A 112,099-nucleotide genomic window follows, 5' to 3' on the forward strand; every position below is an offset into this window, starting at 1 on the left:
TCAGGGTCATGATGACTTTGACTGCATTGTCCTCGGCAATCTCGATTGTGTAGATTAGCCCGAGATCATAGATATTCACTGGAATTTCAGGATCATAAACCGTTCGGCATGCCTCGACCACGGCCTCGTACAGGGGGTGTTCGATGGTCGAAGGGGCAATCAGCGGCGTGCCTTCAAACTGTTCACTGGGATGCGTCATTCTTGCCTCGGGTTTGTTACCTGAGAAAATATATAGGGAAAGGCCGGACCAGCGTCCAGTGCGGCAATGGCGCCCGCCTTGGGCGCCATCCCCGTTCAGTCATTGATATCGTGGTTGAACGTTTTGACCTGACCATGGGGCAGCGCGAATATACGCCGAAGAACCAGCCAGGACACCAGCGACAAAACCGCGAAGATCAGCAACAGTATCGGCAGCGAGGGTGGAAGCCCCGGCAAAATCAGCAGGATACCCGTGATTGCGGCACCGATGGCAAAGCCAAGAAAGATGAAACCCGGCAGCACGATTTCAAGGATTCCCAAGGCCAATGCGGCGGCCATCCAGATCCACCAGGTCAGCCAGAAGGGATCTGCCATCACTTTGCTCCTTTCAGCATCTTGAACGCATCACCGAAAGCCTCAAGGGCGTTTGCCGGTACGACGATCGTCTGTTTTCCGGTCCCGTTGCCCAATGCGTTAAGCGATTCGACCTGTTTCAAAGCGACCTGATACTGAGCGGCCTCGATGCCGTTGTCCTGAATTGCCTTGGCAACGACACCGGTCGCATAAGCCTCTGCTTCGGCTTGAATACGCCGGGCCTTGGCGGTTTGTTCCGCCGCATAAAGTTCGGCATCGGCCTGCAGTTCAACAGCGCGCTTCATGCCTTCGGCTTCGGTAACCTGAGCCCGGCGTGCGCGTTCGGCGTTCAGCTGCTGCAACATGGCGTCACGGGTCGCTTGGTCCAAATTAACGTCCAGAATTTCGGCGCGGGTCACTTCGATACCCCAGTCATCGACGGCTGTTTCGACACTTTCCTGGATTTGGGAGATCAACTGGGCGCGGTTCGACTGTACTTCATCCAGATCCATTTTGCCGATCTCAGCGCGCACGATACCTGCCACTGTGGTCGCAATCGCACCGTCGACGTCACGGATTCGGTAGACTGTCTTTTCAGGCTCAAGAATGCGGTAGAACACCGATGTATCGATCTGGACCAGAACGTTATCCTTGGTGATCGCATCCTGCGTCGCGTTTGGAAGCTGACGTTCAAGAATGGATATCTTGTGGCGCGCAACATCCAGGAAAGGAACGATAAAATTGATTCCGGGCCCCAAAACCGAGTGCAGCCGACCGAAGCGTTCAATCACGAACTTTTCGGATTGCGGGACGATTTTGATGCCCTTCAGGATGACGATTACGATTAGGGCCGCCGCGAGCAGGTAAATGATGTTCGATGAAAGCAATCCGATAATCTGATCTTCGGTCATTTCTGTCCTCTTTATTGTGTACTATGGTATACACTTGGGGGTTGAGTCGCCCGATTTCAACTCTGGTATGGACAGATTGGACTCGGATGCAAACCAGTGAAGGCGTCGAAGTTCGAGGGAAGACAACAGATGTGTCCGCTTTGCATCCTGTCATGATTGCGGTATCGGGCGCATATGAAACTGATTATCGACACAGATCCGGGAATCGACGATGCGATGGCTATTGCCTACGCCGCCGCCGCGCCGGAAATTGACCTGATTGGTCTGACGACCATTTTCGGAAACACGCATGTGCATCAATCCAGCCGTAATGCGCGGTTTTTGCTGCACAAACTCGGCCTTGATGCTGCAGTCGCGGAAGGCGCAGCCTTTCCGCTTGAGACGGACGCACATGTGCCGTCCGAACATGTCCACGGGCCGGAAGGGTTCGGAGACCTGACGGAGATCCCGCAGATCGGTGAAAACCATCCCCTGCCAGCGGCAGAATTTCTGGTCGAAATGGCACGCGAACACAAAGGCGAACTGGTCGTTTGTGCGGTTGGTCCGTTGACCAACATCGCCGATGCGATGCGCTTGGACCCGGAGTTTTCCCAAAATCTGGGTCGGCTGGTGATCATGGGGGGCGCCGTGTATTGCCCCGGAAACATCACCGCCCACGCAGAAGCCAACATTTACCACGATGCCCGAGCAGCGGATTTCGTTTTTGCGGCCCCCCCGAATACGGTTCTGGTTGGATTGGACGTCACGCTGAAGACCCTTTACCGGGGCGCGGACTTCGATGCGCTAGCCGAAAGTTCCCCAAACATGGGCGTCTTTTTGCGCGACATTTCAAAGTTCTACCTCAAGTTTTATAAGGAAATCGGTGGGTTGGAAGGATGCGGGTTGCACGACTCGACCGCCGTAATTGCATGCTCTCACGAACCGATGTTCGACATGGTCGAGACAGGCCTGCGCGTGATCGTCGGTGGGGAGGAAAACGGTGCCACGCGTCCAGACCCGTCCCGTCCCGCAATTCGCGTTTGCAGGGATGTCGACGGCGAAGGCGTTGTGGCGTTGTTCACGGAGCGCGTTGTCACTTTGCCCTGACGGGTTGCAAAGGGCAGGCGGATCAGGCAAATCCTGCCCGGTTCAGCGACCCCGAGGCGACACAATGACAGACCGTTTTTCCTTTGACCTAGAGGCCACCGACGGCAAGGCCAGATCCGGTGTGATCCACACCCCAAGGGGTGAGGTTCGAACGCCTGCTTTCATGCCCGTCGGGACAGCCGCGACCGTCAAGGCGATGATGCCGGAAAGCGTTCGCGCCACAGGGGCCGATATACTGTTGGGCAATACATATCACCTGATGTTGCGCCCCACCGCTGAGCGGATCGATCGCCTGGGCGGATTGCATAAATTCATGAACTGGGAACGGCCGATCCTGACGGACTCGGGCGGATTTCAGGTGATGTCGCTGGCCGGGCTGCGCAAGCTGACGGAAAAAGGCGTGACTTTCAAATCCCATGTCGATGGGTCAAAACATGAATTGACGCCCGAGCGGTCAATGGAAATCCAGCGGCTCTTGGGATCGGACATCGTCATGTGTTTCGATGAGTGCCCAGCGTTGCCAGCCGATCGGGACCGTATCGCAGAATCCATGCGCCTGTCGATGCGATGGGCCGACCGGTCGCGCGAGGCGTTCGGGGATCGTCCGGGCCATGCACTGTTCGGGATCATGCAAGGCGGGCTGGAACGCGACCTGCGCGAGGAAAGCGCCGAGGCATTGAAGAAAATCGGCTTCGAAGGCTATGCCGTCGGCGGTCTGGCCGTGGGCGAGGGGCAGGAAGCCATGTTCGACTGCCTTGAATACGCGCCGGACTATCTTCCCTCGGACAAGCCCCGTTACCTGATGGGGGTTGGCAAGCCTGACGACATCGTGGGTGCCGTCGCACGCGGGATCGACATGATGGATTGTGTGCTGCCGTCGCGGTCTGGGCGAACAGGGCAGGTTTTCACCCGTCGCGGTGTGGTCAACATCAAGAATGCCCGTCACGCGGACGACCCGCGCCCGCTGGATGAGGCCTGCAGCTGCCCGGCCTGTTCAAACTACTCGCGCGCTTACCTTCACCATGTTTTCCGTTCGAACGAGATGATTTCGGGGATGCTGCTGACATGGCACAATCTGCACTATTTTCAAGAGATTATGCAGGGAATGCGAGACGCGATTTCCGAAGGTCGGTTTGCGGCGTGGCAAGGTGACTTTCACGCGCAGCGTGCGGAAGGGGATATTGAGCCTGTTTAGGCGGCAAATCCGGTTGGGTTTCAACAAAATTCGTGGATATGTCCGCGCGACGCCTTGCAGTCGGTAAATCATCCGGTCATTCTGATTGCCGACAAACGGCGATGAGGTTGAAAACAGGCGGTCCGCGCCCCACCTTTATCGTCCAAGACAGGAGATGGCCAAAGGTTGCCTTTCTAGGGACCAGTGCCGTCTTGCCAATGATAAGGATTGAGCATGCAAGAGCCTCTGAATTCCTCATACCCCGTACTGCCTTTGCGCGACATCGTGGTTTTTCCGCACATGATCGTGCCGCTGTTCGTGGGGCGGGAAAAATCCGTCCGTGCACTGGAAGAAGTGATGCAGGACGACAAGCAGATATTGCTGTCCAGCCAGATTGATCCGGGTGACGACGATCCCACCATCGAAGGGATTTACCAATCCGGTGTTCTGGCGAACGTACTGCAGCTGCTGAAGCTGCCCGATGGCACCGTCAAGGTACTGGTTGAAGGGCAGGCACGCGTGCAGATCACCGAATTCCTCGAAAACGACGATTTCTTCGAAGCCCGTGCGGAGTATCTGACCGAAATTCCCGGCGATGTGACCACGACCGAGGCGCTGCTGCGCACCGTTGCGGACGAGTTCGAGCGCTATGCCAAAGTGCGCAAGAACATTCCCGAAGAAGCGCTTGCAGCAGTTGGCGAGACAACTGAGCCCGCCAAGCTGGCTGACCTCGTGTCAGGTCATCTGGGTATTGAAGTCGAGCAAAAGCAGGAGTTGCTGGAAACTCTGTCCGTCAGCGAACGGCTCGAGAAGGTCTACGGCCTGATGCAGGGCGAAATGTCGGTTCTGCAGGTCGAGAAAAAGATCAAGACCCGCGTCAAATCCCAGATGGAGAAGACGCAGCGCGAATATTATCTGAATGAGCAGATGAAGGCCATTCAGAAAGAGCTTGGCGATGGCGAGGACGGTAGCAACGAGGTTGCCGAACTGGAAGCCAAAATAGCCGAGACCAAGCTGTCGAAAGAGGCCCGCGAAAAGGCCGAAGGCGAGCTGAAAAAGCTCAAGAACATGTCGCCCATGTCGGCCGAGGCAACAGTGGTGCGCAACTATCTGGATTGGATTCTGGCTCTGCCATGGGGCACCAAATCCCGTGTCAAAAAGGATCTTGGCCGCGCGCAGGACATTCTGGATGCCGACCACTATGGTCTTGAGAAGGTCAAGGAACGGATCGTTGAGTATCTCGCGGTGCAGCAGCGCTCGAAGAAGCTGAAAGGTCCGATCCTGTGCCTTGTTGGCCCTCCGGGTGTGGGTAAGACTTCGCTTGGTAAATCGGTTGCCAAAGCCACGGGGCGCGAGTTCATTCGCATCTCGCTGGGCGGTGTGCGCGATGAATCCGAGATCCGCGGTCACCGTCGGACCTATATCGGCTCGATGCCCGGTAAGATCATCCAGGCGCTGAAAAAGGCGAAGACCACGAACCCGCTTATCCTGCTCGATGAAATCGACAAGATGGGGCAGGACTTCCGTGGCGACCCGGCTTCGGCAATGCTGGAGGTGTTGGACCCGGAACAGAACAGCACGTTCATGGACCACTATCTTGAGGTGGAATATGACCTGTCGAACGTGATGTTCCTGACCACGTCGAACAGCTACAACATGCCCGGGCCTCTGCTGGACCGGATGGAGATCATCCCGCTGGCCGGCTACACAGAAGAGGAAAAGAGCGAGATCGCCAAACAGCACCTGATCGGCAAACAGGTCAAGAACCATGGTCTGAAAACCAAGGAGTTTGATCTGACCGACGAGGCGCTCCAGAAGATCATTCGCATCTACACCCGTGAAGCCGGGGTGCGGAACCTGGAACGTGAGATCGCCAAGGTGGCGCGGAAATCGCTGACCAAGATAATCAAAAAAGAGGCTGAATCCGTCACGGTTACGCCGGACAATCTTGATGAATTCCTGGGCGTGCCGAAGTTCCGCTATGGTCTTGCTGAGCAGGACGATCAGGTTGGTGTTGTTACCGGTCTGGCTTGGACCTCGGTAGGGGGTGATCTGCTGCATATCGAGGCGCTGAAACTGCCCGGCAAAGGGCGGATGAAGACCACCGGCAAGCTGGGCGACGTGATGAAGGAATCCATCGACGCGGCCTCGTCTTATGTGCGGTCGATTTCACCTCAGATCGGTGTGAAACCGCCCAAGTTCGACACGTTGGATATTCACGTGCACGTTCCGGATGGGGCAACCCCCAAGGACGGTCCTTCGGCCGGTTTGGCGATGGTAACGTCGATTGTATCGGTCCTGACCGGAATTCCGGTGCGTAAGGACATTGCCATGACGGGCGAGGTGTCGCTTCGCGGGAATGCAATGCCGATTGGCGGTTTGAAAGAAAAGCTGCTGGCTGCCCTGCGGGGAGGCATCAAGACGGTGCTGATCCCGGAAGAGAACGAGAAGGATCTGGCGGACATTCCGGATAACGTTAAGGAAGGCCTCAAGATTATTCCGGTCAAGCATGTCTCGGAAGTTCTGGAGCAGGCGCTTGTTCGCGCGCCAGATCCCATCGAATGGGACGAAGCGGCCGAGGAAGCAGCGGCAGCCGCCGCCAAGGCACCCGAAAGCACCGGACCGTCGGCGACTGCACATTAAGTTACCGGAAGTCAGGGCCGGGATACTGGCCACCTGAGAGAATATGGAGAAGCCTGCGGCAATTGCGGCGGGCTTTTTCATTTGGGTCACTCGGTTATTCAGAACCCGACAACGGGTTCCTTGGGATCCAGTATTTCTTCTTCGGCGATGTATTCCTGAAACTTTTCAGTGGATAGGGCTGAACGGACGGCAAGGCTGAAGATCACAGCGGAAAACAGGATACATAGAAGGATATCCCATCCAAAGGGGATCTGCTTTTGCGCGCCTTCGCCGAATTGCCCAAGGAAAGAGATCAGCCCGATACCGGCAAAATAGGGCGCCAGCCACAAGGCTTCGGTCACGTCCATTTCGTCCAAACGGTTGCGGAATCGCAGCAACAGAAGAACCATTCCCACGATCAACGCAATGCCAAGGCGCCAGACCGTGTCCCAACCGCTCCAGTAGACGACCAGTGTGGCAACGGCAAAGGCCGTGACGGCGACCACCTTGACGGTCGGGATGCGGATCGAACGCGGGTGATCGGGCATGAGGTGGCGCAAGCAGACCACGGCGATTGGGCCGACGGCGAATGACAGGACGATGGCCGCTCCGTTCAACGCGATTACTGTGGCGAAAGGTACGGTCAGCAGGAAAAGCGTTCCGATCAGAAAATTCAGCGCCAGTGCCCAAAGCGGCACGCCGAACGAAGACAGCATTTGCAGGCGATGGGGTAGAAATCCGTTTTTGGACAACGCCATGGCAATACGCGCGTTCGAGCCAGTGGCCACCAATCCGTTGCCAAAAGGTCCGATCACCGAGCCGACGTTGAGCAGGCTGAGAAACCAGATGATCCCCACGGACATGATTATTCCGTCCAGCGGACCCTGGCCGCCAAAGTTCAATTGTGCCCAACCGTTTTTCAGCATTTCGGGATCAAGCGCGCCAATGAAGGCGATCTGAAGTCCCAGATACAGGGCCGCGCACAGAACGATGGATAGAACCAGGGCTGCGGGGATGGCGAATTTGGGGTTTCGAACTTCACCGGCCATGTCGACCACGTGGCGAAATCCGATGAAAGAGAATATCACGCCTCCGGTCGACACCGCTGCCATGATGCCCTGTAATCCATAGGGCGCAAAACCACCTGGCTGAGTGAAGTTTTCGGTGTTGAACCGTGTCGCGATCAGCAGGATCGACAGAACGATAGGGATAGCGATTTTGGCCCACGTCAGCGCGGCGTTGACCCGCGTGAAAAACTTCACCCCCAATGCGTTGACCGCGACGAACAGAAGCATGAAAACCAGCGCAACCGCAATGCCAGCCCCGGTCAGATCGCCGGTATCCGCAGCATGCAGCCAGGGCGCATAGGGCGCGAGGTATTTCAACATCGCCTCAACTTCGATTGGTGCGGTGGTGTTATATCCGATCCAGGCTGTCCAGCCCATGGCCATCGAGACTATGTTGCCATGTGAAAACTGAGGCACCCGTGCAATTCCACCGGATATCGGCAGCATGGCCGAGATTTCGGCAAATGTTATGGCCAGAACAAACATGGCAACCGCGCCGATGATCCAGGAAAGGATGGCCGCAGGACCAGCATGTTGCACGGCCAACATAGGTCCGAACAGCCAGCCCGAGCCAATAATGCCACCAACCGAAATGAAGGTCAGGCCAACAAGACCAATATCGCGCTTCAATTCAGCCATAAACATTCCTGAAAATAATGCCCGGAATTACCGATCAATCCCGGTCAGGATAGGCGGGGGGAACGCGCTGTGACAAGCTTGCTCTCGAGCAACCCTCAATCTGCTCAACTTGTTGGTTTTGAGGCAGTTCTGGAAGCACGCGTAAGCCAGCCTTGGTGTCACCGGGCTTCCAGCCAGACTCTAGTAGGCGGTTATTCTACGTCGCCTGATTCCAAACAGCCCAGCTATTGCGCCTATCAGTAGCAGTCCGCTGGCGGGCAGGGGAACGGCTGATACTTTTAGATTGTCCACCCGATAACTGGCACACCAATCGTTACACCAAACCGTGTTGGGTCCGAACGGGTCGTATAAGTCATTCCAATAGGGGCCACTGATCGGGTTGTCACGGTAAGTATCAACTGATCGATATGAGAGAACCCGCTAGATAACCTAAGCTTCTTTAGTTTCGGTATGACACTGTCCGACGTAAATTGTGTCTGCGTCGGGCCGATTGACTGCGTAGCCACCGTAGCCCCGTTTCGTACTCCAGTGAAAGTCAGAGTTGCCACCGGCGCAATTCCTGACGTTGCCCACTGGAAGTAGGCTTGGCTGTTATCGTCTGCCGGTCTAGGCCCCGATCCCGACATGAAAATCCGCAATGCGCCCCAAACATCAATAGATTTTGCCGTGTATGTTGTTCCGCTTATGGCTCTGATTGTTGACGTCAGAATGCCGCTATCGGAATGCAGGTACAGGTAGTTCCCGCCCAGATAGGTCGTGCTGTAATCGTAGATGAACCCGTTGGACGTCGCAGGTCCACCACCCGCATTGGGATAAACCGGGTTGTGATCGAACGTAACCGTCAAAGCACTGGCTGCATTGGCCAAGCACACGGCTAACGCCGCAAAAATATGTTTCATCGCAATACCCTCTATCAATGTCTCCAGATTAGTTAGTGAAGTATCACTTTGCAACTAGTCGTAGAGGCGGTTCTCTTAGAGAAATGAGGCTTGGACGCCTTGCCGCGTTTTGGCTTCTGGCACCCATTCCTGTCACCAGATCCGACAAATCATTGAAAAGATGGTGGGTGATAAGAGATTTGAACTCCTGACATCTTCGATGTGAACGAAGCGCTCTACCACTGAGCTAATCACCCGTGAGGCCGCCTCTTACAGTGTGTCAGTCCGGTTCGCAAGATCAGATGCAGGTGGCGCAGAAACTTTGCTTGCCCTCAGCGCATTTCACGCAGAACCCGGCACCTGTTCAAAGGGTGGGTTCGGGAAAAAATCAGGATAAGGCAAAAAACTTGAAAACGCCGCTTGACGATGCCCGGGCGTGGCCATAATACACCCCAACGTTCAGAGCGAACGGGCAGCGGGCGGTTGTAGCTCAGTTGGTTAGAGTACCGGCCTGTCACGCCGGGGGTCGCGGGTTCGAGCCCCGTCAACCGCGCCATCGCTGCCAGCCTGTGATCCGGGTCAATGGATCAGACATAGACCCTAAATGCGCGGTTGTAGCTCAGTTGGTTAGAGTACCGGCCTGTCACGCCGGGGGTCGCGGGTTCGAGCCCCGTCAACCGCGCCATTTCCCTGATTTCGTAGATTGACCGAAAACAATTGCCCATTGGGGCGATCGACATGGGGCTGATGTCAGGAGTTGTCGGCAATAATCCGACTGTTCACACTTTGTTCTAACTTTTGTGTTGGAGACTCAGCCTGGCTCGCCTATTTCTAGGACACTTGTCTGTTGGGGGCCGAAATGGCTGAGCTGAAGAATATCGAGGTGCGCGGCGCGCGCGAGCATAACCTCAAAAGTATTGATGTTGACATTCCACGCGATCAGCTTGTGGTGATTACAGGTCTGTCTGGTTCGGGCAAGTCGTCGCTGGCCTTTGATACCATCTATGCCGAAGGTCAAAGGCGCTATGTCGAAAGCCTGTCCGCTTATGCGCGCCAGTTTCTGGACATGATGGAAAAGCCCGACGTTGACCATATCAGCGGCCTGTCCCCGGCGATTTCCATCGAGCAGAAAACGACGTCGAAGAACCCACGCTCCACCGTTGGCACGGTAACCGAGATTTACGACTACCTACGCCTGCTGTTCGCGCGTGCAGGGACGCCCTACAGCCCTGCCACGGGTCTGCCCATTGAGGCGCAACAGGTGCAGGACATGGTCGACCGCATCATGGCGATGGAGGAAGGGACGCGCGGATACCTTCTGGCCCCCATCGTGAGGGACCGAAAAGGGGAGTACAAAAAGGAGTTTCTGGAACTTCGCAAACAAGGCTTCCAGCGCGTCAAGGTGGACGGGGAGTTCTATGAACTTGATGAGCCGCCCACTCTGGACAAGAAGTTTCGCCATGACATCGACGTCGTAGTCGACCGTCTGGTTGTACGCGAAGGGATGGAAACACGTCTGGCCGACAGCCTGCGGACTGCGCTGGATCTGGCCGATGGAATCGCGATTCTGGAAACCGCGCCGCGCGAAGGAGACCCCGAACGTATCACTTTCAGCGAGAATTTTGCCTGTCCGGTCAGCGGCTTCACGATTCCCGAGATCGAGCCGCGCCTGTTCTCGTTTAACGCACCGTTTGGGGCATGCCCGGATTGTGACGGTCTGGGAGTGGAACTGTTTTTCGATGAGCGTCTCGTGGTGCCGGACCAGACACTGAAACTGTATGATGGTGCACTGGCGCCGTGGCGAAAGGGTAAATCGCCGTACTTCCTGCAAACCATCGAAGCCATCGCCCGCCACTTTGAGTTCGACAAGAACACCCCATGGAAAGACCTGCCGGAGAAGGTTCAGCAGGTGTTTCTTCGGGGGTCGGGCGACGAGGAAATACAGTTCCGTTACGACGAAGGTGGACGGGTTTATCAGGTGACGCGCAGTTTTGAGGGCGTAATTCCCAATATGGAACGCCGTTACCGCGAGACCGACAGCGCCTGGATTCGCGAAGAATTCGAGCGCTATCAGAATAACCGTCCGTGCGGCACATGTGATGGTTACCGTCTGCGTCCCGAAGCCCTGGCCGTCAAAATCGCGGGCCTGCATGTTGGGCAGGTGGTTCAGATGTCGATCAAGGAGGCTCTGGCCTGGATCGAGGATGCTCCGAACCATCTGAGCACGCAGAAAAACGAGATTGCGCGCGCAATTCTGAAGGAAATCCGCGAACGACTTGGATTCCTGAATAATGTTGGTTTGGAATATCTTACGCTGTCACGTTCAAGTGGAACCCTGTCTGGTGGCGAAAGCCAGCGGATCCGGTTGGCCAGCCAGATCGGTTCGGGTCTGACAGGGGTTCTGTATGTGCTGGACGAGCCGTCAATCGGATTGCACCAGCGCGACAATGACCGTCTGCTTGGAACGCTCAAGAACCTACGCGATCAAGGGAATACCGTGATCGTTGTTGAGCATGACGAAGAAGCCATCCGTGAGGCTGATTACGTTTTTGATATTGGTCCCGGCGCCGGTGTGCATGGCGGGCAGGTCGTAAGCCAGGGAACACCTGCGGAAATAACAGCGGATGCGGCCTCGATCACGGGGCAATACCTGGCCGGAACGCGCGAGATCGCGGTGCCCGCTGAACGGCGCAAGGGCAATAAGAAGAAGGTGTCGGTGGTCAATGCGACCGGGAACAACCTGAAGAATGTGACGGCTGGGTTTCCTTTGGCCAAGTTTGTCTGTGTGACCGGAGTTTCCGGCGGCGGGAAGTCCACTTTGACCATTGAGACGCTGTTCAAAACGGCGTCGATGCGCTTGAATGGTGCGCGCCAGACACCTGCGCCGTGCGAGACGATCAAGGGACTGGAGCATCTGGATAAGGTCATCGACATCGACCAGCGACCCATTGGGCGGACTCCGCGTTCAAATCCAGCAACTTACACGGGGGCGTTCACCCCGATCCGCGACTGGTTTGCCGGTCTGCCCGAGGCCAAGGCACGAGGGTACAAACCTGGACGGTTCAGCTTCAACGTCAAGGGAGGTCGGTGCGAGGCCTGTCAGGGTGACGGGGTCATCAAGATCGAGATGCACTTCCTTCCGGATGTCTACGTGACCTGTGAAACCTGCAAGGGTGCGCGGTACAACCGCGAGACACTGGAGATCAAATTCAAGGGTAAGTCCATCGCGGATGTTCTTGATATGACGGTGGAAGACGCGCAGGACTTCTTCAAAGCCGTGCCTTCCATTCGCGACAAGATGGACGCACTGGCGCGGGTTGGTCTGGGTTATATCAAGGTCGGACAGCAGGCCACCACGCTTTCGGGTGGTGAGGCGCAGCGGGTCAAGCTTTCAAAGGAACTGTCCAAACGTTCGACCGGGCGGACGCTGTATATTCTGGATGAACCGACCACCGGCCTGCACTTTGAAGATGTGCGCAAGCTTTTGGAAGTACTGCACGAACTTGTGGATCAAGGAAATACGGTCATTGTGATCGAACACAACCTGGATGTGATCAAAACCGCCGATTGGATCATCGATATTGGCCCGGAAGGTGGCGATGGCGGCGGACAGATTGTTGCCGAGGGCACACCCGAGCAAGTTGCGGAGTGTGAGGGCAGCCATACCGGGCACTACCTCAGGCCGATGTTGAATTTGGACCGGGTCGCTGCAGAATAGCGGCCCGGCAGTTTCCTAGTACAGGATATCCGCCACGGCGCCGATCAGGTTGAGAACTTTCCGCGTTTCAGGATCGATTCTGTAGACATAGTCGCCGGCGCGAACGTAATTGCCGCCTCGTTTCAAGCCGTAACGATAGGGATCGTCGATCCAGACATAGTCCCGTTCGATGCGGTCGCCCGTCCGATATAGGTTTTTGACCTGTCCTGGTGGCACGCAGGGGACTGCCTTTTTGGCCAGACCGGGCGGGCAGTGCCCGGCCTTTCCCTTGCCGTTGCCAGCTTCGACCGCAGCCGTACTGATCACCAGCAAGGCGATGGATCCAAAAGTTCTGAGAGTTTTCATCGGCGGCCCCTGCAATTATTCTGCACTGGTTTTAGCACGTACAGACCGGGACAAAGAAGTGACGACAAACAACTGTTTTCGGGTCAGCAAAAAACTGCATTACGCGCCTCAGCTCCGGCCTCTCTTTTCAAACCGGGGCAGCATGGCGGAAAAGTCTTTCCCCAACCCATCTTCAGCTTCGACAAATTGTTCATACAAGGCCGTTGCAGCCTGGCCCATGGGTGTGTCGGCATCCGACCCTTCCGCGGCCTGCTGGCTAAGGCGTAAATCCTTCAGCATCAGCTCTGCAGCAAAACCTGGCTTGTAGCCGTTGTCGGCCGGACTGGTGGGACCAACACCGGGGGCAGGGCAATAGGCGTTCATTGTCCAGCTATATCCGGACGATGTACTGACGACATCAAACATCTTTTGGCGATCCAACCCCAACTTGTCGGCCAGTGCAAAAGCCTCACAGGTCGCGATCATGGTGACGCCGAGGATCATGTTGTTGCAGATCTTTGCCGCCTGACCCGCGCCGGAATCGCCGCAATGAACGGCCTTCTGGCCCATGATGTCGAACAGCGGTTCGGCCGTTGCAAACGCTTCTTCCGAACCACCTGCCATGAAAGTCAGCGTACCAGCTGCGGCGCCCCCAATACCGCCTGAAACCGGAGCGTCGACGGCTCTTAACCCGGCTGCCAGGGCCTGATCCGCCACCGCACGCGCGCTGTCGACGTCGACGGTTGAGCAATCAATCCAGGTGGCGCCTTTCTGCATGGCCGGAACAATCTCGTCGGCGACAGATCGCAAGATCTGACCTTTTGGAAGCATCGTAATTGCCACGTCTGCTCCGGCGACGGCCTCGGCCCCGGAAGATGCCATGGTGACCCCTTCGACTGTGACGTCTGCCATGTCAAAGCCAATCACGACATGCCCGGCCTTCGCCAGATTGGCGGCCATCGGTGCGCCCATGTTGCCAAGGCCGATAAACCCGATTTTCATCCTTATTCCTCCTCGAATGTCAGTGCGTCCGCGCCCAGTGGTTGCAGCATTTTCGAAACAGCGACCGCCGGTACGGATTGATCCGCAAAGCTCCACCTAGGATTGCGGTCCTTGTCTATGATCTGCGCGCGGATGCCTTCCAGAAAATCCCCGTGTTCCATGGCGCGGAACGTAAACCGGAATTCCAGTTCCAACGCTTTGCGTATCGTCAGCGATGGCCCACGCAATCGATGCAGCATTTCTACGTAACAGGCCATCGACAAAGGTGAATGCCGTCCGAGTGTGGCCAGAGTTTTGGTGGAGAAATCCGGATCAGCGTTACGCAGATTGGTCAGGATGTCGCCCAGCGCCTCGCCCGAGAATATGTCATCGATCACAGGTTGGTCCTGCTCCAATGTACTCTCCGGCGGTGTCTGCGCGTGTTTGGCCAGTATCTCGGCATCACCAGAGGCTTCGAGCAGTTCCATGAGATCGGACCATTGGGACTGCGGGATATAGTGATCGGCAAATCCGGCATAAATCGCATCACCTGGCCCCATGCGTCGTCCGGTTGTTCCCAGATATTCACCTAACCGGCCGGGTGCCAGGGCCAGCATCAGCGTGCTGCCGACGTCCGGAACCAGTCCGATGGAGCATTCAGGCAATGCGATCTGCGCGGTCTCGCCCACGATCCGGTGATTTCCGTGGCACCCGATGCCAACACCGCCGCCCATTGTGAAACCCTGCAGAAAGCTGATCACCGGTTTGGGGTATTCGAAGATCAGGGCATTCAGCCGGTATTCATCGCGCCAAAAGGTTTGACCATAGGCGAAATCGCCTTTCATGCCCGTTTCATAAAGCTCGGCAATGTCACCTCCGGCGCAAAAGGCCTTTTCGCCTTCGGCATCAATAATGATCAGGTCAACCGAGTCATCTTCGCGCCAGTTCCGCAGGGCACTGTCTATGGCCATGCACATGTCATAACTAAGCGCGTTGAGCGCCTTGGGCCGAGTCAAAGTGATGCGCCCGGCGCGGCCTGTCACACGGATGTCGATATCTGGCATTTGATCCTCAGCGTTGGGCAAGCATCTGGCGGGCGACGATCACGCGCATGATCTCGTTGGTGCCTTCCAATATCTGATGCACGCGCAGATCACGCACAAGCTTTTCGATCCCGTAATCGGCCAGATAGCCGTATCCGCCATGCAACTGCAGACATTGATCGACGACTTTTGATCCCGTTTCGGTAACGAACTTTTTGGCCATCGCGCAGAACTTGCTGGCATCGGGCGTGCCTTGATCCAGCTTCCACGCGGCCTGCCGCAAGAAGACGCGCGCGGCCTGCAGTTCAATCTCCATATCGGCCAGGCGGAACTGCAGGGCCTGAAACTGGTCGATGGATTGACCGAATGCTTTACGCTCGGACATGTATTGCAAGGTCATGTCCAAGCCGGTTTGCGCCGCACCCAGAGAGCAGGAGGCGATATTCAAACGCCCGCCGTCCAGTCCCATCATGGCGTACTTGAATCCATCCCCTTCGGTGCCGACCAGGTTCCCCGATGGTATCTTGCAGTCATCGAACTGCACCTGCGCCGTCGGCTGGCTTTTCCAACCCATTTTCTGCTCAAGCGCCCCGAAGCTGAGACCGGGCGTTCCGTCTTCGACATAAACGGTCGAAATCCCCTTTGGACCATCCTGACCTGTGCGCACCATGCAGACATAAGCATCAGAGTAGCCACCGCCCGAGATAAACGCCTTGGTGCCGTTCAGCGTGTAACCTTCGTTTGTACGCTCGGCGCGGGTTTTGAGGGCTGCAGCGTCCGAGCCCGAGCCCGGTTCGGTCAGGCAGTAGCTGAGGACCGTATCAAGACTGAGCACCTGCGGCATGATACGTGATTTCAGCTCGTCACTGGCGAAACTGTCCAGCATCTTTGCGCACATGTTGTGGATCGACAGAAAGGCTGCAACCGACGGGCAGGCCATGGACAAAGCTTCAAAAACCAGCGTTGCATCCAGCCTGCTCAGACCCGATCCTCCTGCGTCCTCAGAGACATACAAGCCACCGAAGCCCAGTTCGCCGATCCGGGGCCAAAGGTCTTTGGGAATGGTTCCATCCGCCTCCCATTGCCGTGCAAACGGAGCGATGTTTTCCTGCCCAAATGCATAGGCCATGTCGAAGATAGCTGTCTGTTCCTCGGTCAGCGCGAAATCCATGCCAATCCTTCCCGTCGATGCTGAATTGAACGATTGTTTATTTCCCAATCGTTACAGAAATTTTGCACGATCAGCAATCACGGGAAGTAAGGTTATGGTATTGATCGGCCCGGGTGCGCGATATCAGAGATCTTCGTGGAATTCCTCGATCAGGTGCTTCACGACCGCCTGACCGGGATCGTCCCCTTTTGCCACGGCCTCGGCGTGTACACGGCGCTGGCGTGTGGCGGACGTTCCGTTTTCCGCAATTTGCCGAAGGCGGGCCAATTCGGTCATCGTGCCCAACGCCTCGGTATCTTCCGCAAGCATTCCCATCAGTTCACCAATCAGTTCAGGCATTGGCTTGATTGACCGGTCGCCAAAATCGATCAGCCCTTCGCCAACGCCGTACCGTTGTGCACGCCAGCGGTTTTCGCCGATGAGGAACCGGTCATAGTGACGCCAGCGCAGGTTGCGGTCTTTCAAACGACACAGCATCCGGGTCAGCGCCTGGATCATCGCAGCCAGCGAAAGGGCGTGTTCCAGCCGGGGCTGCACATCCATGATACGGGTTTCCAACGTCGGAAACCGATGCGAGGGGCGCAGGTCCCACCATATCTTTGAGGTGTCTTCGATGACGCCGAGTTCCACAAGGATTCCTGTCGTACGCTCGTATTCAGCCCAACTGGCCGGTACCGGAGGCAATCCGGTTCGGGGCAGGTTGTCGAACACGGTCAGCCGATAGGAGGACAACCCTGTGTCTTCACCGCTCCAGAACGGAGAGGATGTGGAAAGAGCCAGCAGGTGCGGCAAAAAGTAGGACAGTTGTGGCATCAGATCGGCACGCAGCGCCTTGTCTTCGACGCCGACGTGAACATGCATGCCGCAGATCAGCATGCGTCGCGCAACACCGCCAAGGGCATGTTGCAAGGCGTCATAGCGATCCTTGCGTGTATGATGCTGGTCTTTCCACTTTGCAAAGGGATGGCAGGATGCGGCAATCGGGGCAAGATTGTATTCAGCGGCGCGCGTGGCTACGCAAGACCGCAACCGCTTGAGGTCCTCACGGGCCGCGCCAATCGTGGCATGAGGGCGGGTTCCCACCTCGATCTGGCATTGCAGGAATTCAGGGCTGACCTGACCTTCAAAATCGGCCTGGCAAGCATCCATCATAGCGGCAGGTGCTTCGGACAATTGCAGGCTGTCGCGGTCCACAAGCAGGTATTCCTCTTCAATACCCAGCGTGAATTCCTGCTGCATGGCGGCCCTCCGGTCTTTATGTTCACGCCAGTGAATACGGAATTTGCCCTTTTGCCAAGTGTTTGCCGCGCAGGTGCTTGCGAAGCCTTGGTCGGCACAGGTAAGGAGCGGGGAGTGTTCAACCAGGGATCGGAGACGGCGGCGTGAAACCCAGGAAATTCCCGCGGACCAATGCAATTCTGGATCGCTTCGGCGTCAAGCTGATCGACAAAGTCACTGAACGGGATGAGCGCGCTCGGCTGGAAAGCTTTGAACGGGCAGGCGGATTGGAACGCCCTGCATATGCCCTTTCTCCGGGAATGGACGGGTTTGATGTCGGCCCGCTGGTCGAGGAATATCACGAACATGCCGAGGCGCTGGCGGCATTGAAAGACCCGGCGCGCAACAAGACCGGCTATCGCATCGGGAACGGATACTATGACAGCCCGGATGCGGACGCGCTTTATCTGATGATCCGCAGATTCAAGCCGAAACATGTGATCGAGGTCGGGTGTGGCAATTCAACCCGCGTCACGCGACAAGCGATCATTGATGGCGGGCTGAACACCCGCATTACGGCAATCGATCCGTATCCGAGGGCGGATATTGCGCATGTCGTGGATGATTTTGAACAAAAACGGCTGGAAGATGTCGATCCGGCGCTGTTTGAAAACCTGCAAGAAGGCGACGTTCTTTTCATCGATTCCAGCCATGTGGTCCGCATGAGCAACGACGTCGCGCATCTGTTCTGTCGCATCATTCCGGCCCTGAAACCCGGTGTCGTCATCCACGTGCACGATGTTTTTTTGCCCTACGAATACCCCACTCGTTTCTTCTATGATTGCCCCGGATGGGGCGAACAGTACATGCTGCACGCATTGCTGCAATCAGGTTTATATTCAATGCTTTGGCCGGGATATTATCTTCAACGGGAACGCCCGGACGCGGTCGAGGCCTTGCCATTCCTGAAGGACGGACGGGCGCAGAGTATTTGGGTTCAGCTCAGAAAATCTTGACTTCAAAGTGATCCGCCACGCCGGGGCTGCCGTAATCCTTTCCATAACAAGCTGGAGAGGAGATGACAGCCATGTTTCGCCGCACATTCCTGGGCGCCGCCGCCGCGATTGCACTGACTTTGCCAATGCAGGCTCGTGCCGGGTCCGATATTGTTGATACCGCCGTCTCGGCCGGATCATTCACCACTCTTGTCGCCGCAGTTCAGGCTGCAGGGCTGGTTGACACTTTGAAAGGCGACGGACCTTTCACTGTTTTTGCCCCGACCGACGAGGCGTTTGCGGCATTGCCCGAAGGTACCGTTGAATCGCTTCTACTGCCTGAAAACAAAGATCAGTTGGTTTCCATACTGACTTATCACGTGGTTCCGGCCAAAGTGATGTCAGGGGACATTGCAGGTAAGCGCGCGAAGGTGCTGACCGTCCAGGGCGACCGCCTTAGTGTGAACGCGAAAAACGGCGTAAAGGTTAATGGTGCCAAGGTGGTGCAGGCTGATATCGAAGCCAGCAACGGCGTGATCCACGTTGTCGACGCGGTGATCCTGCCTGAATAAGTTTCCCAACGAAAATGAAAAACCCCGGCCTTGAGGCCGGGGTTTTTTTGTCAGATCAGTCTGACTTGTGTGCCGATCTGCACCAGCGGGTACAACTGTTCGACATGCTGATTGTACAGACCAATGCAGCCGGACGAGCTTTGGCGACCGATTTTGCGCGTATCATGCGTTCCATGCACCAGATAGGCAGGCCAGCCCAGATACATTGCGCGGGTTCCCAGCGGATTGCCCGGGTCGCCACCTTCCATTCGCACCGGCAGGTTCGGGTCACGCTCGCGCATAGATGCAGTCGGGGTCCAGCTGGGGTTTTCCCGCTTGCGCACAACTTCGGTATACCCGCGTTTGGTCAATTCCTCGCTCATCGGAACCGAGCTGGGATAGAGTTTATAGGTCCCATCCGGAGCCCAGTAGTGAACGGCGCGGCTGGTAATATCGGCCAGCAGGCATCCGACGCCCAATTCATTGAAGTGATCCTGCCAGTTCTGCTGCGAGAACGAGGACACATTGCGCCGCACCGGCAACTGCGTGCTGATGGCTTCTTCTTCCTGCGGAAATGCGTCAAGACTTTGCGCGCGTACCAGGGCAGGCGTCGCCAGAAAGGTCGCTGCGCCCAGCAATGCAGAGCGGCGGGTCATGCGGGGATTTGACAAGTTGGCCTCCGGTTCAGGAACTGCTCGGGTATTTATTTGGCGCTAAAATATTGTCAGCCGGTTCGGTTTTCCAGAGCTTTGCGTCTGAATTTTTCGTGAAATGGTCCCCGTTGGCTGTGCTTTGCCGAAAAAAAGCCCGGCCTGCGGCAGGCCGGGCATATTGATTTTTAGGTCCGATGTGCGGATCAGTCCATCGCTTTGAAGTTGAACTCGCCACCTTCCTTGATTCCGGACGGCCAGCGCGACGTTACGGTTTTGGTCCGGGTGTAGAACTTGAAGCTGTCCGGACCGTGCTGGTTCAGGTCGCCGAACATGGATTTCTTCCAGCCGCCAAAGGTGTGGTAGGCCAGCGGAACCGGGATCGGAACGTTAATGCCCACCATGCCGATGTTCACGCGGCTGGCAAAGTCCCGCGCAGTGTCACCGTCACGGGTGAAGATCGCGGTGCCGTTGCCGTACTCGTGGTCCATCGCCAGCTTCAGCGCTTCTTCATAGGAGCCGGCACGGACAGTCGAAAGAACCGGGCCAAAGATTTCCTGCTTGTAGATGTCCATGTCCGGGGTCACGTGATCGAACAGGTGCGGACCGACAAAGAAGCCGTCCTCATAGCCTTGCAGGCTGAAGTCGCGGTTATCGACAACCAGTTTCGCGCCTTGTTCCACGCCCGAGTTGATCAGACCCAGAATGCGCTCTTTCGCGGCACCGGTGACAACGGGCCCCATGTCGACATCGTCGCCCGCGGTGTAGGGGCCGACCTTCAGCTTTTCGACACGGGGGATCAGTTTCTCGATCAGCGCGTCGGCTGTTTCCTCACCCACCGGAACGGCGACAGAAATGGCCATGCAGCGTTCGCCCGCCGCGCCAAAGCCTGCGCCAACCAGCGCATCGGCCGCCTGATCCAGATCCGCGTCAGGCATGACGATCATGTGGTTCTTCGCACCGCCAAAGCACTGCGCGCGTTTGCCGTTCGCAGTGGCACGCGAATAGATGTATTGCGCAATCGGGGTCGAACCAACAAAGGACACGCCCTGAATGACTTCGCTGTCCAGCAGCGTATCCACAGCTTCTTTGTCGCCATTGACGACCTGGAACACGCCTTTCGGCAGACCGGCCTCGACGAACAGCTCAGCCAGCATCAGCGGCACGGACGGGTCACGCTCGGACGGCTTCAGCACCACGGCGTTGCCGCAGGCCAGGGCAGGGCCGACATGCCACAGCGGCATCATCGCCGGGAAGTTGAACGGCATGATCGAAGCGACTACGCCCAGCGGCTGGCGCATGGAGTACATGTCGATGCCGGGGCCCGCGCTGTCGGTGAATTCACCCTTCAGCATCTGAGGCGCACCGATGCAGTATTCGATTACTTCCAGACCACGCTGCAGGTCACCCTTGGCGTCTGGAATGGTTTTACCGTGTTCGCGGCTCAGCGCCTCGGCCAGTTTGTCCATATCGCGGTTCATCAGGCCGACCATGGCCATCATCACGCGCGCACGCTTCTGTGGGTTGGTCGCGCCCCAGGCCGGTTGTGCGGCGGCGGCGCTGGCAATTGCAGCAGTGGTTTCAGCGGCACTTGCCATCGGGCATTTGTACTGCACTTCGCCCGTTGCAGGGTTGAAGACGTCGTCAAAGCGGCCGGACGATCCGGCCACGTTTTCGCCGTTAATGAAATGGGTCAGTTCAGTCATAGCGAATTCCTCCGAAGTAAGTTGCGCGCACAATAGGCTTGCATAAATCACTTGAACAGAGGCAATGTCTCAAAGAAGTTTTGCAAAAATGCAGAGGTCTGGGATGAACCGGAACTGGGATGATATGCGGGTGTTTCTGGCGGTGGCCCGTGAACAAAGCCTGTCTGCCGCCGGCCGCCTGTTGAAGATCGACGCTGCAACCGTTGGGCGTAGAATCGCCCGGCTGGAAACCGCGCTGGAAACACCGCTATTCTCAAAATCTCAGCAGGGATACATTCTGACCACTGCCGGCGAACGGTTGGTCGAGCATGGATTACAAGCCGAAGAGGCGATGCGGGCAGCAGCCGGAACAGTTACGGGATCCTCCAAAACGCTGAGCGGCCAGATACGGATCGGTGCACCGGATGGCAGCGCCAATTACCTGCTGCCTCAGGTCTGCGCAAAGATCTGTGATGCAAACCCGGATCTGGACATACAGATTCTGGCCCTGCCGCGGGTCATCAATCTGTCCCGGCGCGAGGCTGACATGGCAGTTACCGTCAGCGCCCCGACGGCAGGGAAATTGCTTGTCCAGAAGATCAGTGATTACCGACTGCATCTGGTTGCCACGCAGGAATACCTGGCACAGCATGACGCCATTCATTCTGTGGACGACCTGCGAGGGCACCGGATGATTGGTTACATTCCTGATATGATCTTTGATCGTGAACTGGATTATCTCGTCGATCTTGGCGTTGACCGTGTCGCGCTTGCATCGAATTCCGTCTCAGTTCAGCTGCGCCAGGTCACGCTTGGCAGCGGCATCTGCGTCGCGCATGATTTCACGCTTCCGTTCCATCCGAACCTGCGGAAAATATTGACGGATCAGGTCAGTCTGACACGCAGTTTCCATCTGGTCCGGCACCTCGGAGATCAGCGCAATGAGCGACTGAATCGCTTTGCCGACGCGCTGACGCAGGGCATCCGCGAAGAGGTCGCGCGGCTTGAGGCTCAAGCTGCACCTTGACAGGTGCAAACATTCGGGCAAGGCTTTGAAAAAACAGTACGTTAGTCCGGAGGTTTTTTGCAAATGCTTGTACAGGCCATTCTAAAATCCAAGGCGACCAGCGGGGTAGTGACCGTTCAACCTTCGGCTACCGTGTCCGAGGCGGCCCAGATCCTTGCGGATAAACGGATCGGGACGGTGGTTGTGTCCGATGATGGCGGAGAAACAGCGGCCGGGATCTTGTCGGAGCGCGACATTGTACGCGAGTTGGCGGCTAGCGGCAGCGGTTGCTTGACACAGCCGGTCAGCACGTACATGACCCGCGAGCTTGTGACCGCATCGCGGCAGGATTCAGTGCAAGACATCATGTCGCGCATGACCGAGGGGCGCTTTCGACATATGCCCGTCATAGAAGAGGGCAAGTTGGTCGGTATCGTCACTTTGGGCGACGTTGTCAAAGCGCAGCTGTCCGAATTGGCGATGGAGAAAGACGCGCTGGAAGGCATGATCATGGGGCATTGATGCCCTTTGCATGTAACGGGCCCTCTTGCACCTGCGGCAGAGTTGTGTTTGCTTGCGCAGAAATTTTGTTGCGCAGGAGGTCTCGATGAGGGTTGGATTATATCCGGGAACCTTTGACCCAATCACCCTGGGACATATCGACATTATCCGCCGCGCCTCGGCCCTGGTGGATAAACTGGTCATCGGCGTTGCAATCAACCGCGACAAGGGGCCGTTGTTCTCGCTGGAAGAACGCGTAGCCATGATCGAGGCCGAATGTGCCCATCTGAGCGATCAGACCGGAACCGAGATCGTCGCCCATCCATTTGAAAATCTGCTGATCGATTGCGCCCGCGATGTTGGCGCCCAGATCATTGTGCGCGGATTGCGAGCTGTGGCGGATTTTGAATATGAATTCCAGATGGTCGGAATGAACCGTGCGCTGGATGATACGGTTGAGACCGTTTTCCTGATGGCCGAGGCTCGACACCAGGCCATTGCCTCGAAACTTGTGAAAGAGATTGCCCGGCTGGACGGGGACGTATCGAAATTCGTTACGCCCCTCGTCAATGACGCCTTGCGCAAGAGGTTAGGCTAGGGCACCCATCGCGGCGGCCGTATCCAGCATCCGCTTCGAAAAGCCCCATTCATTGTCATACCACGCCAGAACCCTGACCAGTGTTCCGTCAGTGACTTTTGTTTCCGGCAGGGACACGGTCGAGCTGTGGGCATCGTGGTTGAAATCCACTGAAATCAGCGGACGGGTCTCGGCAGCCAGAACACCCGGGATCCTGGAAGCAGCATCCGTAAACAGCGCATTTACTTCGGCCTCCGTGGTTGGTCGCGACACCTCGGCGACCAGGTCAACGACCGACACATTCGGTGTGGGAACGCGAATGGCCTGGCCCGTCAGTTTGCCGGCCAGTTGGGGCAGCACGAGGCCGACAGCAGATGCTGCGCCCGTCGTAGTGGGAATCATCGACAACGCGGCGGCTCGTGACAGGTAAGGGTCCTTGCCTGCGGTATCGTGGACCGGCTGACTGGCCGTATAGGCATGCACCGTCGTCATGTTGCCATGCACAATGCCCAGCCCGGCATCCAGTGCCGCGGCAACGGGGGCCAGGCAGTTCGTTGTGCACGACGCGTTTGATACAACAGTGTCAGCGGCCGTCAGGTCTTTGTCGTTTACCCCAAATACGATTGTCTTGACCGCGCCATCACCGCGCGCAGGGGCCGAAATCAGGACCTTTTTTGAACCGTTCTCGAAATGACGTGATGCGGCTTCGCGCGTGCGAAAAACACCGGTGCATTCAAGAACCACGTCCACATCGGACCAGTTCAGGTTTTCGGGGTCGCGTTCACTGGAAAGCCTGATGGGTCCGGATCCGACATCCAATCCGGCATCTGTCAACCGAACAGGCCGTGTGTAACGCCCATGGACGCTGTCGAATTCGAAAAGATGGGCGTTTATTTCCGGTTTTGCCAGATCGTTGATTGCCACGATCTCGACGTCTGTACGGCCTGTTTCCATGACCGCGCGCAACACACCACGTCCGATCCGCCCAAATCCGTTGATTGCCAGCTTTAGTGTCATTTTCTGCTCCGTCGATTGTGGGCCTGAATAAGGTTAGCGCTAACAAAGCCAGATAACAGAAAATGTCAAGTAAAACCTCTGTCAGCGCCAGAAAGCGAGCCAGTCGAGAAAGCTGTAGAGTTTTTTGGCAAGGAACCACAAATGTTCGGTTCCGAACAATGCAAAGTCGAGGAAGAAACCGCCGAGGATGAACAGGCCGAGCCAGATGGCGATTTGATTGGTCATTTGCGCACCGCAGGAAAAGGCCCGCCCAGATAACCTGAGCGGGCCAAAATGTTCAATAACAGTCGGCTGGTTTAGTTAAGACGACCCATTGCAACGGCGACATCCGCCATGCGGACAGAGAAGCCCCATTCATTGTCGTACCATGCCAGAACGCGGACCATACGTCCGTCGACCACGCGGGTTTGGTCCGGCGCGAAGATTGAGCTTTCTTCGGTGTGGTTAAAGTCGGTCGAGACCAGCGGCGCGGGTTCGTAGCCCAGAACGCGCTGCATCGGGCCTTGCGCAGCTTCCTGAACGATCGCGTTAACCTCTTCGACCGTAACATCGCGCGACGCACGGAAGCTGAGGTCCACGGCGGAAACGTTCGGTGTTGGAACGCGGATGGCCGACCCGTCCAGACGGCCCTTCAGTTTGGGCAGAACCTCACCCAGCGCCTTGGCGGCACCGGTGCTGGTCGGGATCATCGACATGGCGGCTGCGCGGGCGCGGTACAGGTCGCTGTGGCGGCGGTCCAGGGTCGGCTGGTCACCGGTATAGGCATGGATCGTGGTCATGATGCCGTGTTCGATGCCGATGCCTTCGTCCAATACCTTGGCAAGCGGAGCAAGGCAGTTGGTGGTGCAAGAGCCGTTGGAAACCATTTTGTCCGCAGCGGTCAGACCGTTGTGGTTCACGCCAAAGACGATTGTCTTGTCGACGTTTTTGCCCGGCGCCGACAACAGAACTTTCTGCGCGCCACGGTCCAGGTGGGTCTTTGCTTTAAGACCGTCATTGAACTTGCCAGTGCATTCCAGAACGACGTCACAGCCTTCCCAGTCCAGTTCGCTCATATCGTAGGTCGAGAACATCTGCATCGGGCCGCGGCCCAAATCCATGGTGTTGCCGTTAATGGAAACGTCACGCGGGAAACGTCCGTGAATGCTGTCATATTTCAGCAGGTGTGCCGAGGTTTCCAGCGGTCCGGTGGCGTTGACCTTGATCACCTCGATGTCGTTACGGCCGGATGCCGCGATATGTGACAGGGTACAGCGGCCAATGCGGCCAAAACCATTGATACCGACCTTGATGGTCATATGACGTCTCCAAATGCGCTTGCTTTGGGGGCCATATAACGGTGAAAGCGAATTCTCAAAAGGGCAAAAATGGCATATTTTTAAGGTGTTAGCGCAAACCTCACGCGATTGCGCTAACGCTTGCGCTAGCCGTGAGATCGGGTAGGGTCTCGGTTGCGGCAGGTGACAGGAAAGGAAACGCGATGAGTGGTCTGTTGGCCCTGTTGGACGATGTGGCAGGGATTGCCAAGGTAGCAGCAGCTTCGGTGGACGATGTGGTGGCTGCCGCCGGCAAGGCCGGGGCCAAGACCGCAGGGGTCATCATTGATGACGCGGCTGTTACTCCGAAATACGTGCAGGGCTTTGCGCCAGCACGGGAGTTGCCGATCATCTGGCGTATCGCGCGCGGCTCGATCTTCAACAAGATCATTCTGTTGCTGCCGGTGGCTTTGCTGCTGGCCAATTTCGCACCCTGGCTGATCACACCACTTTTGATGCTTGGCGGGTCATACTTGTGTTTCGAAGGGGCCGAAAAGATCTTTCATGTTCTGTTCCCGCACGGGAGTCACGCGATTGAACAGGATATGAGCGTGCGCGATCCGGGCCATCTTGAGGAACAAAAGGTCAAGGGTGCCATCAAAACCGATTTTATCCTGTCTGCTGAAATCATGACCATTGCGCTGGCGGCGATCGAGGCCCCGAACTTATGGATGCAGGCCGCAACACTGGCCGTTGTAGGGATCGGCGTGACGGTAGCGGTCTACGGCTCGGTCGCGTTAATCGTGAAGATGGACGACGTGGGACTTTATCTGGCGAATAACGCCCCGACACCTATTGGCCGGGGGCTGGGCAGGGGACTTGTGCGGGCCATGCCTGCCGTGATGAAAACCTTGTCGATTGTGGGAACTGCCGCGATGCTGTGGGTCGGAGGTTCAATTGTGATCCACGGGATGGAGGTTCTTGGGTTTGGCTGGCTGGGCCACCACATCCATGATTGGGCCTATGCCATCGGTCATTCCGTGTCCGATCAGTGGGTTGGCGCGGTGGAATGGACATCCAAGGCCACTATGGACGGTGTGTTCGGTTTGGTCTGGGGTCTGATCCTAATCCCGCTTGCAACCAAAGTGATAATGCCGATCATTGGAAAGTCCGGATCTCACTGAAACCAAATGGAAAAGGGCGGCCAGAGCCGCCCTTTGCTTGATTTTTCTGGTTGCGCTTAAAGGCCCAGCAATTCCTTGACCTTGGCAACAGTAGCCTCGGCAGTAATACCGAAATGCTTGTAAAGCTCACCAGCCGGGGCTGAAGCGCCGAAGCTCGACATGCCGATGAAACCGGCCTTGACCTCGCGACCACGCTCGCCCAGCAGCCAGCGATCCCAGCCACCGGCGCGGACGGCGGCCTCGATACCGACACGAACGGCACCTGCGGGCAGAACGCGTTTGCGATAGGCTTCGTCCTGTTCGGCGAACAGTTCCATACAAGGCATGGAAACGACACGGGTGCCGATGCCTTCGGCTTCGAGCATGGCTTTGGCTTCCATCGCCAGCGAGACTTCCGAACCGGTGGCGATCAGGATGGCCTGACGCTTGGCTTCCGCGTCGGCCAGAACATATGCGCCTTGTGCGGTCAGGTTTCTGGCCTTGTGGTCCTTGCGTACGGTGGGCACGCCCTGACGGGTCAGGGACAGGACCGAGGGGCTTTCTTTGAATGTCAGTGCCAGTTCCCATGCTTCGGCTGTCTCGACCGTATCCGCAGGGCGGAAAACGTAGGTGTTTGGTGTCGCGCGCGAAATCGCCAGATGCTCGACCGGCTGGTGGGTCGGGCCGTCTTCACCCAGACCGATCGAGTCGTGGGTCATGACGAAGACCGAAGGCACCTTCATCAGTGCGGCCAGGCGCATGGACGGGCGGGCATAGTCGGTGAAGGCCATAAATGTGCCGCCATAAGGGCGGATGCCGCCGTGCAGCGCCATGCCATTCATCGCAGCGGCCATACCATGTTCGCGAATGCCGTAGTGAATGTAACGGCCCTTGCGGTTTTCCGGCAGGAACACGCCCATATCGGCGGATTTGGTGTTGTTCGAACCGGTCAGGTCCGCCGAGCCGCCCACGGTCTCGGTCATGATCGGGTTCACGACATTCAAAACCTTCTCGGACGAGGCCCGAGTTGCCAGTTTCGGCTGGTCTTCCGACATCTGTTTCTTGAACGAGCGGATAGCACCGGCCAGTTTTTTGGGTGCTTCAAACGCGTAGGCGCGGTTGAACTCGGCCTGCTTGCGTTCGGACAGTTGCGCAAAACGCTCCTGCCACGCAGCGCGCTCGGTCGCGCCACGGGCGCCGATAACTTCCCAGGCAGACTTTACGTTGGCGGGGATTTCGAATGCGTCATGAGGCCAGCCGTAGCCCTCTTTTGCCGCCTTCAGCTGATCCTGATCGGTCAGTGCGCCGTGCCCCTTGGACGTATCCTGCGCCGCATGACCCAGTGCGATATGGCTTTCACAGGCGATCATGGTCGGTTTGTTGGATTTCTTCGCCTGTACGATGGCGGCGTCGATAGCCTTGGGGTCATGGCCATCGATTTCGATCACCTGCCAGCCCGAAGCCGTGAATCGGCGCACCTGGTCGGTGCGGTCGGCCATATCGACGGTGCCGTCGATGGTGATGTTGTTGTTGTCCCAGAACACGATCAGCTTGCTCAGCTCATGACGGCCGGCCAGAGTGATGGCTTCCTGGCTGACGCCTTCCATCAGGCAGCCGTCGCCCGCTATCACGTAGGTGTAGTGGTCGACGACCTTCTTGCCGTAATGCGCGCGCTGAATTTCCTCGGCCATGGCAAAGCCGACGGCGTTCGAGATGCCCTGACCCAGCGGGCCGGTGGTTGTCTCAACACCTTCGATCAGGAAGTTTTCCGGGTGGCCCGCCGTTTTTGCGCCCAACTGGCGGAAGTTCTTGATCTCATCCAGCGTCACATCTGCATGGCCGGTTAGATACAGCAGCGAATAAACCAGCATCGAGCCGTGACCCGCCGACAGAATGAACCGGTCGCGGTCGGGCCAGTTCGGGGCTGACGCATCAAACTTCAGGTGCTTTTCGAACAGTACGGTCGCAACATCGGCCATGCCCATCGGCATGCCGGAATGGCCGGAATTGGCGGCGGCGACGGCGTCGAGGGTCAAGGTGCGGATGGCCGCAGCTTTGTCCCAGTGTTCGGGGTTGGCATTGCGCAGCGCAGTCAGGTCCACGGGCGTTGTTCCTTTGGGTTACGGGCAGGTTGCGCGCTCAATAACACTCAGCCCCCAAAGTTCAAGTGGAACCGGGCATTCCATGAGGTGGCCGCTTCAAGAAGACGGTCCAAGTCGTTGAAAGCAAACAGTGGGTATTTTCCGGAACAATCCGTTAGACTAGGCACAGAAGTGGTTTGCATTGATTCGGACAAACCCGAGAGATAACGAACCTTGATAATGAGGTGACAGGGGCATGAGCCAGATCGAAGAACTACAGCGTCGCCTGACCGCCGCGATGGAGCGGATTGGCGCGGGTGTAGCGGCCATTCAGGACACAGCACCAGCCAAAGAAGGTGCAGATGACGAACTGCGCGTCGCGCTTGAGGACGAGCGTGTGGCGAATGCGCAGTTGGAAGAGCGGCTGAAATCTCTGAAAGAACGTCACGAACAGGAAGTCGACGCGATGCGCGCCGATATGGAGGCTTTGCGCAACGTTCCTGTTGATGACGCCGAGAAAACGGCACTGCGCCAACAACTTGCCGATGCCAATGACAGACTGGCCTCGGTTGAGGCTGCGCGGGCAGAGCTTGCCGACGCCAAGGCTGCGCTGGACAACCGTGAGGAACTGGAGGCGCTGAAGGCCGAAAACACTCGGTTAAGCGCATTGAGTGGAAAGCTGCAGGAGCTTGAGGCCGAAAATGCCCGACTGCTGTCAGAGATCGCCGACACCGAGCGTCTGGAAGAGCTTAACGCCGAACTGGAAATGCTGAGGGCGGAACGGTCAAGCCACGGGGCTGCGATGTCGCGGTTGGATGACGATCTGCAGCGCATGCGCAAAGCCAACGAACAGTTGCGGCGTTCGGTTGATGAGTTGCGCGCCGCCGTGCAGGACGGTCTGCCGGATGCCGAGATGCTGAACCGCGCCACAGTCGCCGAGTTGGAAGCAACGCGTGCCGCTCAGGCGACGGATGCAGCTGAGGCGCATGCGGTTCTGGCACGGCTGGAACCGTTGCTGTCACAGGCAAAGTTGGCAGAAGGTGAGGTGGAGTGATGCCCGAAGTAACCATTCATATCGGTGGTCGTGGTTTTGACGTCTCGTGCCAGGAAGGTGAAGAGCAATTTCTGCAGGCTGCGGCCCAAATGCTGGACGACGAGGCTCAGGTTCTGTCGGACCAGATTGGGCGCATGCCGGAATCACGAATGCTGCTGATGGCTGGCCTGATGCTGGCGGACAAAACCGCCGGAACCGAAGAAAAGGTCAAATCCCTTGAGGCAAAGCTCGCCGAGTTCCAAGCGGAGCTAGAGACGCTGCGAAATACACCACCGCCGGAACCCGAGCGTGTTGAAGTGGCAGTCGTGCCGCCATCGGTGACCGACACCTTGGGAGAACTGGCTGCGCGGGCCGAAGCGCTGGCGTCAATGCTGGAAGAGAAGTCCGCGGGATGAGAATGCTGCGCAATCTGGCATGCTTTGGACTGCTGATGTCAGGATCGGCCGCTTTGGCCGAGATCGACATATTATCAGTGACTTTCACCTGCGAAAACGAAGTGCCGCTGCATGTGAGCTACTTTAATTCGATCGATGGATCAGGTGCTGCGGCGGTCATGGTCGACAACACTCTGGTCGCCATGCGCCAGGTCGAAAGCGGATCCGGGATTCGCTACGAGTCTCTGGGCACAGAGGGAACGTATATTCTGCGTTCCAAGGGCTGGAACGCTTCGATCAGCTATCTGGCGGCAGGAAGCGCCGCCAGTGAGCAGGTCATTTATCAGGAATGCAGCAGCCGGTAAGCGCCGATCAGGCGTTTGCTTCGCGGATTTTGTCGGCTGCTTCCTTGTTGTAGCCGACGCCGTTTTCGTCAAACAGTGTGTCCAGTTCACCCGACAAGGTCATTTCTGTAACGATGTCACAGCCGCCCACGAACTCGCCTTTGACGAAAAGCTGCGGCACCGTCGGCCAGTCGGAATAGTCCTTGATGCCCTGACGGACTTCTTCGTCGGCCAGAACATTCACGTCGGTGTAGTCAACACCCATGTAGTTCAGGACACCGGCCACGCGGGACGAAAATCCGCACTGCGGCATTTCCTTGGTGCCTTTCATGTACAGCACCACGTCGTTGGCTTTGACGGTTTCGTCGATCTGGGTCTTAACGTCGCTCATCTTGCTTGTCCTCTTCACCCGCATCCGGGGCGGTTGTTTCGTTTTGTGGGGCCTCTGGACCCCATCCTTCCGCTTCGAGCCGCCGATGCTCGGCCTGCGCCAAAGACAACGGATCCAGCCCGTATCTCTCTATTCCGCCCACCTGGCTGATTTCGCCCGGATCAGGACGCATATCGGCCAGCGAGCGTTTCTTGTTGCGCTTCAAATAGGCTTCAATCAGCGCTGCGGCAACAATCAATCCAACTACAATGCAAACGCCAAGCATCAGATCACTCATTTTCAGGCCTCCGCTGGGGTTTGCGAGTGATGACGCCGGGTCTGATCATTCCGGAATTTTTGTAGTCAAAGCCAGCGCGTGTAGCTCGCCATCCGGGCCGTCCATTTTGCCTTTCAACGCGGCGTAGACTGCGCGCTGTTGCTGCACTCTGTTCTTTCCGCGAAAGCTTTCGTCAACGACCATGGCAGACATATGAACACCATCATGCCCGCCAACCTGAATCTTCGCATCCGGAAAGGCTTCGCGCAGCAGGTGTTCGATTTCGTGGGCGCTCATCGGCATAAAGGTTACTCCTGAAGGTCTTTCCCAAGATGTAGAGCGATGCGCAGGGGCGTGCAAGGTGCCTCGGGGCGACCACGTTTACAAATCCCGCGCCCGGTCGCGCGCGCAGGATTTCTGAGTTTGGGATGTATGCAGGGTGGGCGTCAGGCCACCGCAGCGGCAAAGCTGCCACGGAAGATTTCCGCCAGTTCCGACAGCGGCGCTTCCGAACTTCCGATCCTGACAGCATCGCCCGTGAACCTGCCAACCGAGACCAGAGGGACACCGGCCTGACCGGCGGCGATCATCAGCGCCTCGGCCTGATCGAAGTTGCAGGCGACCAGATAACGGGCCTGATCTTCACCGAACAGGAACTCGGTCGATGCCTCGTCCAACTGAACGCCGACACCAGACGCTTCGGCCAGCTCGAAAGCGGCCAGAGAAAGGCCGCCGTCGGCCAGATCGGTACACGCCTTGATCATGTTGCGGTTGGTGCGGATGAAATCTCCGTTGCGGGCCTCGGCCGCCAGATCGACATGGGGCGCATCACCGTCCTCGCGGTTGAACACCTCGGCCAGCAGGGCGGACTGACCCAGATGACCTTTGGTTTCGCCGATGACCAGCGCTACATGCCCCTCGCGGACTTCGTTGCCGATGATCTCGTCAGAATGCAGCAGCAGACCCACCGCGCCTATGGTCGGGGTCGGCAGGATCGCCTGACCATCTGTTTCGTTGTAAAGCGACACGTTGCCGGACACGATCGGCATATCCAGCGCGCCAACGGCTTCGCCGATGCCCTGAATGGCGCCGACAAACTGGCCCATGATCTCGGGCTTTTCCGGGTTGCCGAAATTCAGGTTGTCGGTCGTGGCCAGCGGCTTGGCCCCGACGGCTGTCAGGTTGCGATAGGCTTCGGCCACGGCCTGCTTGCCGCCTTCAACCGGGTTGGCGCGCACATAGCGCGGGGTAACGTCCGAGGTGAAGGCCAATACCTTGTCAGTGCCATGAACGCGAACCATGCCAGCGCCCAATCCCGGTGTGCGGGTGGAATCCGCCATCACCAGGGTGTCGTACTGTTCATAAACCCATTGCTTGCCCGCGTAGTTGGGAGAGGACAACAGGGCCTTCAATCCGTCGATCGGATCGATCTGTGGCACGTCGGCCAGTTCCTCGGCCTCCGGCGTCGGCTCCCACGGGCGGTCATATTCCGGTGCGGTCGAGGACAGTTTCGACAGGACAAGGTCAGCTTTGACTTCGCCATTGTGCATAATCAGGAAGCGGTCTTCGGCAATCGTTTCACCAACGATCGCGAAATCCAGATCCCATTTTTCGAATACTGCACGGGCTTCGGCCTCAAGTTCCGGCTTGAGGACCATCAGCATCCGTTCCTGGGATTCCGACAGCATCATCTCATACGCGGTCATGTCTTCTTCGCGCTGAGGCACGTTTTCCAGATCCAGACGCACACCAAGGCCGCCCTTGTCGCCCATTTCAACAGCCGAACAAGTCAGGCCGGCGGCGCCCATGTCCTGGATCGAAATCACAGCGCCGGTCTGCATCAATTCCAGCGTTGCTTCCATCAGACGCTTTTCGGTGAAGGGGTCACCAACCTGCACGGTGGGGCGTTTATCTTCGATGGTGTCATCGAATTCAGCCGAAGCCATTGTCGCACCGCCAACGCCGTCGCGGCCGGTTTTGGCTCCCAGATAAACGACAGGCATACCGACGCCCGATGCGGCGGAATAGAAGATCTTGTCGCTGTCAGCGAGGCCGGCGGCGAACGCGTTCACAAGGCAGTTGCCGTTATAGGCAGGGTGAAAACGGACTTCGCCGCCCACACAGGGAACACCGAAACAGTTGCCGTAGCCGCCAATCCCTTCAACCACGCCGTTGACCAGTTGGCGTGTCTTGTGGTGGCCCGGCTCTCCAAAGGACAGTGCGTTCATCGACGCAATCGGACGCGCGCCCATGGTGAATACGTCGCGCAGAATGCCGCCCACCCCGGTCGCCGCCCCTTGGTAGGGCTCGATATACGAGGGGTGGTTGTGGCTTTCCATTTTGAAGACGACGGCCTGACCGTCGCCAATATCCACCACGCCCGCATTCTCACCAGGGCCGCAAATGACCTGAGGCCCCGAGGTGGGCAGCGTGCGCAGCCATTTCTTCGAGGACTTGTAGGAACAGTGTTCGTTCCACATGGCCGAAAAGATGCCAAGCTCGGTAAATGTCGGCTCCCGCCCGATGATCTCCAGGATCATTTCATATTCTTCGGGTTTCAACCCGTGTGCTGCAATCAGATCCGGGGTGATGGCGGGCTCTTGCATGGTTTGTCCTGTGTCCGAGATGGCCGAGATTGCGCGCCTTTTAGGCCATGGGCGCGCCCGTGGGAAGGGTCAAGACCGCGCAGGGCGCAAGAACCGGGCCGAAAGCTAGGAGGAGAGCAATTACCCGGGCAAAAAAGAACCGGCGCGGTGCGCCGGTTCTTCAAGAAATTGGTCCAAAACCCGACTACTAGGGCAGCTACCGGGCGCGGAGCTTATCAAGCACCACCTTGCTGCTTGTTCAACGAGTCCGCGGCGGCAGCGCCAACAGCGGCCTTTTGCTCTTCCGACAGCGCTTCCGCCTCTTCAAGGCCGGGGATCGCCACTCGGACTTCGCGGCGGGCAAAGTCGATTCCGTTTTCGTTGAAGGCAGCCTTGACCCGGTTGAAGATTTCCTTGCGCAGCGTGAACTGCTTGCCCGGTTTGGCCATGAACTTGCCTCGGATGATCATCCCGACATCGTCAAAATCGAACACACCCTGAGATTTGAAGGGCTGCAAGAAACCATCCTTGTGAGTTTCGTCCGCCATCATGTCGGCCCCGATCTTTTTGAAGATCTTCTTGACCTTGTTGGGATCAGTGTCGAACGGCACAGTGAATTTCAGTTTCATGATGACCCAGTCACGGCTGAAATTCGTCAGCTTCTGAATTTCACCATAAGGGATCGTGTGAACCGGCCCGCGATGGTGGCGCAATTGCATCGAACGGATCGAGATCTTTTCGACGGTTCCCATAGTGCCGCCCACATCCACGTATTCACCAACGCGGAAGGCGTCATCGATCAGGAAGAAGATGCCGCCGACAATGTCGGCAACCAGCTTCTGCGCACCAAAGCCGATGGCCAGGCCGAGAACACCGGCACCGGCCAGGAGCGGCGTGATGTTGACGCCCAGTGCCCCGAGTGCCAGCAGGCCGAAGATGACGGCAATCGTCACCTGCGCGGTGATGCGCAGCAATGGCAGAACGGTCGCCAGACGCGAGCCGCCCGCACCGCCGCCTTCGCCACCGGCTTCTTCGTCCAAAGCTTCGGCGGCTGTCTGTTCTTTGGCCAGACGACGGTTGATCCAAAGCGAGACGACCTCGTTCATGATATAACCGACGGCAATAATCAGCAGAAACTCGATCACGGCCCCACCAACTTCGGCGCCGATGCCAGCGGAAGCGACATGCCGCAAATCCAACTGCCATGCCTGCGCAATCATCATCACGACAAACAGGCCTGCCAGAACACGCCCGATGCGGATATAGCTTCGCTTGGTCGACCGATAGGCGCGTTCGGCAAGCGGGCCTTCGCCGGACATCGGCGGTTGCAGATGGCGCACCAATCCACGGATCAGAGTGTCGAGGGCGGGTGCAATCAGCAACCAGAACATAGTCGTAAAATGCGGGCCTTTGACCAACAGCGCCAGGATTGCCGGGTCGCGCTGTGCGGCAAGATACTCGACCAGCAGCCAGGTCACCGCCGAAACGCCGATTGCGAAGTACGGATAATACTGCGCGACTTCTTCATCGAATTTTGTGTGATCCGGATCGGTGCCCAGCATCATCTGCGACAGGCCCTCGCGCGCGGTCCAGGCGATCACGCCAATGTAGATATGAATAGCGCTGTTCAGCCAGAAACCGATGCGGGTATCGCCGGGAGTGATACCGTTCAAACCATTGAAGCGGACAACGAACAGCGTAACCCCGATCAGGATCAGCAAACCAATCAGATTCCGATGCAGGTATTTTGCCCAGTGATCGTCAATGTTGACCAGTCTGAATTTTGGGTTGTTTGGTGCCATAATGAACCGCGACGCCGCCGCGCCCAGTCGCGGGATCCAGATAAGATAGAATACGAAAGGGCCCGCAAATTTGAGCTGCTCGGGTGTCAAAAGGATCCGGCCCAGAGTCCGGATGACGATATAGAAAACAATCAACCCGGCGATCTCGCGGCAGAACCGGCGGAACAAAAAGCTCACGGCACCCCAAAGGTCGGCCTCATCCCCGACTTCGGTGTGTTTGTGCCATCTTCTGGTTAACAGATCGAACAACTTTTCAGCTATGAATCCCACAACCAGAACGCTTGCGACCAGCCCGATCAAAGTAAGCACACCGGTCGAACCGAGAGTTTCGGAAAAGTTGCTAAATGCTTTAACCTGCGCGCTGAAAATGTTTGGAAGTGTCGTCAGAACATTAGTCCATGAGGCAACCATCGCCGCCCATATTTCGTTGATTTCGGTCAGCGGGTCTTCCTGTCCTTCTGCCTCCTTGGCCCTCTTCTCGGCTACGGCGTCCAACCGCTCTAACAAAAGGGCGCGCACCTGATCGTCAGACATGCGCGCAACCAAATCGTCCACCTGCTCGGGGCTCAGGTCATCGGGAACGACCGGGGCTGCCACCGTAGAGGATGAGCCTGTGTCAGACTCCTGAGCCAGCGCCGTACCCACAATAAACACGGATACGATCATCGCCAGCATTAGGCGAAGCAGATTGAACATGAGATTTCCCTCGAAAGTAGAAAATTTTTATTTTCCGGCAGCATAGAGGGAGTGTGGAACGATTCCCAGAAAAATTGGCTTGTTTTCAGAGGGCTTGGCTTTCGGGCCAAAAAAAAGGCCGAGCAATAAGCTCGGCCGTAGTCCAACAGGGAGGTATGAAGATGGTGAGCGTTTCAGCATCACCGCCTTCGAGTGCCCATTTAGTGTGCGGTTTTCGTTCGTTCAAGATTTATTAGGCTGTTTGCTGCTCATGCCCGCTATGCCAAATGTGCATAGCTAGAGTTTTCCCAGCTTCTTCAATTGTTTCCGCTGTTCGATGATCTCATCCTGAACGAAATCCCGGAAGGCTGCCACGCGTTTGGAATGTCGCAATTCCTCGGGGTATGCGAGATAGACCGGCACATCCGCGCTTTCGATATCTGCCAGAATGGAAATCAGATGCGGGAAATCCTGCGTGACGTAGTCCGGCAGAACACCGATGCCAAGGTTGTGTAGTACACCCTGCAATACCCCAAAATAGTTGTTGACCGTCAGCAGCGAGCTGGGGTTGTGCGTCATTAAATGCCGGACCATTGCTGCGCTGGCACCAACCTGTGGGGCGGCGGGGGTCTGGCAGATCAGCCTGTGATTGGAAATCTCCTCAATCGATGCCGGAGAGGAATGCGTGTCCAGGTATTCTCTGGTTGCATAAAGCTGCATCCGGACCGTCATAAGACGCTTGCGCACAAGATCCGCCTGGCTGGGTTCTTTCATGCGGATGGCAACATCGGCCTCGCGCATGGGAAGGTCCAGAACCCGTTCTTCCAACATCAGGTCGATGTTCAGGTCGGGGTATTGTTCATATAACTTCGGCAGCCTGGGGGCCAGCCAAAGGGTTCCGAAACCGAAAGTGGTTGTTACTCGAAGAACCCCAAACACTTCTTCTTCACTATCGCGGATGCGCGCGGCGGCAGCGTCCAGCCGTTTGGACATGGCCGAGGTCGCATCGAACAGCAATTCGCCCTGTTCGGTCAGAATCAGACCTCGGGCATGACGATGAAACAAGGTGGCATCGAGTGATTCTTCCAGCGCGCGAATTTGGCGGCTGACCGCCGATTGTGACAGGTTAAGCTTGTCTCCGGCGTGCGTCAGGCTGCCCGCGTCTGCAACCGCGTGAAATATCCTAAGCTTGTCCCAGTCCATCGCCGCAACTTTCGTTATCCTAAGGAAGCCCTATATGAAATAGGTAACAAGTTCTACATTCAAACTGTGAAATCGTTACAATTCAGAGGATAGCGTCTATACAGGTCAGAAATTATGACCTAAAATATGTGTTAAGTTAGCAACCTGATCTGACGAGGGGAGGCGTCCGATGAGCGAGCCCAAGATTACGCTGAATGACCGCTTTGATCTGACCAGAAATCCCGTTCTTCTGAACGGCACGCAGGCGCTTGTTCGGCTGATGCTGATGCAAAAAGCGCGCGACCAGAAGGCGGGTTTGAACACCGCCGGACTGGTGACGGGCTATCGCGGCTCACCGCTTGGGGCGGTCGATCAGCAGATGATGCGAGCGCAAAAAGAGCTTTCGGAAAGCGATGTCACCTTTCAGTTCGGTCTGAACGAGGATCTGGCGGCAACAGCCCTATGGGGCAGCCAGCAGGCCGGGTTGCGAGGAGACGGCCGGTACGACGGCGTGTTCGGGTTGTGGTACGGCAAGGGTCCGGGCGTGGACCGGTCCGGTGACGTGATGCGGCATGCGAATATGGCCGGAACCGCGCGCCATGGCGGTGTGCTGATGGCAATGGGCGACGATCACACCGGTGAAAGCTCGACCGTGTTGCACCAGTCGGAATGGTCTCTGGTCGACATGTACATGCCTGTGGTCAGCCCGGCAGGTGTTCAGGAGATCCTGGATTACGGTATCTACGGCTTTGCGCTCAGCCGGTTTGCCGGCGTTTGGGTTGGCCTGAAGACGATGAAAGACACGATTGAGGTGACTTCCGTCGTGGACGGCAGCCCGGATCGCATGGGGCTGGTGATGCCCGAGTTCGACATGCCGGAGGGCGGGCTGAACATCCGTTTGGGCGATACCCCTCATATGCAGGAAGGGCGCATTATCGACTTCAAGCGTTTTGCGGCGGAAACCTTTTCCCATGCCAACAAACTGGACAAGCGTATCTGGGGTAAGCCGGGCGCGAAAATCGGGTTTGTTGCGGCAGGCAAAAACTGGCTGGACCTGACCCATGCCATGTCCCTGCTGAACATCGACGCAAACGAGGCCGAGCGGCTGGGCATTACCACCTATAAGGTGGGGCAGACCTTCCCGCTGGACATGGTTGGGTTCCACGACTGGGCTGAAGGCCTGGATCTGATCGTGATTGTCGAGGAAAAGCGCAAGCTGATCGAGGTTCAGGTCAAAGAGGCCATTTTCGACGATCGCCGCGGCCGTCGTGTCTATGGCTGGTACAAGGGCGGTGCCGGCACCTTGCACCGTGAAGAACTGTTCCCGACACGCGGCGCACTGGATCCGATCATGATCGCCGAGAAAATCGGTGAGATCCTGATCGAAGAGGGGCACGATACAGACGGCGTTCGCGCCGGGCTGGCAAAACTGTCCGAAGCCCGCAGGGCCGACAACGCCCAGGAAATCGCGACGCGCCTGCCATATTTCTGTTCGGGTTGCCCGCACAACAGTTCTACCCGCGTGCCGACGGGAAGCCGCGCTTATGCCGGTATCGGCTGCCACTACATGGTTCAGTGGATGGATCGTGAGACGACAGGGTTCACTCAGATGGGCGGTGAAGGCGCAAACTGGATTGGGGAAGCGCCGTTTTCGACCACCAAGCATGTGTTCCAGAACCTTGGGGACGGAACCTACAACCACTCGGGCGTTCAGGCGATCCGGGCGGCATTGTCGGCGGGGACAAACATCACCTTCAAGATCCTGTTCAACGATGCAGTTGCCATGACCGGCGGGCAGGACAATGAAGGCGGTCTGACGGCCGAACGTATTGTCGCCGAGGTCAAGGCAATGGGCGTTCAGACCGTGGCTGTTGTCTATGACGAAAAGGAAGACGTGAATTTCAAGGCGCTGCCTGCGAATGTCGAAACTTTCGAGCGCGCCGAACTTATGCAGGTGCAGGAACGTTTTCGTGAGATCGAGGGCGTGTCGGTTATTGTCTACGTGCAGACGTGCGCCGCCGAAAAACGCCGCCGCCGCAAGCGCGGAACATTTCCTGACCCGGACAAGCGGGTGTTCATTAACACTGACATCTGCGAAGGCTGCGGGGATTGCGGTGTTCAGTCGAACTGTGTCTCGATCGTTCCGAAGAACACGGAACTTGGTCGCAAGCGCGCCATTGATCAGTCCAGCTGCAACAAGGATTTTTCCTGTCTCAACGGGTTTTGCCCTTCATTCGTGACGTTGGAAGGCGCTCAGATCCGAAAGGAAGCGACGACCGAGATCGACTTGCCCGATATGCCTATGCCGGAACTTCCGCGTATTGATGGAACTCATAACGTTGTCATCACTGGCGTCGGCGGCACCGGGGTTGTGACGCTGGGTGCCATTCTGGCTCAGGCGGCCCAGATCGACGGCAAGGGTGCTGGCATGATGGAAATGGCGGGTTTGGCGCAAAAAGGCGGTGCGGTGCACATCCATTGCCGGTTGGCCAACCGTCCCGAAGACATCAGTGCCATCCGCGTCGCGACCGGCGAAGCACATGCGCTGATTGGCGGCGATCTGGTCGTGTCTGCCGGGGCCAAAACACTGGGTCTGACCCGAACCGGCCAAACCGGCGCGGTGGTCAATAGCCATGAAACGATCACCGGCGACTTCACTCGGGACACCGATTTCCAGATCCCCAGCGACCGGCTGGAACTGGCGCTGCAGGCGCGGTTGAAGGACGGCGTTTCGATGTTCGATGCAACCGAGCTGGCGCGCGCTGTCATGGGAGATTCGATCTATTCAAACATGATGGTCCTTGGTGCTGCCTGGCAAAAGGGCCTGCTGCCGGTTTCACATCAGGCCGTACTGCAAGCCATCGAACTGAACGGCACTGCGGTCGAACGCAACAAACGCGCCTTTGATATTGGCCGGTGGGCAGTTCTGCATTCCCAGGAAGTCGATGCGATACTGTCGCCTTCCGTTGCAGAGTTGCCCAAATCGCTGGAGCAGATGATCGACTTCAGGACCGATCATCTGAAGAAATATCAGGGCAATCGTCTGGCAAAACGTTACCGCAAGGTGGTTGACGCTTTTGAGGACGCCTCGGTTCGCGAGGCTGTGGCCAAAGGTTATCACAAACTGCTGTCCTACAAGGACGAATATGAAGTCGCTCGCCTTCTTCTGGATAGCCGGGAACAGGCAAAGTCCGAGTTCGACGGCGACTTCAAGATGACCTTTCATCTGGCGCCACCGATAATGGGAGGGACCGGACCGAACGGGCGACCGCGCAAGCGTGCTTTTGGGGAATGGATGCTTGCACCGATGAAGCTCCTGTCCAAACTGAAATTCCTGCGCGGTACACCCTTCGACATTTTTGGTTACAGTGCCGAACGCAAGATGGAACGTGCATTGATCCGTCAGTACGAATCCGACCTGCGTGAGATCACGCCATTGATCACCGCAGAAACACGTGACGCATTTGCGGCCCTTGCGCGGCTTCCGCTGGAGATTCGCGGATTTGGACCCGTTCTGAGGGAGAACGAAGCCAAAGCAGCCAAAAAGCGCGAGGAATTGCTGGCGATCATCCGCGACGGCAGTCCCGAGATGCGTGCCGCGGCCGAATGACATGTCATAATCCTGTAACGGCATCTGTGCAAATGGCTCACCTGCACCTAGATTGCGTGAAACAGACCGGAGTATCGCATGCCTTCGCGCCGTCATGTCGCCCGTGACATTTCCTATGCCTATTCCGCCGAGACCAGAGGCGGGAAGATGGTCATCAAGCTTATGGAGAATACGACCGGGCGTTTGCGTCTGATAAAACGGGCGGACGGGTACGAACGCGAAGTCGCCAACGGAAGGGATTTCTGGGCGGTTATGGTCGAGCGGTACGGATTGTCACTGGATATCGTCGGCGGATCTTTGTCGAACATACCCGCTGACGGGCCGCTGATCCTGATTGCAAATCATCCGTACGGAATTCTGGATGGTCTGATGATGGGTCACATCCTGTCTCAGACGCGCGGAGATTTTCGGATATTGGCCAATCATGTATTCACAAAGGACGAGGATCTGAATCGTATCATCCTGCCAATTTCGTTCGATGATACGAAGGAGGCGATGAGGCTAAACCTCGAAACGCGGAAGACGACCTTGGACTATCTGGGTAGTGACGGTGCCATCGGGATCTTCCCGGGCGGAACGGTCAGCACCGGAGCCAAACCGTTCTCGCACCCAATGGATCCAGGCTGGCGCGGCTTTACGGCCCGAATGGTTGCGAAATCGAATGCGACGGTTGTGCCGGTTTTTTTTGACGGGCACACCTCACGCCTGTTTCAGATTGCCAGTCATTTGCACAATACGCTGCGCATGGGGTTGCTGATCAAAGAGTTCAAGAAGCGGGTCGACACGCCGGTCAAGGTGGTCATCGGTGAGCCCATTGGCCGGGATGTTCTGGACCCTTTGGGCAAGGACACGCGCAAGATGATGGATTTCTTGCGCAAAGCGACTTATGAGCTGTCTCCGAAACCGTTAAAGTCCTATGACTACGGGTATGAATTCGAGGAACGGCATCGCGCCTGAAGGGGCAAATGGCAGTAGGTATTTTTGATTCTGGTCTCGGCGGGCTGACCGTTCTGGACGCCGCTCGGAAACGTCTGCCGGACGTGGATTTCCTGTATTTCGCGGACAGTTCGCACGCACCATACGGCGTGCGGGATGCCGAGGATATCTATCAGCTGACCCGCAAGGCAGTACATGACCTGTGGGCAAAGGGCTGTGATCTGGTGATTCTCGCCTGCAACACGGCCAGCGCGGCTGCGTTGCGGCGGATGCAGGAAGAGGGCGTGCCCTACGGAAAGCGGGTTCTCGGCGTCTTTGTGCCGCTGATCGAGGCCCTGACGGAACGCCAATGGGGTGACAACTCGCCCCCGCGAGAGGTCGCCGTGAAGCATGTCGCGCTGTTTGCGACCCCGGCCACCGTTTCAAGTCGTGCGTTTCAGCGGGAGCTGGCCTTCCGGGCCATCGGTGTAGATGTCGAGGCGCAGGCATGTGGCGGTGTTGTTGACGCGATCGAAGATGGCGACATGATTCTGGCCGAAGCGCTGGTGCGCAGCCACGTGGATGCCCTGAAGCGGAAGATGCCCGAACCACAGGCCGCTATTCTGGGGTGCACGCATTACCCTTTGATGGCCGAGACGTTTCAACAGGCGCTTGGTCCGGACGTTCAGGTGTTCAGTCAGGGAGATCTGGTGGCGGAAAGCCTTGCGGATTACCTGCAACGCCACCCGAACATGCTTGGCTCGGGCGGGGGCGGGTTTCTGACGACCGGCAAACCGGGCATTGTCAGCGATCGGGCGACTCAGTTTCTCCGACGACAAATCACATTTGAGGCGGCCTGACTTAGGTCAAGGACGCCCGGACCCCCATTCCTTAATCCGATGTCCGTCACATCGGCGGTCGTGATATGTGACACACTCATGCAAGAGGTCTGACATGACCCACAAAATCGCAATTCTTGGCGCTTCCGGCTATACCGGTGCGGAACTGGTGCGGCTGATCGCCGAGCACCCTAATATGGAAATCACCGCTTTGGCCGCTGAACGGAAGGCCGGGCAGCCCATGGCGCAGGTTTTCCCACATCTGCGGCATATGAATCTGCCGGATCTGTGCAAGATTTCGGAAATTGATTTCTCGCAGATTGACCTGTGTTTCTGCGCATTGCCGCACAAAACCAGCCAGGAAATAATCCGTGATCTGCCGAAAAACCTGAAGATTATCGACCTGTCCGCCGATTTCCGCCTGCGCGACCCGGCGGAATACGAGAAATGGTACGGCAACCCGCACGCTGCATTGGAACAGCAGGAAGAGGCTGTTTATGGCTTGACCGAATTCTACCGCGATGAAATCCGGGCTGCGCGACTGGTTGCTGGCACAGGTTGCAACGCGGCGACCGGGCAATACGCATTGCGGCCGCTGGTAACAGCAGGCGTGGTTGATCTCGATGACATCATTCTCGACCTGAAATGCGCCGTTTCAGGGGCGGGTCGGTCGTTGAAAGAAAACCTTTTGCACGCAGAGCTCAGTGAAGGGTACAACGCCTATACCGTAGGCGGGACGCACCGTCACCTGGGGGAGTTCGATCAGGAGTTCTCGAAACTGGCGGGGCGGACCGTGCATGTGCAGTTCACACCGCATCTGATCCCCGCCAATCGGGGGATTTTGGCAACGACCTATGTGAAGGGCGACCCACACAGCATTTATGAAACACTGAGCAAGGCCTATGAAGCAGAGCCGTTTCTGCAGGTGCTTCCCTTTGGTGAAACGCCTTCGACCCACCATGTCAGGGGGTCAAACTTCTGCCATATCGGCGTGGTTGCAGATCGGATTGAACGTCGCGCGATTGTGGTCGCGGCACTTGATAACCTGACAAAAGGTAGCAGTGGCCAAGCCTTGCAGAATGCCAACCTGATGTTAGGTGAAAATGAAACCGCCGGGCTGATGATGGCCCCGTTGTTCCCGTGAGGAAAAGATGAAAACGCTCAAGAAACGCCGTCGAGTACAGATCATTTTGCTGGCAGCTGTTGCCCTGGCATTGTCGACGGCGTTGATTGGGTACGCCATGCGGGACGGCATCAACTTTTTCCGCTCGCCAAGTCAGGTCATCGCGGAACCGCCCAAACCGACCGAAGTATTCCGGATCGGGGGGCTGGTCGAAGAAGGGTCAATCATTCGCGGACAGGGCGAGACGGTCTATTTCAGCGTCACAGACGGCGGCGAAACCGTCAAAGTGGCATTCACGGGTGTACTGCCGGACCTGTTTTCGGAAAATCAGGGTATGGTGGGAACCGGAAGTTACGTGAACGGTGTCTTTGAAGCCACTGAAATACTGGCAAAACACGATGAGACCTATATGCCGAAAGAGGTCGTGGATGCCCTTAAAGAACAAGGGGTCTACAAAGAGGCCGATGAGAGCTGACCTCAGCTGATCCGCATGCCTCCGGCGGCAGCGTATTCTTGAATAAAAAGAAGTAGGGCGTTGCATGTGACGGACATGCAGCGCCCTTTCGTTTTTCGCGTTGTTAATGCCTTTGACTGACCGTCTGACCTGATAGTTGAAATGAGGTTGGCATGCAGACGGTTCGGCAAATCGCCAGGGGCATAGTGGCACGGGAAGGCGGGTATGTGGATGATCCGGATGACCCCGGCGGCCCCACGAAGTTCGGTGTTACAATCGGCACGCTGCGGCGGTTGGGGCTGGATTTGACCGGAGACGGAAAGATTTCGCACGCAGACGTGCGTGCACTGTCGCAAAGTCAGGCAGTTGAGATCTTTCTGCAATACTATTTCGAGGAATCCCGCCTTGGGTTGTTGCCCGAAATGCTGCAGGCGACTGTTTTTGACATGCACGTAAATGCAGGTGCGCAGGCTGTCCGGATCCTGCAACGGTTGTTGGTGCAAATGGGTTTCGCGGTCACGGTGGATGGCGTGGTTGGTCCACAGACGGCAGAGGCTTGCCGGGAAGCGGCGATGCCTGATGCGGCGGCGCTGTGTGACGCCTACGGTGTCGCCCGACGAAACTACTATTTTCAGTTGGCAGATCGGCGTCCTGAGTCCCGCAAATATGCGCGCACCCGGTCTGGGGGAAAAGGGGGCTGGATTCGACGGGCGGAAGAATTCCTTTCACCAGATTACCACCTAAGCGACGCAGAGTTTCAAAGGAGAGTTTCACGATGGGACTGATATCGGGCGTATTGGCACTTCTGTTCGGGGGCGGGCGAAATCTTGTGCGGGAAACAGTCGAAGTTTTCCACCAGAACGCCGATGCGGCAGCTGAGCGCTCCTTAACGGTCCAGGGGCAGGCGATGTCTCAGTTCGGCGCCGAGTTTCACAAAGGGCAAAAAGGTGCATTCGATCGGTTTATGGATGGGTTGAACCGAGTACCGCGACCGGCGCTGGCTTTGGGGACGTTGGGATTGTTTGTGGCGGCCATGGTCGACCCGATCTGGTTTGCGGCCCGAATGCAGGGGATTGCGCTAGTACCTGAACCTTTGTGGTGGCTGTTAGGGGTAATCGTTTCCTTTTATTTTGGCGCGCGTCACCACAGCAAAGTGCAGGATCTGCAACGAGAAATTGCCGCAGGTATGACACGGGTTCCTGTCGTCGTCGAGAATCTCAGAACCCTGCAAACGTTGGACAAGGATATGCCGACGCATGTAGACGCCGGAGCGGACCAACCCGAGGTCGAGGTGGCCGTCGACCTTGACGAAAACCGCGCATTGGAGGACTGGAAGCGCCTGCGCAGTGCCTGACCCGCGACACTATGTGCGCCAAATCCTGGCGATTGTTGTTGGTGCTTGCCGCGCGACAGGTTTATATCGTTGGCCATGATTACAGAACTTGGCCACTTTGCCCTGATCCTCGCCTTTTTTGTCGCCATCGTTCAAAGCGTGGTGCCCTTGATCGGCGCTGCAAAACGATGGACCGGCTGGATGGCGTTTGCGGAACCGGCTGCGATCTCTCAGTTCTTGCTAACCGCGTTTTCATTTGGTGCGCTGACCTGGGCCTTCATCACGTCGGACTTTTCGCTGCGTATCGTGGTAGAGAACAGCCATTCCGCCAAGCCGATGCTGTACAAAATCAGCGGCACCTGGGGGAACCACGAAGGTTCGATGCTGTTGTGGGTGCTGATTGTTACCATTTTCGGTGCCATGGCCGCGTTCTTCGGGGGTGGTCTGCCACCAACGCTCAAGGCGCGCGTGCTGGCGGTTCAATCGGCCATCGCTGTCGCGTTTTTCGCCTTTATTCTGTTCACTTCGAACCCGTTTGACAGATTGGTCATCGCGCCGTTTGACGGCCGCGACCTGAACCCGCTGTTGCAGGATCCCGGCCTCGCGTTCCACCCGCCGTTCCTGTATCTGGGGTATGTCGGGCTGAGCATGGCGTTCAGCTTTGCCGTTGCAGCCCTCATCGAGGGCAGAATCGACGCGGCATGGGGGCGTTGGGTCCGGCCATGGACATTGGCGGCCTGGGTGTTTCTGACGATCGGCATCGCGCTGGGGTCATGGTGGGCCTACTATGAACTGGGCTGGGGCGGTTTCTGGTTTTGGGATCCGGTAGAAAATGCCTCGTTCATGCCGTGGCTGCTGGCTGCCGCATTGCTGCACTCGGCGATTGTTGTCGAAAAACGCGAATCCCTCAAAAGCTGGACGATTCTGTTGGCCATTATCGCCTTCGGATTTTCGCTGATCGGAACCTTCATTGTACGGTCCGGCCTGCTGACCTCGGTTCACGCTTTTGCGAACGACCCGGAACGGGGCGTGTTCATCCTGCTTATTCTGATTTTCTTCATCGGCGGTTCGCTGACCCTGTTTGCCACCCGCGCACAGGCGATGGAGGCGAAGGGTGTGTTTGGAATGGTCAGCCGCGAAAGCGCGTTGATACTGAACAACATCCTTCTGGCTGTTAGCTGTTTTGTCGTCTTTGTGGGAACCATGTGGCCGATGGTGGCGGAAATGGCCTTTGATCGGAAGCTTTCTGTTGGGGCACCTTTCTTCAATGCGGCCTTTACGCCCTTCATGGTCGCGTTGGGCATTGCGTTGCCCGTTGGTGCCATGCTGCCCTGGAAACGGGGCAAGCTTGGCAAAACGGCCTGGTCCCTGCGCTACGCGTTTCTGCTGGCGCTTGCGCTGGCGTTGCTGGTCTGGGCGATGCAGACAGGACGCAGCGCTTTGGGACCGGTTGGTCTGTTCCTTGGCGCATGGATCACATTCGGTGCAATCGTGGATTTGTGGAGCCGCACGGGCCGCAAAAACAACCTGAACCGCCTGGTGCGTCTTCCCGGTGCGGATTGGGGCAAGGCGGTCGCTCATACAGGGTTGGGGGTAACGATATTTGCCATTGCAGGCCTGACCGCGTGGGAGGTCGAAGACATACGCGTTGCGCAACCGGGCCAACCATTTGAGGTCGGGCAATTCACCCTGACCCTGAATGATGTGCGCCGGGTACAGGGGCCGAACTACTTCTCGACCATGGCAGATGTAATTGTTGAAAAGAACGGGCGACCCATCGCAACGCTGCATCCGGAAAAACGCGACTATCCCGTGGCGCGGATGCCCACGACCGAAGCGGCGATCGACTATCGTTTCCTGCGGGATGTGTATGTCGTGATCGGCGACCAGCAGGCCGATGGCGGTTGGGTCATGCGAACCTACATCAAACCACTGGCGAACTGGATCTGGGGCGGGTGTATTCTGATGTCGCTTGGCGGAGTTCTCAGCCTGTCTGATCGTCGTTTTCGTGTGGCTGCCGGTGCCCGCAAGTCCCCGGCTGGCGGAGTACCTGCGGAATGAGACGTCTGGCTCTGATCCTGATGCTGATTGCCTCCCCGTTGATGGCTGTTCAACCGGATGAAGTGCTGGATGACCCGGCACTCGAAGCGCGGGCACGCGATATCAGTACCGGGTTGCGCTGCCTTGTCTGCCGAAATGAAAGCATTGATGAAAGCAATGCCGAACTGGCGCGCGATTTGCGCCTGTTGTTGCGTGAGCGGCTGGTGGCCGGGGACAGCGACGAAGAGGCTGTGGCCTATATCGTTGACCGTTACGGCGAATATGTTCTTTTGAAGCCGAAAGTGACCGGGTCAAACCTGATGCTTTGGCTGGCCGGTCCCATAATGCTGCTGATTGCCGCCGGAATGGGCTGGAACTTCTTGCGAAAGCGGTCAAAAGGGCAGGGCGCGTCCGAAGCAGACGCCCTGAGCGAAGATGAGAAAGAGCGTCTGCGCCAAATTCTCGAAGACTGACGTTCGGTTTAGCTTTTCCTTCCCGCATTTATCCATCAGGTTCACCCAGGGTTCTGAGTTTGGGAGGAAACCATGGAATACGAAACGGTCCTTCTGGACATTGCGGACGATCTGGCGGTTCTTACGCTGAACCGGCCGGATAAGATGAACGCACTGACCACGCAAATGCGGGCCGAGATCATGCATGCGATGAAACATGCGGCCCGTCGCGCCAGGGCGATCGTGATAACCGGGGCTGGCAACGCGTTTTGCTCGGGGCAGGATCTTGGGGATGCTTCGAGCACTGGCAAGATCGACCTGGAAAGGTCTTTGCGCGACGAATACGAACCGATGCTGGAAACGATCCACGATTGCCCGGTTCCGACAATCGCTGCGGTAAACGGGGCAGCCGCCGGGGCTGGGGCCAATCTGGCTTTGTGCGCGGATGTCGTGATCGCGGCTGAAAGCGCATATTTTTTGCAGGCATTCGCGCGTATCGGGTTGTTGCCGGATGCCGGCGGCACATGGTTCATGCCGCGTCAGATGGGAATGGCCAAAGCGATGGGCGCGGCGCTGTTCGCGGACAAGATCACCGCGCGTCAAGCCGATGATTGGGGGCTGATCTGGGAATCCGTCAGTGATGCAGAGTTTGACGCGCACTGGCGCAAGCGGGCGTCTTATCTGGCCAATGGGCCAACCGCTGCATTTGCTGCGATGAAAAAGGCCATTCGCGGAACTTACGACAAATCCCTGACGCAGCAATTGACGACCGAGGCGCATTTGCAGGGGGATTGCAGCCGCACCCGCGATTTTGCCGAAGGCGTCGTTGCATTCATGGAAAAACGCCCCCCGAAATTCGAGGGGCGCTGAAGCTCAAGCGCGGCGGCGACGGCGCGCGCGGCGGTCCGGGACTGCCGCATCCTCGTCAGTGCCGTCAGAGGCTGATGAGAACGGACCCAGTGCGCCCGTTATCTGATCCAGTGTCGGTCGATCACCCGGTGCGGTTGTGTCCAGCGCCTCGCGCATCTTACGAAGATGCTCAGGCATCGTGCCGCAGCAGCCGCCAATAATAGTCGCCCCCGCGTCACGTGCCATGGCCGCGTACTGGCCCATCAACTCGGGCGTTCCGTCATAGTGGATGTGACCATTGACATATTTCGGTATGCCCGCATTCCCTTTCGAGATCACAGGCCGTTCTGTTCCCTGTGCCGCAAAACCCAGCACCGTGCGAAGGATATCCGACGCCCCGGTCCCGCAATTGGCGCCGAAAGCCACGGGCGGATTGGGCAACGTTTCAACCAGCGAGGCAAAATCAGCCGATGTCACGCCCATCATGGTGCGACCCGCGGTGTCAAAGCTCATGGTCCCGCACCATGGCATGTCAGCCAGCGCGAATGCCTCTGCTGCGGCCCGGAATTCCTCGGGCGCGCTGATGGTTTCCAGCCAGAGAACGTCGACGCCGCCTGCTTTCAGGGCTTCGGCCTGTTCGTGAAACATCTCGACGGCATCTGCGTGTGACAGGCTTCCGACCGGTTCCATGATTTCACCGGTAGGACCGACCGACCCGGCCACGATCACCGTGCGACCTGCCTTGTCGGCGACTTCACGGCCCAATTCGGCGCCGATTCGGTTCAGTTCTGCAACGCGACCCTGCGCATCGTGCAGTTTCAGGCGCGAGGCCGTTCCGCCAAAAGTGTTGGTCAGAAACAGATCGCTGCCGGCATCGACGGATCCCTGGTACAGCGCCCTGATCTTGTCCGGTGCGTCCACATTCCACAATTCCGGCGCGTCGCCGGATTGCAGTCCCATATTGAACAGATTGGTGCCGGTTGCCCCGTCCGCCAGAATGGCATCCTTGGTTTCCAAAAGTGTGCTAAGCGCGTTTGTCATGCGAGTCGTCCGAATAAAGGTGCATTCGACCGTTAAAAATTGAGACACCCCGTGTCTCACGACCGGGGCGTCAAATCAAATTCATAAAACTCATGAAGATCATGAGCTTTGTATCTTGCAGGTCAGATGTTTACTTCCGCCATGACCTGCTCTTTGGCTTCGACCAACAACTCAGCCATCTTTACGCGGATGGTCTTTTCGTCGGCAAGGTCGCCCAGATAGCCTTTGACGGCGTCGACAACGTCGTCTTCGCTTACGTTCTGAAGATCTGTGTGCACCAGTTCCTGACCGTATTTGCGGGCTTGTTCTACCGTCTCACCCTTAAGCGTGGATGCCCAAACGGCCATAAAGCGGTTCCGGCGCATTCTGGCGATGAACTGCATTTTTTCATCATGCGCGAATTTGTTTTCAAACGCGGCTTCACGTTCGTCAAATGTGGTCATTTGTCGGGGACCCCTTGAGTTTCGAATTCTGTCTTCATGATATGACTATTGCACGTTGTCGACGCAAGGGATTTGCGCTGCGTCAAAGCCTCCCGGGTTGACGAACTTGCGAGAAAGGGGGGCTTGGACTATGAGAACGCCAACGTGAGGGGACTCATTCCCGCTCAGCAGACTGGAAAGGTCGCACATGGCGCGTCGCAAGAAAATCTATGAAGGCAAGGCCAAGATCCTGTATGAAGGCCCGGAACCGGGCACAATCGTTCAGTATTTCAAGGATGACGCCACGGCTTTCAACGCCGAAAAGAAAGACGTCATTGACGGAAAGGGCGTGTTGAACAACCGCCTGAGCGAGTTTTTCATGACCGGCCTGACCCAGATTGGCGTGCCGAACCATTTCATTCGCCGTCTGAACATGCGTGAGCAGCTGGTGCGCAGCTGCGAGATTGTGCCGTTGGAAGTGATCGTTCGCAACTACGCCGCAGGCTCGCTGTCCAAGCGTCTGGGCATCGCCGAAGGAACACAGTTGCCGCGCCCGATCATCGAGTACTGCTACAAGGATGACTCGCTCGGCGATCCGCTGGTTTCGGAAGAACACATTGCGGCCTTTGGCTGGGCCAGCCAGCAGGATATGGAAGATATCCTCAGCCTGGCGCTGCGCGTGAACGATTTCATGAGCGGTGTGATGCTCGCTGTGGGTATCCGTCTGATCGACTTCAAGATCGAGATAGGCCGTGTCTTCGAAGGTGATTTTCAGCGATTGCTCGTGGCGGATGAAATCAGCCCGGATAGCTGCCGACTGTGGGACATCGAAACCGGCCAGAAGCTCGACAAAGACGTGTTCCGGCGCGATCTGGGCAATTTGACCGACGCCTACTCCGAGGTCGCCCGGCGCCTGGGCGTTCTGCCCAAAAGTAACGTGACCAAGCCGACATTGATCAACTGACCTAACAGGTCTGTTCGATTTGGAACAAAGCGCTGCCTCGGTTGAGGGGGCGCTTTTTCTTTGTTCAGTTCGGCATTTGCCAATCCGGCGTGTTGGAGCATGTCTGGGGTTCTTTCAAAAGGCGACAGATGCCTCTGCGTCAAACTGCATACCCCGTAGCCGCCAAGAAGGGTTGTCCAGCGCCCACAACCGCGCTATCCCCCGCGCAACGAAATGGGGCCTGGACCTTCGCCCCACAGGTGGAGTTTCGAAAATGAAAGCACGGGTGCATGTCATGCTCAAGAACGGGGTTCTGGACCCTCAGGGCGAAGCGGTGCGTCATGCATTGGGTGCCATGGGCTTTGATCAGGTCCAGGGCGTGCGTCAGGGCAAGGTGATCGATCTGGAACTTGCAGACGGCGCGACCGAGGCGGACATCACCGAGATGTGCGAAAAGCTGTTGGCTAACACGGTCATCGAACGCTACGAAATCGAACTGGTCTGAGTTTTCTCGGATCTGATCAAGGAGGGTCGGCCATGCGCGCAGCCGTAATCGTATTCCCCGGATCCAATTGCGATCGGGACCTTGCAGTTGCTTTTGAACAGGCGGGTTTCCAGGTCGAGATGGTCTGGCACAAGGATGCCACATTGCCCGAAGGCGTCGACATTGTCGGTGTGCCCGGCGGATTTTCTTACGGCGACTACCTGCGTTGCGGTGCAATTGCTGCCCAGTCGCCGATCTGCAAGGCCGTTGTCAACCACACCAAGCGTGGTGGTTACGCCATTGGTGTGTGCAATGGATTCCAAATTCTGACCGAAACCGGCATTCTGCCCGGGGCGCTTCTGCGCAATGCCGGGTTGAAATACATCTGCCGCACAGTCGGCTTGAAGGTCGAAACCAGCGACAGCGCGTTTACGCAAGGCTACAATTCGGGGGATGTGATCGGAATTCCGATTGCTCATCACGATGGAAATTACTTCGCTGATGACGCAACATTATCGACCCTGCGAGAGCATGACCGCATTGCGTTCACCTATGCCGAGAACCCGAACGGGTCGGTCGGCGATATTGCGGGCATTCTTTCGGAAAACCGTCGCGTTCTCGGAATGATGCCCCATCCCGAGCGGGCAGCGGACGAAGGGCACGGCGGCACCGACGGAACGGCGTTGTTCCGCGCATTGTCCGGGGTTTTGGCACCAGCGTGACTTGAGGTCGCAACGCCGGACGCGTAAATTTCACTTATGAGCTCTGACGCGCCCACGAACATGCCCAAAATCGCAAAACCGCTTCGCGGCGCGCCGCTTGGATGGCGGTTGCGGGTTGCGGTTATCGTTTTGCTGGTGGCCGCCGCAGCCACCGTGTGGGTCACGAACCGTTTACTGACAGACAGGTTTACCGAATCCACCCGCAACCGGGCTGAGTTGCGGTTGACTCTGTATTCCGGAAACCTGCTGAGCGAGCTGCGCAGAAATTCGATCGTTCCGCAGTTGCTGGCGCGCGACCCGACATTGATCGCGGCATTGCAGTCGGGCGATTTTTCCCTTTCGACCCAACGCCTGATTTCCTTCGTTGAAGAGATCGGCGCGGCCTCGCTGATGCTGCTGGACCGTGATGGTCGCTCGGTCGCTGCCACGGACCGCAACCGTCTGGGTGAGTTGCATCGCAACTCGCCCTATTTTGTCGATGCGGCGCGATCGAACTCGACGATTTTTACCGTGATCGAGAGGGAATCGGGCGGCTACAGCTTTGTTTACTCCCGTCGCATGGAAGCCGGAACCGAGACCCTGGGTGTGATCGTTGTCGAGGTCGACCTGCAAAAATTCGAACGCGCCTGGGCCGGGATTTCCGATGCGGTCATGGTCGTGGACAGCACCGGCACCATCATTCTTTCGACCGAACCGCAATGGCGGGGACTGGACGAAAAGGCCGCGATGCTGCGCCAGCCTCCGCAGGGCGCGATTCAGCGTGCCATACGCGCGACCACTGACTGGACGGTCCTTCCGCCCGATGCCTATCTGCAAGGTGAGGCTGTGATGCGGATGGAGACCCGCATTCCGTTCCGTGGCTGGCAGATGACGTCCTTCACGACTTATTCCTCAATCCGGGAGAAGGTGAACAGCGTTTTGGCGCTGGAGATCATGGGCTTTGCGATTCTTCTGGCGTTGGCCTTCTATGTACTAAGCCGACGCGCGGCCGTTCGGATGGTATCGATCCAGCGCGAGTCGGCAGAGCTTCGCGCATTGAACGCAAGGTTGCAGCGGGAAATCGCTGAGCGGGAACGGGTTGAAAAGACACTTGAAGTGGCCGAACAAACGCTGGCCCAAAGCTCGAAACTTGCCGCTTTGGGCGAGATGTCGGCCGCCGTCAGTCACGAGTTGAACCAGCCGCTGGCCGCCATGAAAACCTATCTGGCCGGCGCGCGTCTTTTGTTGCGCCGCAACCGCCCGGAAGAAGCGCTTGCAAGCTTTGGCCGCATTGACGGATTGATCGAACGGATGGGCGCGATCACGCGGCAGCTCAAGTCATATGCACGCAAGGGAGCGGACGCGTTTTCCCCTGTAAATCTTGGAGAAGCGCTGGCCTCATCCTTGTCGATGATGGAGCCGCAACTGCGCCAGCGGCAGGTGAAGATCACACAAATTCTGCCCGAGGAGCCGGTGGTCGTGATGGGCGACCGGATGCGAATTGAACAGGTGATGGTCAACCTCTTGCGGAACGCGCTGGACGCCACCAAATCGGTGGCAGACCCGGATGTGGAAATTATCCTTGCGGCGGGCGATACTGCGGTACTGACGGTGCGCGACAACGGGTATGGTATAGAAGATATCGAGAACCTGTTTGAACCGTTCTACACCACCAAGCAGCCGGGTGACGGTGTTGGACTGGGGCTTGCCATCTCGTCGGGGATCGTGAACGACCATGGCGGACGGCTGACCGCACGCAACGGACAGCACGGTGGTGCAGTTTTCGAGATGCAGCTGCCGATACTTGGAAGCGACGGCCTTGAGGCCGCTGAATAACGAGGAATGACTATGGCACAGGCCATGAAAATCGCCATTGTGGACGACGAACAGGACATGCGCCAGTCGATCAGCCAATGGCTGGCGTTGTCAGGATATGACACCGAGACCTTTTCCAGCGCCGAAGACGCGCTCAAGGTTCTTGGTCCGGATTACCCCGGTATCGTCATTTCGGATATCAAGATGCCGGGAATGGACGGCATTCAGTTGCTGAAAAAGCTGATGGGGGCCGACAGCACGTTGCCCGTCATCATGATCACAGGCCACGGCGATGTGCCGATGGCGGTCGAGGCGATGCGGGTCGGGGCGTTCGACTTCCTTGAAAAGCCGTTCAATCCGGATCGTATGTCCGAACTGGCAAAACGCGCCAGCAATGCGCGTCGTTTGACCTTGGATAACCGCGCACTGCGGCGCGAGTTGTCAGGTGGTACGCAGATCATGAATAAGCTGATCGGTGCCAGCCCGGTGATGGAGCGCCTGCGCGAGGATATTCTCGATCTGGGTCAGGCTGATGGTCACGTTCTGATCGATGGTGAGACCGGCACGGGCAAAACGCTGGTGGCGCATGCACTGCACGCAGTGGGCAGCCGCGCAGGCAAGAAATTCGTTCTGGTATCCTGTGCCGCTCTTGAGGAAGAGGCGCTGTCCAAGCGTCTGTTTGGCCCGATGATGCCGGAAGACGCACAGTTGCCAGCCATCGAAGAAGCGCGCGGCGGCACGCTTGTTCTGGAGGATGTCGAGGCGTTGAGCGACACGCTGCAGGCACGTCTGCTGAGTGTCATGAACGATCAGGGTACTCCGGCCGAAACGCGGATTGTCGCGATCTCGAACCTGCAGGAAGCCGGCAAGACAAGCGAGGATGTGCTGCGTCCCGACCTGTTCTATCGTCTTGCGGCTTTGCGGATCACCATGCCGCCTTTGCGCCAGCGGGGCGAGGACATTCTGACTTTGTTCACACGTCTCAGCGAGCAATTCGCCGAAGAATATGGCTGTGATGCGCCGCAGGTCAGCGCGCAAGAGGCGGCGCAGCTATTGCAGGCCCCATGGCCCGGAAATGTGCGTCAACTGATCAACATTGCCGAGCGCGCGGTTTTGCAATCTCGGCGTGGGTCCGGCACCATTGCGTCTTTGCTGATGTCTGATCATGAAGAGATGCAACCTGTGATGACGACCGAGGGCAAGCCGCTGAAAGAGTATGTCGAGGCGTTTGAACGGATGCTGATCGACAACACGATGCGCCGCCACAAAGGTTCGATTGCGTCTGTTATGGACGAATTGTGCCTGCCGCGTCGGACACTGAATGAAAAGATGGCCAAATACGGCCTGCAACGTTCTGACTATCTGTGACGTATTTCAGAGGGGGCCAGCCCCCTCTTGAGGCATTTTTGAACAGAATAAGCCGGGCGTCGGATGTGTCCGTGCGGTCTGATGCAGTTTGCCCATTGTCTTTTCCACAGGACTGCTTTTATTGTGTCCGGACGGGCAGGGCAGTTTTTGCGCTCTAAAGTCCCGAATCTTTGAGTTTCGCTGCGACGCCGCAAAAGGTGGTGCACCTTCCCGCCAGGCGACGCAGACCGATTGTGCCCCAATAGGGGCATCTGAACGCCTTAACCCGTGAAATGGCGGGTGAAAGGAATAAATGGGCAGGTAGCGGACGACCGCGCCTGTCGGAGAAGAACCGCGATGACGCGCGCGCAACGATTGAGTGACCGGGCAGGGGGCCAAAGCGCCAGACCCTGCCGCGCGCCGTCCGATATCGCCCTGACAAGACACCACCCCAAAAGCGCCTGTCCCCCCGGACGGGTAAGGACAACGCGTTTGGCGCGGTGCACCAAGGACAAATGGCTAAGAAAATGCTTATCGATGCCACCCACGCGGAGGAAACCCGCGTCGTGGTGGTCGACGGAAACAAGGTCGAGGAATTCGATTTTGAATCCGAAAACAAACGTCAGCTTGCCGGCAACATCTATCTTGCAAAAGTAACACGGGTTGAACCGTCGCTTCAGGCGGCGTTTGTGGACTACGGCGGAAACCGACACGGTTTTCTGGCGTTTTCCGAGATCCACCCGGATTACTATCAGATCCCTGTCGCCGACCGCGAAGCGCTGATGGAAGAGGAACGCGCCTACGCCGAAGCGATGAAAGCGCGGGACGAAGCCGAAGAATCCAGGCCCAAAAAGCGCCGGTCCCGTTCGCGGACCAAGGCGGCGGATGTGAAATCCGACGATGCCGTCGAGAGCATCGAGGTTTCGTCCGAACCCACGGGTATGGAAACGATCGATCTGGATGAAGGTGAAGAGGCGGCTGATCTGTCCGTTCCCGAAGGAACCTCTCCGGTTGAGCTTGTTGGCGAAACCCCGGTTGAAGAACCCGTTGACGATGCTGACGCACCCGAGGAGGCGGAAGGCGCGGCTGAGGATGCCGAGCAGGAAGCTGAGGCCGAAACCGTCGACACAGCAGACCGGGAAGAACCAACTGAGGCCGAGCCGGAAGATGGATCGGAAGCCGCTGCATCTGAAGAAGTGGCTGGCGAGGCAGAGGCCGTAGCTTCCGAGCTTGAAGAGGCGGTCGAGGACGACGCCGAGGACGACAGGGCAGGCGCCGAGGACGCGGATGATTCCGAAGCTTTGCTGGATGCCTCCACCAAAGATGAAACGATCGAGTCCGTGGCGGATGAAGATGACAGCGAAGATATCCGCCCGCCGCGCAAACCGCGCCCGCGTCGGTATAAGATTCAGGAAGTCATCAAGGTTCGCCAGGTTCTGCTGGTTCAGGTCGTCAAGGAAGAACGGGGCAACAAGGGTGCCGCTCTGACCACGTATCTGTCTCTGGCCGGGCGCTACTGCGTACTGATGCCAAACACCGCCCGTGGCGGAGGGATAAGCCGCAAGATCACCAATGCGCCAGACCGTAAGAAGCTGAAGGAAATCGCGGCGGAAATCGACGTGCCGACGGGGGCGGGCCTGATCATCCGTACCGCGGGCGCCAAGCGAACCAAATCCGAAATCAAACGCGACTATGAATACCTCCAGCGCCTGTGGGAACAGATCCGGGAACTGACACTTCAATCCATCGCGCCTGCGAAGATTTACGAAGAAGGCGACCTGATCAAACGCTCGATCCGTGACCTCTATAATCGCGATATCGATGAGGTTCTGGTCGAAGGCGAGGGCGGATATCGCATCGCCAAGGACTTCATGAAGATGATTATGCCGTCGCACGCCAAAAACGTGAGACGGTATGAAGACGCGCTGCCGCTATTCGCGCGCTACCAGGTTGAAAGCTACCTGGCGGGGATGTTCAACCCGACCGTGCAGCTGAAATCGGGTGGTTACATCGTCATTGGCGTCACCGAAGCGCTGGTTGCGATTGACGTGAACTCGGGTCGCGCCACCAAGGAAGGCTCGATCGAGGAAACCGCTCTCAAGACGAACCTTGAAGCTGCCGAAGAGGTGGCGCGCCAGTTGCGTCTGCGCGATTTGGCCGGTCTGATCGTGATCGACTTCATCGACATGGACGAGCGGAAGAACAACGCCTCTGTCGAAAAGCGTCTGAAAGAGAAGCTGAAGACAGATCGGGCCCGCATTCAGGTTGGCCGAATCTCGGGCTTTGGTCTGTTGGAGATGAGCCGTCAGCGGCTGCGTCCGGGTATGCTGGAGGCGACAACGCAACCTTGCCCGGCCTGCCATGGTACGGGACTGATCCGCTCGGACGACAACATGGCGCTGACCATTCTGCGTCAGATTGAAGAAGAAGGCACCCGCCGCCGTTCGCGTGAGGTGTTGGTTCGTTGCCCGGTCAGCATCGCAAACTTCCTGATGAACCAGAAACGCGAACATATCGCCCAGATTGAATCGCGTTATGGGCTGTCGGTTCGCATCGAAGGCGATGTGCATCTGGTTAGCCCGGATTTCTCGTTGGAGAAATTCAAGACCGCCAGCCGGATCGTTCCCGAGGCAACCGCACCTGTCGTTTCCGTTGATGCGTCACTGATGGATCTGGTCGATGCAACAGATGAAGATCAGCCGGAAGAAGAAACGGTGCAGGCCGAAGACGAAAGCAAGCCAAAACGCAAGCGCCGCCGCCGTCGCCGGAAAAAGAACAACGGAGTATCGGACACCCAAGAGGCGGCGTCTGATGACAACGATGCACCAACGGAAACAACTGAGGTTGCGGCTGCTGATGTCGAAACCCAGGATGCAAGTGTGTCCGAGGGTGAGGATGAAAGTGAAAAGCCGGAGCCCAAGCCCAAGAAACGTCGCGCACCTCGTCGCCGCAAGAAAGAAGCCGAGGCCGAGGTTGCTGCAGAAGCACCAGTAGAGGCACCCGAGGCTCAAGCTGATCAACCGGTTTCGGAAGATACTGCGGATGAGCCGCAGGAAGCTGAGGAAAAAGTGGAGACTGCTGCGGCTGAACCTGAGTCGGGCGCGGAAGAAGGAACTTCAGAACCGCAGGTGGACGAAACAGCGCAAGAGGAACCTGCCGTTCCGGAGGAGCCGGAGGCTGAACCGGTCGCAGCACAGGACGTCTCTGAACCCGTTGTTGAGGAGCCCGTGCAAGCTGCCGAGGAAACTCCGGAACCTGTTCTGGAAACCGTGGTCGAAGAACGTGAACCCGCCCAGCCACCAAAGCCCAAGCGGCGCGGATGGTGGTCGTTGGGCCAATAATACGGAAGGCGGGCGCAAGGCCCGCCTTTTTCATTTACGGCGTGAGTTCAAATTCAGGCCGATTTCCGGATCAGATAAACTTGGTGTCCGTCGATTTCCTCCTGCGACAGCAGGCTGTGCCCGCTTTCCGCACAGAAATGGGGGACATCGATAATTGCAGCGGGATCGTCGGCCAACATGCGTAACACAGCACCCGCCGGCATGGATTTCAGACGTTTGCGCGCTTTGAGCACGGGCAACGGGCACAACAGCCCCAAGGCATCAAGGGTTTCGGTCGGTTCAGACATATCGTTCAGATATTTCCACTTTGTCACGGTGTCCAGCAGGCAAGCACGAGGATGTGACCGAATGGCCTCGTGACGCCGCCGGTTTCATACCCTATGTGCTGTTTCATGTTCGGAATTGAAATCATCGACGCGGGACTTTTGCCTGCCATGTTCATCGCCATGATCGGCGGGTTGATCAGTTTTCTGTCACCCTGCGTTTTACCGATCGTTCCGCCGTATCTGGCGTATATGAGTGGTGTGACCATCAACGAGATGCAGGATGAAACCAAAGCCCGCCGCAAGGCAACGCTGGCGGCCCTGTTTTTTGTCCTGGGCCTGTCGACGGTGTTTTTGCTGTTGGGCTTCACAGCTTCCGCTTTTGGCGCCTTTGTTCTGACCAATCAGGTACTGTTCGCCAAGTTGTCTGGCGCGGTTGTCATCGTGTTCGGGCTTCACTTTCTGAACGTATTCCGCATTCCGATCCTCGACCGCGAGGCGCGCATGGAAACCGGCGATTCCAGCGGGTCCGTGTTCGGAGCCTACATTCTGGGCCTTGCGTTTGCATTCGGCTGGACGCCCTGTATCGGACCGCAATTGGGGGCTATTCTGTCGCTGGCCGCGTCCGAGGCTTCGGTGGCCCGGGGAACATTCCTGCTGGGTATATACGCCGCAGGGCTTGGAATTCCGTTCCTGCTGGCCGCTATGTTCCTGAACCGGTCAATGTCGGTCATGAACCGCATCAAGCCCTACATGGGTACGATAGAAAAGGCGATGGGCGGGCTTCTTCTGTTTGTCGGTATCATGTTGATAACCGGCCTTTTCACCGAGTTCAGCTGGTGGCTGCTGGAAACCTTTCCTGCGCTGGCAACGCTGGGCTGATTTTCCGATCCATCTTACCTTGGCCGTAATGCTGCGCTAACCTGCGTCGCAGAAGGTACGAGCATGATCAGTCAGAAAAACCAGTCGCAGGTGCGCAAGCGCCGGGTGTTCTACATTCCGGGATATGATCCCATTCACCCGCGCCGATACCGCGAGCTTTATCGTAAGGAAGGGCGCGCACAGGGTGAAATTTCCGACTATGACATTTCGTTGTCGGCCCGGACGAATGGTGGTCCATTTGGCTGGCATGTTTCCTCATGTCAGGACGGGGTCGCGGTCGACACCGATTTTGAAGTTCTGGTTTGGTCAGACATTGTCCGCGGCAGCATGGATACCTCGATAGCCGCGACTTACCTTCAATTGGCGCGGACGGTCTGGATTTACGTTTCCACGGGGGCAATTGGGCGTCTGATGCGCTTGCGCAAAGGCCCGGTAATTGCAGCTCTTTACCCGGTGGGCATGTTGCTGGCGCAACTGATGGCGGCTTTTGGCGTGGTCTGGGCCGGTTTTACCTTGCTGGGTTGGCCCGGTCTGGCAGCGGGGCTTTTGGTGGCGCTTGTATTGCTGCGCTGGTTTCGAAAAATCGATAACCGGCTGTTTGCCTATTACCTGATGCATGACTACGCCTATTCCTCGCGCGAACGGGGCGGTGTGTCCCCGGAAATGCAATCTCGAATGCGCCAGTTTGTTGAACTGATCGGGCAAGCTATGGAAACAGAAGTGGACGAGGTTCTGGTGGTCGGGCACAGCTCGGGCGCGCATCTGGGCGTATCGGTTCTGGCTGACCTATTGCGGTCAGAACCCGTGTCCGAAGACGGACCTGTGTTATCCTTTCTGACATTGGGGCAGGTGGTCCCTATGGTGTCCTTTCTGCCCGATGCCCATCAGTTGCGCAGTGATCTACAATTCATGTCGTCCAGGACAGACCTGACTTGGATCGATGTCTCGGCCCCAGGCGACGGCTGCGCATTTGCCTTGTGCGATCCTGTGTGCGTCAGCGGCGTCGCCGGATCTGATAAGCGTTGGCCTTTGGTTCTGTCTGCTGCGTTCACGCAAACCCTTTCAGCAGACCGTTGGCAGGCATTACGCTGGCGGTTTTTTCGACTGCATTTTCAATATCTCTGCGCCTTCGACGAGCCCGGCGATTATGACTATTTCCGTATCACTGCCGGGCCACTGACATTGGGGGAACGGTTTCGCAACCGGGCACCATCGCGTTCGCGGATCGAAGAGGCGGTGTCAGGTTACACGTCGGTGCACTCGTGACCCCACCAAAACCCGTCTCTCGTCCCGACAAGGTGTCTTTGTGGCGCTATCTGAAGCTCTTTCGTCAGGATATCCTCTCGGCACAACCGCAACGCTTGTATCGGGCCTGGATGGCCGAGTTCAGGACGCTGTTCTTTCGGTCTTACATGATCAATCAGCCTGAACTCATTGATTTGGTGCTGAAACAACGCCCCGACGATTTTCCGAAATCCGGCCGGATCAGCGAGGGATTGCGCCCGCTGCTGGGCGACTCCGTTTTCCTGACCAATGGCGAAACCTGGAAACGCCAACGCCGCATCATTGATCCGGCGTTTGAGGGGGGGCGGTTGAAGGATACGTTTCCGGCCATGTATGCAGCGGCGCAGGCCAGTGTTGACCGACTGCGAACGCGCGTCGGCCAGGACATCGAATGCGAAGAAATCACCAGCCACGCGGCCGCAGATGTTATCTTTCGTACTTTGTTCTCGGTTCCGATCGAACACACCGTGGCGACACAGGTGTTTGACAAGTTTCGCACCTTTCAGCGGGAACAACCGCTGCTAAACCTTGCGGCCTTTGTACCTGTCCCTAGCTGGGTGCCCCGGTTTCATTCCCGCAAGACCCGAAGGACAGCGCGGGAAATCAGGGACCTGATTGCGCGCCTCACGGACGAGCGGGCGGAGGCAATAGCCCTGGGGAAAGCACCCGATGACCTTGCAACCAAGATCATGACCAGGCCGGACCCGGAAACAGGGTGTTGTTTCGGGACGCAGGAGATGATCGACCAGGTGGCCATCTTCTTTCTGGCCGGGCACGAAACCAGCGCCTCGGCACTGGCCTGGGCACTTTACCTGATGGCGCTGTATCCGGAATGGCAGGATAGGGTCGCGGCAGAGGCGACGGCATTGGACGATCCTTCATTCGCCGCTGTTTCAGGCTTGAAGCTCAGTCGCAGTGTGTTTCGCGAGACCCTGCGCCTTTATCCACCCGTGCCCATGATGGTGCGAGAAGCCACCTGTCCCGAGCGTTTCAGAGATCGGGATGTCCCGCAGGGGTCGCAAATTGTTATCAGCCCGTGGCATTTGCACCGTCATGAGCGCCTGTGGGAAAACCCGGATGCCTTTGATCCAGCGCGGTGGGAGACGGAAAACGGCAAGACCTGCCAGCGGCACGCCTTCATTCCCTTCTCCGCCGGATCGCGGGTTTGTACCGGGGCAGGGTTCGCGATGATTGAAGGGCCGCTGATCCTGTCGATGCTGCTAAAGCACTATCGGTTTGAGCCAGTGACCGGACGCGATCCTGTTCCGGTCGCGCATCTGACGGTACGCTCGAAAGACGGGATATGGCTGCGGCTGGTTGAGCGCTAACAAACTACCATCGGTCAACGCCTTGTTGTATGCGATGGAAAACACGGAATCATTATTGAACGGGAAACAGATATGTCCAAAGCAGAACAGCGCGCGCAAATGTCCGACGGTGCAGGCTTCATCGCGGCACTGGATCAAAGCGGCGGTTCTACACCCAAGGCGCTGGCGCTTTATGGTGTTGAAGCCTCGGACTACACCTCGGAAGAAGAGATGTTCGGAGAAATCCAGAAGATGCGCGCACGCATCATTCTGGCAGACGACTTCACCAAAGCTAAGGTGATTGGCGCTATCCTGTTCGAACGCACCCTGAACGAGGAAATCGAAGGCCGCAAAGTCGCCGATTTTCTGTGGTCGGCCAAGGGCATCGTTCCATTTCTGAAAATCGACAAGGGACTGGAGGATCAGGCCAACGGCGTTCAGATGATGAAACCGATCCCCGGTCTGGCAGAAACGCTGGCCAAGGCCGATGGTGTCTTTGGAACAAAAGAACGCTCGGTCATTCACGAGGCCAACGCAGAAGGTATTGCCGCTGTTGTGGCTCAACAGTTTGACGTCGCACGCGAGGTGATCAGCGCGGGCATGGTCCCGATTGTCGAACCCGAGGTGAACATCCATTCTGAAACCAAGGCCGAGGCTGAGAGCATCCTGAAAGCCGAGATCCTCAAGAACCTGGGCCAGTTGGCCGAGGGCCAGGACGTCATGCTGAAGCTGACGATCCCAAGCGAGGCCAATCTGTATGACGAAGTGGCAGATCACCCGCGCGTTCTGCGGGTTGTGGCCCTGTCAGGCGGCTATTCCACAAAACAGGCCTGCGACCTGTTGAATCAAAACGGAAAGATGATCGCTTCCTTCTCGCGCGCGCTGACCGAAGGTCTTTCAAAACAGCAGTCCGATGCCGAATTCAACGCGGCCCTGGGCGGTAACATCGACAAGATCTATCAGGCTTCGGTCTGACTTATTCTTAAATCGGAACTTTGAAATCGCGGCGCATTTGCGCCGCTTTTTCACGCATGATGCAGCCTTCGGCGTGATCGTTGACCAACCCCATGGCCTGCATGAACGCGAAAACGGTGGTGGGCCCCACGAACTTCCATCCGCGCTTCTTCAGGTCCTTCGACATTGCGACCGATTCCGGTGATGTCGACGCTGTTTGAGGCGGTGGGGGAGTTTCAGCCTCATACCGCCAGACATATGCGGCCAGAGAACCCTCAACCCTTATCAGTTCCTGAGCGCGGCGGGCGTTGTTGATGACAGCTTCGATTTTGCCGCGGTGCCGGATGATGCCCGCATTCTGCAAAAGGCGTTCAACGTCTGCTTCAGTAAACTCTGCCATCCTGTTGAAATCAAAGCCGCAAAACGCTTCCCGAAAATGTTCGCGCTTTGACAGGATGGTTCGCCAACTCAGTCCCGACTGAAAGCTCTCAAGGCACAACTTTTCGAATAGACGCTGGTCGTCTGAGACCGGATAGCCCCATTCCCGATCATGATAGTCAAAGAACTCCGGCGCGGCCTGACACCAGGCACAGCGCGGTTGACCGTCAGGCCCGGTGATCGTTTTGCTCATGTCTGTACCTATTTTGTTCCAATTCAAGGTACACTTGGCTGCCAGACCTTTACAAGCCTCAATCCCGGTTGCGATACCAGTTCAGAACAAAGACTCGAATGGCGGAAGCCAATCCTGTTTCAGGATCGCGGACCGCATCAATTTCAGCCGCCAAAGAATTGATCGGCTTATCTTTTTCCTGTGCGATGTCACGGAACGCGCGCCAGAATTCGTCTTCCAAAGAAACCGAAGTGCGGTGTCCCTGAAGGGTCAGCGAGCGTTTGACGGGGCGGCCACTCATTCCTTCAGCTCGTGATTGTCGAGGTCACGCTTCTGTTTGTCTTGTCGAAGTCTGACAACCTCTTTCTCGGCCTTGGTCTGTCCAAAAGCCATAGCGTTTTGATCTGCGCGGGCCTTCTTTTCAGCCCGCGCTTTCTGTTTTCGGTACCGGTTCAAATTTACCGGCTTGCCCATCAATCTTTCGGGCCAATCATCTGTTCGGGGCGTACCACAGCGTCGAAAGTGGCCTCATCCACAAAGCCTAGTGCGATGGCTTCTTCCTTGAGGGTGGTGCCGTTCTTGTGGGCAGTTTTGGCAACGGTTGTGGCGTTGTCATAACCGATAGTCGGCGCAAGCGCAGTGACTAGCATCAGCGATTCCGTCATCAGCTTTTCGATGCGCGACTCATTGGCCTTTATGCCCAGCAGCATCCGTTCGGTAAAGCTGTCAGCGGCGTCGCCGAGCAATTGAATGGATTGCAACAGATTGTAGGACATCATCGGGTTGTAGACGTTCAGCTCGAAATGACCCTGGCTGCCAGCGAACTTGATCGCGGCGTCGTTACCCATGACATGGGCGGCCACCTGCGTCAGCGCCTCGGCCTGGGTCGGGTTTACCTTGCCCGGCATGATCGATGAACCCGGTTCGTTTTCCGGCAGGATCAGTTCGCCCAGCCCCGACCGGGGACCGGAGCCCAGAAAGCGGATGTCGTTGGCGATCTTGTAGCAACTACCGGCAATCGTGGCCAAAGCCCCCGACAGGAACACCATCGCGTCATGCGCGGCCAGTGCCTCGAATTTGTTGGGTGCCGTGACAAAAGGCAGGCCGGTGATTTCGGCCATGTTTGCGGCAACCGCCTGGTCCCAACCGTGCTGTGTGTTCAGACCGGTACCAACAGCGGTACCACCTTGCGCCAATTCATAAATGCCGGGCATTGCGGCATGCACACGGGCAATTCCCTGACGAACCTGATGGGCGTACCCGCCAAACTCCTGACCCAGGGTCAGGGGCGTCGCATCCTGCGTATGCGTGCGTCCGATCTTTATGATGTCCTTGAATTCCTCGGCCTTCTGCTCAAGCGCGGAAGCCAGTTTTTCAAGGCCCGGCAGCAGAACATCACGTACACTCATTGCTGTTGCGATGTGCATCGCAGTGGGGAAGGTATCGTTGGATGACTGCCCCATGTTGCAGTGATCGTTCGGATGTACGGGCTCTTTCGAACCGATAACGCCACCCAGAATCTCGATGGCGCGGTTCGCGATGACCTCGTTCGAGTTCATGTTCGACTGGGTGCCGGATCCGGTTTGCCAAACGACCAGAGGGAAGTTGTCATCAAACTTGCCCTCGATCACTTCTCCGGCCGCCTGAATGACCGCATCCGCAATTTTTGCTTCCAGCTTGCCGGTGGCCTTGTTCTGCATCGCGCAAGCTTTTTTGATCACACCCAGCGCGCGAACGATGGCAACCGGCTGCTTTTCCCACCCGATCGGGAAGTTCATGATCGAACGCTGAGTCTGAGCGCCCCAGTACTTGTCAGCGGGCACTTCCAACGGGCCAAAACTGTCGGATTCGGTGCGGGTCTGAGACATCTGTCACTCCGTCGTGTATGCAATTGTATGCCGTTTAGCGCCAAGCGGGTTGCAACGCAATCGGCCAGTTGCGCGCACCTTAAACTCAAGGGTGACAAAGGTATAGGCAGAGAGCAGCGACAATTTTGTTGTCGACGGGCGCATCCGTCCCATTGTGCCCGCGTCATGCTGAGCTACAATATAAGCATTATTGCGATGGAGGATCTGATGCACGTTTTCCGCACGACATTTTCCCCGACACTTGTCGCAATAGTGATGTGTGCATTTGCGTGGGTGCTTGTTTCCAGTCATCCGGTGCAGGCGTCCAGCATCGCGCCGTTTTTGGGTGATTATACTGGGTCAGCCAATCTCGTGGACGAAGACGGGAGCGAGACGCCCAGAGACATGAGCGTTTCAATTCACGAAACCGACAACGGCTTCAATGTGAGTTGGACGACGACCACCTACAAAGCAGATGGGCGGATCAAGGAACAGAAATTCTCGATCGACTTTCAGCCGTCGGACCGGCCAGACGTGTTTTCTGCTGCGATGAAACGCAACGTGTTTGGGCACGAGGTTCCCCTGGACCCAATGAAAGGAGAGCCATTTGTCTGGGGGCGTATTGATGGTGAAACGCTGACGGTGTTTTCCCTATTTATCTCGGAAACCGGTGGGTACGAATTGCAGCAATTTGACCGAACCCTGGCCGAAGGCGGTTTGAACCTGTCGTTTTCGCGGTTTCGCGATGGGGTTAAATCCCGTTCGGTGGAAACGTTTCTGAAAAAAGAATAACCCCGCCCAAGGCGGGGTCTGTTGCACGCGGAAGCTTGGTTATTTCCGGAAACTGTCCAGGGAAACCACATCCGCGTCATGCGGCTCATCCGGTTCTTCGACCTCGATGATTTCTTCGATATCTTCGTCCGTTTCTTCCTCGTCTTCCGGACTTTCGAAACGCAGCCCGAATTCGACTGAGGGATCAACAAAAGTCTTGATGGCCGTGTACGGAATATAAAGCGGTTCAGGCGCATCACCAAAATTCAAAGTGATGGAAAACCCCGCATCGCCCACTTCAAGGTTTTCGAACCAATGCTGCATGACGATCGTCATTTCCTGCGGATAGCGTTGGCGCAACCAATCGGCCAGTTCAACACCATCATGCCGGGTATCGAAGGTGATGAAAAAGTGGTGCGCACCTGGCAGTCCATGTTCCGAAACGCCGGTCAAAACCGTTTTGATCAGACCGCGCATGGCGGTGTGCATCAGGTTTCCATAGTCGATGTCTTGCGACATGTGTCATCCTCAAAAGTGGTAGCGTCTAGCATAGGGGATTTCAAAGGAAACGAAAGGCCGCGTTACACCTGATTGTTCATAGGAGGTTCAGTAAAATTCCGGCGCAGGCCATCAGACCCAAAGTCGGAACCATCCCGATTTTTAGGCGGAAAATCAACACTCCGGCAGCTAGCGTCAGAATCAATGCAGCGACGTCCAAAGTCGAAATATCGGGTACGGGAATTGATACAGGACCCAGAGTTTTTTTCGGAACTTGTCCAAATAGAACATTGAGGGCGAACCACAAGGATAGTTTGAGAATCACCCCCACAACCGCAGCGGTAATCCCGTGCAGAGCCGCAGACAGGCGCGGGCGGGCTGCCAGGTGATCCAGGAACGGCGCGGCAAGAAAAATCCACAGAAAGCAGGGAACAAACGTGGCCCAAAGGGCCACGGCACCCGCCGCGATAGCCATGGATGCGCCCCCAGACAACTGACCCGTCAACATGGCCACGAATTGTGTCACCAAAATCAGTGGGCCCGGTGTCGTTTCAGCCAACCCAAGCGCATCGATCATCTGATCCGTGCTGATCCATTGATATGTGTCGACGACTGTTTGCGTCATGTATGCCAGAACGGCATAGGCACCACCAAATGTGACAACCGCGAGGCGCGCAAAGAACCACCCCAGATCGCTGAGCAGTTGCTGCCCCGTCAGGGTCAGAACAGCCAAGGGCCCAAGCCAGAGGGTCAGCCAAATCACCGCAGTTCTGATCGGACGGGACATGGTCGGGGATGCTGGCGCGGGTGTCGAAGGGTGCTGACCTTTGAAGGTCGCGAAGCCCCAGAGAGCGGCTGCAAATATGATAAGTGGAAACGGCAGGTTAAGTGCAAAAATTGCCAGAAAGCCCAGCAATGCAAGGATGCGATGTTCGGCATCGGAAAGGGCTTTTCGCGACAGGTTTCGCAAAGCCTGCAGGACGATGACGATTACAGTCGCCTTGATGCCCAGAAACCCGGCCTGTACAACCGGAAGTTCTCCGAAGGCGGCGTAAAGACCAACCAGAACCGCAATGATGATGGCGCCGGGTATGACGAAAAGGCCACCCGCGATCAATCCGCCAGGCACACTGCGCAGGCGCCAGCCGGCATAGGTTGCAAGCTGCATCGCCTCGGGCCCTGGTAGCAACATGCATAAGGACAGAGCGCGCAGATAGCTTTGTTCGTCCAGCCATGGTCTGCGTTCGACCAGTTCCTGATGCATCAGTGAAATCTGCGCTGCGGGACCACCAAACGACAGCAGCCCAATCCGGCCGAAAACCCGGATCAATTCGGAATAGTCGGGTGTCATTATTTTTGCTCGCCGGGCCAATTATGGCCTTCTTCATACCCGTCCCGGGCCCAGCGGTACAGCGCATCATACAGAGCAAGGCCCGCCGACAGGTTCTCATGATCATCCCTGTATTGGCGGGACAGGCCAACGGACAGAGCGAGCAGACCGGCCGCCTCGGGTGCGAGATCGTGACGGTCTGTGTCCGCCGCCCGGACAACAGTCGCCATCCGGTCAAGCGCGGGCGTGTGAAGGTCGAACTTGTCCAGCATAGTGTCAAAGGTGCATTTGTCCCCGTCATGGCCCCAGACCGTGTTTTCAATATCAAATGGAGTGGTACCGAATATTCTGGCGGCTTCCTTCACTTCCGAAGGCGCGACAAACAAAAAACGCGCATTGGGGTCGACAAAACGCCGGATCAACCAAGGGCATGCGATGCGGTCTATTTTGGGCCTGTGTCGGGTCACCCAAAGCGTCCGATTGTCAACCAGGGTCGGAATAGCGGAGTAGGGGACGCTTGACGCCCCGGGCGTATCGCGCCAGGCCTGTATACCGCCCTGCAGAAACTCGGCCTGTTGTCCTTCGCCGCGCAGCCACGAAACTACGCCCTGGCTCAGCTTTTTGCCTTTTTGGCAAATGATTACACTGGAGCGCCCATCGATCGTCGCCATCAGGCCCTGCATGTCTGACGCGGAATGCCGTACTGAACCCGGAATCAAGACCGGGTCCGCCGCAAAGTCTTCCTCGAGGCAGATATCCACCAAAACCGGCGCTGTCGGTGTTCCGATCAGTCGCAGCAGTTGTTTGGGGGTGATGGAATTTGGCGCAGCCATGGCATGTCTCCTGTCGCGTTCGGATACATGCGAAACTTGGGCTGACGCCTCACGGGGCGTTCGCAATGTTACCCCATACCCTTTGCTAACGTGGAACGGCTTTCATGGTCAAGGTCGCAGGTTTTTGTCAGGCCCAGTCCAGTCGTTGTCCGGTCATGCAGACGGGCAGGGTATCTTCGGGAAACTGTCCAAGCTGTTCAAAAAAAGAAATAAAGTCGAACTGATTATAAGCCTCGACCATGCATCCGTCCTTGATACGCGCGATGACGCTTCCGCTTGCCTGCAGCGGTGCGCCATTGTCGGCGCGGGTCGTCTGCAAATGGACAATGGCAGAAACCCAATCACCGTCTTCGATTATCTTCGGCAGGTCGACTTTTATGTCGCCAAGGATGTGCCGGAATGCGGTCACCAGATCACGGAAATCGTCAGCGCCGACCTGCATTTCCGGGATCAACCCCTCGGCCAGCGTGTCGGGGGCAAAGAACTGTCCGATGGCTTCTGTGTTGCCGTTTTCCCAAACCTCTGAATACCACTGCCTGAGCAATTTGGAATGTGACATCGCCGCTCTCCCTTCTGATGGAAGTGACGATGGCAAAAAGGAATGAACAATCCCTGAACAAGAGCGTGTTTCTGACCGGACAAATTGCATTGAAATGCAGGTTTCTGTTGCCAGGTACCTGCGAACCCCGCCTTACGCTGCTAGGCGCAAGGGCTTAAGTTTCGGTCTTGCTACTGCTTACGCAGCAACTGCAACCGGAGCACGATTGTCGTTTGCAATTGTACTATTTTCGCCGATAACGGTGGCAGACAGCCGAGACAAAGCTAACCCCTTTAGACGTTCGTCGATCCTGTTTCGGCCCCATGTTCCCCAAACGAAGGATATTGGTGGAGCCGCCGGGTACCGCCCCCGGGTCCGATCCGCTTATTACGAGCGCGTTTATGTCCATAGTCCCGAAGGACCCTTCATATATAGGTGACGTTCCGATCGGATGCAAATCCAGAATTTAACTGACGTAATTGTTTCTTTTCAAAATATTAAACTGATTTATTCATGTTCGCCAGGATCAGCCAGATTGCCAACGCCAGTTCGATTCCGCCGAAAACCATCGCCTTGGCCAGTGGCGGGTTGTCCAGTGCAATCGATACGAACCGGCCCAATGCCGCGCCGGCATAGACCACGCCAAGCATCGTGTAGGCCATTGGGCTATTGAACCACAAAACAGCAAGGCCGGTGACTACGAACAATCCGCCAACCGAAGCGCGCATCTCGCTCAGGCCCATGGTGCTGTTTGTTGGGGCTAAATCCAGTGAAGCCGCAGTCCAGGCCGGAGCCAGAAAGCCGAAAAGGCCAAAGCCGAATGTCAGTATCGCGGCAAGCGTATTCAGGATCGGTGTCATTCCGGTCTCATGTCGTTTTTGTTGAAAGGGAGAGTAATGCGCATGTTCGCAAAGGAAAGAACCTAAATTGCCGACAACAGTCCCAGTATCCCCACAAGGATAAGACTAAGCGCCCAGATGAGTTCGAGGTTGAACCAACTGCGTGACAAGAATTGCAGTCCCAACCAGCGATAGACGGCATAGGCCAGAATGCCTCCGCCCAAAACCATCGCCGCTGTGTGAAGCGCGGCAACGGCCAGAACCAGAAGACCGTTGGTCGTCATGATCTCGGAAACCGCACGATGCCCGGCGTCCAGCTCATCCAGATTGCAAAGTCCCAGATAGATTGGAACCAGCATCAGCGCGGCGCCATGGGCTAGAGCGACAAGAAATGACCACAATGCCAGCTTTCCTGGAGGAACACGGGAGAGGGCGCGGGGGTGGCGACGGACAATCGCGATGTAAAGGCCCATAGTGATAACAATCAGGGCTGCGCCGATCCTAATTTCGCGCTGGTAATCCACTAAAACCGCCATCAGCGCGAACGGCAGCAAGACCCCGAGCATGGCGAGAAAGTGCCCCCCAGCCAAGGCAGTCAGCGCCCGCCAAAGGGCCGATTGCTTCTGCTCCATCAATGCCGCTGAAACAGCCAGTGGCCAGCCCATGCCGGGGTTCAGGCCGTGATATGCGCCGCTAAGCACAACGGCCAGCCACAGGCCGGCCGTTGATGTCATCAGGAACTCCAAATCAGACGGACGGGTAGCAGAAACTGTCCGTCGAACAGTCGCCGCCTTCTAGCCGGATCTGGTGGCTGCGATAGCCCTTAGGGAAGTCGACCCAGAACTTCGGGTCCAGTGTCAGGCCGCCATTGTCACCGACATCGGCCTTGACCATGGCTGCGCCGCGTTCGCCCGGATAGAACTGATCATCCCAGGTGGAGTAAAGCGAGTTGGTCCAGTAGACGCGTTTGCCATCCCGGCTGATCTCAACCATCTGCGGTCCGTAACCAAAGTCATTGCCGTTGGGATGCTTGGTCTTTTTGACGATCCCGCCAATCTCGACCTTGCCGGCCAGGGTCGGGTTCATCGGGTCCGACACATCGTATTGATGCATCTCACCGGTGCCCCAACAGGCAACATAAAGGTACTTGTCGTCCAGACTCAGATCGATATCCGTGACCAGAGGCGGAACGGCCGAAAACCCCTTGAGAAGATCGGGAAGATCATCGGGATCAGCGGGTTGCGGATCGATTGTGATGGTTTTCTTGGCTTCGAACGTTCCGTCATCATTGCGCCACCAGGTGAAGATGGCACCTTGAAGATTAGTGGTATCCACCACAACGCCACAGAAACCGTGTTGCTTGACCGGATCATGCGCCGGGCGGATTTCCAACGCCATCTGATGGTTTTCGCCCAGATCGATGGTTTGGATATTCGTGCGGCTGCGCAGGTTCCAGAAATGGATGCGGTGGCCGTACTTGTTCGACAGCAGATCCTCGGCCACGATCCCGTTTTCAAACTGCGGCGGCAGTGCCCATTCGGAACTGACCATGTAATCACGCGGCAGGTTCCACCAGAAGTCATAGTGTTTGTCCTGAACCCCGCGTTCGATTTCATATCGGCCTATGATCTCGAAGCTTTCGCAATCCATGATGAAGATACCCGGCGGGCCGTCTGTGCCGTCTTTGCCACCGCCACCCAATGTGCTGACGTAGATGCCTTCGGGGCCGCAGTGAATGGTATGAGGCCGGGAATATCCCGTCTTGGCAAAAACTTCCTCGGGTTCGATGATCTTGTGAATCTTCGCTTCCAGCGGGTTTTTGACATCGATGATGTAAATGCGGCTGGACCGTATGCCGGGAATGATCAGATAGCGGCGTTCTAGAAATGCATGGCCGCTGAGCGGCGACAGCGATGATGAGCAGGCGTTCCAGCCGAAATGGTGAAACTCGTCACCCTTTTCGGGCATGATCACCTGATGAACGATTTTTCCGTAATCCGCCGAAGTCGGATCGACGTTAACGACAGCCAGACCATCCGGTTGCGAAAAGTCGGGGCTGAGCATCAGCGTGAAGGCCAGAGTTTCCGTTGGGCCCTCCATCGCCAGCTTGGCGGATGGGTAAAAGGTTGGGTCCGGTCTTTGGTTCATAACGTCCTCCCGTAAGTAATTGTAATTCAATTTGCATTGAGAGATCCGGTCTTCATGCCGGCTGTCATGCTGCCTGCCCGAGTGTCGTTTTCGTCTGCCTCCTCCGTCAAGCTTTATCTGATGCGAAATCAGGCTGGGTTGCGTCGGCGTTCAGCCACGTCGTGGGCCAGTTGCCTCGTATAGGTTTCCAGTTCAACGAGCGTTCGGTCCACCGCCACTGCATCCCGCGCCTCAATCGAATCGGCGATCAGGTTGTGCAGCGCAATGATCTCTTCCCGGGACCGGGCGGAGAAGGTGATCATGTTCATCAGCGGCTGCATCGCTTCGACCGCACCCGCCAGCTGGTAGGACAAAACCGGATTGCCTGCGGCGTCGACCAAAGCGCGATGAAAGGCAACATCCGAGGCACAAAAAGCTTCATCCGTCAGCCCGGGTTGTGACTGACGATAGATTTCGGCCCGCATCGTGGCCAGATGATTCGGGGTGTGTCGCTCTGCCGAAAGGGCGGCGCAGGCCCGCTCGAGCGCGTAACGGGCTTCGCAGGCGATGTCGAAACTGACAGCATTCATTGACAGCAACAGGGTCGAGGTGGTGACTTGCTGCGAATAGGCGTCCTCAAAGCTCAGTTTGTTGACAAAAGCACCACCCGAAGCGCCACGCTGGGTTCGGATAAGAGATTGCGCGGCGAGCCTTTTGAGCGCCTCGCGCACGGTCGGCCGCGAGACCTTAAACTGTTCCGACAACTCGGCCTCGGACGGCAGGCGCGCATCGACAATCAACTCACCCGAGACAATGGCGTCGCGAATGGCCTGAGCGATCTGTGCCGACAAGTCAGCCGGTTTTTTGGGATCAACTTCCATGTCCGACACGCTAAAACTCAGTTTTTATTTGTCTGACATTTAAAAGTCTGACATTTGAAATGCAAGGACTGAGTCGGGAGGAGCGAGTGAGTCGCGCAGTTTTACGCAGCGGTCTTTGGCTGAGTTTCTACATCACGATCCTCTGGGCGTGGTGGATGATGTTCTCGATGAGCCGCGACATGGACCTCGATCTGATCGGGCGTCCGGGTCCGATGGGCGAGGCGATGCGCGTGATGGACCCGCGCATGGACATGTACATGCCCATGGCGGAATTCGGTCCGCTGTTCTGGATGTGGGCTATCATGATGGCGGCCATGATGCTGCCGACTTTGGTTCCGACGCTGCGCAGTTACGATGATCTTATCCGTAGTGCCAATGGAACGCGTGCCGGTTGGGTCGGTGTTTTGGCCGGGTACTTTTTGGTCTGGGTCGGATTTGCCGCCTTTATCGCCGCCGTTCAGCTTACACTGCTTTTTGGCGGCATTGTCGACATGCTCGGTATCGCCAAATCCGTTTATCTCGCCGCTGGACTTATGATCGTTGTGGGCGCTTTTCAGTTCAGCCGCGCCAAAGAGGTGTGTCATGGTGTGTGTCACGCCCCGATGACGTACTTCCTGGGCCACTGGAAGACCGGTTTCTTGGGTGGTCTGCGGATGGGGCTTGGGCTGGGCGCATTTTGTGTCGGCTGTTGCTGGGGCTTCATGGTGCTGGGGTTTGTCGGCGGTGTCATGAGCCTGGTGTGGATGGGTCTGGCGACCCTGTTCATGGTTTTGGAAAAACTACCCCAGATCGGTCACGCGGTCACACGACCGCTGGGGTTGGCATTGATCGCGGGTGGTCTTCTTCTGCTCGTATATCCTATCACATACGGAGGGTAAGCTTATGGCTAAAAACAGAAAAAAGGAATCCGACAAGCTTCCGATCAGCCAGCGGATCGACAGTCGCATGCCGAATCCCAAACGCCGCGAGATGAGCCCGACGGACTGGTCCATCAAGGGTGAACTGATCCTGAATTGCTCCTGCGATGTGTTTTGCCCCTGCGTGGTCTCTCTGGGCGCGCACCCCCCGACCGAGGGTCACTGCCATGCCTGGATGGGTATCATCATTGACGAGGGGCACTATGAAGGTGAGGACCTGTCGGGCCTGAACGTGGGATTGCTGGTCGATATTCCCGGCCGTATGGGGGAAGGCCAGTGGAAAGTGGCCGCGTATGTGGACGAACGCGCCAGCGGCAAGGCGTATAACGGCTTGCTTCAGATATTCAGCGGGCAGGCCGGCGGAACGACCGGGCTTTTTACCATGCTGGTCAGTGAAATCATCGGGGCCGAGCGTGCTCCGGTCGAGATCGAGCGGGACGGTACCAAACGTCGCATCATGATCGGCCGGAAGATTCAGGGTGAAATTGAAATGCTGGCAGGCAGGGACCCCGAGCATCCGGTGATGGTCTCCAACTCGAAGTATTGGATGGGACCGGACATCATTGTCGCGAAGGGAAACAAATCAAAGGTTCGCGATTATGGCCGGGTCTGGGATTTTGGTGGCAAGTCCGCTGAAATCTGCCCCATCGACTGGAATGGGCCCAAATGATGATTACAGGTGGCTATGCGCGTCAAATGGCCAGATACAATAGCTGGCAGAACAACCAGTTAAAAGGGTTTCTGCAAGCGCTGCCACAAGAAGAACTGATGCGTGAGCGTGGTGCGTTCTTTGGCTCGATCATGGGAACGGCCAACCATCTTTTGTGGGGTGACTGGATCTGGATTTCGCGCTTTGACAAGGGAACGGGTCCGGGTGGCGGGATCCCGGAAAGCAAATCTGTTTGCGCTGGTCTGTCCGATTGGCTACCGCTTCGTGAGACTGTTGATGTCCGTATTGCCAAATGGGCCGACGAGTTGGGTGACGACGTCTTGACCGGAGACTTTACCTGGTTTTCAGCCGCAAAAGAAGCTGATGTCACAAAGCCTTACGCGCAATGCGTCATCCACATGTTCAATCACCAGACCCATCATCGGGGACAGTTGCACAAGATGTTGACGGAAGCCGGCTCATCCGCGCCGGTCAGTGATCTGGTCTTTCTGCCGGAGGGTGCCTGAATGGCCCTGATTTCACCGTCACGCCGACTGCGCCGAACACCTTTTTCCGAAGGTGTCGAGGAAGCTGGTGTCAAAGCGTACACGGTTTACAACAGGATGTTGTTGCCGACGGTGTTCGAGTCGCTTGAAGCGGATTGCCGCCATCTCAAGACCCACGTTCAGGTTTGGGATGTTTCTTGCGAGCGTCAGATCGAGGTTCGCGGTCCTGATGCGGCGCGCCTGCTGCAGATGCTTACCCCGCGTGATCTGAGCGGAATGGTGACCGGTCAGTGCTACTATGTTCCGATCGTGAACCAGGCCGGAGGGATGCTGAACGACCCCGTCGCGCTGAAATTGTCCGAAGACCGCTTTTGGATCTCGATAGCGGACAGTGACTTGTTGTTCTGGGTCAATGGCTTGGCGAATGGGCTTGCACTGGATGTTCAGGCTTGGGAACCGGATGTATCGCCTCTGGCGATTCAAGGCCCGAAGTCCGATGAATTGATGGCGCGTGTTTTCGGGGACGGGATCCGCGACATCCGGTTTTTCCGGTTCGGCCTGTTCCAGTTTCAAGGGCGCGACCTTGTCATCGCGCGGTCCGGATATTCGAAACAGGGCGGGTTCGAGGTTTATGTAGACGGCAGTGATATCGGTATGCCGCTATGGAACGCCCTTTTCAAAGCCGGGGAAGTTCTGCATGTGCGCGCCGGTTGCCCAAACCTGATTGAACGCATCGAAGGCGGGCTTTTGTCTTATGGTAACGACATGACCCACGAAAACACCCCGCATGAATGCGGGTTGGGCAAGTTCTGCAATACGGACGTCGTGACGGAATGTGTGGGCCGGGACGCTCTGGTGAAGGCCTCCGAGAAGGGTCCCAAACAGCAGATCCGGCCGGTCGCGATTGACGGCGATCCAGTTCCCCCGTGCGACCGGGCCTGGCCAGCCTTCTGTGAAGGGAACCGGGTCGGTCAGGTCACATCGGCCGTCTGGTCGCCGGATTTCGGAACAAACGTTGCAATCGGAATGGTACACGCCAGCCATTGGGCTGCGGGTACGGAACTGGAAATTCAAACTTCACGGGGCATGCGCAAGGCGGTTGTTCAGGCCAAATTCTGGGCCTGACGGGCAGGGGCTATCCCCTCGTCACGGCACTCCACCCCGAATAATCTAACCAGGTAAATGCGATATCCTGGCTGTGAAAAGGAAAGGAAAGCACGATGTTCAATGCATTGGTAATGGAGAAAGACGAAGAAAGCGGGTTGGCCAGTGCGTCGATCAAAGAACTGTCGATTGATGATCTGCCCCATGGCGAGGTTACAGTCGCCGTCGAATACTCGACCGTAAATTACAAGGACGGTCTGTGCTTGTCGGCCAAAGGCGGCGGGCTGGTCCGCAGCTATCCACATATTCCAGGCATCGACTACGCAGGAACGGTCGAGACGTCTTCGGACAACAGATACAAACCGGGCGACAAAGTGGTTCTGACCGGTTGGCGCGTCGGTGAGGCCCATTGGGGCGGCTATTCGCAGAAAGCCAACGCACTGGCCGACTGGCTGGTTCCCTTGCCCGATGGGTTGGACGCGCGGCAGGCGATGGCTGTGGGAACAGCTGGTTTCACTGCCATGCTTGCGGTCATGGCGCTGGAGGACCATGGCCTGCAGCCGGGCCACGGTCCTGTACTGGTCACAGGCGCGGCCGGCGGCGTTGGGTCCGTGGCAACTGCGATACTGGCCAATCTGGGCTATGAAGTTGCCGCAGTAACAGGGCGCGCGGAAGCTGCCGATTATCTGAAATCTCTGGGCGCGACCACGATCGTTCCGCGCGAGGATCTGAACGAGACCACAAAACGCCCGCTGGAAAGCGAGACCTGGGCGGGCTGTATCGATGCGGTAGGCGGTGCGATGCTGGCCCGGGTTCTCGGACAGATGAAATATGGCGCATCGGTTGCCGCGGTTGGTCTGGCCGGTGGGGCTGCCCTGCCTGCGACGGTCATCCCGTTTCTGCTGCGTGGCGTCAACCTGTTGGGCATCGACAGCGTGATGCAGCCTTATGACAACAGGGTGCGCGCGTGGAAACGTATCGCGACAGATCTGCCCATGGAAAAATTGGACGCCATGGTACAGCCTGCATCCCTAAGCGATTTGCCCAAACTTGGCGCGGATATTCTTCAAGGACAGGTTCAGGGCCGTGTTGTCGTTGATGTAAACGCGTGACGCACCCGTTGATTTTCTAACCGGCCAGCGCCAATGCTGGCCGGTTCTTTTGCCGAGGAAACACCTCAAAAATGCCGGAAACACCTCTGGTCATTGGCGCAATTCCGGCTCATCATTGCTATACATCCCATTTGCGATGGCTTAAGACCCATTCCAACAGTACCTGAAAACGGGGAGTGAGCAGCATGTCTGACGATTTTGAACTGGACACTGATGATCTGAAACGCCGCATGGACGGCGCAATGGCCAACCTTAAAACCGAATTTGCATCCCTGCGGACTGGCCGCGCATCAGCGTCGATGCTGGAGCCGATCATGGTTGATGCCTATGGTTCGCTGACCCCGATCAACCAGGTTGGCACCGTCAACGTGCCCGAACCCCGGATGGTCACCGTTAACGTGTGGGACAAGTCCCTTGTCGGCAAAGTGGAAAAAGCCATTCGGGAGAGTGGGTTGGGAATTAATCCTCAACTGAACGGTACAATCATCATGCTGCCGATCCCCGAGTTGAACGAAGAGCGTCGTCGCGAACTGGGCAAGGTTGCAGGGCAGTACGCTGAAAGCGCACGGATTTCCATTCGAAACGTGCGCCGGGATGGCATGGACCAGATCAAGAAGGCCAAGTCCGACGGCATGTCTGAAGACGACCAGAAATTCTGGGAGACCGAGGTGCAGGATCTGACCGATGAAATGATTAAATCGGTTGATACCGCACTAGAGACCAAACAGGCAGAAATTATGCAGGTCTGAGCCGGAAGAATGCCCAACGATCCCCGCACTCCTATCGCCGCCGGACCGCGCCATGTCGCCATCATTATGGATGGCAATGGTCGTTGGGCACAAGCACGTGGCCGGCCTAGGCTGTATGGACATCACGCAGGTGCGCGGCGTGTTCGCGAGGTGGTCGAAGCTTGCCCCGGTCTTGGCGTCAAGTATCTGACAGTATTCGCCTTTTCGACAGAGAACTGGAAGCGAACACAGGTTGAAGTCGCCGGACTGATGAGCCTGTTTCGCCGATACATAATCAAAGAAACACGAACGCTGAAGGAAAACGGTATTCGTGTCCGCTTTATCGGAGACAGGGTACGTCTGGATTCCAAGCTGACCAGACTGATGGACTCGCTTGAGGAAGAAACCAGAGACAATGACTTGGTCCATCTCACGGTTGCCTTGAACTACGGCGGGCGGGATGAAGTTGCCCGGGCGACGCAACGTCTGGCGTGCGACGTGGCAGCGGGCCGGTTGCGCCCCGAAGATGTGGATGAAGAAACGCTTCCAAGATATTTGGATACGCATGTTCTTCCTGATCCCGATCTTGTTATTCGCACCAGCGGCGAAGCGCGAATTTCGAACTTTCTTCTGTGGCAGTCAGCCTATTCCGAATATGAGTTCATCGACACGCTTTGGCCGGATTTCACAGCAGCTGAACTTGAACATTTGTGTCGGAACTTTGGCTCGCGTGAGCGCCGCTTTGGCGCAGTTCTCGCATGAGCGACGGTCGATGGTCTGACCTGACGGCCCGAGTACTGTCGGCAGCTGTTCTGGTTGCTATCGGTGCAGTGGAAGTATGGCTTGGCGGATTGTGGTTCGAAGCATTCATCGCTGCGGCCTGCGCCATCATGACCTGGGAACTGGTCCGCATGATTGATCCGGGTCAAACTGGTCTGGCGGTTCAGTTGGGGATATTGACCGGGGTTGCCGTCGTCCTCAGCTATCACCTGCCTGCGCTTTACACGTTGCCGTTTTTGCTGGCACCTGCGCTGGTCGGGGCAGGGCAGATCAGTCGGGCAAAAGGGCTTTATGCCGCGTTTGCCTTCTGGATCGCTGCTGCTGGTCTGGGTTTCATCTCGATCCGTGAAACCATGGGTTTTGGCTGGATGGTCTGGCTGATCGCCGTTGTCGTCGCAACAGATGTTGCAGGGTATTTTGTTGGCAAAACGTTTGGCGGACCTAAGTTTTGGCCCAAGGTAAGCCCGAAGAAGACTTGGTCCGGTACGGCCGGCGGTTGGGTTGCCGCAGCCATCGTTGGCGGTGTTGTCGCGATGCAGGCCGGGTTTGGTGTGTTGTTTGTGCTGATTTCGGTGCTGGCGTCGATGGCCAGTCAGGCCGGGGATATCGTGGAAAGCGCGGTCAAACGAAGGTTTGGCGTCAAGGACAGCTCCAACCTGATACCCGGGCATGGCGGTTTTCTTGACCGGTTCGATGGAATGATGGGGGCTGCCTTGTTCGTGTTGATCGCAGGGTTGTTCTACGCCCCCGGGGTTATGTAATGCGCAAGATCTCAATTTTTGGCGCGACCGGGTCCATCGGTCAAAACACCATTGACCTGATCGCCCGGAATCCTTCGTCCTACGATGTTGTTGCGATGACGGGCGGGGCAAACATCCGACAGCTGGCCGAAGATGCGCGCAGGCTCGGCGCTGATTTGGCCGTGACCGCCTATGAGGACCGGCTTGAGGATTTGCGGGACGCCCTTTCCGGCAGCGGGGTTGCGGTCGCGGCAGGCGAAAAAGCACTGGCCGAGGCTGCATCCCGCCCGGCCGACTGGGTAATGTCAGCCATTGTGGGCGCAGCCGGGTTAACTCCGGGCATAGAAGCCCTGAAACAAGGAGCGACGCTGGCCTTGGCAAACAAAGAGACGCTGGTGTGTGCTGGTTCTCTGGTTCTGGAGACTGCGCGCAAAAACAACGCGCGCCTGCTGCCTGTGGACAGTGAACATTCGGCCGTGTTTCAGGCGCTGGTCGGAGAAAACATTGAGACCGTCGAACGGGTGATCATTACCGCCAGCGGCGGGGCGTTTCGTGATTGGCCCTTGTCGGATCTGGCCCTCGCGACGGTAGAGCAAGCGTCGAGTCACCCCAATTGGAACATGGGTCAACGGATTACCATCGACAGCGCATCAATGTTCAATAAGGCGCTGGAGGTAATTGAAACGAAAGAATTCTTTGGAATAGACCCGGACCAGATCGAAGTTCTGATCCACCCGGAATCGATTGTACATGCATTGGTCGGATTCAGTGACGGCGCTGTCATGGCCCATATGGGTGCACCGGATATGCGCCATGCCATTGGCTACGCTCTGCACTGGCCCGAAAGGCGGAGCCTGCCGGTCGACCGTCTGAACCTGGCACGGCTTGGGCAGCTTCGGTTTCAGGACCCTGACGAATCGCGGTACCCCGCGTTGCGGCTGGCGCGCGAGGTGATGGCCCGTGGGGGTCTTTCCGGTGCCGTCTTTAACGCGGCCAAAGAACGTGCTCTGGACAGATTTATCGCCAAGGACATCGGATTTCTTGAGATGGGCGATACCATTGCAGCGGTTCTGGACAGATTTGATACAGAAGATGGCCTTATTGATGCCCCTATGACCCTTGATAATGTGCAAAAAACGGACCATCTGGCACGTCAATGGGTCGATGAAGCCATACTCCAACGAGCAGGATAAACCCTTGGACACTCTTTCCCTGATCCCTCAATTCGGCAGCCTGCTGTACACGATTGTTGCTTTTGTGGTTGCACTGTCCGTCATCGTCGCGGTGCACGAATACGGCCATTATATCGTTGGACGTTGGTCCGGCATTCATGCCGAGGTGTTTTCCATCGGATTCGGGCCTGTCCTGTGGAGCCGCATGGACAAGCGCGGGACAAAATGGCAGATCGCACTGTTGCCGTTCGGCGGTTACGTCAAGTTTCTGGGGGATGCCAACGCTGCTTCGGGCAAGGACGAAGCTGCGATGCACGAAATTACAGAACAAAGCCCTCAAGAATTACGCCGTACCATGCACGGTGCACCTTTGTGGGCCCGTGCGGCGACCGTCGCGGCGGGGCCCGCGTTCAACTTCGCAATGTCCATTCTGGTTTTCGGGCTGATCTTCTGGTCTCAGGGTGTTTCACGAGAGCCGTTGACCGTTGGCAAACTCCAACCATTGCCCGGTTCTGTTCAGGAGTTGCGGGAAGGCGATGAGATCATCGCAATTGCCGGTATTCCAACCCCGGATTTCGACGAGGAAATATCGTGGACCGAGTTTACCGAGTCTCTGCCGGTTGAACCGAGCCTGGAATACACCATCATCCGGGACGGCGAGACATTGAATGTGTCCGCGCCCTGGCTGTTTCCGCCGCTGATCCAGCAGGTTACACCGCGCAGTGCTGCAATGGACATTCAACTGGCATCGGGCGACGTGATTACGTCGGTGGATGGAGACCCCATTTTTGCCTTCGAGCAATTGAAGGAGCGGGTCGAAGGGTCTGACGGGCGCGTGCTGTTGCTTAACGTTTGGCGGGACGGTGCCGATCTGGAATTTGCGCTGGCCCCAAGACGCACGGATGAACCTCAACCGGACGGCGGGTTCGTAACGCATTGGCGTATCGGGATCGTAGGCGGGATGATGCTGGAACCAGCTACTGTTCCGGCGGGTCTATTGGATTCTCTGACAGGTGGGGCGCGTCAGACTTTGCGCGTAATCAACGGATCTTTGTCTGGCATCTGGCATATGATTACAGGGGCGATCAGCACTTGCAACATGTCCGGTCCTATCGGTATTGCCGAGACATCCGGAGCAATGGCCAGTCAGGGCGCGCAGAGTTTTGTGTTCTTCATCGCGGTTCTGTCGACGGCCGTAGGCCTTCTGAATCTGTTCCCGATCCCGGCATTGGATGGCGGTCATCTGGTGTTCTACGCTTACGAAGCGGTCGCCGGCAAACCGCCTAGTGACGCAGTCCTGCGGATTCTGATGGGAGTGGGGATCAGCCTGATACTTGGCCTGATGCTGTTTTCTGTCAGCAACGACCTGTTCTGCTGAATGTGACGCCCCGCGCACATTGATGCCGCAATCTTGCCCAAATCCATGGCTAGAATTTGTTTGGTGTATTGAAAGACAGGCTTAGAGACCGATGCCAAAGACTCTGCAAAAATCCTACCAGGGGTTCAGCGTTCTGTTCATATTGAACTGGGATGTTTTTTTGTGCTTTGGCGCGACGGCTCTGGCGCTTGCAGGTGGGGCATACCTGGCAGGTATGTGATTCTCGCCCAACTTGTTGATTGATTTAGACGGCCCGCTGGGCCGTTTTGTGTTTTTGCGCTTTTGACAAGACCCTTCAATCCCGTTACTCAGCATTAAAAGTCTGAAAATTCTGGGTAGTGAAAAAAATGACGGACAGGCGGGGCGTGGGCATATTCTGCGGTGTGAACAAGACTGCAAACAATATTTTGTGGCGCACACTAACGTTTCTTTTTCTTTTTAGTGCAATGAGTTTCATGGCTGCGCCGCAGGCGGCGCATGCCCAGAACTTCACGATCAATTCCTTCCAAGTGGAAGGTAACCGACGCATCGAAACCTCGACGATTATCTCGCGGACCGGAATCGAACCGGGGCAAACCGTGACGGCAGGACAGTTGAATGATGCCTATCAGCGATTGCTTGACAGTGGTGTTTTTGAAACAGTCGAACTGACACCGCGCGGGTCGATATTGGTGATCGAGGTTCAGGAATACCCGACGATCAACAAGATCAGCATTGAGGGCAATCGCCGTGTTAAGGACAATGTCTTGATGGATGCGATTTCATCGCAGCCGCGCAGGGTCTTTACGCCTCAGGTTGCCGAAGCGGACGCGGATCTGATTGCTGATATTTACTCGGCACAGGGTCGGGTTGCTGCAACTGTCATTCCGCGCATTATCCGGCGCAGCGACAACCGTGTCGATTTGGTGTTCGAAATTGCCGAAGGCACAACGATCGAAGTTGAGCGGGTCAGTTTCGTCGGCAACCGCGCATATTCCGACCGGCGCCTGCGCAGGGTGCTGGAGACCAAGCAAGCGAACATCCTGCGAACTTTCCTGCGCGGCGACACGTTTATCGCGGACCGTATCGAATTCGACAAACAGGTTATTCGCGACTTTTACCTATCGCGCGGCTATGTCGACTTTCGGGTCAACAGCGCAAATGTTGAATTCACCCGCGAACGGGATGCGTTCTTTCTGGTGATGAACATCACCGAAGGCCAGAAATTCTCGTTTGGAAAAATCACGACTGTCAGCGAAATTCCTGGCGTTGACGCTGCCGCGTACCAGCAAGCCCTGAAAATCAAGCCGGGCGTGACGTATTCGCCTTCTTTGGTCGAAAACTCGATTGCCCGGCAGGAACGGTTGGGTCTGAAGCAGGGCGTTGATTTCTTGCGGGTAGAGCCGCGTGTTACCCGTAACGAGAGAGATCTGACGCTCAACGTCGAATTTGTTCTGACCCGCGGTCCGCGTATTTTTGTCGAACGGATCGATATTGAAGGAAACACGACGACCTTGGACCGTGTGATCCGCCGTCAGTTCGATACCGTCGAGGGTGATCCGTTCAACCCCCGCGAAATCCGCCAGAGCGCCGAGCGTATTCGTGCCCTTGGTTTCTTCGCAACGGCGGATGTGGAACCTCGTGAAGGGTCATCGCCCAGTCAGGTCATCGTTGATGTGGACGTCGAAGAACAGCCAACCGGCTCACTCAGCCTTGGCGGTAGTTTCTCGGCCGCTGACGGATTTGGTATTGCGATCGGTCTGAACGAATCCAACTTCCTGGGACGCGGACAAAACTTGGGTCTTTCGCTTTCAACCGCGCAGGATTCAGAACAATACGTCATCAACTTTTCCGAACCCTATCTGTTGGGCCGGAAGCTGCGCTTCGACCTAGGCCTTGGTCTTTCGACAACCAATTCGAGCTTTGCAAGCTATGACACCGATACTGTGTTCTTCACCCCGCAAATCAGCTATGCGATTGGCGAACTTTCCTCGCTGAGCCTGCGTTATAGCTGGGACCGCAGTGAAATGACGCAGCAGGACAACCAGATCAACGGTGCCGTCATTGCCTCGGAAATTGCACAAGGTGAACGCAGCAGCAGTGCCTTGGGTATTTCCTATGTGTATGACAGCCGGCTCGCCGGTCTGAATCCAAACGCTGGTGTCCTATTTGAGGTCGGTGTGGACGCGGCCGGTCTTGGTGGCGACGACAAGTTCATCAAATCGACCGCGCGCGGCATTGCCCAGACACGTGTTCTGAGCGAAGAGGTCGTCCTGCGCGCTTCGCTGGAAATGGGCGCATTCCATTGGAGAGGCAACGATTTCAGCCGAACCGTGGATCGCTTTGTTCTTGGCCCGAGTACTTTCCGCGGCTTCGATCCGGCCGGTATCGGCCCGCGCGATCTGTCGAACGGTCAGGATGATGCGATTGGCGGCAACTATTACTGGGTGGCCCGCTTCGAATCTGATTTCCCGCTTGGCCTCCCCGAAGAACTGGGCCTGCGCGGTGGTGTTTTCTACGACGTCGGCAACCTCTACAACATCGACAACGTCAATACCGCAGGGGCGAATATCGTTGGCGCTGATGGCTCGATCCGCCATGTTCTGGGCGTGTCGGTTCTTTGGGACACGCCGTTTGGCCCATTGCGGTTTAACTTCTCCAAAGCACTCAAAAAGGAAGACTTTGACCAGGAGCGCAGCTTTGACCTGACCATTCAGGCTCAGTTCTGATCCTTTGATGGTCATGCGGTTTATTCCAGACATTCAGGGCCCGGTTCGGGCCCTTTTTGTCATTCTGCTTTTGCTTGGCGGAGCTGCGACGCAAAGTACAGCACAGCAACTGGGTGTGCCGCAATCTGGTGTTTTGACATTGTCCAGCGAACGCCTTTTCGCCGGGTCAGAATTCGGTCAGCGCATTCTGCGCGAAATCGACGCCGAAAGTGCCTTGCTGGCCGAAGAAAACGAACGAATCGTTGCCGAATTGAGCAAGGAAGAAAAGGAACTGACGGAACGGCGGTCGACGTTGACAGCCGAAGAGTTCCGGCCACTTGCCGAAGCGTTCGATGATAAGGTGCAATCCCACCGCGAAGGACAGCGGGCCAAACTTGATGCGCTCGCCCGTCGGAGCGAAAACTCCCGCAAGCTGTTTTTCGAGATGGTGCAACCGGTTCTGGTCGACCTCTTGCGAGAGACCGGGGCATCGGTAATCCTCGAACAGTCGAATGTTTTGTTCCGCGCGGAATCGTCCGATATCACCAACATGGCCATCCGTCGGATCAATGCGATGATCGGCGATGGTAGAAGATTGGATAACAAGGCAAGCGAATAGGCTTGCTTGCCCTTGTTCGCGGGTCTTGCTAACCACTCGAAAAAGAGAAATCCACGAAGGGACTCGTTTACCATGACGACGGAAACCAAGAGCGCCGACATTCAGTTGATCCAGCGGATTCTTCCGCATCGCTATCCGTTTCTGCTGGTCGACAAGGTGGTAGACATTTCCGGCTATCAGTCCGCAGTGGGCATCAAGAACGTCACCATGAACGAGCCGCATTTTCAGGGTCATTTCCCTGGAACGCCGATCATGCCGGGGGTGACGATTGTCGAGGCAATGGCCCAGACTGCCGGTGTCATGCTGGGTGTCGGAATGGATGTCATCGACAGCGAGCTGCTGATCTATTTCATGAACATCGACAAGTGCAAATTCCGCCGGAAAGTGGTTCCGGGAGATGTGCTCGAAATGCACGTTGAAACCGTGCGCGGCAAAAAGGGCGGCAAGATCTTCAAATTCAGCGGTCGGGCAACTGTAGACGGCGAGGTTGCGGCCGAGGCCGAGTTTTCCGCCTATGTCGACTGGGACATGGAAAAAACAACATGAGCCGCATCCATCCCAGCGCAATCATCGAAGACGGCGCGCAGATTGGGCAGGACTGTGCCATCGGTCCGTTCTGTTATGTCGGTCCGCAGGTCAAACTGGCAGATCGCGTGGAACTGAAATCGCATGTTGTCGTGACCGGCGACACGTCGGTTGGCGAGGACACCGTTATCTTCAATTTTTCGGTCATCGGTGAGATACCGCAGGATCTGAAGTTCGGTGGCGAAAACACCCGGCTGGAAATTGGTCAGCGGAACCGCATTCGCGAACATGTGACAATCAACACCGGAACAGATGGTGGTGGCGGTGTTACGCGAGTAGGCGACGATTGTCTTTTGATGGCGGGTGTTCATGTGGCGCATGATGTGCAGATCGGCAATCGGGTCATCATGGTCAACCACGCCGGGGCTGCAGGGCATTGCATTGTCGAAGATGACGTAATCGTCGGCGGCATATCCGGTTTGCACCAATGGGTCCGCGTTGGTCGCGGTGCCATTATCGGGGCGCTGACAATGGTCGCTAATGACGTGATCCCATATGGTCTTGTTCAGGCACCTCGTGGCGAACTCGACGGGTTGAACCTCGTTGGTTTGAAACGCCGGGGCGTTCCGCGCGAAGATATCGCCGCCTTGCGCGCGGCTTTCCGCGAGCTGTCGAGCGGCGAGGGGACGTTCATGGACCGGGCCCACCGGATAGGCGAAGGCAACGACAGTGAGTATGTGCGGCGCATCGTCGATTTCGTGACCGGACACAGCGACCGTTCATTCCTGACACCGGGGAAATAGGACCGTGCTGGCTCTGATCGCAGGAACCGGGCAATTGCCGACCGAGGTGTTGAGCCATTTGCCCGAACGCCCTGTGATCTGTGCGCTCGAGGGCTTTCTGCCTGATGACCTGACGCCAGACATCGTTTTCCCTTTAGAGCGGTTCGGCAGTTTCATTGCTGATATTCAAAACCGTGGAGTGACCGAGATTTGCATGGCCGGCGCGGTGCGTCGCCCGGTCATTGATCCTTCGCGGATCGATCCGGCGACGATGCCATTGGTTCCGGTTATTCAGAAGGCAATTGTCTCAGGCGACGACGGCGCGTTGCGCGCTGTGATCAGTATTCTGGAAGACAGCGGGCTTTCGGTTCGTGCGGCACAGGACCTCGCACCGGAACTGTTGCCCCCGTTGGGATGTTTGACCGAAACCCAGCCTTCTGATGCGGATCTGGCGGATGCGGACCGCGCTGTCGGGATCGTGCGGGCCATGGGAGCGGCCGACATTGGTCAGGCCTGCGTGGTTTCCAAGGGCCAGGCCATGGCGGTTGAGGGGATTTTCGGAACCGCCTGGATGCTGCAATCCCTGACCCAAAGGCCAGATGCTGGCGGCGGCATTCTGTTCAAAGCCCCAAAACCCTCTCAGGACCATCGTGTTGATCTGCCCGCAATCGGGCCTGATACAGTGTCAGATGCGGTTGCGGCAGGTCTGTCGGGCATCGTTATCGAAAAAGGCGGGGTCATCGTCCTTCAACGCGATCGGGTCGTCGAGGAATGCAACCGGCTGGGTCTTTTCCTTTTCGTTCGTGAGCGGTCCGTCTGATGCGCGTGTTTCTGGTCGCCGGTGAACCCTCGGGCGACCGGTTGGGCGGCGCGTTGATGGAAGGGTTGAAGACGCTTGTCCCGGATGTCGAATTCGACGGGGTAGGCGGCCCTTTGATGCAGGCGCAGGGATTGAACAGCCGATTCCCAATGTCAGAACTGTCTGTCATGGGCCTGGTTGAAGTGCTGCCGAAGTTCTTCCACCTCAAACGCCGCATTTCTGAAACCGCACAAGCGGTTCTGGATACACAACCCGATGTGCTGATTACCATCGACAGCCCGGATTTCTCGCTTCGTGTGGCCAAGCTGGTGAAGGCGGGCAGCAACATTCGCACCGTTCACTATGTTGCGCCAAGCGTTTGGGCTTGGCGTCCTGGTCGGGCCGACAAAATGGCCAAGGTCATCGACCACGTTCTGGCCCTGCTGCCGTTCGAGCCGCAATACATGACAAAGGCTGGCATGGAATGCGATTTCGTCGGCCATCCAGTCGTCAACGAACCCATTGCGACGGATACGGACATATCGGACTTCCGAAGCGCCTACGATCTGGGAGAAGCACCGATCCTGCTGGCGCTTCCCGGATCGCGCCGCGGGGAAGTCGAACGCCTTGCACCGGTGTTTGGCGAAGCCCTGAGCTTGTTTCTGCGCGATCATCCGGACATGCGCGTCGTGGTCCCGGCAGTTGCGCACATCGTCGATACGGTGCGCGATCAGATCCGATCATGGCCGGGCGAACCCGTAGTGGTCGACCCACGGGAGCTAGAGGCAGATCAGGCGGCGTCTCGCAAACGTGCTGCATTTGCAGCGGCAGATGTCGCACTGGCCGCGTCTGGCACGGTGTCGCTGGAACTCGCTGCGCAATCCACCCCAATGGTCATCGCCTACAAACTGACCTGGCTGACCCAGAAGATGGCCGAACGCATGGTCAAGCTGGATACGGTGACTTTGGTCAATCTGGTGTCAGACACCCGCACTGTGCCCGAGTGCCTTTTGGACGATTGCCGCCCCGACAAGATTGCCGCAGCCTTGTCAAAGGTCATGGAAGTACCAAAGACCCAGCAGGAGGCCATGGCCCTCACGATGGACCGTCTTGGGCGGGGTGGAGAGGCCCCGGGGTTACGTGCGGCCCGCGCCGTGCTGGCACGGATGCGAAACGGGCATGATTGATCACGCTCTGTTTGCCCTGTCTGCCGGAATTGCGCAGGTCTCGACAAATCTGGACAACCTTGCGGTGCTGTTCGGTCTGATCGTTGTCATGGGCCGACGTCGTCCGGTCGTGGGGTTCGCCGTCGCGCAAACCGTCGTTCTTCTACTGGCAATCGCCGTCGCCATCGGGCTGAGCCACAGCACATATCCAACGACTATTGGATACCTTGGCGTTGTACCACTTGCATTGGGTGTCCGGGGCATCTGGTTGCAGATTTCCGGGCGAGGAAAAACCGACACCCAGCCGCAAGGGGCCGTGATCTCGGTCGTTCTGTTGTTTCTCAGCCTGTCCATAGACACGTTTGCAGTCATGACACCGCTTCTTGCGGAATCATCGACCTCATACAGATGGGCAGGGCTGTTTGGTGCTGCCACCGCCGCGTGTCTGCTGACAGGAGTTGCCGCCTGGGGAGCACCTAAGGCCAAACTGTTTGCACCCAGAATGGCCCGGCTGGACCGGATCGCACCCTATGTTATGGTCGCGGTCGGTCTGTATATTCTTCTCAACACCGGGACGGATGCCCTTTAGGCCCCAGAAAGACTGAGGCCAGAAGCCACGTTAATATCCCCGCCAGATCCATCCACCGCCGAAAATGCGGCTGCCATCTGTTTCATAGAACACACAAGCCTGACCGGGCGAGATGCCTTCCTCCGGGGTCAGTAACTCCACCTCGGCGGTCGTGTCCGACAGAGGCCTGACAATCGCTTCGCGCGGGGGGCGGGTCGAACGAACCTTGACCGAAACATGCCATTCTTTTTGTGACGTGAACGGCTTGTCCCCCAGCCAGTTGATCTCGCGCACGGGAACGGTACGTGTGGCCAGCATTTCCTTGGGACCAACAACAACCTGTTTCTTGTCCACGTCCAGTTTGACGACATAAAGCGGTTCGCTCAGCCCACCGATGCCCAGCCCACGCCGCTGACCAATGGTGTAGTGAATAACGCCGTTGTGCTGTGCCAGAACGCGACCGTCCGCATGAACAATTTCACCCGGCTCGGCTGCTCCGGGGCGCAGCTTCTCGATCACGCTGGCATAGTTTCCATCTGGAACAAAACAGATGTCCTGACTGTCCGGTTTATCTGCAACGGACAGGCCATACTGCGCGGCCATCTCGCGGGTTGCGTCCTTGGAAGGCAGGTGCCCCAAAGGGAAACGCAGGTAATCCAGTTGCTCCGGCGTGGTCGAGAACAGGAAATAAGACTGATCGCGGTTTGCATCTTCCGCGCTGTGCAGCTCGGGCCCATTGGGACCAACCTTGCGCTGGATGTAGTGGCCGGTTGCCATGCAGTCGGCCTCGAGATCCTTAGCGGTTTCCAGCAGATCCTTGAATTTCACACGCTCATTGCAACGAATACAGGGAACGGGCGTTGCGCCCGCCAGATAACTGTCAGCAAACTCGTCTATCACCGCGTCTTTGAAGATGTTTTCGTAGTCCAGCACGTAATGCGGGAATCCCCGCTCTTCGGCCACGCGACGCGCGTCGTGAATGTCGATGCCGGCACAACAGGCACCCTTCTTGGCCAGGGCCGCGCCGTGATCGTAAAGCTGCAGCGTTACACCCACGACGTCATACCCCTGATCAGCCAGATAGGCGGCCACAACAGAGCTGTCGACACCACCGGACATGGCCACGACCACCCGGGTTTCCGAGGGCGGTTTGGCAAATCCAAGCGAGTTCAGCGGTGTCTCGGTATCGAGGGCCATGGCATTTCCAGTGCGGATTAAGAAAGACCGGCAGAATATAGGAAAATTCTAGACACTCTCAAGGGGCGGTTTCATGTGGCTTTAAGTATGCTGGGCGCAGCTTTGTCGCAGCAGAAAGTGAGGCGAACGATGTATTTGCACAAAGTTGAGGGGCCAAGATCGGTAACCCTGCCGGATGGAACGGTTTTATCGCGGGCTGATCTGCCTCCGGCGGAAACGCGCCGCTGGGTCGCCTCGCGCAAGGCAACTGTTGTTCGGGGCGTCGTGTATGGGCTGATTTCCCTATCGGACGCAAAGAAACGATATGGAATCAGTGACGAGGAATTCAATGGGTGGGTCGCCGCCGTCGCAGACTACGGGGTGGACGCATTAAAAGTGACAGCGTTAAAAAAATATAGACAACCCAAGGTAGAGAATGAATAAATGATTCAACGGTAAAACCGGGTTAACTATTTTTGATCAAGGTTGAATTGAAATTGCAATATTGACCTGAATTGGAGCAGTGAATGCGTATACTTCTTGTCGAGGATGATCCGACAACGTCCAAAAGCATCGAACTGATGCTGACACATGCCAACCTGAACGTTTACGCAACGGATCTCGGCGAAGAAGGCATCGATCTGGCAAAGCTTTATGACTACGACCTGATATTGCTGGACCTCAACCTGCCAGACATGACCGGACATGAAGTGTTGCGGCAATTGCGGATTGCTCGGGTCGAAACTCCGATCCTGATACTGTCGGGCGCGGACGATACCGAAAGTAAAATCAAAGGGTTCGGTTTTGGTGCCGATGACTATCTGACCAAACCTTTCCATCGTGAAGAATTGGTCGCCCGCATTCACGCGATCATCCGGCGCTCAAAGGGGCATTCGCAGTCCGTCATTCACACCGGACGCGTCGCAGTCAACCTCGACGCAAAAACTGTTGAAGTCGAAGGTAAAGCGGTTCATCTGACAGGCAAGGAGTATCAGATGCTCGAACTGCTGAGCCTTCGAAAGGGAACAACCCTGACAAAGGAGATGTTTCTAAATCATTTATACGGCGGAATGGACGAACCGGAACTGAAGATAATTGATGTCTTCATTTGCAAGCTACGCAAGAAACTGAGCAATGCAACCGGAGGTGAAAATTACATCGAAACGGTTTGGGGGCGGGGCTATGTTTTACGCGATCCGCAAAACAACAGCCTCGATGAAACCCGAATGGCAGTCGGCGCCTGAGCGAAATCTGAAAATGCCGCTGCCGGTTCAGGGCGGCACCCTCACTCACGAACAGCACGACTGGACCTGGCCATGACCTCGCCCTATCACTGGGGTCCAAGATCACGTGACAGGGCGAGGCCATGAGCAACTCCATTTCGGTAACCGACCTGACAGAACAGGAAGCGCAGGAAGAACTGGCGCGCCTTTCTGACCTTCTGCTGCGCGCCAATACCCAATATCACACAGAAGACGCGCCCGAGATTTCGGATGCGGAGTACGACCGGCTCAAGCGCAGAAATGCAGAAATCGAAGCGCGGTTTCCGAATCTGAAACGTCCCGACAGCCCAAGCGAGCAGGTAGGCGCGCGCGTCGCTGAAGGGTTTTCCAAAGTTGCACATTCTGTGCGGATGATGTCCCTGGGCAATGCCTTTGACGACGAAGACGTCAGGGATTTTGATCGTTCGATCCGGAAATACCTGGGGTTGCGGGATGATGCGCCGCTTGCCTTCACTGCAGAACCGAAGATCGACGGTCTGTCCTTGTCCTTGCGGTATGAGGGTGGAAAACTGGTTCAGGCCGCAACGCGTGGCGACGGTGAGGTGGGCGAGAACGTAACCGAAAACGCGCGCATGATTTCGGACATTCCTCAAACCATTGAAAACGCACCCGAAGTTCTCGAGGTTCGGGGTGAGGTCTACATGTCACATGTCGATTTCGACGACCTGAATGCGCGTCAGTCACAGGCTGGCGACAAAGCATTTGCCAACCCCCGCAACGCCGCGGCCGGGTCTTTGCGTCAGTTGGATGCCTCCATCACCCGGACGCGACCGTTGAGGTTCTTTGCCTATGCCTGGGGCGAATTGTCAGAACCTTTGGCCGACACGCAAATGGCCGCAATTGAACGGCTTGCGGGTTTCGGGTTTGCCACAAATGCGTTGACACGGCTGTGTGAAACAACCGGTCAGATGCTGGACCATTATCGGGACATCGAGGCGCAACGCGCAACGCTTGGCTATGACATCGACGGCGTTGTTTACAAAGTAAACGAGCTGGCGCTTCAGGCTAGGCTTGGGTTCCGGTCGACCACGCCACGCTGGGCGGTGGCCCACAAGTTTCCCGCAGAACTGGCCTGGACCCGGCTTGAGGCCATCGATATTCAGGTCGGCCGAACCGGCGCGCTTAGCCCCGTGGCCCGGCTGCACCCAGTGACGGTTGGCGGAGTCGTCGTCTCCAACGCGACGCTGCACAACGAAGACTATATAGCCGGGCGCGATGCAAAAGGCGGAACAATCCGAGATGGCAAAGATATTCGGGTTGGCGACTGGGTTCAGGTCTATCGGGCAGGCGATGTGATCCCAAAAGTGGCGGACGTGGATCTGTCAAAGCGTCCCGTCGACTCTGTTGTTTTCGAATTTCCAACACGGTGCCCTGAATGCGGAAGCGAAGCGATCCGGGAGGACGGGGATGCGGTTCGCCGCTGTACGGGAGGTATGATTTGCCCGGCACAGGCCGTTGAAAAGCTGAAGCATTTTGTATCTCGCAAGGCTTTCGATATCGAAGGTCTGGGCGCCAAACAGATCGAAATGTTTCATGACGACCCGACGCTACCGATCAACACGCCTGCGGATATCTTCACTCTGAAAGAGCGTGACGCCAAAAACCTGGCGCGGTTGAAAAACAGGGATGGGTGGGGCGAGACCTCGGCCGGAAATCTGTTTGAAGCGATTGAGGAGAAGCGCACGATCCCGTTGGCGCGACTACTGTTTGCGCTGGGGATACGCCACGTTGGTGAAGTGGGCGCACGGGATCTTGCGTTGTTCTATCGGGATTGGGAAGCGATGGCGCAGGCCATTGATGCAGCCCGGGCGGCTGCTCTGGCCCAACGCGCCGCGGATGAAGCAGAGGAGGCTGAGCGCCAAGCCGCGACAGCCGGCAACCGAAGAGCACGGATCAAGGAGGCGCGCGATGCCGCGATAATTGGGTCGGATGTCCCGAAGACCGCCGCGCAGGCCTGGTCCGATCTGATCGGCATTGACGGCATCGGTGCGACTTTGGGGCTGTCCCTGTCCGATGCTTTCGCAAACTCGGAAGAGCGTCAGGCGTTTGACGATTTGCGCAGACACCTGACGATCATACCACCGGAGGCCCCGGCATCCGACAGTCCGGTTGCCGGAAAAACGGTTGTATTCACCGGAACGCTTGAAAAGATGACGCGTGCGGAAGCTAAAGCTCGGGCAGAAGCGTTGGGTGCCAAGGTTTCAGGTTCGGTCAGTCAGAAAACCGACCTTCTTGTGGCAGGTCCCGGCGCGGGGTCAAAGGCCAAGAAAGCGGCGGATCTTGGGATTACAACGTTGGATGAAGACGGCTGGCTGCAGCTGATCGGGGATGCATGAGCGGCCGCCCTGAACCCCTGTTTCCACTTTTCGCCCGGCTTGAAACACTTGAAGGTGTCGGTCCGAAAACAGCTCAGTTGTTGGGGCAGATCGGAATCGAGTCACCTCGTGACGTTTTGTTTGCTCTGCCATATGCCGTCATCGACCGGCGGCGGCGTGACACTATTCAGGGCGCAAACCTGCCAACGACACTGACGGTCGAGGTCACGGTCGGCACGCATCGCCCCCCAAGAACGAAAGGCGGCGCGTATCGTATTCAAGTCGAGGACAGTCAGGCCGATTTCCAGCTGGTGTTTTTTCACGCGCGTGGCGACTACCTTACGAAAATTCTGCCGCCCGGGGCACGCAGGTTGGTGTCAGGTAAACTGGAGCTGTTCGACGGAATGGCGCAGATGGTACACCCCGATCACGTGGTTTCGCCGGAACAGGCCGGAGAGCTGCCGGAGTTTGAACCTGTCTATCATCTGACCCAAGGCGTGACACAGAAGACCGCATACAAGGCGGCGCAAAGCGCCTTGGCCCGCGCTCCGGATTTGGACGAATGGATCGATCCGGCTCAGGTGGCGCGTCAGAACTGGCAGGGCTGGAAAACGGCCATCCAGTCGGCACATCTTCCGCAAGGGGCAGATGACGTAGCAATGTTTGCACCCGCGCGTGAGCGTCTGGCTTATGACGAATTGCTGGCCCATCAGTTGACGCTGGCCCTGGCCCGAAGCCGGGAAAGGAAGTCGCGCGGAATTGTCAGCAGGGCAACCGGCGTGTTGCAATCGAAGGTGCTGAGCAGCCTGCCATATCGCCCCACAGGTGCACAATTGCAGGCCATCGAGGAGATTTCCGCCGACATGGCGTCAGCCGCACGAATGAACCGTTTGCTACAGGGGGATGTTGGCGCCGGCAAAACGCTAGTCGCTTTCATGGCGTTGCTGATCGCGGTCGAAGCGGGCGGGCAGGGCGTCATGATGGCGCCGACCGAGATTCTGGCGCGGCAGCATCTGGAGGGATTGCGCCCACTCGCGGACGAGGCTGGTGTCGTGCTGGAAATCCTGACCGGACGGGACAAAGGCGCTGAACGCAAAGCCAAGCTGGCCGCGCTGAGAAAGGGTGATATTCAGATACTTGTCGGCACACATGCCGTTTTTCAGGGCGATGTGGAATTCAAAGCCCTGCATTTGGCCATTGTGGATGAGCAGCACAGGTTTGGTGTGCGCCAGCGAATGGAATTGTCGGACAAGGGGAAGGGCGCCGATGTCCTTGTCATGACCGCCACGCCGATTCCGCGCAGTCTGGCGCTCGCGCAATACGGAGACATGGATGTCTCGGTGCTGGATGAAAAGCCGCCCGGACGCAAGCCTGTCAAAACAGCCGTTGTCAGCACGCAACGCATGGATGAGGTTGTGGCCCACCTGAGGCACGCCATCGAAGAAGACAGGCAGTGCTATTGGGTTTGCCCCCTGGTGGACGAATCCGAGGTTTCAGACCTGACTGCTGCCGAGGAACGGTTCAAGCGGCTGCGCGCGATACTGGGGGATGATGTGGTCGGCCTAGTGCATGGACAAATGCCCCCGGCCGAAAAAGACGCCGCGATGGAAGCCTTTCAATCTGGCAACACCAAAGTTCTGGTAGCAACGACGGTGATCGAGGTGGGCGTAAACGTTCCAAATGCCACGATCATGGTAATCGAACGCGCCGAGATATTCGGGCTGGCGCAATTGCATCAATTGCGTGGGCGGGTCGGCAGGGGCCAGGACGCATCCACCTGTCTGTTGATGTATCAACCACCGCTGAGCGACGGCGGGCGCAAACGTCTTGAAGTCTTGCGCGAGACTGAGGACGGGTTTCGCATATCTGAGACCGACCTGCAGATGCGAGGAGCCGGGGATCTGATTGGAACCGCGCAATCCGGTTTGCCGAAGTTCCGTATTGCCGATCTGGAACGTCAGGCCGGATTGATGGCGGTTGCCCAGTCAGACGCCAGGGCATTGCTGTCTGCGGATCCGGATTTGACGTCAGACCGGGGCAAGGCCGCGCGAGTTCTGCTATGGCTGATGAAACAGGATCAGGCCATCCGTTTGATTTCAGTAGGTTAGGTGAGAAGTTCCACTTAGTTCACAAATGTTCTCTAAAAGTTCTTTACCGACTCAGCAAAATATGAGAACAAAAGGTCAACAAAGGATTAAAACCCTGACCGGAGGTGAACCCATGCTGAACCAGATCAAAACCGCCATTACCCGCTCGCAAGCCACACTTGTTCAGGATGCGGCGGGCGCGGTGTCACTGGTCGTCATCCTGGTGGTTGCCCTTCACCTTCCCGTGGGTTTCTAAGCCTTTCTGCCTGCGATCTCGTGCCGATTAAGCCGCGCTTGTTTCCCCAATTCAGTCAAGGGTGACTTGCCTGTCCCAATTCCCTTGAGGGGCCAAGCCTCGGCCCCACGCGGATATCCGGACCCCCACGAGAAACGCGTTACCTGCCGCCGCCCTTTCCGCCCGGAAGGTGCGGCGGTTTTTTTTACAATTGGCCCGTTCTGAAGATTTCCATCAGTGCCGATAGAACTGAATTGACCGCAACCGAGGCCAGGATCATTCCCATGACGCGACTGATGATGGCCGATCCGGAATGCCCGATGACCCGGATGATGGGGTCGGCCAACAACATCAATACCGCGGCAATTGCCAAAACCACCAGCATCACCAGCGCGGTAATTCCCTGATCCGCAAAGCTGTATCGATTGTTGTCGGTTAGAATGACGACAGCCAGCATAGCGCCGGGTGAAGCCAAGGACGGCACCGCCAGCGGAAAAATTGCCGGGTTGGGCTTACTTGTGCTGATCGCAGAATCCTCTTCGACCAGGCGCTGATCGGTTTCCGATTTACTTTCCCCGAAAATCATCGTCAGCGCGAACAGGAACAGGATGATCCCCCCGGCCACCTGAAACGAGTTCAGGCCGATATCCAGCGCTTCGATCAGCAATTGACCGAACACAAGAAAAAACAGCAACACACCGGCACTGATCAACGCAGCGAGTAATGCCGTCTTGCGACGTGCCGAAGCCTCGATACCCGCCGTGACGGCAACAAAGACTGGAATTGTACCGATCGGGTCGATCACAACCCAAAGGGTCACGAAATGCTCAAGTAAATTATCCAAAACTCTCTCTCCCCAATTTCAGCCCGGAGACTAGAGAGATTTTCAAAAAAATACCACGTTCAGGCGCAGTTGGCCTGTTCTGCTTTTTCCATCGCCTCGGCCGTCGCGTCCAGCGCCAGCAAGATCGAGGCATGCCGGTTCTTGTAATCGCGGGCAGGCATCAGCAGCTCAAGCCCGTCAAACGGCGCATCGGGAGCAGGGCCTGCTTTTTTTAACATTGCCGAAAGCTGTTCGCGCGCCAGTTCCACCTGCGCCCGGGTCGCGCCAATAATGGCCTGACCCACAACCGAAGCAGAGGCTTGCCCAAGCGCGCAGGCTTTCACATCCTGTCCAAAATCAGAAATCCGCCCATCGCGCAGTTTGACGTCAACGGTGACAGTGGACCCGCACAACGGAGACCTTTTCTTGACGCTCGCGTCAGGGTGATCCAGCCGGTCCAAATGCGGAATATCCGAAGCAAGCGCCAGAATGCGGCCGGAATAGAGCTTGATTAGATCGTTCTCGCCGGACATGGCTTTCCCTCATTGTCTGTTCCCCATACATAGTGGCCAGCCCTCGGGATGCAAAAGGTTTTTGTCATGTCTGAAACACCCGTCTTTGATCCGTCCAACCTGAAATACAACGAATCCGGTCTGATCCCCGCCATCGCTCAGGATGAGCAGACAGGCGACGTTCTGATGATGGCATGGATGAACGCTGAAGCCATTCAGCGCACGCTGGATACACACCGCGTTACGTATTGGTCCAGATCCCGTCAGTCCTTCTGGGTCAAGGGTGAAACCTCGGGGAACATGCAGGAACTGGTGGATTTCCGGGTCGATTGCGATCGGGATTGCCTGTTGGTTCTTGTGCGCCAGACAGGACCGGCTTGTCATACCAACAGACGCAGTTGTTTTTACACTGCCGTAAGAGATGGCAACGAAGTCGAATTGATGGCACCGATGTCGTAGCGGCCGCTATAGCCCGACCATCGCTCGGATATCACCGGGGCTGGCCCCTTCTTCGCGGTATTTTGAGATCGCCCTGGCATCATCACGCTTGGCCAGCCGTTTGCCGGTATCATCCCGGATCAGGCGGTGATGGTGATAAATTGGCGTCGGAAGACCAAGCAGCGCTTGTAGCAGAACATGTATTCGGGTGGCTTCGAACAGGTCCTGTCCGCGAACAACATGCGTGACGCCCTGTGCCGCATCATCCAGAACGACGGAAAGGTGGTATGATGTTCCCATATCACGCCGGGACAGGACTACATCACCGATGCAGGTTTCCATCTCTTCCGGAGTGAACTCAATCACTCCGGTCTCGCCGTTTGGGCCTTCACCCAATTCCGCGAAACTCGCTACCGATGTCATCGGTCCACCTGGTATCGTGCGGTCTTTGAAAAGGCTGGCGGCTTTTTGGGTTGCTGCCGAGATGTCCAGACGAAGCGGGATGTCTGTTGGCCGCCTGTTTCCGCCTGAACCTCGTTCTTTCAGAGTTCCACGACACGTTCCGGGGTAGATGATTCCATCCGGACCATGCAACGGCGCACCTTCTTGTGGGGCGCTGGCGGCAGCCAGAATGTCCCTGCGATTGCAGGTACAAGGGTAAAGCAGGCCCTGAACCCAAAGATCATCAAGCGCTTTTTCATAAATCGCCGAACGCGCGGATTGGCGCATGACTGGTTCAGGCCAATGCAGGCCCAGCCATCTCAGGTCCTCATAAATCTGGTCTTCCCATATCAGCCGCGATCTGGAACGGTCGATATCTTCAATGCGCAGAAGAAACTCTCCGCCTTCGGCAATGGCCGTTTCGCTGGCAAGCAAGGCAGAGTAAGCGTGCCCCAGATGTAACGGACCTGTGGGTGACGGGGCAAACCGGGTTACAAAAGTCACGTCTTTTCTACAACATACACTTCGGACTTCAGGTCCAGGCCGGGCAGGTGCGGACCGTATTCGCGGAACAATAGGCGCGCCGCGCCCATATCCAGCCAGTCATTCAATCGAACGGTGTAAGTATGATCCGCAAGCGCATGATCGTTAAAAGAAAATGCAAGCAACCCGCCTTTGGGAAGCGCATGCATCAGCATATCCAATGTCTCGGGCGGGGCTGCGCCGATGCCGATCACGCCTATCGCTGTGATTGCCTTGTACTCACCAGCCGTCAAAGGTTTTGAGTTTGTGATGTCGAAGGTCTTCAGGTTGCGATAAACCCCTTTGGCCTTGGCCCCTTCAAGCATCTGCGGTGTTGGGTCAGCACCGTCGACGATCTGAAAACCGGCATCCCTTAATGCGACGCCGGACAGGCCTGTGCCGCACCCGTAATCAAGAATTGGTGTCTGTGCCTCGGGCATTTTGGACCATAGCGCCTCGGCAACACGTCCCGGCGTGGCATAACCATTGGCGCCAACCTCGTCATCGTAGGACGGGGCCCATTTCTGATAATGTGCCCGTGTTTCCTGCGGGCTATCCAGATCGTAAGTGTCTTTGAGGTATTTGTCGCTCATACCGGTATGTTAGGCCCGGTTTGCCCGGCGCGTCCAGTCACCAATGCGCAAGCCAGTTCTTCCATTCGGTTTTGGCTCGGTCAGTGTAGGCTTTGTAACGGTCCTTTCGCCCGCGCCGTCCGCCTTTAAGGCCGTCAACTGGGCGAAACAGGCCGAAATTTACGTTCATCGGCTGGAAAGTCCTGGCCTCGGCCCCTCCGGTGATGTGATGGATCAGGGCACCCATGGCACTGTCCTGCGGCACTTCAGGTTTCGAAAGACCCATGATTTCAGCGGCGGCCAAACGACCGGCCAACAGACCCATCGCCGCGCTTTCGACATAGCCTTCAACACCCGTGATCTGGCCAGCAAATCGGATATTTGGTTTGGATTTCAGTCGCATCTGCGAATCCAGCAATGTCGGAGAGTTGATAAAGGTATTTCTGTGAATGCCACCCAAACGCGCGAAGCTGGCGTTCTCCAGCCCAGGGATCATGCGAAACACCTCGGTCTGGGCCCCGTATTTCATTTTGGTCTGGAAGCCGACGATGTTGAACAGCGTTCCCAGCGCGTTGTCGCGGCGCAACTGAACCACCGCATGGGGTTTGACGTCCGGTTGATGCGGGTTCGTCAGGCCAACTGGCTTCATGGGCCCGTGCCGCAAGGTTTCACGACCGCGTTCCGACATGACCTCGATCGGCAGGCAGCCATCAAAATAGCCTGCGGTTTCACCTTCGTGAAACTCGGTTTTGTCCGCAGCCAGCAACGCGTCGATGAACGCCTCATACTGATCGCGATCCATGGGGCAGTTCAGGTAGGCCGTTCGTTCTTCTTCGGTTTCGCCCTTGTCATAGCGCGACTGCATCCAGGCCCGACTCATATCGATGCTGTCGGCGTACACGATCGGTGCGATGGCATCGAAAAAGGCCAGCGACTCGGCTCCGGTCTCTGTGCGGATGGCTTCACCCAAATTTGGCGATGTCAGCGGCCCGGTCGCAAAGATCCATTGTCCGTCATCGGGCAGGGCGGTGATTTCCTCTCCAGTGATCTCGATACGAGGGTGCGCCTGCAATTTGGCGGTGACTGCCTCGGCAAACGGATCGCGGTCAACCGCCAGTGCGCCACCGGCGGGCAACCGATACGCATCGGCGGTTGTCATGATCAACCCGTTTGCGGCGCGCATTTCCCAGTGCAGCAGACCGACGGCGTTCTGTTCATCATCATCCGACCGGAAAGAGTTCGAACAAACCATCTCGGCCAGATTGCCGGTCTGATGCGCAAATGTGCCCACCTTGGGTCGCATTTCGTGAATCACGACATCCACGCCAAGCTCCGCGGCCTGCCAGGCCGCCTCGGACCCGGCCATGCCGCCGCCCACGATATGCAGTTTCTGTGTCATAAGCTGCCACATAGGGCAGAGTGCTGACCGACGCAACAGAACTACGCGCGTCGTATAATGTGCGGATTGAGAAGGGGATCTTGGGGTCGCCGCTGCGGGAATGTCTACGCCGGTGAGAGAGACCAGCTCGGAGGGACCTTCCGCCCACGGCGACCCAAAAGTATCGTTGAGGCCTTAGCCTCGACCCAGCTTTGCCACAGTGTCGCCCTTTTGAAAAGTGCAAAAATACGGACAGTGAGGAAAAAAATGTAAAACAATTGCCTCATTGGTGCCAATTTGGCGGCCGTTTTTCGATAAAAGCCGAGATTCCTTCCTCGGTATCCCGATGCAGCATGTTTTCCGCCATTACGTCGCCGGCATAGGAATAGGCCTGTTGGATTGGCATTTCGAGTTGCTGGTAAAACGCCTCTTTCCCAATTTTTACAGCGGTTCCGAGTTTGGTCGCCAAGTGTTCGGCCAAAGACATCGTTTCATGTTCCAACAACATTTCCGGCACTGCCCGATTCACAAGCCCCAACTCAGCTGCCCTTTCGGAAGAAATGAAGTCGCCGGTGGTCAGCATCTCGAATGCATGCTTGCGCGGGATGTTCCGGCTAAGCGCAACCATCGGCGTTGAACAGAAAAGCCCGATGTTTACCCCATTGACGCCAAACCGAGTGCCTTCGGCCGCTATCGCCAGATCGCAAGTCGCGACAAGCTGGCAGCCCGCGGCGGTCGCGATGCCATGTACCTGCGCGATGACGGGCTGGGGCAGAGACTGGATGGACATCATCATTCGGGCACACCGCGCGAACAAGTCCTGAAAATACCCCCGCCCACGGTCCGGAGCCTGGCGACCGGCGGTCATCTGCTTCAGGTCGTGTCCTGCGCAAAATGCCTTCCCGGCACCGGAAAGGATCACTGCGCGGATCGAGGCATCGGATTTCAGTGCGTCAAGCTCGGCCTGCAGCGCCGCCAGCAATTCGTCGCTCAGGGCATTCAGGCGTTCGGGCGCGTTCATTTTCAGATGTGCGATTGCGCCGGTGTCGTTACGTTCCAGAATTGCCATCTTGCCCTCCTGCTGGCTGTGCGCCAACTCTAGGGCGACAAGGCGAGGAGTGGAAGTATGTCGTTGGCGCTGAACAAAAAAGAACTGTCTGATTATCTGGCGCAGGTCTTTCCGCAGGTTCGCGAGGATTTCATGGTCGAGGAATTGTCTGACGACTCGGTCAAAATGCGCCTGATTGTTGCTGACCGGCACCTTCGGCCCGGCGGTACTATTTCGGGCCCTTCCATCTTTGCGCTCGCCGATGTCAGTGTCTACGCGATGGTTCTGGCCAGAAAAGGGCGGCAGGCCTTGGCGGTTACGACCAGCGCTTCAATGGATTTCCTGCGCAAACCCGATGGCGGCGCGGACATGATTGCACATTGTAGTTTGCTGAAACTGGGGCGGACATTGGCTGTCGGTGATGTTCTGATGTTTTCAGAAGGCTCGGACAAACCCGTCGCGCGGGCCAGCATGACATACTCTCTTCCGCCGGAAGGATCGGCTGCGGCCGCTTTTGGATAAAAAAGGCCGGGGGCATGCCCCGGCCAGGGAAGAGGTCCCAATAATGGGACTGGGGATCTCTAGTTCATCCAGAAATAGCGTTTGGTTTCGCGATAGGCCTGATGCCGGGTCAAACCGACATCCTGCAGCAATTTATCGTCCAGCTTTCCAAGATTGACGCGGCTGCGGCGGCGTTGTTCCCATTTGGTGACCGTCGCAGCAAACCGCACTGCCAGCGCGGCGATCAGCGGCAGCCGGGGGCTGTCGGTCAGCAGCATAAGGGCGGGGTTGTGCATTGCGCGTGTCATGTCATGGTTCCTTTCAAATTGTATTGACACAAAGCGTAAATGTTCGGTACATGTACTTGATACATTCAGGATTGTGTCAAAATCAAAGGAAGAATTGTAATGGATACAATTTGGCCAGAGTCATTGCCGAAATCCAAAGGTCCCAAGTATACATTGGTGGCCGACACAATCCGAAAAGCCATTGATAACAATATTCTGGAAGTTGGTGCGAAACTACCTCCGGTCCGCGAGCTTGCGTATCGACTGCAGATCACGCCCGGCACTGTTGCACGCGCTTATACGATTCTGACGGACGAGGGCTTGCTACACGCCGAGGTCGGGCGTGGTACATTTGTAGCCCCGCCACAATCGCCCATTCTGGACGATGTCTGGGCTAGGCAGCTGCATTTGCGGGATGACAAGTACAACGCAAATGTAAGTCTGTTCAGCCCGCGCCTGGCCGATGCAGGGCAGGTGGCTTTGATCCGGGAATGCCTACAGAAGGTGGCTCAGTCCGATCCCGGCCTTTTCCTGAACTACCCAACGCGTGACGCGTACAAGCCGATGCGTCAGGCGGTGGTCGACTGGCTTTCAGATCTTCCGCTGGGCGCATTGACCCATGATGATATTGTACTGACACACGGCGGACAGAACGGGCTGTGCCTGGTGTTTCAGACTATCTTGCGTGGCCCCAAGCCGGTCGTTCTGGTCGAAGACTTGTCTTACGCCGGGTTCCGCCGGGCCGGAGAGTTGATGCGCGCGCAAGTTGTCGGCGTCAAAATGGACCGGTGGGGAATTGATCCGGACGCGATGGAGCATGTTTTGCGCCAGACCCCGGCGCAGGCTGTCTGCGTCTCGCCCGAAGTACAAAATCCGACCGGGTCACACACGCCACTGGAACGCCGAAAAGAGATTGTCGAGGTCGCCCGCCGCTATGACGTTCAGATTATCGAGGACGATTGTTATCGCATGGGGGACGCCCGCGAGCCAAGCTATCGCGCGTTGGCGCCCGAAAGGGGATGGCACGTTTCTTCGATCTCGAAAATTCTGACACCGGCTCTGCGGGTCGGGTTCGCCATCGCACCAAGGGAGCGTAGCGTGGATCTGCGCCGTTCGGCAGAATACGGATATTTTGGCCTGGCACAGCCTTTGGCCGAACTGACGCGTCTGTTGCTGTCAGATCCCCGGACCCGAAAGGTGACGCAGGATGTGCGCAAGCGGATGGGGGAATATGTGCGCGTTGCGGTAAACGCACTGGGCGGCTTCGATTTGAACTGGGCACCGGACGTGCCGTTTGTCTGGCTGAACCTTCCATCGGGGTGGCGGGCCGCAGCCTTCAGCCGCGCGGCAGAGCGTGAAGGAATTCAGCTGCGCTCGGCAGATGAGTTCGCACTGCGCGATGGTCGCGCCCCGAACGCGGTACGCATTGCCATGAACGGGCATGTGTCCCTTGAACGATTTGAAGATGCGATGCACCGCTTACGGGCTCTGCTAGACAACCCACCCGAACAAATCAGTGTCTGATTGCTAAGGCAGAGGCGATGGGTCCCCGAAGAATCCGGCCAAATGCGCAATTTTTTCTTGTGCATCCAGATGAACAAAATCATGTCCCGCAACCATGACCGAGCCATCGGGCGCCACCATGTGCCACGTAAAATGGACCACGTCATGATGTGATGTCGGGCTGCTGGTAATGTCGACGCGGCCATTCGCATCCTTCAGGACATTCCCAATATGCGCGCACAATTCCTTTCGGCCCGAAACATCAGCGGTTGGATCTACATAACTACCATTTTCCGCGAAGCACTGCGTCAGCAATTCAAGGCGCTTATTCGCATCAGTTTCCTGCCAGGCAGCTCCATACTTCGCTATTGTCCGGGTCAGTTCCTTCATGTGACTTCTCCGCATCCAAAAGGCATGACATACCTGTGACTATATCAGTGTGATGAATGATGGCCATTTTGGAACAAGTTTTTTGGGGTAAAATAATACCTATTTTTTAACCTGCTGTAATTACTTAATTAAATCACGCTTGCACGTATTGACCGTTGATTGCAGTAGGTCTAAACCCCATCCATCGAATTCGGGCCGCTCCGCCAGGGGCGGTCTTTCACATCAAACAGGACTATCCTGCCATGAAAACCTTTTCTGCAACACCTGCAGACATCGACAAGAAATGGATCCTGATCGACGCCGAGGGCGTTGTTCTGGGCCGTCTTGCCTCGATCGTCGCCATGCGTCTGCGTGGCAAGCACAAAGCGTCGTTCACCCCGAACATGGACATGGGCGACAATGTCATCGTAATCAACGCTGACAAAATCCAGATGACCGGCAAGAAGCGCGAAGAGAACTTCTACTGGCATACTGGCCACCCGGGCGGCATCAAATCGCGCACCAAGCAGCAGATCCTCGAGGGTGCACACCCCGAGCGCGTCGTGACCCAGGCGGTCAAGCGCATGCTGCCGGGCAACCGTCTGGCGCGCCAGCAGATGACCAACCTGCGCGTTTACGCCGGTGCCGAGCACCCGCACGAAGCCCAGGCCCCCGAAGTTCTGGACGTTAAGTCCATGAACAAGAAAAACACCCGGAGCTAATGACCGATGGCTGATCAGATCAATACTCTCGAAGAGCTGAGCGCCGTCGCAGGCGTTGAAACCGTGGCCGAAGAAGTCATCGTGCGTGAACCCGTGCGTGACGAACTGGGTCGCTCCTATGCAACCGGCAAGCGTAAAGACGCTGTTGCCCGCGTTTGGATCAAGCCGGGTTCCGGCAAGGTTACCGTGAACGGCAAGGATCAGGACGTCTACTTTGCACGTCCCGTTCTGCAGCTGATCCTGCGCCAGCCGTTCCAGGTTGCCGGCGTGGAAGGTGAGTTCGACGTTGTCGCAACCGTCAAAGGCGGTGGCCTGACCGGTCAGGCCGGTGCGGTCAAGCACGGCATCTCGAAAGCACTGCAGCTGTACGATCCCAGCCTGCGCGGCGCCCTGAAAGCCGCTGGCTTCCTGACCCGCGACAGCCGCGTTGTGGAACGTAAGAAGTTCGGTAAGCGCAAGGCACGCCGTTCGTTCCAGTTCTCGAAGCGTTAATAAGCTACAGAGATTCAGAATTCAGACGGTCGCAAGAAATTGCGACCGTTTTTTTGTTCAGGCGATTGCGCCAGTTGCAGGTGATAAACCGCTGGTTTCGTCTGAACGCAGGTTAATGTTCAGCTTTGCTTTGTTGTACCGCCGCTTCGGCGAGGCCCATGAACCTTTGCCTAATCTGATCAAGTTTGCGCTTGTTCATACGGCGCGACCAGCGGCGTATGGGTATCATCTGCTTGCTGCCAAAACTGTCGATCCATACCCACCGCCCGGACCCGTCAGAGTACGACTGATAGACAATATTTCCAGCATTCTTGTTGCTGATAAGGACCTGTTCTTCGACCAACATGTCAAAGTGTTTGTTCAGTGAATCCAGATGTTCCTGCGTTAGACGCCCGCTTTGGGCCAGCTCCTTTAGGCTGGGTGACAATTGGCCGTCCGGTTCCGAGATGCGCTCGTACATCAGCGCAAGACCCAGATTGGTTTGGATCACGCCGCGGACTTCACAGACCGGAATAGGTTCGTCTCGGTTCTGATAGCGAACCATCAGGTCAAAGGACTCATGAAATTCGCGCAAGAACCCTTTGAACACCGTAGACCGGCGAAAAAGACGGTCGAACAAGGTGTCCGTCACCAGGTTGGCGTTTTCGTCCTGGGTATGCGGTTGCGGAATTTTCAGAAGCGTGTCCGGCGAGTCAGGGTGTTGATAAACAAACTGACGGTTTCCCTGCGCTATGACTTCGCAGTTTTGCAGGTTCAGCCGATTTTCGATTCGAGATGTAGCCATACCGCCAGATAATAACAGTTTCGTGACAGCGCAAGCTTAGCGGGTGCCGAGATCAGCGCCATGCACCCAATATGCAAGACCCGCCCAAGCGGGCGGGTCGTAGTTGCTGAATTCAGGTAAGGAGTTTCCCTGAGCTATTCCTCATAGACCAGTTTCCAGGCTCCGTCTTCAACCACGTTGACATAGACTGAATCGGCGCCCTGATGATCTTCGGGACCGAATGACATGTGATTCCCGATCAACTCGTCCTGATAGTCCAACGTTTCCATCGCGGCGATGAAGCTGTCGTGCGTCAGATCAGGGCCTGCGGCTTCAAGCGCCATGACCATCATTTCCGCCGCTGAATACCCCAGCATCGCAAAGCCCACCGGGTCTTCGCCGGTAGCCGCTTTGTATTCTTCAATGAAGGCTGCGGGCGCAGGTTCATCTGCCCGCGCCCACAAGTCCTGCCAGGAGGCTGCGGCGTAAAAGCCTTCGGTCACGCCGCCGGGCACCTGGGCGACCACGGTCAGGAAGCTGGCCGAGGTGCCGAGGAATTTCATATCCTCAAGGCCCATCTTCTTGGCAGTGCCCACAACGGTTATCGCCTGCCTTACCCCAAGCGCTATCGTCACGATATCGCATCCTTCATCCCGCAATTTGCTGAGCGAGCCGACGAAATCCGTCTCATCCGGCTTGTGCGTGGTCTCGGCGACAAAGCTGATGCCTGCTTCTTCGGCACCTGCCTTCGTTCCTTCAAGGATTTCTTCCCCGAAGTCTGTCGGCAGATACATGCTGCACACCGCCTGAGACCCGAACTGACCGGCCAGATACTTCACACCAACACGGCTTTGATCGAAGTAGGTCGAGAAGGACGTGAATTTGTTGCGCATTGGCTCCTGCAACATCTGACGCGCGGCTGTCAGAGGGGCAACGTTGGGAATCCCTTTTGGATCCAACAGCTTGAATCCCGCCAAGTTCATTGGCGTTCCCAGCGATTGCAGCATGGCAAAAACCTTGTCGCGATTCAGCAGCTTGTTATAGCCCTGCATGGCGCGTGGCATCTGATAACCGTTGTCTTCGACGACAAAGCGGATGGTCCGGCCATGAACGCCACCTTCGGCGTTCACTCGGTCAAAGACCACATTTGCGCCCTTCGTGGCAGGAACACCAACTGCAGCGAAGATCCCGCTCAGATCATTGACCGAACCGATGACGATTTCGCTATCTGTGACGCCCTGCGTTTCGGCCATCGCCAGATTCGGCGAAACCGACAGGGCGGCGAATGCTGCCAGTCCTTTCATCACGTTCTTCATATTCATCCTCCCTTTGGCGTACACCATGCCTATTCGTACATATTTTCAATGAGATGTGTGTACTTCTTTTCAACTAAACTCCGTTTGAGCTTCATGGTGGCGGTCAGTTCGTCGTCATCGGCGGTCAGCAGAACGTCGATAAGGCGAAAGTCCTTGATCTGCTCAACGCGGGCAAAGTCGTCGTTGACCGACGATACTTCAGCGCCAATCAAATCCCTTATTTCGGGGGCTGCACACAGGGACGCAAAGCTTGAAAACGGGATTTTCCGGCCTTGCGCGTATTTTTCTACGTTTTCCTGATCAATCATGATCAGGGCGGTCAGATACTTGCGCTGATCCCCGATGATGACCGCGTCCGAAATGTAGTGGCTGAACTTCAGACGGCTTTCAATTTCGGCCGGAGTAACGTTCTTGCCGCCAGCAGTGATTATGATGTCTTTCAGGCGTCCCGTGATGGACACAAAGCCATCTTCGTCGATGCGGCCCATATCGCCTGTCTTAAGCCAGCCGTCGGCCGTAAATGTCTCGGCCGTTTTTGCGTTGTTGCGCCAGTAACCCTGGAAGATGTTTAACCCCTTGATCTGAATTTCGCCTTCGTCCGAAATCCGGATGTCATTGTTTGCTACGGCCTTGCCAATTGAACCGATCTTGTTGTCTGTCAGCGTGTTGATGGACGCCAGCCCGGCTGTTTCCGTCATGCCGAACCCTTCGATCAACGGCACGCCGATGGCCCAGTACCATTTCAGCAGCTCTTGCGAGATCGGCGCTGCCCCTGTGCCACCGCGCCGAATTCGATCCAGCCCCAGCATACGCCTGAGATTTCGCAACACCAGCCTGTCCCACAGCCAAAAGCGCGCGGAAATGCCCATCGGAACAGGCCTGCCGGAAAGCAGGTATTCAGCGCGGCGGTAGCCGGCCTTCAGGGCCATTCCATAGGCTGCGCGTCCTATCGGCGTAGCCTCCTGCGCCATGATCTGAACGTGTGAGAAGATTTTCTCCCATACCCGCGGAACCGCCGTGAAGGTTGTGGGTGAAACTTCCTGCAGGTTGGCAAAAACCGTCTCCGGGCTTTCCGCGAAGTTCACCGTGCACTTCGCGGCCAGAGGGAAGAATACCGATACATCCCGCTCCAGAATGTGACACAGAGGCAGGAAACAAAGCTGTTCGTCACTGGCCATGGTCGGCATGGAGTGCGCTCCGGCTTCGATGGCGGCCAGAATGTTCTCGTGACTCAGCATTGCGCCTTTCGGCATTCCGGTGGTGCCGGACGTGTAGACCAGCAATGCCGTATCCGGAGGAGAGGCTTTGGCAATTTCTGCCGAAAACCGATCCGGTTCTTCTGCAGCGGCCTGTCTCCCGATCTCATACAGGTCATCGACCATCAGGCAATGTGGATGATCCAGATCGTGCAGGCCTTCGTCCTCAAGGATGATGACCTTCAGAAGACCGGGAACGTCGCCTTGTATCTCGAGATACTTGTCCAGATGCTCTTCGTTTTCAACAATCAGAAACCGGCTGCCGCTGTCATTTATCAAATAGTTCAACTGCTTGGCCGAGTCAGTTGTATAAACCCCCGAGGCGATGCCACCGACGGCCTGAATGCCCATGTCGAACCAGGCCCATTCTTTGCGGTTCTCGGAAAGGATTGAAACGACCTCGCCCCGTTGCAGGCCAAGTTTCCGCAGTCCAAGCCCGATCCATTCGGCATGTTTCCAGTAGTCATTCCACGAGTAGGACTTCCAGATGCCATAATCCTTTTCGCGGTGCGCCGTCCGGCTGCCCAGTTCCAAACAGCGTTTTCGGAACAACTGACCGATGGTGATGCAACCATCCACGCAAACCGGGCGCTGACCTGGCATTGCATTGTACTGAACACCGTTGATCGTCGTCTGAGGGGGCAGGGGGCTGATATTCATCCGCCTACCTCCACGTCTTTCTGCGCTTCCAACGGCGGTTTTCGCGCGCACCGTCCTCTTGCACGCCCAGATAGAAGTTCCGGACATCGTCGGATTTCATCAGATCGCCGGAAGGCCCGTCCATGACGATGCGGCCGACTTCCATCACATATCCATAATGTGCCAGTTCCAGCGCTGCGTTTGCGTTCTGTTCAACCAGCATCATTGTCATGTTCTGTTCTTCGTTCAGACGTTTCAGGATGCCAAAAATCTCCTGCACCAAAATGGGTGATAGCCCCAACGACGGCTCATCCAGCAGCATGATCTTCGGGTTCGCCATCAGCCCGCGCCCGATTGCCAGCATTTGCTGTTGCCCCCCCGACAGCGTCCCGGCCTCCTGATGCCGCCTTTCTTTCAGGATCGGGAAATAGGAAAAAACCAGTTCCCGGTCCTGCTCGACACGTGTTGTGTCGGTCGAAGTATAGGCTCCAAGGCTTAGGTTCTCATCCACTGTCAGCAACGGAAAAACTTCGCGCCCTTCAGGGACGTGCACAATTCCTTTCCGAACGACGATGTGCGGCTCGGCCCCCTGAATGTCGTGACCTTCAAAGGTGATCTGCCCCTTTTCCGGGTCCATTACACCCGAAATGGTTTTCATCAGGGTCGTCTTGCCAGCACCATTCGCGCCCAGGATGGAAACGATCTGGCCCTCGTGTACCTCCAAAGATACACCGCGTATGGCCATGATCGGGCCATAGAAGCTTTCGACATTGCGGATGGTCAGGATCGGTTCTCTCATGAAGCCTTTCCCAGGTACGCTTCGATAACGGCCGGATGCGACTGAACTTCTGCCGGTGTTCCCAGGGCCAGCCGGGCACCGTCCGCCATGGCCAGAACCCGATCCGACACGCCGGACACCAAACCCATATCATGTTCGACCATCAGCACAGTTATACCCATTTGCCGCCTGATATCGTCGATCCACCA

General features: G+C 56.9%; 113 protein-coding genes, 3 tRNA genes and 1 other RNA gene (2 of these 117 only partly in view). 63 read left to right on the forward strand and 54 right to left on the reverse strand.

Going from position 1 to position 112,099, the window contains the following annotated elements:
- The 3 genes from ACR0CG_RS07800 to ACR0CG_RS07810 all read right to left on the reverse strand — a co-directional run.
- Window positions 1-199: the 5' portion of an SUF system Fe-S cluster assembly protein gene (locus ACR0CG_RS07800; protein ID WP_170616812.1), read on the reverse strand. Its footprint begins 164 nt before the window's first position; only the first 199 of its 363 coding nucleotides appear in the window; the start codon lies at window positions 197-199; its stop codon lies beyond the left edge, outside the window.
- A gap of 95 nt (window positions 200-294) precedes the next feature.
- Entirely contained in the window at window positions 295-573 is a 279-nt protein-coding gene (locus tag ACR0CG_RS07805; RefSeq protein WP_480523900.1) for an NfeD family protein, read from the reverse strand.
- Entirely contained in the window at window positions 573-1,463 is an 891-nt protein-coding gene (locus tag ACR0CG_RS07810) for an SPFH domain-containing protein (protein ID WP_170616816.1), read from the reverse strand. The genes ACR0CG_RS07805 and ACR0CG_RS07810 overlap by 1 nt, the downstream gene beginning before the upstream one ends.
- Before the next feature lie 174 nt (window positions 1,464-1,637).
- Here ACR0CG_RS07810 and ACR0CG_RS07815 point away from each other — a divergent pair, with 174 nt between their 5' ends.
- The 3 genes from ACR0CG_RS07815 (at window position 1,638) to lon (ending at window position 6,366) form a co-directional block, all read left to right on the forward strand.
- A complete protein-coding gene (locus tag ACR0CG_RS07815; protein WP_480523902.1) occupies window positions 1,638-2,549 on the forward strand; it encodes a nucleoside hydrolase in 912 nt (303 codons plus the stop codon).
- Window positions 2,550-2,613: 64 nt separating this feature from the next.
- Entirely contained in the window at window positions 2,614-3,744 is a 1,131-nt protein-coding gene (tgt, locus tag ACR0CG_RS07820) for a tRNA guanosine(34) transglycosylase Tgt (protein ID WP_480523904.1), read from the forward strand.
- 213 nt (window positions 3,745-3,957) lie between these two features.
- The gene (gene lon, locus ACR0CG_RS07825) at window positions 3,958-6,366 is read left to right on the forward strand and encodes an endopeptidase La (RefSeq protein ID WP_480523906.1); all 2,409 of its coding nucleotides are present in this window, start codon (window positions 3,958-3,960) and stop codon (window positions 6,364-6,366) included.
- A 98-nt stretch (window positions 6,367-6,464) separates the two neighbouring features.
- On the opposite strand, the gene ACR0CG_RS07830 is transcribed toward lon, so the two are convergent.
- The 4 genes from ACR0CG_RS07830 to ACR0CG_RS07845 form a co-directional block, all read right to left on the reverse strand.
- On the reverse strand, window positions 6,465-8,051 hold the full coding sequence (locus tag ACR0CG_RS07830) for an APC family permease (protein ID WP_480523908.1): 1,587 nt from the start codon (window positions 8,049-8,051) through the stop codon (window positions 6,465-6,467).
- Window positions 8,052-8,231: 180 nt separating this feature from the next.
- Window positions 8,232-8,342 (reverse strand): VPLPA-CTERM sorting domain-containing protein, encoded by a 111-nt coding sequence (locus ACR0CG_RS07835; RefSeq protein ID WP_480523910.1) that lies wholly within the window; start codon window positions 8,340-8,342, stop codon window positions 8,232-8,234.
- Window positions 8,330-8,950 (reverse strand): hypothetical protein, encoded by a 621-nt coding sequence (locus ACR0CG_RS07840; RefSeq protein WP_480524135.1) that lies wholly within the window; start codon window positions 8,948-8,950, stop codon window positions 8,330-8,332. The genes ACR0CG_RS07835 and ACR0CG_RS07840 overlap by 13 nt, the downstream gene beginning before the upstream one ends.
- A gap of 161 nt (window positions 8,951-9,111) precedes the next feature.
- Window positions 9,112-9,186 (reverse strand) — tRNA-Val (locus ACR0CG_RS07845).
- Window positions 9,187-9,408: 222 nt separating this feature from the next.
- Between ACR0CG_RS07845 and ACR0CG_RS07850 the strand changes: the two genes are divergently transcribed.
- From ACR0CG_RS07850 to uvrA, 3 genes are all read left to right on the forward strand, one after another.
- Window positions 9,409-9,485: transfer RNA gene (locus tag ACR0CG_RS07850), tRNA-Asp, on the forward strand.
- Between the two features lie 52 nt (window positions 9,486-9,537).
- Window positions 9,538-9,614 (forward strand) — tRNA-Asp (locus tag ACR0CG_RS07855).
- A gap of 174 nt (window positions 9,615-9,788) precedes the next feature.
- Window positions 9,789-12,647: an excinuclease ABC subunit UvrA gene (gene uvrA / locus ACR0CG_RS07860; protein ID WP_480523912.1), complete on the forward strand. Its 2,859-nt coding sequence runs from the start codon at window positions 9,789-9,791 to the stop codon at window positions 12,645-12,647.
- A 15-nt stretch (window positions 12,648-12,662) separates the two neighbouring features.
- Here uvrA and ACR0CG_RS07865 read toward each other — a convergent pair whose 3' ends face one another.
- The 5 genes from ACR0CG_RS07865 to ACR0CG_RS07885 form a co-directional block, all read right to left on the reverse strand.
- Entirely contained in the window at window positions 12,663-12,992 is a 330-nt protein-coding gene (locus tag ACR0CG_RS07865) for a hypothetical protein (RefSeq protein WP_480523914.1), read from the reverse strand.
- 108 nt (window positions 12,993-13,100) lie between these two features.
- Window positions 13,101-13,973 (reverse strand): 3-hydroxyisobutyrate dehydrogenase, encoded by an 873-nt coding sequence (gene mmsB, locus ACR0CG_RS07870; RefSeq protein ID WP_480523916.1) that lies wholly within the window; start codon window positions 13,971-13,973, stop codon window positions 13,101-13,103.
- Window positions 13,974-13,975: 2 nt separating this feature from the next.
- A complete protein-coding gene (locus tag ACR0CG_RS07875; protein WP_480523918.1) occupies window positions 13,976-15,016 on the reverse strand; it encodes an enoyl-CoA hydratase/isomerase family protein in 1,041 nt (346 codons plus the stop codon).
- A gap of 7 nt (window positions 15,017-15,023) precedes the next feature.
- Complete coding sequence (locus ACR0CG_RS07880) at window positions 15,024-16,166, reverse strand: acyl-CoA dehydrogenase family protein (protein ID WP_170616835.1); 1,143 nt, start codon at window positions 16,164-16,166, stop codon at window positions 15,024-15,026.
- A gap of 123 nt (window positions 16,167-16,289) precedes the next feature.
- The gene (locus ACR0CG_RS07885) at window positions 16,290-17,405 is read right to left on the reverse strand and encodes a carboxylate-amine ligase (protein ID WP_480523920.1); all 1,116 of its coding nucleotides are present in this window, start codon (window positions 17,403-17,405) and stop codon (window positions 16,290-16,292) included.
- A 143-nt stretch (window positions 17,406-17,548) separates the two neighbouring features.
- On the opposite strand from ACR0CG_RS07885, the gene ACR0CG_RS07890 reads away from it, so the two are divergent.
- Both ACR0CG_RS07890 and ACR0CG_RS07895 read left to right on the forward strand, forming a co-directional pair.
- Window positions 17,549-18,400: a class I SAM-dependent methyltransferase gene (locus ACR0CG_RS07890; protein WP_480523922.1), complete on the forward strand. Its 852-nt coding sequence runs from the start codon at window positions 17,549-17,551 to the stop codon at window positions 18,398-18,400.
- A 71-nt stretch (window positions 18,401-18,471) separates the two neighbouring features.
- Window positions 18,472-18,951: a fasciclin domain-containing protein gene (locus ACR0CG_RS07895; RefSeq protein ID WP_170616841.1), complete on the forward strand. Its 480-nt coding sequence runs from the start codon at window positions 18,472-18,474 to the stop codon at window positions 18,949-18,951.
- A 50-nt stretch (window positions 18,952-19,001) separates the two neighbouring features.
- On the opposite strand, the gene ACR0CG_RS07900 is transcribed toward ACR0CG_RS07895, so the two are convergent.
- Both ACR0CG_RS07900 and ACR0CG_RS07905 read right to left on the reverse strand, forming a co-directional pair.
- The gene (locus ACR0CG_RS07900; RefSeq protein WP_170676933.1) at window positions 19,002-19,586 is read right to left on the reverse strand and encodes a L,D-transpeptidase; all 585 of its coding nucleotides are present in this window, start codon (window positions 19,584-19,586) and stop codon (window positions 19,002-19,004) included.
- A 200-nt stretch (window positions 19,587-19,786) separates the two neighbouring features.
- On the reverse strand, window positions 19,787-21,286 hold the full coding sequence (locus tag ACR0CG_RS07905) for a CoA-acylating methylmalonate-semialdehyde dehydrogenase (protein ID WP_170806277.1): 1,500 nt from the start codon (window positions 21,284-21,286) through the stop codon (window positions 19,787-19,789).
- A gap of 103 nt (window positions 21,287-21,389) precedes the next feature.
- On the opposite strand from ACR0CG_RS07905, the gene ACR0CG_RS07910 reads away from it, so the two are divergent.
- The 3 genes from ACR0CG_RS07910 (at window position 21,390) to coaD (ending at window position 23,370) form a co-directional block, all read left to right on the forward strand.
- Complete coding sequence (locus tag ACR0CG_RS07910; protein WP_170616845.1) at window positions 21,390-22,292, forward strand: LysR family transcriptional regulator; 903 nt, start codon at window positions 21,390-21,392, stop codon at window positions 22,290-22,292.
- A 63-nt stretch (window positions 22,293-22,355) separates the two neighbouring features.
- Window positions 22,356-22,793, forward strand: coding sequence for a CBS domain-containing protein (locus tag ACR0CG_RS07915; RefSeq protein WP_480523925.1), 438 nt, complete (start codon window positions 22,356-22,358; stop codon window positions 22,791-22,793).
- Between the two features lie 85 nt (window positions 22,794-22,878).
- Entirely contained in the window at window positions 22,879-23,370 is a 492-nt protein-coding gene (gene coaD / locus ACR0CG_RS07920) for a pantetheine-phosphate adenylyltransferase (protein WP_170616849.1), read from the forward strand.
- On the opposite strand, the gene gap (ACR0CG_RS07925) is transcribed toward coaD, so the two are convergent.
- From gap (ACR0CG_RS07925) to gap (ACR0CG_RS07935), 3 genes are all read right to left on the reverse strand, one after another.
- The gene (gene gap / locus ACR0CG_RS07925) at window positions 23,362-24,366 is read right to left on the reverse strand and encodes a type I glyceraldehyde-3-phosphate dehydrogenase (protein ID WP_480523926.1); all 1,005 of its coding nucleotides are present in this window, start codon (window positions 24,364-24,366) and stop codon (window positions 23,362-23,364) included. The two genes, coaD and gap (ACR0CG_RS07925), sit on opposite strands and share 9 nt — an antisense overlap.
- An 81-nt stretch (window positions 24,367-24,447) precedes the next feature.
- Window positions 24,448-24,591 (reverse strand): hypothetical protein, encoded by a 144-nt coding sequence (locus ACR0CG_RS07930; RefSeq protein ID WP_480523928.1) that lies wholly within the window; start codon window positions 24,589-24,591, stop codon window positions 24,448-24,450.
- A 71-nt stretch (window positions 24,592-24,662) separates the two neighbouring features.
- Window positions 24,663-25,664, reverse strand: a complete 1,002-nt coding sequence (gene gap, locus ACR0CG_RS07935) for a type I glyceraldehyde-3-phosphate dehydrogenase (protein WP_480523930.1) — start codon at window positions 25,662-25,664, stop codon at window positions 24,663-24,665.
- Between the two features lie 182 nt (window positions 25,665-25,846).
- Here gap (ACR0CG_RS07935) and ACR0CG_RS07940 point away from each other — a divergent pair, with 182 nt between their 5' ends.
- Complete coding sequence (locus ACR0CG_RS07940) at window positions 25,847-26,806, forward strand: DUF808 domain-containing protein (protein WP_480523931.1); 960 nt, start codon at window positions 25,847-25,849, stop codon at window positions 26,804-26,806.
- 56 nt (window positions 26,807-26,862) lie between these two features.
- On the opposite strand, the gene tkt is transcribed toward ACR0CG_RS07940, so the two are convergent.
- Complete coding sequence (gene tkt, locus ACR0CG_RS07945; RefSeq protein ID WP_480523932.1) at window positions 26,863-28,887, reverse strand: transketolase; 2,025 nt, start codon at window positions 28,885-28,887, stop codon at window positions 26,863-26,865.
- A gap of 235 nt (window positions 28,888-29,122) precedes the next feature.
- Between tkt and ACR0CG_RS07950 the strand changes: the two genes are divergently transcribed.
- The 3 genes from ACR0CG_RS07950 to ACR0CG_RS07960 are packed head-to-tail and all read left to right on the forward strand — an operon-like array spanning window position 29,123 to window position 30,659.
- Window positions 29,123-29,920, forward strand: coding sequence for a hypothetical protein (locus tag ACR0CG_RS07950; protein ID WP_480523934.1), 798 nt, complete (start codon window positions 29,123-29,125; stop codon window positions 29,918-29,920).
- Entirely contained in the window at window positions 29,920-30,315 is a 396-nt protein-coding gene (locus tag ACR0CG_RS07955) for a cell division protein ZapA (RefSeq protein WP_480523936.1), read from the forward strand. The genes ACR0CG_RS07950 and ACR0CG_RS07955 overlap by 1 nt, the downstream gene beginning before the upstream one ends.
- Before the next feature lie 2 nt (window positions 30,316-30,317).
- Complete coding sequence (locus ACR0CG_RS07960; protein WP_480523938.1) at window positions 30,318-30,659, forward strand: MliC family protein; 342 nt, start codon at window positions 30,318-30,320, stop codon at window positions 30,657-30,659.
- A 7-nt stretch (window positions 30,660-30,666) separates the two neighbouring features.
- Here the strand turns inward: ACR0CG_RS07960 and grxD are convergent, their stop codons facing one another.
- The 6 genes from grxD to ACR0CG_RS07990 all read right to left on the reverse strand — a co-directional run bounded on the left by grxD (window position 30,667) and on the right by ACR0CG_RS07990 (window position 37,550).
- The gene (gene grxD, locus ACR0CG_RS07965; RefSeq protein ID WP_170616867.1) at window positions 30,667-31,029 is read right to left on the reverse strand and encodes a Grx4 family monothiol glutaredoxin; all 363 of its coding nucleotides are present in this window, start codon (window positions 31,027-31,029) and stop codon (window positions 30,667-30,669) included.
- A complete protein-coding gene (locus ACR0CG_RS07970) occupies window positions 31,016-31,306 on the reverse strand; it encodes a hypothetical protein (protein ID WP_480523940.1) in 291 nt (96 codons plus the stop codon). The genes grxD and ACR0CG_RS07970 overlap by 14 nt, the downstream gene beginning before the upstream one ends.
- Window positions 31,307-31,351: 45 nt before the next feature.
- Window positions 31,352-31,588, reverse strand: coding sequence for a BolA/IbaG family iron-sulfur metabolism protein (locus tag ACR0CG_RS07975; protein WP_170676953.1), 237 nt, complete (start codon window positions 31,586-31,588; stop codon window positions 31,352-31,354).
- Between the two features lie 143 nt (window positions 31,589-31,731).
- Window positions 31,732-33,891 (reverse strand): phosphoribosylformylglycinamidine synthase subunit PurL, encoded by a 2,160-nt coding sequence (purL, locus tag ACR0CG_RS07980; RefSeq protein WP_480523942.1) that lies wholly within the window; start codon window positions 33,889-33,891, stop codon window positions 31,732-31,734.
- 215 nt (window positions 33,892-34,106) lie between these two features.
- Entirely contained in the window at window positions 34,107-36,368 is a 2,262-nt protein-coding gene (locus ACR0CG_RS07985) for a mechanosensitive ion channel family protein (protein ID WP_480523944.1), read from the reverse strand.
- Between the two features lie 276 nt (window positions 36,369-36,644).
- Window positions 36,645-37,550: a LysR family transcriptional regulator gene (locus ACR0CG_RS07990; protein ID WP_480523946.1), complete on the reverse strand. Its 906-nt coding sequence runs from the start codon at window positions 37,548-37,550 to the stop codon at window positions 36,645-36,647.
- A gap of 169 nt (window positions 37,551-37,719) precedes the next feature.
- Here ACR0CG_RS07990 and ACR0CG_RS07995 point away from each other — a divergent pair, with 169 nt between their 5' ends.
- From ACR0CG_RS07995 to ACR0CG_RS08040, 10 genes are all read left to right on the forward strand, one after another.
- Complete coding sequence (locus ACR0CG_RS07995) at window positions 37,720-41,139, forward strand: indolepyruvate ferredoxin oxidoreductase family protein (RefSeq protein ID WP_480523948.1); 3,420 nt, start codon at window positions 37,720-37,722, stop codon at window positions 41,137-41,139.
- A 78-nt stretch (window positions 41,140-41,217) separates the two neighbouring features.
- Complete coding sequence (locus tag ACR0CG_RS08000) at window positions 41,218-42,096, forward strand: lysophospholipid acyltransferase family protein (RefSeq protein WP_480523950.1); 879 nt, start codon at window positions 41,218-41,220, stop codon at window positions 42,094-42,096.
- Between the two features lie 8 nt (window positions 42,097-42,104).
- Window positions 42,105-42,914, forward strand: a complete 810-nt coding sequence (locus tag ACR0CG_RS08005; protein ID WP_480523952.1) for a glutamate racemase — start codon at window positions 42,105-42,107, stop codon at window positions 42,912-42,914.
- Between the two features lie 94 nt (window positions 42,915-43,008).
- Window positions 43,009-44,037 (forward strand): N-acetyl-gamma-glutamyl-phosphate reductase, encoded by a 1,029-nt coding sequence (gene argC / locus ACR0CG_RS08010; RefSeq protein ID WP_480523954.1) that lies wholly within the window; start codon window positions 43,009-43,011, stop codon window positions 44,035-44,037.
- 7 nt (window positions 44,038-44,044) lie between these two features.
- Complete coding sequence (ccmE, locus tag ACR0CG_RS08015; protein WP_170619004.1) at window positions 44,045-44,491, forward strand: cytochrome c maturation protein CcmE; 447 nt, start codon at window positions 44,045-44,047, stop codon at window positions 44,489-44,491.
- Window positions 44,492-44,643: 152 nt separating this feature from the next.
- The gene (locus ACR0CG_RS08020; protein WP_480523956.1) at window positions 44,644-45,255 is read left to right on the forward strand and encodes a holin-associated N-acetylmuramidase; all 612 of its coding nucleotides are present in this window, start codon (window positions 44,644-44,646) and stop codon (window positions 45,253-45,255) included.
- Window positions 45,246-45,824 carry a holin family protein gene (locus ACR0CG_RS08025; protein ID WP_480523957.1) on the forward strand — a complete coding sequence of 193 codons (579 nt, stop codon included), beginning with the start codon at window positions 45,246-45,248 and terminating at the stop codon, window positions 45,822-45,824. Before ACR0CG_RS08020 ends, ACR0CG_RS08025 begins: the two co-directional genes overlap by 10 nt.
- 75 nt (window positions 45,825-45,899) lie before the next feature.
- Window positions 45,900-47,864 carry a heme lyase CcmF/NrfE family subunit gene (locus ACR0CG_RS08030; RefSeq protein ID WP_170616891.1) on the forward strand — a complete coding sequence of 655 codons (1,965 nt, stop codon included), beginning with the start codon at window positions 45,900-45,902 and terminating at the stop codon, window positions 47,862-47,864.
- Window positions 47,861-48,316, forward strand: a complete 456-nt coding sequence (locus ACR0CG_RS08035) for a cytochrome c-type biogenesis protein (protein ID WP_480523959.1) — start codon at window positions 47,861-47,863, stop codon at window positions 48,314-48,316. The genes ACR0CG_RS08030 and ACR0CG_RS08035 overlap by 4 nt, the downstream gene beginning before the upstream one ends.
- Window positions 48,317-48,388: 72 nt before the next feature.
- Window positions 48,389-49,165 (forward strand): enoyl-CoA hydratase-related protein, encoded by a 777-nt coding sequence (locus tag ACR0CG_RS08040; protein WP_170616895.1) that lies wholly within the window; start codon window positions 48,389-48,391, stop codon window positions 49,163-49,165.
- Window positions 49,166-49,168: 3 nt separating this feature from the next.
- Here ACR0CG_RS08040 and bmt read toward each other — a convergent pair whose 3' ends face one another.
- Together bmt and ACR0CG_RS08050 are read right to left on the reverse strand one after the other, a co-directional pair.
- On the reverse strand, window positions 49,169-50,185 hold the full coding sequence (gene bmt / locus ACR0CG_RS08045; protein WP_480523961.1) for a betaine--homocysteine S-methyltransferase: 1,017 nt from the start codon (window positions 50,183-50,185) through the stop codon (window positions 49,169-49,171).
- 122 nt (window positions 50,186-50,307) lie between these two features.
- Window positions 50,308-50,628 carry a DUF1476 domain-containing protein gene (locus ACR0CG_RS08050; protein ID WP_170616899.1) on the reverse strand — a complete coding sequence of 107 codons (321 nt, stop codon included), beginning with the start codon at window positions 50,626-50,628 and terminating at the stop codon, window positions 50,308-50,310.
- A gap of 187 nt (window positions 50,629-50,815) precedes the next feature.
- On the opposite strand from ACR0CG_RS08050, the gene purC reads away from it, so the two are divergent.
- The 6 genes from purC to ACR0CG_RS08080 all read left to right on the forward strand — a co-directional run bounded on the left by purC (window position 50,816) and on the right by ACR0CG_RS08080 (window position 59,238).
- The gene (gene purC / locus ACR0CG_RS08055; protein ID WP_170616901.1) at window positions 50,816-51,571 is read left to right on the forward strand and encodes a phosphoribosylaminoimidazolesuccinocarboxamide synthase; all 756 of its coding nucleotides are present in this window, start codon (window positions 50,816-50,818) and stop codon (window positions 51,569-51,571) included.
- Window positions 51,572-51,824: 253 nt separating this feature from the next.
- Window positions 51,825-52,055, forward strand: coding sequence for a phosphoribosylformylglycinamidine synthase subunit PurS (gene purS / locus ACR0CG_RS08060; RefSeq protein ID WP_170616903.1), 231 nt, complete (start codon window positions 51,825-51,827; stop codon window positions 52,053-52,055).
- A 32-nt stretch (window positions 52,056-52,087) separates the two neighbouring features.
- Window positions 52,088-52,756, forward strand: a complete 669-nt coding sequence (gene purQ, locus ACR0CG_RS08065; RefSeq protein WP_480523963.1) for a phosphoribosylformylglycinamidine synthase subunit PurQ — start codon at window positions 52,088-52,090, stop codon at window positions 52,754-52,756.
- A 60-nt stretch (window positions 52,757-52,816) separates the two neighbouring features.
- Window positions 52,817-54,571, forward strand: a complete 1,755-nt coding sequence (locus ACR0CG_RS08070) for a sensor histidine kinase (protein WP_480523965.1) — start codon at window positions 52,817-52,819, stop codon at window positions 54,569-54,571.
- Between the two features lie 12 nt (window positions 54,572-54,583).
- Complete coding sequence (locus ACR0CG_RS08075; protein ID WP_170616909.1) at window positions 54,584-55,918, forward strand: sigma-54-dependent transcriptional regulator; 1,335 nt, start codon at window positions 54,584-54,586, stop codon at window positions 55,916-55,918.
- 494 nt (window positions 55,919-56,412) lie between these two features.
- Entirely contained in the window at window positions 56,413-59,238 is a 2,826-nt protein-coding gene (locus ACR0CG_RS08080) for an Rne/Rng family ribonuclease (protein ID WP_480523968.1), read from the forward strand.
- A 53-nt stretch (window positions 59,239-59,291) separates the two neighbouring features.
- On the opposite strand, the gene ACR0CG_RS08085 is transcribed toward ACR0CG_RS08080, so the two are convergent.
- Complete coding sequence (locus ACR0CG_RS08085; protein WP_170676984.1) at window positions 59,292-59,525, reverse strand: sulfurtransferase TusA family protein; 234 nt, start codon at window positions 59,523-59,525, stop codon at window positions 59,292-59,294.
- Window positions 59,526-59,630: 105 nt separating this feature from the next.
- Between ACR0CG_RS08085 and ACR0CG_RS08090 the strand changes: the two genes are divergently transcribed.
- The 4 genes from ACR0CG_RS08090 (at window position 59,631) to ACR0CG_RS08105 (ending at window position 63,949) form a co-directional block, all read left to right on the forward strand.
- A complete protein-coding gene (locus ACR0CG_RS08090) occupies window positions 59,631-60,383 on the forward strand; it encodes a cytochrome c biogenesis CcdA family protein (protein WP_480523970.1) in 753 nt (250 codons plus the stop codon).
- 63 nt (window positions 60,384-60,446) lie between these two features.
- Window positions 60,447-61,649: a hypothetical protein gene (locus tag ACR0CG_RS08095; protein WP_480523972.1), complete on the forward strand. Its 1,203-nt coding sequence runs from the start codon at window positions 60,447-60,449 to the stop codon at window positions 61,647-61,649.
- Window positions 61,646-62,995, forward strand: a complete 1,350-nt coding sequence (locus ACR0CG_RS08100; protein ID WP_480523973.1) for a cytochrome P450 — start codon at window positions 61,646-61,648, stop codon at window positions 62,993-62,995. The genes ACR0CG_RS08095 and ACR0CG_RS08100 overlap by 4 nt, the downstream gene beginning before the upstream one ends.
- 72 nt (window positions 62,996-63,067) lie before the next feature.
- Window positions 63,068-63,949, forward strand: a complete 882-nt coding sequence (locus tag ACR0CG_RS08105; RefSeq protein ID WP_480523975.1) for a fructose bisphosphate aldolase — start codon at window positions 63,068-63,070, stop codon at window positions 63,947-63,949.
- Window positions 63,950-63,956: 7 nt separating this feature from the next.
- Here the strand turns inward: ACR0CG_RS08105 and ACR0CG_RS08110 are convergent, their stop codons facing one another.
- Genes ACR0CG_RS08110 through fumC form a run of 4 tightly spaced genes read right to left on the reverse strand, consistent with a single transcriptional unit; the run spans window position 63,957 to window position 66,406 of the window.
- The gene (locus tag ACR0CG_RS08110; RefSeq protein ID WP_480523977.1) at window positions 63,957-64,559 is read right to left on the reverse strand and encodes a DNA-3-methyladenine glycosylase I; all 603 of its coding nucleotides are present in this window, start codon (window positions 64,557-64,559) and stop codon (window positions 63,957-63,959) included.
- Window positions 64,560-64,617: 58 nt separating this feature from the next.
- Window positions 64,618-64,839: a ribbon-helix-helix domain-containing protein gene (locus ACR0CG_RS08115; protein WP_480523979.1), complete on the reverse strand. Its 222-nt coding sequence runs from the start codon at window positions 64,837-64,839 to the stop codon at window positions 64,618-64,620.
- Complete coding sequence (locus ACR0CG_RS08120) at window positions 64,836-65,012, reverse strand: DUF4169 family protein (protein WP_480523981.1); 177 nt, start codon at window positions 65,010-65,012, stop codon at window positions 64,836-64,838. The genes ACR0CG_RS08115 and ACR0CG_RS08120 overlap by 4 nt, the downstream gene beginning before the upstream one ends.
- Window positions 65,012-66,406, reverse strand: coding sequence for a class II fumarate hydratase (fumC, locus tag ACR0CG_RS08125; RefSeq protein ID WP_480523983.1), 1,395 nt, complete (start codon window positions 66,404-66,406; stop codon window positions 65,012-65,014). The genes ACR0CG_RS08120 and fumC overlap by 1 nt, the downstream gene beginning before the upstream one ends.
- Window positions 66,407-66,613: 207 nt before the next feature.
- Between fumC and ACR0CG_RS08130 the strand changes: the two genes are divergently transcribed.
- The gene (locus ACR0CG_RS08130; protein WP_480523985.1) at window positions 66,614-67,177 is read left to right on the forward strand and encodes a hypothetical protein; all 564 of its coding nucleotides are present in this window, start codon (window positions 66,614-66,616) and stop codon (window positions 67,175-67,177) included.
- Window positions 67,178-67,216: 39 nt separating this feature from the next.
- Here the strand turns inward: ACR0CG_RS08130 and ACR0CG_RS08135 are convergent, their stop codons facing one another.
- The 9 genes from ACR0CG_RS08135 to ACR0CG_RS08175 all read right to left on the reverse strand — a co-directional run bounded on the left by ACR0CG_RS08135 (window position 67,217) and on the right by ACR0CG_RS08175 (window position 74,202).
- Window positions 67,217-67,675: an SspB family protein gene (locus ACR0CG_RS08135; protein WP_321253078.1), complete on the reverse strand. Its 459-nt coding sequence runs from the start codon at window positions 67,673-67,675 to the stop codon at window positions 67,217-67,219.
- A 76-nt stretch (window positions 67,676-67,751) separates the two neighbouring features.
- A complete protein-coding gene (gene chrA, locus ACR0CG_RS08140; protein ID WP_480523987.1) occupies window positions 67,752-69,005 on the reverse strand; it encodes a chromate efflux transporter in 1,254 nt (417 codons plus the stop codon).
- On the reverse strand, window positions 69,005-69,817 hold the full coding sequence (locus ACR0CG_RS08145; protein ID WP_480523989.1) for a chromate resistance protein ChrB domain-containing protein: 813 nt from the start codon (window positions 69,815-69,817) through the stop codon (window positions 69,005-69,007). Before ACR0CG_RS08145 ends, chrA begins: the two co-directional genes overlap by 1 nt.
- A gap of 127 nt (window positions 69,818-69,944) precedes the next feature.
- A complete protein-coding gene (locus ACR0CG_RS08150; RefSeq protein WP_480523991.1) occupies window positions 69,945-70,376 on the reverse strand; it encodes an ester cyclase in 432 nt (143 codons plus the stop codon).
- A 93-nt stretch (window positions 70,377-70,469) separates the two neighbouring features.
- Window positions 70,470-70,816: a transfer-messenger RNA gene (gene ssrA / locus ACR0CG_RS08155) on the reverse strand.
- Between the two features lie 36 nt (window positions 70,817-70,852).
- Window positions 70,853-71,215: a DUF4345 family protein gene (locus tag ACR0CG_RS08160; protein WP_480523993.1), complete on the reverse strand. Its 363-nt coding sequence runs from the start codon at window positions 71,213-71,215 to the stop codon at window positions 70,853-70,855.
- A 62-nt stretch (window positions 71,216-71,277) separates the two neighbouring features.
- Complete coding sequence (locus ACR0CG_RS08165; protein ID WP_480523995.1) at window positions 71,278-71,928, reverse strand: hypothetical protein; 651 nt, start codon at window positions 71,926-71,928, stop codon at window positions 71,278-71,280.
- A 13-nt stretch (window positions 71,929-71,941) separates the two neighbouring features.
- Entirely contained in the window at window positions 71,942-73,342 is a 1,401-nt protein-coding gene (locus ACR0CG_RS08170; protein ID WP_480523997.1) for a selenium-binding protein SBP56-related protein, read from the reverse strand.
- Between the two features lie 128 nt (window positions 73,343-73,470).
- Window positions 73,471-74,202 (reverse strand): FadR/GntR family transcriptional regulator, encoded by a 732-nt coding sequence (locus ACR0CG_RS08175; protein WP_480524128.1) that lies wholly within the window; start codon window positions 74,200-74,202, stop codon window positions 73,471-73,473.
- A 59-nt stretch (window positions 74,203-74,261) separates the two neighbouring features.
- On the opposite strand from ACR0CG_RS08175, the gene ACR0CG_RS08180 reads away from it, so the two are divergent.
- The 17 genes from ACR0CG_RS08180 (at window position 74,262) to ACR0CG_RS08260 (ending at window position 90,455) form a co-directional block, all read left to right on the forward strand.
- Window positions 74,262-75,080, forward strand: a complete 819-nt coding sequence (locus ACR0CG_RS08180) for a DUF2182 domain-containing protein (RefSeq protein WP_480523999.1) — start codon at window positions 74,262-74,264, stop codon at window positions 75,078-75,080.
- A gap of 4 nt (window positions 75,081-75,084) precedes the next feature.
- Window positions 75,085-75,789 carry a DUF1326 domain-containing protein gene (locus ACR0CG_RS08185; protein WP_480524001.1) on the forward strand — a complete coding sequence of 235 codons (705 nt, stop codon included), beginning with the start codon at window positions 75,085-75,087 and terminating at the stop codon, window positions 75,787-75,789.
- The gene (locus ACR0CG_RS08190) at window positions 75,789-76,295 is read left to right on the forward strand and encodes a DinB family protein (protein ID WP_480524129.1); all 507 of its coding nucleotides are present in this window, start codon (window positions 75,789-75,791) and stop codon (window positions 76,293-76,295) included. The genes ACR0CG_RS08185 and ACR0CG_RS08190 overlap by 1 nt, the downstream gene beginning before the upstream one ends.
- On the forward strand, window positions 76,296-77,399 hold the full coding sequence (locus ACR0CG_RS08195; protein WP_480524003.1) for a dimethylsulfoniopropionate demethylase: 1,104 nt from the start codon (window positions 76,296-76,298) through the stop codon (window positions 77,397-77,399). It begins immediately after the preceding gene.
- A 95-nt stretch (window positions 77,400-77,494) separates the two neighbouring features.
- Window positions 77,495-78,490, forward strand: coding sequence for an acryloyl-CoA reductase (gene acuI / locus ACR0CG_RS08200; protein ID WP_480524005.1), 996 nt, complete (start codon window positions 77,495-77,497; stop codon window positions 78,488-78,490).
- A gap of 185 nt (window positions 78,491-78,675) precedes the next feature.
- Entirely contained in the window at window positions 78,676-79,239 is a 564-nt protein-coding gene (frr, locus tag ACR0CG_RS08205) for a ribosome recycling factor (protein WP_170618994.1), read from the forward strand.
- 9 nt (window positions 79,240-79,248) lie between these two features.
- Entirely contained in the window at window positions 79,249-79,980 is a 732-nt protein-coding gene (gene uppS / locus ACR0CG_RS08210) for a polyprenyl diphosphate synthase (RefSeq protein WP_480524007.1), read from the forward strand.
- Window positions 79,977-80,759 (forward strand): phosphatidate cytidylyltransferase, encoded by a 783-nt coding sequence (locus ACR0CG_RS08215; protein ID WP_480524009.1) that lies wholly within the window; start codon window positions 79,977-79,979, stop codon window positions 80,757-80,759. The genes uppS and ACR0CG_RS08215 overlap by 4 nt, the downstream gene beginning before the upstream one ends.
- Window positions 80,759-81,931 carry a 1-deoxy-D-xylulose-5-phosphate reductoisomerase gene (gene dxr / locus ACR0CG_RS08220; RefSeq protein WP_480524010.1) on the forward strand — a complete coding sequence of 391 codons (1,173 nt, stop codon included), beginning with the start codon at window positions 80,759-80,761 and terminating at the stop codon, window positions 81,929-81,931. The genes ACR0CG_RS08215 and dxr overlap by 1 nt, the downstream gene beginning before the upstream one ends.
- A 4-nt stretch (window positions 81,932-81,935) precedes the next feature.
- On the forward strand, window positions 81,936-83,288 hold the full coding sequence (gene rseP, locus ACR0CG_RS08225) for an RIP metalloprotease RseP (RefSeq protein WP_480524012.1): 1,353 nt from the start codon (window positions 81,936-81,938) through the stop codon (window positions 83,286-83,288).
- A 347-nt stretch (window positions 83,289-83,635) separates the two neighbouring features.
- Window positions 83,636-85,996 carry an outer membrane protein assembly factor BamA gene (gene bamA / locus ACR0CG_RS08230; RefSeq protein WP_480524014.1) on the forward strand — a complete coding sequence of 787 codons (2,361 nt, stop codon included), beginning with the start codon at window positions 83,636-83,638 and terminating at the stop codon, window positions 85,994-85,996.
- Window positions 85,997-86,009: 13 nt separating this feature from the next.
- Window positions 86,010-86,594 (forward strand): OmpH/Skp family outer membrane protein, encoded by a 585-nt coding sequence (locus ACR0CG_RS08235; protein WP_480524016.1) that lies wholly within the window; start codon window positions 86,010-86,012, stop codon window positions 86,592-86,594.
- A gap of 72 nt (window positions 86,595-86,666) precedes the next feature.
- A complete protein-coding gene (gene fabZ, locus ACR0CG_RS08240; protein ID WP_170677032.1) occupies window positions 86,667-87,140 on the forward strand; it encodes a 3-hydroxyacyl-ACP dehydratase FabZ in 474 nt (157 codons plus the stop codon).
- A complete protein-coding gene (lpxA, locus tag ACR0CG_RS08245; protein ID WP_321253038.1) occupies window positions 87,137-87,922 on the forward strand; it encodes an acyl-ACP--UDP-N-acetylglucosamine O-acyltransferase in 786 nt (261 codons plus the stop codon). Before fabZ ends, lpxA begins: the two co-directional genes overlap by 4 nt.
- A gap of 4 nt (window positions 87,923-87,926) precedes the next feature.
- The gene (locus tag ACR0CG_RS08250; protein WP_480524018.1) at window positions 87,927-88,721 is read left to right on the forward strand and encodes an LpxI family protein; all 795 of its coding nucleotides are present in this window, start codon (window positions 87,927-87,929) and stop codon (window positions 88,719-88,721) included.
- The gene (lpxB, locus tag ACR0CG_RS08255; RefSeq protein WP_480524020.1) at window positions 88,721-89,887 is read left to right on the forward strand and encodes a lipid-A-disaccharide synthase; all 1,167 of its coding nucleotides are present in this window, start codon (window positions 88,721-88,723) and stop codon (window positions 89,885-89,887) included. The genes ACR0CG_RS08250 and lpxB overlap by 1 nt, the downstream gene beginning before the upstream one ends.
- The gene (locus tag ACR0CG_RS08260; RefSeq protein WP_480524022.1) at window positions 89,880-90,455 is read left to right on the forward strand and encodes a hypothetical protein; all 576 of its coding nucleotides are present in this window, start codon (window positions 89,880-89,882) and stop codon (window positions 90,453-90,455) included. Before lpxB ends, ACR0CG_RS08260 begins: the two co-directional genes overlap by 8 nt.
- Window positions 90,456-90,485: 30 nt before the next feature.
- Here the strand turns inward: ACR0CG_RS08260 and mnmA are convergent, their stop codons facing one another.
- Window positions 90,486-91,631 (reverse strand): tRNA 2-thiouridine(34) synthase MnmA, encoded by a 1,146-nt coding sequence (mnmA, locus tag ACR0CG_RS08265; protein WP_480524024.1) that lies wholly within the window; start codon window positions 91,629-91,631, stop codon window positions 90,486-90,488.
- 129 nt (window positions 91,632-91,760) lie between these two features.
- On the opposite strand from mnmA, the gene sciP reads away from it, so the two are divergent.
- The 5 genes from sciP (at window position 91,761) to ACR0CG_RS08290 (ending at window position 97,551) form a co-directional block, all read left to right on the forward strand.
- Window positions 91,761-92,054, forward strand: a complete 294-nt coding sequence (sciP, locus tag ACR0CG_RS08270) for a CtrA inhibitor SciP (protein ID WP_480524026.1) — start codon at window positions 91,761-91,763, stop codon at window positions 92,052-92,054.
- Between the two features lie 83 nt (window positions 92,055-92,137).
- A complete protein-coding gene (gene ctrA / locus ACR0CG_RS08275; RefSeq protein WP_480524028.1) occupies window positions 92,138-92,854 on the forward strand; it encodes a response regulator transcription factor CtrA in 717 nt (238 codons plus the stop codon).
- 122 nt (window positions 92,855-92,976) lie between these two features.
- Window positions 92,977-95,229 carry an NAD-dependent DNA ligase LigA gene (gene ligA, locus ACR0CG_RS08280; RefSeq protein WP_480524030.1) on the forward strand — a complete coding sequence of 751 codons (2,253 nt, stop codon included), beginning with the start codon at window positions 92,977-92,979 and terminating at the stop codon, window positions 95,227-95,229.
- The gene (recG, locus tag ACR0CG_RS08285) at window positions 95,226-97,316 is read left to right on the forward strand and encodes an ATP-dependent DNA helicase RecG (protein WP_480524032.1); all 2,091 of its coding nucleotides are present in this window, start codon (window positions 95,226-95,228) and stop codon (window positions 97,314-97,316) included. Before ligA ends, recG begins: the two co-directional genes overlap by 4 nt.
- Window positions 97,317-97,428: 112 nt before the next feature.
- On the forward strand, window positions 97,429-97,551 hold the full coding sequence (locus ACR0CG_RS08290) for a hypothetical protein (protein ID WP_480524034.1): 123 nt from the start codon (window positions 97,429-97,431) through the stop codon (window positions 97,549-97,551).
- Window positions 97,552-97,735: 184 nt separating this feature from the next.
- Here ACR0CG_RS08290 and ACR0CG_RS08295 read toward each other — a convergent pair whose 3' ends face one another.
- Together ACR0CG_RS08295 and ACR0CG_RS08300 are read right to left on the reverse strand one after the other, a co-directional pair.
- Window positions 97,736-98,374, reverse strand: a complete 639-nt coding sequence (locus ACR0CG_RS08295) for a MarC family protein (protein ID WP_170615071.1) — start codon at window positions 98,372-98,374, stop codon at window positions 97,736-97,738.
- 59 nt (window positions 98,375-98,433) lie between these two features.
- Window positions 98,434-98,886 (reverse strand): iron-sulfur cluster assembly scaffold protein, encoded by a 453-nt coding sequence (locus ACR0CG_RS08300; protein ID WP_480524037.1) that lies wholly within the window; start codon window positions 98,884-98,886, stop codon window positions 98,434-98,436.
- A gap of 48 nt (window positions 98,887-98,934) precedes the next feature.
- On the opposite strand from ACR0CG_RS08300, the gene hisI reads away from it, so the two are divergent.
- Window positions 98,935-99,324, forward strand: coding sequence for a phosphoribosyl-AMP cyclohydrolase (gene hisI / locus ACR0CG_RS08305; protein ID WP_480524039.1), 390 nt, complete (start codon window positions 98,935-98,937; stop codon window positions 99,322-99,324).
- A gap of 6 nt (window positions 99,325-99,330) precedes the next feature.
- Here hisI and gluQRS read toward each other — a convergent pair whose 3' ends face one another.
- The 4 genes from gluQRS to ACR0CG_RS08325 form a co-directional block, all read right to left on the reverse strand.
- Complete coding sequence (gene gluQRS / locus ACR0CG_RS08310; RefSeq protein WP_480524041.1) at window positions 99,331-100,248, reverse strand: tRNA glutamyl-Q(34) synthetase GluQRS; 918 nt, start codon at window positions 100,246-100,248, stop codon at window positions 99,331-99,333.
- A complete protein-coding gene (locus tag ACR0CG_RS08315) occupies window positions 100,245-100,859 on the reverse strand; it encodes a class I SAM-dependent DNA methyltransferase (protein WP_480524043.1) in 615 nt (204 codons plus the stop codon). Before ACR0CG_RS08315 ends, gluQRS begins: the two co-directional genes overlap by 4 nt.
- 37 nt (window positions 100,860-100,896) lie before the next feature.
- Window positions 100,897-102,237: a methylenetetrahydrofolate--tRNA-(uracil(54)-C(5))-methyltransferase (FADH(2)-oxidizing) TrmFO gene (gene trmFO / locus ACR0CG_RS08320; RefSeq protein ID WP_480524045.1), complete on the reverse strand. Its 1,341-nt coding sequence runs from the start codon at window positions 102,235-102,237 to the stop codon at window positions 100,897-100,899.
- Between the two features lie 262 nt (window positions 102,238-102,499).
- On the reverse strand, window positions 102,500-103,312 hold the full coding sequence (locus ACR0CG_RS08325; protein WP_480524047.1) for an enoyl-CoA hydratase: 813 nt from the start codon (window positions 103,310-103,312) through the stop codon (window positions 102,500-102,502).
- A 30-nt stretch (window positions 103,313-103,342) separates the two neighbouring features.
- Between ACR0CG_RS08325 and ACR0CG_RS08330 the strand changes: the two genes are divergently transcribed.
- A complete protein-coding gene (locus ACR0CG_RS08330) occupies window positions 103,343-103,786 on the forward strand; it encodes a PaaI family thioesterase (protein WP_170806327.1) in 444 nt (147 codons plus the stop codon).
- 59 nt (window positions 103,787-103,845) lie between these two features.
- Here the strand turns inward: ACR0CG_RS08330 and ACR0CG_RS08335 are convergent, their stop codons facing one another.
- Window positions 103,846-104,073, reverse strand: a complete 228-nt coding sequence (locus ACR0CG_RS08335) for a DUF1127 domain-containing protein (protein ID WP_170615063.1) — start codon at window positions 104,071-104,073, stop codon at window positions 103,846-103,848.
- 99 nt (window positions 104,074-104,172) lie between these two features.
- Between ACR0CG_RS08335 and ACR0CG_RS08340 the strand changes: the two genes are divergently transcribed.
- Complete coding sequence (locus tag ACR0CG_RS08340) at window positions 104,173-105,576, forward strand: aminotransferase-like domain-containing protein (protein WP_480524049.1); 1,404 nt, start codon at window positions 104,173-104,175, stop codon at window positions 105,574-105,576.
- Between the two features lie 3 nt (window positions 105,577-105,579).
- On the opposite strand, the gene ACR0CG_RS08345 is transcribed toward ACR0CG_RS08340, so the two are convergent.
- Window positions 105,580-105,945, reverse strand: coding sequence for a nuclear transport factor 2 family protein (locus tag ACR0CG_RS08345; RefSeq protein ID WP_480524051.1), 366 nt, complete (start codon window positions 105,943-105,945; stop codon window positions 105,580-105,582).
- Between the two features lie 242 nt (window positions 105,946-106,187).
- Here ACR0CG_RS08345 and rplM point away from each other — a divergent pair, with 242 nt between their 5' ends.
- Window positions 106,188-106,646: a 50S ribosomal protein L13 gene (rplM, locus tag ACR0CG_RS08350; RefSeq protein ID WP_039536983.1), complete on the forward strand. Its 459-nt coding sequence runs from the start codon at window positions 106,188-106,190 to the stop codon at window positions 106,644-106,646.
- Between the two features lie 6 nt (window positions 106,647-106,652).
- Window positions 106,653-107,138, forward strand: coding sequence for a 30S ribosomal protein S9 (rpsI, locus tag ACR0CG_RS08355; RefSeq protein ID WP_170615060.1), 486 nt, complete (start codon window positions 106,653-106,655; stop codon window positions 107,136-107,138).
- A gap of 112 nt (window positions 107,139-107,250) precedes the next feature.
- On the opposite strand, the gene ACR0CG_RS08360 is transcribed toward rpsI, so the two are convergent.
- From ACR0CG_RS08360 to ACR0CG_RS08380, 5 genes are all read right to left on the reverse strand, one after another.
- Entirely contained in the window at window positions 107,251-107,922 is a 672-nt protein-coding gene (locus tag ACR0CG_RS08360; protein WP_480524054.1) for a YrbL family protein, read from the reverse strand.
- Window positions 107,923-108,056: 134 nt separating this feature from the next.
- Window positions 108,057-109,217 carry an ABC transporter substrate-binding protein gene (locus tag ACR0CG_RS08365; RefSeq protein WP_480524056.1) on the reverse strand — a complete coding sequence of 387 codons (1,161 nt, stop codon included), beginning with the start codon at window positions 109,215-109,217 and terminating at the stop codon, window positions 108,057-108,059.
- 29 nt (window positions 109,218-109,246) lie between these two features.
- Window positions 109,247-111,133 carry an AMP-dependent synthetase/ligase gene (locus tag ACR0CG_RS08370; RefSeq protein ID WP_480524058.1) on the reverse strand — a complete coding sequence of 629 codons (1,887 nt, stop codon included), beginning with the start codon at window positions 111,131-111,133 and terminating at the stop codon, window positions 109,247-109,249.
- Window positions 111,134-111,137: 4 nt separating this feature from the next.
- Entirely contained in the window at window positions 111,138-111,911 is a 774-nt protein-coding gene (locus ACR0CG_RS08375) for an ABC transporter ATP-binding protein (protein WP_480524060.1), read from the reverse strand.
- Window positions 111,908-112,099 carry the end of an ABC transporter ATP-binding protein gene (locus tag ACR0CG_RS08380; protein WP_480524062.1) on the reverse strand. 573 nt of this gene lie beyond the right edge of the window, so only the last 192 of its 765 coding nucleotides appear in the window; the start codon falls outside the window, past its right edge; its stop codon occupies window positions 111,908-111,910. Before ACR0CG_RS08380 ends, ACR0CG_RS08375 begins: the two co-directional genes overlap by 4 nt.

The organism is Ruegeria sp. AB8, assembly GCF_056542605.1.

Excerpts from the sequence above, each read along its gene's own strand:
- ACR0CG_RS07805 (WP_480523900.1), bottom strand. The coding sequence starts at position 573 with ATGGCAGATCCCTTCTGGCTGACCTGGTGGATCTGGATGGCCGCCGCA.
- ACR0CG_RS07810 (WP_170616816.1), bottom strand. The coding sequence starts at position 1,463 with ATGACCGAAGATCAGATTATCGGATTGCTTTCATCGAACATCATTTAC.
- ACR0CG_RS07815 (WP_480523902.1), top strand. The coding sequence starts at position 1,638 with ATGAAACTGATTATCGACACAGATCCGGGAATCGACGATGCGATGGCT.
- tgt (WP_480523904.1), top strand. The coding sequence starts at position 2,614 with ATGACAGACCGTTTTTCCTTTGACCTAGAGGCCACCGACGGCAAGGCC.
- lon (WP_480523906.1), top strand. The coding sequence starts at position 3,958 with ATGCAAGAGCCTCTGAATTCCTCATACCCCGTACTGCCTTTGCGCGAC.
- ACR0CG_RS07830 (WP_480523908.1), bottom strand. The coding sequence starts at position 8,051 with ATGGCTGAATTGAAGCGCGATATTGGTCTTGTTGGCCTGACCTTCATT.
- ACR0CG_RS07840 (WP_480524135.1), bottom strand. The coding sequence starts at position 8,950 with ATGAAACATATTTTTGCGGCGTTAGCCGTGTGCTTGGCCAATGCAGCC.
- uvrA (WP_480523912.1), top strand. The coding sequence starts at position 9,789 with ATGGCTGAGCTGAAGAATATCGAGGTGCGCGGCGCGCGCGAGCATAAC.
- ACR0CG_RS07865 (WP_480523914.1), bottom strand. The coding sequence starts at position 12,992 with ATGAAAACTCTCAGAACTTTTGGATCCATCGCCTTGCTGGTGATCAGT.
- mmsB (WP_480523916.1), bottom strand. The coding sequence starts at position 13,973 with ATGAAAATCGGGTTTATCGGCCTTGGCAACATGGGCGCACCGATGGCC.
- ACR0CG_RS07875 (WP_480523918.1), bottom strand. The coding sequence starts at position 15,016 with ATGCCAGATATCGACATCCGTGTGACAGGCCGCGCCGGGCGCATCACT.
- ACR0CG_RS07880 (WP_170616835.1), bottom strand. The coding sequence starts at position 16,166 with ATGGATTTCGCGCTGACCGAGGAACAGACAGCTATCTTCGACATGGCC.
- ACR0CG_RS07885 (WP_480523920.1), bottom strand. The coding sequence starts at position 17,405 with ATGCAGCAGGAATTCACGCTGGGTATTGAAGAGGAATACCTGCTTGTG.
- ACR0CG_RS07895 (WP_170616841.1), top strand. The coding sequence starts at position 18,472 with ATGTTTCGCCGCACATTCCTGGGCGCCGCCGCCGCGATTGCACTGACT.
- ACR0CG_RS07900 (WP_170676933.1), bottom strand. The coding sequence starts at position 19,586 with ATGACCCGCCGCTCTGCATTGCTGGGCGCAGCGACCTTTCTGGCGACG.
- ACR0CG_RS07905 (WP_170806277.1), bottom strand. The coding sequence starts at position 21,286 with ATGACTGAACTGACCCATTTCATTAACGGCGAAAACGTGGCCGGATCG.
- ACR0CG_RS07910 (WP_170616845.1), top strand. The coding sequence starts at position 21,390 with ATGAACCGGAACTGGGATGATATGCGGGTGTTTCTGGCGGTGGCCCGT.
- ACR0CG_RS07915 (WP_480523925.1), top strand. The coding sequence starts at position 22,356 with ATGCTTGTACAGGCCATTCTAAAATCCAAGGCGACCAGCGGGGTAGTG.
- coaD (WP_170616849.1), top strand. The coding sequence starts at position 22,879 with ATGAGGGTTGGATTATATCCGGGAACCTTTGACCCAATCACCCTGGGA.
- gap (WP_480523926.1), bottom strand. The coding sequence starts at position 24,366 with ATGACACTAAAGCTGGCAATCAACGGATTTGGGCGGATCGGACGTGGT.
- ACR0CG_RS07930 (WP_480523928.1), bottom strand. The coding sequence starts at position 24,591 with ATGACCAATCAAATCGCCATCTGGCTCGGCCTGTTCATCCTCGGCGGT.
- gap (WP_480523930.1), bottom strand. The coding sequence starts at position 25,664 with ATGACCATCAAGGTCGGTATCAATGGTTTTGGCCGCATTGGCCGCTGT.
- ACR0CG_RS07940 (WP_480523931.1), top strand. The coding sequence starts at position 25,847 with ATGAGTGGTCTGTTGGCCCTGTTGGACGATGTGGCAGGGATTGCCAAG.
- ACR0CG_RS07950 (WP_480523934.1), top strand. The coding sequence starts at position 29,123 with ATGAGCCAGATCGAAGAACTACAGCGTCGCCTGACCGCCGCGATGGAG.
- ACR0CG_RS07955 (WP_480523936.1), top strand. The coding sequence starts at position 29,920 with ATGCCCGAAGTAACCATTCATATCGGTGGTCGTGGTTTTGACGTCTCG.
- ACR0CG_RS07960 (WP_480523938.1), top strand. The coding sequence starts at position 30,318 with ATGCTGCGCAATCTGGCATGCTTTGGACTGCTGATGTCAGGATCGGCC.
- grxD (WP_170616867.1), bottom strand. The coding sequence starts at position 31,029 with ATGAGCGACGTTAAGACCCAGATCGACGAAACCGTCAAAGCCAACGAC.
- ACR0CG_RS07970 (WP_480523940.1), bottom strand. The coding sequence starts at position 31,306 with ATGAGTGATCTGATGCTTGGCGTTTGCATTGTAGTTGGATTGATTGTT.
- ACR0CG_RS07975 (WP_170676953.1), bottom strand. The coding sequence starts at position 31,588 with ATGCCGATGAGCGCCCACGAAATCGAACACCTGCTGCGCGAAGCCTTT.
- purL (WP_480523942.1), bottom strand. The coding sequence starts at position 33,891 with ATGCAAGAGCCCGCCATCACCCCGGATCTGATTGCAGCACACGGGTTG.
- ACR0CG_RS07985 (WP_480523944.1), bottom strand. The coding sequence starts at position 36,368 with ATGTTCAATCTGCTTCGCCTAATGCTGGCGATGATCGTATCCGTGTTT.
- ACR0CG_RS07990 (WP_480523946.1), bottom strand. The coding sequence starts at position 37,550 with ATGGACTGGGACAAGCTTAGGATATTTCACGCGGTTGCAGACGCGGGC.
- ACR0CG_RS07995 (WP_480523948.1), top strand. The coding sequence starts at position 37,720 with ATGAGCGAGCCCAAGATTACGCTGAATGACCGCTTTGATCTGACCAGA.
- ACR0CG_RS08000 (WP_480523950.1), top strand. The coding sequence starts at position 41,218 with ATGCCTTCGCGCCGTCATGTCGCCCGTGACATTTCCTATGCCTATTCC.
- ACR0CG_RS08005 (WP_480523952.1), top strand. The coding sequence starts at position 42,105 with ATGGCAGTAGGTATTTTTGATTCTGGTCTCGGCGGGCTGACCGTTCTG.
- argC (WP_480523954.1), top strand. The coding sequence starts at position 43,009 with ATGACCCACAAAATCGCAATTCTTGGCGCTTCCGGCTATACCGGTGCG.
- ccmE (WP_170619004.1), top strand. The coding sequence starts at position 44,045 with ATGAAAACGCTCAAGAAACGCCGTCGAGTACAGATCATTTTGCTGGCA.
- ACR0CG_RS08020 (WP_480523956.1), top strand. The coding sequence starts at position 44,644 with ATGCAGACGGTTCGGCAAATCGCCAGGGGCATAGTGGCACGGGAAGGC.
- ACR0CG_RS08025 (WP_480523957.1), top strand. The coding sequence starts at position 45,246 with ATGGGACTGATATCGGGCGTATTGGCACTTCTGTTCGGGGGCGGGCGA.
- ACR0CG_RS08030 (WP_170616891.1), top strand. The coding sequence starts at position 45,900 with ATGATTACAGAACTTGGCCACTTTGCCCTGATCCTCGCCTTTTTTGTC.
- ACR0CG_RS08035 (WP_480523959.1), top strand. The coding sequence starts at position 47,861 with ATGAGACGTCTGGCTCTGATCCTGATGCTGATTGCCTCCCCGTTGATG.
- ACR0CG_RS08040 (WP_170616895.1), top strand. The coding sequence starts at position 48,389 with ATGGAATACGAAACGGTCCTTCTGGACATTGCGGACGATCTGGCGGTT.
- bmt (WP_480523961.1), bottom strand. The coding sequence starts at position 50,185 with ATGACAAACGCGCTTAGCACACTTTTGGAAACCAAGGATGCCATTCTG.
- ACR0CG_RS08050 (WP_170616899.1), bottom strand. The coding sequence starts at position 50,628 with ATGACCACATTTGACGAACGTGAAGCCGCGTTTGAAAACAAATTCGCG.
- purC (WP_170616901.1), top strand. The coding sequence starts at position 50,816 with ATGGCGCGTCGCAAGAAAATCTATGAAGGCAAGGCCAAGATCCTGTAT.
- purS (WP_170616903.1), top strand. The coding sequence starts at position 51,825 with ATGAAAGCACGGGTGCATGTCATGCTCAAGAACGGGGTTCTGGACCCT.
- purQ (WP_480523963.1), top strand. The coding sequence starts at position 52,088 with ATGCGCGCAGCCGTAATCGTATTCCCCGGATCCAATTGCGATCGGGAC.
- ACR0CG_RS08070 (WP_480523965.1), top strand. The coding sequence starts at position 52,817 with ATGCCCAAAATCGCAAAACCGCTTCGCGGCGCGCCGCTTGGATGGCGG.
- ACR0CG_RS08075 (WP_170616909.1), top strand. The coding sequence starts at position 54,584 with ATGGCACAGGCCATGAAAATCGCCATTGTGGACGACGAACAGGACATG.
- ACR0CG_RS08080 (WP_480523968.1), top strand. The coding sequence starts at position 56,413 with ATGGCTAAGAAAATGCTTATCGATGCCACCCACGCGGAGGAAACCCGC.
- ACR0CG_RS08085 (WP_170676984.1), bottom strand. The coding sequence starts at position 59,525 with ATGTCTGAACCGACCGAAACCCTTGATGCCTTGGGGCTGTTGTGCCCG.
- ACR0CG_RS08090 (WP_480523970.1), top strand. The coding sequence starts at position 59,631 with ATGTTCGGAATTGAAATCATCGACGCGGGACTTTTGCCTGCCATGTTC.
- ACR0CG_RS08095 (WP_480523972.1), top strand. The coding sequence starts at position 60,447 with ATGATCAGTCAGAAAAACCAGTCGCAGGTGCGCAAGCGCCGGGTGTTC.
- ACR0CG_RS08105 (WP_480523975.1), top strand. The coding sequence starts at position 63,068 with ATGTCCAAAGCAGAACAGCGCGCGCAAATGTCCGACGGTGCAGGCTTC.
- ACR0CG_RS08110 (WP_480523977.1), bottom strand. The coding sequence starts at position 64,559 with ATGAGCAAAACGATCACCGGGCCTGACGGTCAACCGCGCTGTGCCTGG.
- ACR0CG_RS08115 (WP_480523979.1), bottom strand. The coding sequence starts at position 64,839 with ATGAGTGGCCGCCCCGTCAAACGCTCGCTGACCCTTCAGGGACACCGC.
- ACR0CG_RS08120 (WP_480523981.1), bottom strand. The coding sequence starts at position 65,012 with ATGGGCAAGCCGGTAAATTTGAACCGGTACCGAAAACAGAAAGCGCGG.
- fumC (WP_480523983.1), bottom strand. The coding sequence starts at position 66,406 with ATGTCTCAGACCCGCACCGAATCCGACAGTTTTGGCCCGTTGGAAGTG.
- ACR0CG_RS08130 (WP_480523985.1), top strand. The coding sequence starts at position 66,614 with ATGCACGTTTTCCGCACGACATTTTCCCCGACACTTGTCGCAATAGTG.
- ACR0CG_RS08135 (WP_321253078.1), bottom strand. The coding sequence starts at position 67,675 with ATGTCGCAAGACATCGACTATGGAAACCTGATGCACACCGCCATGCGC.
- chrA (WP_480523987.1), bottom strand. The coding sequence starts at position 69,005 with ATGACACCCGACTATTCCGAATTGATCCGGGTTTTCGGCCGGATTGGG.
- ACR0CG_RS08145 (WP_480523989.1), bottom strand. The coding sequence starts at position 69,817 with ATGGCTGCGCCAAATTCCATCACCCCCAAACAACTGCTGCGACTGATC.
- ACR0CG_RS08150 (WP_480523991.1), bottom strand. The coding sequence starts at position 70,376 with ATGTCACATTCCAAATTGCTCAGGCAGTGGTATTCAGAGGTTTGGGAA.
- ACR0CG_RS08160 (WP_480523993.1), bottom strand. The coding sequence starts at position 71,215 with ATGACACCGATCCTGAATACGCTTGCCGCGATACTGACATTCGGCTTT.
- ACR0CG_RS08165 (WP_480523995.1), bottom strand. The coding sequence starts at position 71,928 with ATGACATCAACGGCCGGCCTGTGGCTGGCCGTTGTGCTTAGCGGCGCA.
- ACR0CG_RS08170 (WP_480523997.1), bottom strand. The coding sequence starts at position 73,342 with ATGAACCAAAGACCGGACCCAACCTTTTACCCATCCGCCAAGCTGGCG.
- ACR0CG_RS08175 (WP_480524128.1), bottom strand. The coding sequence starts at position 74,202 with ATGGAAGTTGATCCCAAAAAACCGGCTGACTTGTCGGCACAGATCGCT.
- ACR0CG_RS08180 (WP_480523999.1), top strand. The coding sequence starts at position 74,262 with ATGCAAGGACTGAGTCGGGAGGAGCGAGTGAGTCGCGCAGTTTTACGC.
- ACR0CG_RS08185 (WP_480524001.1), top strand. The coding sequence starts at position 75,085 with ATGGCTAAAAACAGAAAAAAGGAATCCGACAAGCTTCCGATCAGCCAG.
- ACR0CG_RS08190 (WP_480524129.1), top strand. The coding sequence starts at position 75,789 with ATGATTACAGGTGGCTATGCGCGTCAAATGGCCAGATACAATAGCTGG.
- ACR0CG_RS08195 (WP_480524003.1), top strand. The coding sequence starts at position 76,296 with ATGGCCCTGATTTCACCGTCACGCCGACTGCGCCGAACACCTTTTTCC.
- acuI (WP_480524005.1), top strand. The coding sequence starts at position 77,495 with ATGTTCAATGCATTGGTAATGGAGAAAGACGAAGAAAGCGGGTTGGCC.
- frr (WP_170618994.1), top strand. The coding sequence starts at position 78,676 with ATGTCTGACGATTTTGAACTGGACACTGATGATCTGAAACGCCGCATG.
- uppS (WP_480524007.1), top strand. The coding sequence starts at position 79,249 with ATGCCCAACGATCCCCGCACTCCTATCGCCGCCGGACCGCGCCATGTC.
- ACR0CG_RS08215 (WP_480524009.1), top strand. The coding sequence starts at position 79,977 with ATGAGCGACGGTCGATGGTCTGACCTGACGGCCCGAGTACTGTCGGCA.
- dxr (WP_480524010.1), top strand. The coding sequence starts at position 80,759 with ATGCGCAAGATCTCAATTTTTGGCGCGACCGGGTCCATCGGTCAAAAC.
- bamA (WP_480524014.1), top strand. The coding sequence starts at position 83,636 with ATGACGGACAGGCGGGGCGTGGGCATATTCTGCGGTGTGAACAAGACT.
- ACR0CG_RS08235 (WP_480524016.1), top strand. The coding sequence starts at position 86,010 with ATGCGGTTTATTCCAGACATTCAGGGCCCGGTTCGGGCCCTTTTTGTC.
- fabZ (WP_170677032.1), top strand. The coding sequence starts at position 86,667 with ATGACGACGGAAACCAAGAGCGCCGACATTCAGTTGATCCAGCGGATT.
- lpxA (WP_321253038.1), top strand. The coding sequence starts at position 87,137 with ATGAGCCGCATCCATCCCAGCGCAATCATCGAAGACGGCGCGCAGATT.
- lpxB (WP_480524020.1), top strand. The coding sequence starts at position 88,721 with ATGCGCGTGTTTCTGGTCGCCGGTGAACCCTCGGGCGACCGGTTGGGC.
- ACR0CG_RS08260 (WP_480524022.1), top strand. The coding sequence starts at position 89,880 with ATGATTGATCACGCTCTGTTTGCCCTGTCTGCCGGAATTGCGCAGGTC.
- mnmA (WP_480524024.1), bottom strand. The coding sequence starts at position 91,631 with ATGGCCCTCGATACCGAGACACCGCTGAACTCGCTTGGATTTGCCAAA.
- sciP (WP_480524026.1), top strand. The coding sequence starts at position 91,761 with ATGTATTTGCACAAAGTTGAGGGGCCAAGATCGGTAACCCTGCCGGAT.
- ctrA (WP_480524028.1), top strand. The coding sequence starts at position 92,138 with ATGCGTATACTTCTTGTCGAGGATGATCCGACAACGTCCAAAAGCATC.
- ligA (WP_480524030.1), top strand. The coding sequence starts at position 92,977 with ATGAGCAACTCCATTTCGGTAACCGACCTGACAGAACAGGAAGCGCAG.
- recG (WP_480524032.1), top strand. The coding sequence starts at position 95,226 with ATGAGCGGCCGCCCTGAACCCCTGTTTCCACTTTTCGCCCGGCTTGAA.
- ACR0CG_RS08290 (WP_480524034.1), top strand. The coding sequence starts at position 97,429 with ATGCTGAACCAGATCAAAACCGCCATTACCCGCTCGCAAGCCACACTT.
- ACR0CG_RS08300 (WP_480524037.1), bottom strand. The coding sequence starts at position 98,886 with ATGTCCGGCGAGAACGATCTAATCAAGCTCTATTCCGGCCGCATTCTG.
- hisI (WP_480524039.1), top strand. The coding sequence starts at position 98,935 with ATGCAAAAGGTTTTTGTCATGTCTGAAACACCCGTCTTTGATCCGTCC.
- ACR0CG_RS08315 (WP_480524043.1), bottom strand. The coding sequence starts at position 100,859 with ATGAGCGACAAATACCTCAAAGACACTTACGATCTGGATAGCCCGCAG.
- trmFO (WP_480524045.1), bottom strand. The coding sequence starts at position 102,237 with ATGACACAGAAACTGCATATCGTGGGCGGCGGCATGGCCGGGTCCGAG.
- ACR0CG_RS08330 (WP_170806327.1), top strand. The coding sequence starts at position 103,343 with ATGTCGTTGGCGCTGAACAAAAAAGAACTGTCTGATTATCTGGCGCAG.
- ACR0CG_RS08335 (WP_170615063.1), bottom strand. The coding sequence starts at position 104,073 with ATGACACGCGCAATGCACAACCCCGCCCTTATGCTGCTGACCGACAGC.
- ACR0CG_RS08340 (WP_480524049.1), top strand. The coding sequence starts at position 104,173 with ATGGATACAATTTGGCCAGAGTCATTGCCGAAATCCAAAGGTCCCAAG.
- ACR0CG_RS08345 (WP_480524051.1), bottom strand. The coding sequence starts at position 105,945 with ATGAAGGAACTGACCCGGACAATAGCGAAGTATGGAGCTGCCTGGCAG.
- rplM (WP_039536983.1), top strand. The coding sequence starts at position 106,188 with ATGAAAACCTTTTCTGCAACACCTGCAGACATCGACAAGAAATGGATC.
- rpsI (WP_170615060.1), top strand. The coding sequence starts at position 106,653 with ATGGCTGATCAGATCAATACTCTCGAAGAGCTGAGCGCCGTCGCAGGC.
- ACR0CG_RS08360 (WP_480524054.1), bottom strand. The coding sequence starts at position 107,922 with ATGGCTACATCTCGAATCGAAAATCGGCTGAACCTGCAAAACTGCGAA.
- ACR0CG_RS08365 (WP_480524056.1), bottom strand. The coding sequence starts at position 109,217 with ATGAAGAACGTGATGAAAGGACTGGCAGCATTCGCCGCCCTGTCGGTT.
- ACR0CG_RS08370 (WP_480524058.1), bottom strand. The coding sequence starts at position 111,133 with ATGAATATCAGCCCCCTGCCCCCTCAGACGACGATCAACGGTGTTCAG.
- ACR0CG_RS08375 (WP_480524060.1), bottom strand. The coding sequence starts at position 111,911 with ATGAGAGAACCGATCCTGACCATCCGCAATGTCGAAAGCTTCTATGGC.